The organism is Pseudomonas abieticivorans (assembly GCF_023509015.1).
Lineage (GTDB): Bacteria > Pseudomonadota > Gammaproteobacteria > Pseudomonadales > Pseudomonadaceae > Aquipseudomonas > Aquipseudomonas abieticivorans.
The window spans coordinates 2,665,978-2,777,406 of the sequence record NZ_CP094975.1 but is presented as its reverse complement, the minus strand read 5'-3'; the positions used below and the strand labels follow the sequence as shown (position 1 = coordinate 2,777,406).

The following is a 111,429-nucleotide window of genomic DNA, read 5'->3' as shown; positions in this document are numbered from 1 at the left end:
ACCAGGGTGCCGGTCAGCATCGGGAACGCCGTGGAGTGATAGGCAAAGGTAGCCGCCTCTTCCTTGGAGTCCCCCAGCTCCAGGCGCGTGACCATCATCTCCACGGTGATCATCGCGTCGTCCACCAACAGCCCCAGGGCGATGATCAACGCCCCCAGGGAAATCCGCTGCATGGTGATGCCGCTGTACTCCATGAACACGAACACCATGGCCAGTACCAGCGGGATCGAGCACGCCACCACCAGCCCGGCGCGCACGCCCAGGCTGACGAAGCTGACCACCAGCACGATGATCACCGCCTCGAACAAAGCGCTGGTAAAGCCGCCGACGGCCTCCTCGACCACCTCGGCCTGGTCGGACACGTTGTGCACGCCCACGCCCACTGGCAGGTCGGCGGTGAGCGAATTCATGCGTGCATGCAGGTCCTTGCCGAAGGCCTGGATGTTGCCACCATCGCGCATGGCAATGGCCAGCCCAATGGCCGGCTGGCCGTTGAAACGGAACATTGGCGAGGGCGGGTCGACGTAGCCACGGCTGATGTCGGCCACGTCGGCCAGGCGATAGAAACGGTCATTGAGCCTGAGGTTAACCGCGGCCAAGTCCTTCTGCGAAGTGAACTGCCCAGAGGTACGCACCGAGATTCGTTCCGGCCCGGCCTCGATCACCCCTGCGGGGGTCACCGCGTTCTGTGCCTGCAGTGCTTGCACCACCTGGCGCTGGTCGATGCCCAGCGCGGCCAGTTTGCGCGTGGAGAAATTCAGGTACAGCACTTCGTCCTGCTGGCCGATCATCTCGACCTTGCCCAGGTTTGGCACATCGCGAATCTCGGCGCGGACCTGCTCCACGTAGTCGCGCAACTGGCGCATGCTCAAGCCGTCGGCGGTAAACGCATAGATCGAGCCGTACACGTCACCGAACTCGTCGTTGAACGCCGGCCCTTGCAGGCCTTGAGGGAAGCTGCCACGGATGTCGTCGATCTTCTTGCGAACCTGGTACCAGATCTCTGGGATGGCCTTGGCGTTGGTGGTGTCGCGCAGGTACACGAACACCGTGGATTCGCCTGGGCGGGTATAGCTTTTCACGTAATCCAGGGAGTCCAGCTCCTCGAGCTTTTTCTCGATGCGGTCGGTGACCTGCTTGAGGGTCTCGTCCTGGGTCGCGCCCGGCCAGCGGGTCTGGATCACCATGGTCTTGATGGTGAACTTAGGGTCTTCTTCACGGCCCAGGTTGAGGTAGGAGAACACCCCCATCAACAGCGCGACGAACATGAGGTACCAGACAAACGACTGGTGCTTGATGGCCCATTCGGACAGGTTGAAACTCCCTTTCATCGCGGGCTTTCCTCATCGACTTTTACTTTCTGGCCTGGCTTCAGGCTGTTCACGCCCGCACTGACCACCCGCTCGCCGCTCTTGACCCCAGCGCTGACCACAACTCGGTCATCGGCCTGGCTCAACACCTTGACCACACGCGGTGCAACGGTCTGGTTCTGCGCATCGATCACCCAAATCTGCGCGTGGCCGTCGACCTGCTGCACGGCACTGGTCGGCAATTCGATGCGCGGCTCAATGGCAGAGCTCAGGGTTACGCTGATGGCCGTGCCCAGGCGAAAGCCTGCCGGGGTATCGGCCAGTGTCAGCCGAGCGCGGCGGGTGCGCGTGGCGCTGTCGGCCTGGGGTTCGAGTTCACGCAAGGTCGCGCTGGTGTTGATGGCAGGGTCCAATTGCGCCGCTACCTGGAACTTCACGTCGGCGGGCAATTGCTCGGCCATGCCCGCCGGCAGGTCGATTACCGCTTCCTTGATGTCCGGGCGCGCCAGCGTGACCACTTCCTGCCCGGCACTGACCACCTGGCCGGCTTCGACCTTCCATTCGGTGACGACTGCATCGTGGTCGGTACGCAGCTCGCTGTAACTCAACTGGTCCTTGCTTTGGTTGACCGCGGCCTTGGCCTGGTCAAGTGAGGCCTGGGAGGTTTTCAGGTCGGTTTGCGCCACGTCCAACTGAGCCTGGGCGCCCACGCCACGGTCGAATAATTCCTGTTGCCGGCGGGCATTGGCCTGGGCGTTGATGAACTGCGCCTGGACCCTGGCCAGGTCACCCTGGCTTGAGCGCAATTGGTTCTGCAGGTCGGTGGGGTCAAGGGTGGCGAGCAGGTCGCCCTTTTTTACCTCGCTGCCTACGTCGACCTGGCGCGCCGCGATGCGCCCTGACACGCGAAAGCCCAGGGTGCTTTCGTAGCGCGCCTGGATGTTCCCGGCAAAGCGCCCCAACTGCGCCAGGTCCTGGGACTGCACCTGCACCGACAGCACCGGGCGCACGGGCTCAGGCGGTGGCGGCTCTTTGGAACAGGCGCCGAGCAACAGGCCGCCCAGCAACAGCCATGACCGGCGACTCATTGTTTGGCGTCCTTGTTCTGTGGCGTTTGTTCGGCGATTTCAACCTGCATCTCCGGGTGCAGCAACTGCCCCCCGGCCACCACCACTTTCTCACCCGCCTGCAAGCCGCCACTGATCACCACCTTGCCCGTCAGGTAACGGGCCACGGTGACCTTGTGCAGGTTGACCTTGTCTTGAGCATCCACCACCCACACCGCTGGCTCGCTCAAGTCCTTGGTCAGCGCCGACCAGGGCAACTCGACGCTAGGGCTGGTGGGGCCACTGAGTGCACCGCTGACTACCGAGCCCAGTTGCATGCCCGGCGGCAGGCTGTCCAGGGTGACCTTGACTTGCAAAGTGCCGGTTTGCGCCGACACCGCCGGGGTGACTTCGCGCACGGTGCCCATGGTTTTCACCGTGGCGTCTTCAAGCAGGCTGACCGGCACGCGCTGGTCGGTCGGAGGGTCGACGAACAGCGATTCATAAACGTTGAACACCGCATCGCGATCACCGTCGCGGGCCAGGCTGAAGATCGGCACCGTGGCCTGCACCACTTGGCCGACCTCGGCCTGGCGCGCGGTAATCACCCCCGGCGCCTCGGCCACAAGGTCGGTGTAGCTCAATTGCTCGCGGGCGCTGGCCAGTTGGGCGTTGGCCGCGGCCAGCGCGCTTTGGCTGCTACGCAAGGCGGCTTCGGCCGAATCGTATTCGCTGCGGCTGGTGTAACCCTTGGGCAGCAGTTTTTGCTGGCGCACAAAAGCTGCGCTGGTCTGTTTGACCCGCGCCTGCTCGGCGAACACCGAAGCCTTGGCCGAATCGACGTTGGTCTGCAGGTCCTTGGGGTCGAGCTTGGCCAGCACCTGGCGGGCCGACACCCGATCACCCACGTCGACCATGCGCTGGATGATCTTGCCACCCACGCGGAACGACAGCTGGGTTTGCACCCGCGCCTGGACATCGCCGGTCAGGTTGACCGCAGCCGCAAACTGGCTGGTCTCGACTTCCTGCACGCGCACGCGCGGGTGCTCGGGTTGCGCGGGTTTCTTGTCGCCGCAAGCGGCCAACAAAGCGATCACGCTCAGGCCTGCGAGGTACTTCCATCCAAGAGCAGCCATGCAGGCTCCTTTGCGTGTGCTTCGGCTCGGTGAACATGCGACTGTCAGCGTAGTTCAGGGTTCCAGTCCCAACCGCTGTTATAGTTCAATACCTTGCACTTACCGCGCATGGACGCAGATCAATGCTTTCGACCCTGGCCGTGGCCCACTACCGCTCCATCAACCAGTTGGTGATGCCCCTTGGGCGTTTGAACCTGATCACCGGGCCCAATGGCAGCGGCAAATCCAACCTGTACAAGGCCCTGCGGCTGCTGGCGGAGACCGCCCAAGGCGGTGTGGTGAACGCCTTGGCGCGCGAAGGCGGGCTGGATTCGACCTTCTGGGCAGGGCCTGAGGCAATCAGCCGGCGCATGCTCAGCGGCGAAGTGCCGGTGCAGGGTGGCGGGCCGCGCAAAAAGGTTTCGCGCCTTCGCCTGGGCTTCGCCGCCGAAGACTTCAGCTACGCGATCTCGCTAGGCCTGCCCGAACCGCCCCCGCCCATGAACCTCTCGGCCTTTGCCCTGGACCCGGAGATCAAGCGCGAGTGCATCTGGGCCGGCGCCGCGTACCGCCGCGCCAGCCTATTGGTAGACCGCGCAGGCCCCATGATCCGCGCACGTGAAGGCCGCGGCTGGGATGTGCTGGCGCAGCACACGCCGACCTTCGACAGCCTGTTCGACCAAGTTGGCAGCCTGCGCGGTTCGCCCGAAGTGCTGATGCTGCGCGAGCACATTCGTGGCTGGCGCTTTTACGACCACTTTCGCACCGACGCCGAAGCCCCGGCGCGCCGCACGCAAATCGGCACCCGCACGCCCGTGCTGCACCACGACGGCCGCGACCTGCCGGCCGCCTTGCAAACCATCGTTGAAATCGGCGACCCCGAGGCTTTGCATCAGGCGATCAGCGATGCCTTTCCGGGCTGCACCCTGAAGATTAGTGCTGAACTGGGCGGCCACTTCGCCGTGGAGTTTTATCAACACGGCCTGCTGCGCCCCCTCTCGGCCGCCGAGCTGTCCGACGGCACCTTGCGCTACCTGCTGCTGGTGGCCGCCCTGCTAACCCCCCGCCCACCGACGATGATGGTGCTCAACGAACCGGAAACCAGCCTGCACCCGGACCTGCTGCCGGCCCTTGCCCGTCTGATCATCCTGGCCTCGCAGCGCTGCCAGGTATGGGTGGTGTCCCACGCCAGCCGGCTGATCGCGGCACTGGAGCAAGACCCGGAGTGCAATGCCATCCGCTTGCAGAAGACGCTGGGGCAGACGGAGATCGTTGGCCAAGGGATACTGGATGAGCCGGTGTGGCATTGGCCGGATTGAGTGCGTGCCCTTTTGCCCTCACGCGGATCCAAATATTTCCCGCCACCCACGGATCTTTTCTGAGCCCTTGCTGCCCAAATCTTTCTTGGCCTTTTTTACCCTCAAGGAAGATAAAAATGAACAACACTCCTTCTCTGAAAAAACTCGACCCCAAAGAAGCCCTCAAGCTGCTGGCCGCCCTGCGCCGTGCGGTAAAAGCCGGGCAATAAAAAACGCCGACGCTGTACCAGCCGTCGGCGTTGAAACAGGTGTGCCTGCGTATCAGAACGCTGGCAGTACCGCGCCGTTGTACTTCTTGGCGATGAAGGCTTTCACTTCCGGGCTGGTCAGGGCGGCGGCCAGTTTCTTCATGGCGTCGCTGTCCTTGTTGTCCGGGCGGGCAACCAGGTAGTTCACGTACGGCGAGTCGGCGCCTTCGATCAGCAGGGCGTCCTTGGCTGGGTTCAGGCCAGCGTCCAGGGCGTAGTTGGTGTTGATCATGTCCAGGTCAACCTGGTCGAGGGCGCGCGGCAGCATGGCCGATTCCAGCTCCTTGAACTTCAGGTGCTTCGGGTTCTCGGCAATGTCTTTAGGCGTGGCCAGTGCGTTCTTTGGATCTTTCAGGGTGATCAAGCCAGCTTTCTGCAGCAGCAGCAAGGCACGGCCGCTGTTGCTGCCTTCGTTCGGGATGGCCACGGTAGCGCCGTCTTTGAGCTCTGACAGCGACTTGATTTTCTTGGAGTAGCCGCCGAAGGGTTCGACGTGCACGCCGACCACGGTCACAAGGTTGGTGCCCTTGCCTTCGTTGAAGTTCTTCAGGTACGGCAGGGTCTGGAAGTAGTTGGCGTCCAGACGCTTCTGGTCTACCTGCACGTTAGGCTGAACGTAGTCGGTGAACACCTTGATTTCCAGGTCCACGCCTTCTTTGGCCAGGGTAGGCTTGATCAGCTCCAGAATTTCCGCGTGCGGGACCGGAGTGGCAGCGACCACCAGTTTCTCGTTGGCGTTGGCAAAACCGCCGATCGACAGCGCGGCTGCCAGGGCAGTGAACAACAGGGCCTTTTTCATGCAATGTCCTTAATCGTGTGGGGTGCCAGCGACTTGAGGGCTGGCTTGGGGCGGACAATACCGATTATTTTTATACCAAGACAATATCTTTTATTTAGCTGCTTATGCCTTTTTGATCAAAACCCGGCAAAACGCCATCTCGGCGCCCGGTGCATGCAACTAGTACCCCTGTTGCGCCAAACGCAACGCGGCACTGTCCAACACCGCCTTGAGCCCCGAAAGCTGCGAACCAGAGGCTTGGGCGAAAATTTTCGCCAGCGTGCGCTCAATCTCGTCCAAAGGCTCTGCGCTGTCGGGCAAGTTCAAGTGTTCCGGCAGAATCTCGTCGCCGCTGCTTACCAGCAGGGCAAAGTGAATGACGTTTTCAAGCTCACGAGTATTGCCCGGCCAACTATAACGCTCCAACACTGACTGGGCTGCCTCGCTGATCAAGGGCACTGGCAGGCTCAGGCGCTGGCTGTAAATGCCGACGAAATATTCGGCCAGCGAGAGGATGTCCCCGGCCCGCTCGCGCAATGCCGGCAGGTCCAGGCTCCCTTCGCTCAGGTAATTGAACAGGCGCTCGTTGAAGTTGCCCGCGGCCACTGCCTGGGCCAGGTCGATGCTCGAAGCTGCCACAAGGCGAACGTCGACCGGGCTGGGCTGGGAAGCGCCAACGCGAGTCACCTCATGGTTTTCCAACGCCGCCAGCAGCTTGGTCTGAATCGCCAGCGGCAGATCACCGATTTCATCCAGGTACAACGTGCCGCCATTGGCCGAGCCGAACCAGCCGGCGCGGCTGCTGGCCGAAACGCTATGGCTGCCGGCGGTGTAGCCAAACAACTCGGCATCGGCATAGGTGGGGCTGATGGCACCGCAATTGACCGACACGAACAAGCCGCCCCGATCACTGGCGCGGTGAATGTGCCGCGCCAACAATTCCTTGCCAGTACCGGACTCACCGCGGATCAACACCGGCAAGGCGCGCGGGGCCAATTGCTCAAGGTCTTCGCGAAGTTGCCGCGAGCGCGGGTCAACGAACACCAGGGCTTTGGCGCGGATGCTCAGCGGGCTTTTGTCGGCGTCGGGAAAGGTCAGCAAGGGCTGGCCAAACGATTCATGCAAGTTCATGGCAAAACTCCCGCCCAGGCTATGAGGGGCCTGGGCGTTTTTAGAATAAAGCGCGGCGCGAGTGATCAGGCGCGGCGCAGGGAATGCTGTTCCAGGCGGCTTTGCAGGCGATACAGGTAAGCAAAACCCTGCTCCCAACGGCGGTGCCCGGACTTGACGTTGATGTGCCCGCCCCCGGCCAGGATGCCGGCTTCGGCGCCCCAGTCACGGGCCAGTTGCAACGCCCGCGGCGCACTGATGGCCGGGTCGTTATCCGAGGCCACCACCTGGCTTGGGAAAGGCAGCAGGTGGCGAGGAATCGGCGCAAAGTTCTGCAATGCCGGCGGGCAGTTCGGCCGCTCGACGTCCGCAGGGGCGACCAGCAAAGCGCCATGCACCTTGCGCAAGGCGCTACGTGTGGCTTGCTCGGCCCAGTGGGCAACCGTCACGCAGCCCAGGCTATGGGCGATCAGGATCACCGGCGTATCGGCAGCGTCCACCGCTTCGTCGAGTGCCGCCACCCAGTCGCGGCGTTGCGGCACCATCCAATCGGCCTGTTCCACGCGGGTACTGTTGGGCAGGCTGTCCTGCCAATGGGTTTGCCAGTGATCCTGTGGCGAACCCTGCCAGCCCGGCACAATCAGGTAGCGGATAGACTCGTTGCGCATGGGATACGCCTCCTGCATCGTTTGCGTTTGAGCAAAGTATAGGGGCGTCGCATATATTCGTTAAGGAATAAGAAGCTATTTGTTAATAACTTATAACGATATATCGCAGCGTTACCAAAATGCGGTACGGCGCGACCAATGTGGGAGCAAGCTGCCCATCGCAAGCAAGCTTGCTCCCACACAAAGCCCTAAAAAATGCACCTGCAGTACACCCAAGGCAGTCAACACCTCTCCACCAGACTGCAGCACGTTGCAGCAAATGTGGGAGCAAGCTTGCTTGCGATAGGCCGCGCGGGCGGCCGGTAGTGGCCGCTATTGAGTCGCCAACCAAGTCCATCGCAAGCAAGCTTGCTCCCACACAAAGCCCTAAAAAATGCACCTGCAGTACACCCAAGGCAGTCAACGCCTCTCCACCAGACTGCGGCACGTTGCAGCAAATGTGGGAGCAAGCTTGCTTGCGATAGGCCGCGCGGGCGGCCGGTAGTGGCCGTTATTGAGTCGCCAAGCAAGCCCATCGCAAGCAAGGCTTGCTCCCACATTGGTTCAGAGCGGGGTTAAGCCAAAAAAAAAGGGCCACCCCCTGCCTAAGGAGTGACCCTTGCAACCATGCGGCCTACCCTCACCGCGCGGTGATCACCGACAGCTTGGTGATACCCGCCTTTTCGATCTGCGCCATGGCCTTGGCCACCGCGCCGTAATTCACGCCATCATCGGCCTGCAGTTGCACCCGCACCTGTGGGTCCTTGGTCTTGGCCGCCTGCAGGTTGGTTTCCAGCAGGTCAGCCTGAATCTCGTCTTTATTTATGAACAATTTACCTTCGCCGTTGATACTTACGACCAACGGATCTTTTTGCTCCACCGGAGCCACGGCCTCGGTCTTGGGCAGGTTGATCGGGATCGAGTTGGTCAGCAGCGGCGCCGTCACGATAAACACCACCAGCAGTACCAGCATCACGTCCACCAACGGCGTCACGTTGATCTCACTCAGTACTTCATCGCTGTCCTGGGTTGAAAAGGCCATGTCAGGACGCCTCCTTCACTTTCTGCCCGGCTGCACCTTGAGCGGCTTTGTTGGCAGTGGGGTGCACCAGCACGCGGAACGAGCTCTTTTGCGCCAGGCTGTAGAAGTCGTGGGCGAAGTCATCCAGGTCGGCGGCGGTCAGCTTCAGGCGGCGCAGGAAGTAGTTGTAAACCAGCACCGCCGGTACCGCGACCGCGATACCCACGCCGGTGGCAACCAGTGCCGCACCGATCGGGCCGGCCACGGTTTCCAGGCTGGCGGAGCCGGCCGCGCTGATACCCTTGAGGGCTTCCATGATGCCCCACACGGTACCGAACAGGCCGATGAACGGCGAGGTGCTACCAATACTGGCGACCACGGCCAAGCCGGTTTCCAGCGAGCGGCGCTCACGCACGATCTGTTGGCGCAGGGCGCGCTCCAGGCGGTCCTGATGGTTGATCGACTGGCTGAGGTCAGTGGCATGGCCTGGCTCGCCTACCTGGATGGCGGCATAGCCGGCCTGGGCCACGCGGGCAGCGGCGCCGGGCTGGGTTTGCGCAAGGTCTGCCGCCGAATCAAGGCTTGAAGCGGCCCAGAATTGTTTGTGGAAGCGGCGGTCCTGGTTCTTCAGGCGTGCGAACTGAAAGCCCTTGAGCAATGCCAGGCCCCAGGTAGCAACCGAGAAAATCACCAGCAGCCAGATCACCGCGCCTTCGATGGATTGGAGAGGAGAAGCCAAAGTACTCATGATGTATTCCTTCTGTTAGCGCGAATTAGCGGATCTTGAAGTCGATGGGGACGCTGACCCAGCCGTCCTGGGCGACATCGCCTTGCTTGGCAGGGACGAAACTCCAGCGCTTGACGGCGGCCAGTGCCGCGTCGTCGAGTTGCTGGCGACCACTGCTGGTCTGAATCTGGATTTCACCCGGCTTGCCGGTGGCCAATACATGCACCCGCAGCAACACCGTGCCTTCCCAGCCGCGACGCTGGGCCAGCGACGGGTATTCCGGCGCCGGGTTCTTCAAGTACGCCGCGTTGGCCGAAGCCGGGGTCACCGGTTTGGGCGCGGGCGGGGCTGGCGGCGCGGGTGGCGCGGCCGGCTGTGGTGGGGCAGGCGGTTGCTCGACCGGCTTGGGAAGCGGTTTGGGTTCAGGCTTGGGTACCGGCTTAGGCTTGGGCTTGGGGATCGGCTTGGGCGGCTTTTTGGTCGCCAACTCGTCCTCCACCGGCGGTGGTGGCTCTACCACCGGTTGCACCACCGGTTCAGGTGGTGGCGGCGCGGGCGGCGTCGGGGCAGAAAACTCGATGGTCATCGGCGGAATTTCCGGCGGTACGATCGGTAGCGCGGCGGCGGGCTTCTGGCTTAACCAAACGATCACCGCGCCATGCAGCACCAGCGCGAAAATACCTAGCAGAATCCCTTCACGACGGCTCAGCACGCCCTTGGGGGTGCTTTGCAGCCGCGACTGGCCCAGCGGCGTGCGGTGCGCTCGGCCCAGGTCCACCAACTCGCCGCCGGGTGCGTGGCGCCATAGCGCTTGCTGTGCACTGGCTGCGGTCTGGACATTGCCCATTGTTCAACTCCTGCGTTTCATCTGCGATAAGTCGAGGCTGGCCTCACGGGTTGAATGATCGACTCGTCTTGCTTATCACCGAAAGTAATCTTTCAAGTTATGGATAGAACTAAAACGTATAATCAATTTTTGGAAATCGCGCAAAGCCACGCGGCTCAAGGCTTTGCGCCCGGCGCCAAAAACACCATGCCTTGCCGGCATTCAAAATATTCGGCCAAGGCATGGGTTTTGAGGGCTCTGGGCCGGGCCTTAGCGGCTGACGTTGGCGTTCTTGATGGCCGCATCAGGCGCTATCACAGCGGTTTCCGAACGTGGCGTGCCAGCGGGTACCCAGTCGTAGCTCACCGGCAATGCGCGGTACACCCAATTACTGATGCCCTCGCCCCCAGGGGCCTTGCCCAGGTAAGGGCTCACGTATTCCCAGACGATCTCGCCCTTGTCTGTCACCTGGAAAAAGCGCCCGTTCATGCCTTCATCGATCAGCGTGTTGCCGTTGGGCAAGCGTCGCGCGCTGCTGATGAACGAGCTGTAGAAGGCCCAGTTAGGCTGCTTGGAGTTAGCCGCGCTGTACTGCCACACCACTTGCCGGGTGATGGGGTCGATTTCCAGCACCCGCGAGCCGGCGATCATGCCCAACGGTGCCGAGGGGTAGCCAGCGGTGCCCTGGTTGTCGAACACCAGCAGGTGGCCCGCACCCGGCAGGCCAGCCGGGATGATGTGGGCGTCATGCTGGCCGACGAACTGGTCCACCGGGCGCGGCAGTTGCTGCGCGGTTTTCGGGTTGATGGTCGGCAGGTTCGGGCCCAGGTGCCAGACCACCTTGCCGCTGGCCTTGTCGATGATCGCGATGAAGTTGGCGTTGCGTGAGTCCAGCAGCAGGTTGTCGGGGGCAAAGCGCTTGTCACCGGCGTCGAACCACTGGTTGGGGCCCACCACGCTGAGGTTATTGATGTGCAGGTAGTCGGCGTCCTTGGTGGCGCGTACCAGCTTCAATTGCGCCGGGGTAAAACCGAACTCGTTGAGGTGCTCGCTGGCAAGCCAGGTCCATTTCACCCCGCCTTGCGGGCTGACCTCATACACCACGTCATCGATCAACTCCGGCACCTTGAAGCCGTCCACCTTGTGCACGCGGTTGGCCAGCACCAAGGTGTTGCCATTGCTCAGGCGGCGTTGGTCATGGTGCTGCTGCGCGGCGCCACCGGGTGCCTTGTCGCCCCATTGCCACACCACTTTGCCGTCCCAGTCCAACTCACCGACCGCCTGGTTGCCCAGGCCGTTGCCCGCCGAGCCGAGCTTGCCGGCGTCCTTGTCGGCCAGTTGCAGCAACACATGGCCACGCTCGCCGCCCACCAGCTTGGGGTCGATGATGGCCGAGGGGAAACCGGCCTTGGGCCAGGTTTTGACCTCGTTGCCGTTCATGTCGATCAGGTGGGTTTGCTTATCGGCGCCGCTGAAGATCACATACTGGTTGTAAGCCTTGGCCGGGTCATAGCGGGTCACGCCAGTGGGGTACACACTGGGTGCAGCCTGGGCCGCAAGGCTTGCGAAAACACTGGCGATGGCCAGTGGCAGAGCTGCTTTGAATACTCGCATGTTCAAGTTCCTTATGGGGGCGATCAGAAGTCGTAGCGGCCGGTCAGGCCCAGGGTGCGTTCGCTGCCCAGCAGGCCGCTGTAGCCACCGTTGGCCTCGCTCCAGAGCGTGGTGTAGTAGGTCTTGTCAAAGGCGTTTTTCAGCCACAGCGAAACGTCCCACTGGCCTTGGCCCAGGTCGCCGCGAAAGCCGGTGGACAGGTTGACCAGGCCATAGCCCGGGATCTGCGCGTATGCCGAATCCTCGACCGTACCCACGGCCTTGGAGCGGTAGGCGTAGCTGGCGGTCACGTACTCTTGCAGGCCGTTATCCCAGTTCCACTTGTATTCGCCGTTGGCGTTGGCGATGTACTTGGAAGCCCCCACTACCTGGTGCCCGGTCAGGTCGCACGACGCCGGCGCACCAGCCTGGAAGCTGACTTCCGGCGGGCATGGCGCGTCTTTGTAGGAGGTGTAGCGCACGTCGTTGTATGAACCATTGAGGTTCAAGGTCAGGCCACGGATGGGCACCAGGATGCTTTCCAATTCCAGGCCACGCGAGCGCACGGCACCGGCGTTGGTGAGGTACTGCACGCGGTTGGCGTCGTCGTAGGCGGTGGTCTGGTAGCCGTGCACCTCGGTCCAGAACAGGTTGCCGTTAAGTTGCAGGCGGTTGTCCCACAGCGTGCTCTTGACCCCCAGTTCCAGGTTGTTCGCGCGTTCGGTACCGATCAGCAGCGAATCGGCGCCGGCCGTTGGCGCGGTACCGACAGTCAGGTTTACCCCGCCGGATTTTTCACCATGGGACAGCGTGGCGTAACCCAGCACGTCATCGGTGAAGTGGTAGCTCAGGTTCAGCAAGCCCGAGGGGCTGGCGCTGTACTGGCTCAAGTCGCCGGAATCGTAGGCGCCATAACGGGCGTTGCGCGCAGTCAGCGCAGCGCCGGTGACGGCCGCGCCGCCGACTGGCGCGTTACGGTTCACCCAAGCGCTTTTCTCTTCGTAGGTGCCGCGGATCCCGGCGGTGAAGTCCAGCTTCGGCGTGAGGTGCCAGGTGCCCTGGGCAAACAGCGCGAAGCTGTTAGTCTCGATGTGGCCCTTGCCCACGCTCGAGGTGTTGGCCAACGCACCGGCCGGCGTGCCGTTCCAGATATCGGCCAACGGCCCGTTGTAGGTGAAGGATTTGTTGTCCAGCTTGTTGCCGAAGTAGTAGGCGCCCAGCACGTAGTCGAACGCGCCACCGGTGGGCGAGGCCAGGCGAAATTCCTGTGACCACTGCTTGTCTTCCACTGACACGCCGGCGTTGTACGACACCGGCACATTCAGGCCGTCGTCGTTGCGCGGGGTAAAGTCCCACCAGCGGTAGGAACTGACCGAGGTCAGGGTGAAATCGTTGGGCATTTTCCAGTTGGCTTCCACCGAGCCGCCGCCCTGGTGCACGGTCACGCGTTGATCACTGTCCAGGTTGACCTTGCGATCGGAGCCGTCGACCAACGTGGCGCCCGCCGCTGCGGCACGAGACTCGTAACGGTTGACGCCGTTGATGGTCGGCCCGGTACTGGTCAGCACGCGGGTGCCGGCGCTGGAGCTTTCCTCGTTGTAGTCGCCAATGAAGCGCAGGCTGAAGTCTTCGTTGGGCTTGAACAGCAATTGGCCACGAAAGCCTTCGCGCGAGCCGCCATTGAGGTCATGGCCGTCGTATTCGTTTTTGATGTCGCCGTCGCTGCGGCTGCGATAAGCCGAGAAGCGCCCGGCCAACTCGTCGGTCAGCGGCCCGGAAACAGTGCCCTTGGTTTGAAAATAGCCATCCTGCCCCACCGAGGTCTCGATGCTGCGCTCCGGGGTGAACGTTGGCTGACGGGTGCTGATGTTGATCACCCCCGCCGTGGTGTTCTTGCCGAACAGCGTGCCTTGCGGGCCGCGTAGCACTTCCAGTTGCTCGATGTCCATCAGGTCGAACACGGCCATGCCTGGCCGGCCAAGGTAGACGTTGTCTATGTACAACCCCACGCTGCCTTCCAGGCCATCGCTGGCCGGGTTGTTGCCAAGGCCGCGGATCGAGATGCTGGACTGGCGCGCATGCATGTAGGCCACGTTGAGGCTGGGCGTCAGTTGCTGCAGGTCCTGGATGCGGTACACACGCTGGCTTTCCAGCGCCTGGCCACTGACCACACTGATGGGCGTGGGCACGCTTTGCGAGCTTTCTTCGCGGCGCCGCGCAGTCACGGTCACGGTCTTCAGGTGCGCGTCGTCGGCCTTTGCCTTGGTGGCAGCGGCGGGCTCTGCGGTATTGGTGGTTTCGTCGGCGGCGTAGCCATGGGACCAGCCAGCGCAACCCGCCAGCATCAAGGCCAACGGCAGACGCTTGAGTCGCCTTGAGGATATCGGGGAGATGGGTCGGGACTGGTTCATAGCGGCTCCTGAGTGAAGGAATCTGAATGCGGCGTTGATCGCCGAATATTCCTTTCAGTTATATATTTATGTATTTCTAAAGATTTACTGCATAAGTGATTGCCTTTATAAGGAGTCCACCAGCGGCAGAGCAAATGCATTTGCCCGATACTTTTTATGTGAAAAATGCATATAGACTTGCGCCAACTTCGCCACCTGATCGCCCTGGCCGAACACCGCAGCTTCGTCGGTGCCGCGGCGGCCGTTAACCTCTCCCAGTCGGCGTTCAGCCGCAGCATCCAGGCGCTGGAGCACAGCGTCGGCTGCCAACTGGTGGACCGTGGGCGCAAGGACCTGGCCCCCACCAAGCAGGGCCTGGTGGTGCTCGAACACGCACGTCGGCTGGTCAGCGGCGCACGCCAACTGAGCAATGAGATCAGTCAGTTCAATGGCCTGGAGGCCGGGGAATTGCGCTTCGGCTGCGGCCCGGCACCGGCTTCGGGGTTGGTTCCGCGGGCGGTAGGCAGCTTTATCGGGCGCTACCCCAAGGCGCGCGTGCAGTTCCAGGTGGATGACTGGCACAGCCTGAACAAGCGGTTGCTGGCCGAGGAGTTCGAGTTCTTCGTGGCCGATACTCGCCACTTCGAGGCCGACCCGGAGTACCACACCCAGCGGCTGCGCCCACGCCGCTGGCACTTTTGCTGCCGCGTCGGGCACCCGCTGGCGCAGTTGGAAAGCGTCAGTGCCCAAGCGCTGTTCAGTTACCCGCTGGCCGTCAGCATCCGCCCACCCAACCTGCGCAAGGTGATCGTCGACCTGTGCGGGCGGCAAGACTTCGTGCCCAACGTGGAATGCGAAAACAGCTTCAGCCTACTGGGCGTGGTGCTGCGTTCGGACGCCATCGGCATCAGCGGCTCCTACGGCGACGCCATGCACTTGGCCAAGGGTGAGTTGGTCAAGCTGCGCATCGAAGGCCTCGACGAAAATTGCGAGGAGCTGTACACCCGCTACGGCATCGTCAGCCGCAGCGGTTACCGGCTGTCACCGCTGGCCGAGGCGATGATCGCCGAGATCCGCCAAATCGATGAGCAAGAGATCGCCAACGAGCCCTATGCCCTGGAAAACCTGGCAGTGTGATGCAGCGCCTGCATGGCAAGTATTCAGGGAATGCGCTTGCCGCTGCCGGTTGAACACCTCGAAATAGCGTGATTGAAAACGTTAGAGGTGCCCCGTGACCAAGCCTGTCCGTAACGTGCTGTACATCATGTGCGACCAACTGCGTCGCGACTATTTGTCGTGCTACGGCCACCCGCACCTGCACACCCCCAACATTGATCGCCTTGCCGCCGCCGGCGTGCGTTTCAGCCGGGCCTACACACAGGGCACCATCTGCGGCCCGTCGCGGATGTCGGCCTACACCGGCCGCTACGTGAGCAGCCATCAAGTGGCCTGGAATGCCGTGCCGCTGCCACTGGACGAGCTGACCATCGGCGACTACTTGCGCCCGGCCGGCATCCGCACCGCACTGGTCGGCAAAACCCACGCCACGCCCAACAGCGATGCCCAGCAGCGCTTGGCCATGGCCCCCGACAGCGTTCAGGCGCAGCAGCTCAACGAGGTCGGTTTCGAGGCCTATTTCCGTCATGACGGCCTATTCCCCGACGACCCGGTGTTCGATGGCAAGCGCGAGGGGGCGCCCTATACCCATTACCTGCGCGGCCTCGGCTACGCCGGTAAAAACCCATGGCACGACTGGGCCAACGCCGCTGCCGGCGAAAACGGCGAGATACTCAGCGGCTGGAAGATGCGCCACTCGCACCTGCCAGCGCGCGTGCCCGAGCAGCACTCGGAAACTGTCTACACCACCGATCGTGCCATCGACTTCATCGGCGAACAGGGCGAGCAACCTTGGTGCCTGCACCTGTCCTACATCAAGCCGCATTGGCCCTACATCGCCCCCGCGCCCTACCACGCACTGTATGGCGCCGAGCAGGTACTGCCTGCCGTGCAGCCTGCGCAGATCAGCGACCACCCGGTATACGCCGCTTTCCGCCAGCATGAAGAGAGCCGCAACTTCTCCCGCGAGGAGGTGCGCCTGAACGTGATCCCCACCTACATGGGCCTGATCAAGCAGGTCGACGACCAACTGGGGCGCTTGTTCGACTACCTGCAAAGCAATGGCCGCTGGGATGACACCCTGATCGTATTTACCAGCGACCACGGCGACTTCCTGGGTGACCACTACCTGGGCGAAAAGGAGTTCCTGCTGGAGCAGGCGGTGGGCGTGCCACTGATCGTGCGCGACCCGCGCCCAGCGGCAGATATCACCCGAGGCACCGTGGACGACCGGTTGGCCGAAACCATCGACGCACTGCCGACGTTCCTGGAAGCGTTGGGCCTGCCCGCCGCCGATCATCGCCTGGAAGGTCGCTCGCTAGTACCGCTGCTGCACGGCGCCACGCCAAACTGGCGCAAGTACGCCATCGCCGAATACGACTACGCCTTCCAGGCCCCCGCCCGCGAACGGCTGGCCCAACCGATCGACCGCTGCCGCATGTACATGGTGCGCAGCGAACGCTTCAAGTACCTGGCGTACGACGGCTACCGGCCGCAGCTGTTTGATTTGCAGAACGACCCGCAAGAGTTGCATGACCTGGGCGTAGACCCGGCTTATTCAGCCGTGCGCGAAGAGCATCAGGGGTATCTGTTCGATTGGCTGCGCGGGTTGAAGCGCCGCACCACCATCAGCAACCAAGAGATTGATGTACGTGGGCAGCGGTTTCGGTATGGCGAACCGGAAGAGGAGAAGATGGTGCCGATCGGGGTGTGGTAGCCCCCCACTCTGTAGGAGCGGATTCATCCGCGAAAGCCACGCCTCGGTATACCTGTGACACCGCGTTGGCCTTTTCGCGGATGAATCCGCTCCTACAGAGAAAGGATCAGTCGCGCCCTTTGGTGGTGACACTGCGCTGCCCTTGCACCCCCACTGGCACTTCACCTTGCAACGTCACCCGGCGCACGATGCGCTCCTGGGTGCCGTAGTCGTCCACCGCGTAATGCTGGGTGGAGCGGTTATCCCAGATCGCCACGTCGCCCACGCTCCAGCGCCAGCGCACAGTGTTTTCCAGGCGTGTGACGTGGCTTTGCAGCAGGCCGAACAAGTGCGCGGAATCGGTTTGCGAGTAGCCCTTGATGCGCTTGACGAAATGCCCCAGCAGCAGGGATTTCTCGCCGCTGATGGGGTGCACGCGCACCACCGGGTGCTCGGTTTCGTAAACGGTGGAGGTGAAGACCTTGCGGTAGCTTTCCAGGCGCTCGGCTGAGACATTCGGCTTGGCGCCGGCGTAGTCATATTCGTTGCTGTGCACGGCCCACAGTTTGTCGGCCAGGGCACGGACGTCTTCGCTCAGGTCGTTGTAGGCCGCAGCCGTGTTCGCCCACACAGTGTCGCCACCAGATGTCGGGGCAATCACCGAGCGCAGGATCGAGGCCTTGGGATAGGCGTCTACGAAGGTCACGTCGGTGTGCCAGGAGTTGGCGCGCTGGCCATCGGCACCGCTCAGTTGCAACAGGTAGCGGGTGCCGTCGCGCACCGGCACGGTGGGGTGCGCCACCGGCTCGCCGAGCAGATGGGCGAAGGCTTCCTGGCTTTGGTCGTCCAGGTGGGTTTGCCCGCGAAAGAAGATCACCTTGTATTGCACCAGCGCGGCCTGGATGGCCTCGATCACGGCTGGCGAGAGGTCTGCGCCCAGGGTGACGCCACGGATTTGGGCGCCGATACGGCCGGCCACCGGGTGGATATCCAGTGCGTGGGTAACGGGTTTCACGGCTAATGCGGCATTGCTCATCGGTTGACCCTCGATTTTGGCTTGGCTCTATTTATATTCCAAACGGTTCTATTTAAAAGGCAAATGCTTCGTTGACGGAATAAGAGCTTGCATTTAAAACCTCTACCCAGCCTGTGGGCCAATACCTTCGACCTATTTTTCGAATGCCGGGAATGCATATGGATCTGCGACAGCTGCGCTACTTCATCGCCTTGAACGAACACCGCAGTTTTGTCCGTGCGGCCGATGCCATGGGCATCACCCAACCGGCCTTCAGCCGCAGCATCCAAGGCTTGGAACAAGAGTTCGGCTGCGTGCTGGTGGACCGCGGCAGCAAAGATTTGCGCCCCACGCCCGAGGGCCACGTAGTGCTGCAGCACGCCTTGAGCCTGGTCAAGGGCGCGGCCTTGCTCAGCAGTGAAGTGACGCAGATGACCAAGCTCGATGCTGGCGAACTGCGCTTCGGTTGCGGGCCGGCACCAGCAATCAAACTGGTGCCGGATGCGGTGTCGCGGTTTATTAACGCCCACCCCAAGGTGCGGACCTATTTCGAGGTCAATAACTGGGAAAAATTGAGCCGTAGCCTGAACCGCGAAGAGATCGAATTCTTCATCGCCGACATCCGCCATTTCGAGGCCGACCCCAACTTTCAGACCCAGGCCCTTACGCCCAAGCGCGGTGTGTTCTTTTGCCGCCCCGACCATCCGCTGCTGGCCAAGGAAAGCTTGTCGACCAACGATATGTTCGACTACCCGCTGGCCGCCACGCTCATACCGCCGGGTATCCGCAAGCTGTTGGCCAACCTGAGCGGCAAGGCGGACTTCAGCGTGAACATCGAAAGCGATCACTTTGGTGCCCTGGTGAAGATCGTGCGGCAAACCAATGCCATCGGGATTGGCAGCGAAGAGGCGTTCATCAATGACATCGAACCCGGCTCACTGGTGCGCTTGCACTGGCGCAACTTGCCGCAGAACCTGGAAAGCCTGAGCGCGCGTTGCGGGATCGTCAGCCGCACGGGGTTCCGCTTGTCGCCGGCGGCGCGGGAGATGATCGAGACGATATTGAGGTTGGATGTGGTGGAGGACGCGGCTTGAGAGTTGGGGTGGCCTTTTCGCGGATAAATCCGCTCCCGTAGGAGCGGATTTATCCGCGAACCAAACGCCGCCGATCAGAGCGCTTTGTCCGCCACCCAATCCGTCACTTTGAACGGCTTGCGAATCAAGCGCTGCTGCGCCGCCAGATCCACCGAGCCCTGCAGTTTGGCCAGGAACGGCGCATCCAGTTGCGAGGCGAACAGCACGCTTACATCCAACCCCTTCAAGTCTTCATGCAGGATTGCCGGCGGGTAGCTGGACAGGCCCGCCACCAGTTGCACATAGGCTTCCTTGTTGCGCTCTTGGGTTAGCCACTGCACGGCTTGCTCCTGGGCCTTGAGCAAGTGCGCGACCACGTCCGGGTGGGCGTCGACAAAGCCACCCGCCCCCACCAATACACTCTGCACGCTGCCGGCACCGTTGAGGTCCAGGGTATTGAGCGGCAGCTCAGCCAGGCCGCGCTGTTGCAAGGAAGTAAGGCCAGAGAGGCCCCAGGTGGCATCGATCTGTTTGGCAGCCAAGGCGGCCACCGCTGAATTGAAGTCCAGATTGATCACCTTCAAATCCTTTTCGCTCAGGCCCTGACTGGCCAGCGCGGCATCAAACGACAGCTGGTTGGCGGTGCCACGGAACACCGCGACGCGCTTGCCCTTGAGGTCTTGTAGGGTCTTGATGCCCGAGCCCGGGACCACGCCCAGATACTCCTTTACGCCACGGCCAGTGGCACTCAACAGGCGAGTGTCCAGCCCATTGGACTTGCCGATGATCGCGGCCAGGTCACCCAGGTAGGCGAAATCCACCTGGCCGTTGGCGAACGCTTCGTTGATGACGGGGCCGGCGCCCTTGAAGAAATTCCACTGCACCTTGATGCCGTCGGCAGCGAAGGCTTTTTCCAGCAACTGTTGGCTGCGCAACACGTCGACCACGCCACCGCCGCTGTGCTCGGCCCCAGCGCTCAAGTCTGGTACGGCGATACGGATCTCCTTGACCTCGCCTGCTTGGGCCATCGCCGCAAAGCAGCCAAGCAGGCCCGCGAGTACGGGTACGGCAAACACACTGGCGACACGGTTGAAGGGGACTTTCATAACGGCTGCTCCTGGCTGAATCACGCGATAAGGGCGCCAGTCAGGCACAACTTGAGCCTATAAATAAAATACTAATAAAGAACATTTTAATAACTATAGGGAATATAAGCGGCTAACCCTAACCAATGCGAGGCCATGCATGAACAGCATGGAAAATATTCAACGAATGCATTGGATGCAGTACGCCGCTCAGCATTAAATGACGCTCTTATCCTTTTATTGCATCGATTTTAATTTTATTAGATCGATAAAGAATAACTAAATGCGCATTGGTTGTTAGCGCAAGGGAGGTCTGACTTGGCCCGTGATTCGCTTCTCAGCCTGCCCCTGGCAGCGCCGCCACTGCAACCGCAACGGCGCTGGCCCAGCGTGGGCCGCCGCCTGCAGGCCTGGTATGTGCCCGCTCTGATTTTTGCCCTGTGGTGGCTGGCCGCCCGCGAGCAATGGATGAGCGAACAGATCCTGCCAGCACCTTCGCTGGTATGGCAGAGCGCGCTGGACCTGGCGGGTGGCGACCTGTGGAGCAACCTGTGGATCAGCCTGCAACGGTTGTTCTGGGGGTTGCTGGCGGGCATCGCCGGCGGTGCGGTACTGGGCGCCTGGCTGGGTTTTAGCCGCCGCGCCGAACGGCTGGTGCTGCCCACCTTCGGCGCCTTGGCGCAGATCCCGACCCTGGCCTGGATCCCGCTGTTCATGGTGTTCTTCGGCATCGGCGAAACGCTCAAGCTGGTGGTGCTGGTCAAGGCCATCGTGGTGCCCGTCACCCTGCACACCCTGGTCGGCGTGCGTGACGCCCAGCCGCGCTTGCGCGAAGCCGCCTCGGTATTGCGCCTGCCCACCCACCTGTTGATCCGCCGGCTGATTTTGCCTGCCGCCCTACCCTCGTTCATGGCCGGCGTGCGCCTGGCACTGGCGGCGGGCTGGTCATCGTTGCTGGCGGTGGAGTTGCTGGCCTCCAGCGAAGGCATCGGCTACCTGATGGTGTCGGCACGCCAACTGTTCATGCTCGACATTGTCTTCGTTTGCATCGCCGTGATCGGCGTGGTCGGCGTAGTGATGGACCGCAGCATCGGCTGGGCCGATCGCAAGCTGGTGCACTGGCCCCACCCGCCCACCGCCCAATTGACGCGCGGCCCACGCCTGCAAGGCTGGCAGCGCCTGACGTCCTGGTGGCTGCCACTGGCCCTGCTGGCGTTGTGGCAAGTCAGCCATCAACTGCAATGGGTAGACGCGAACATTCTGGTGTCACCGCTGCAAGTGCTGCACAGCACCTGGGCCGGGATTGCCGACGGCAGCCTGCCCCAGGCCATGCTGCTGAGCCTGGGCCGCACCTTGGGCGGCCTGTTGCTAGGCGGCCTGGCCGGTTTCGGCCTGGGCCTGTTGCTGGGTTTGAACAAGCCCGCCGAACGCCTGTTGGGCCCAAGCCTGGCGGGCATGCGGCAAATCGCAATCTTTGCCTGGGTACCGCTGCTCACTGCCTGGTTTGGCTTGGGCGAAGGCGCCAAGTGGGTGTTCGTCGCCCTCGCGGCTTTCTTCCCTCTGTACATCGCCACCCAACGCAGCGTCGCCAGCCTGTCGCCGCAACTGGCCGAGGCGGCGCAAGTGCTGCGCCTTAGCCTCTGGCAACGCCTGGGCCGGCTGGTGCTGCCGGGCGCTGCACCGGGCATCTTCGGCGGCCTGCGCCTGAGCCTGATCTACGCCTGGCTGGGCACCATCGGCGCCGAATACTTCATGCCGTCCAACGGCGGCATCGGCAGCCTGATGATCGGCGCCCAACAACTGCTGCGCATGGACACCATCATGAGCGGCATGCTCCTGGTCGGCCTGACCGGCGCAGCGCTAAACACCCTCGGACAACGCATCGAAGCGCGCGCTACGCGCTGGAGACACGCATGAACGCATTGACCCAACCTATCGTCAGCTTCAACCACGTCGGCAAATTGTTCGAGGTGGACGGCGGCCAACTGGAGGCCATCCGCGAGTTCAACCTGGACATCGCCGAGGGTGAGTTCGTCGCCATCGTCGGCTCCAGCGGCTGCGGCAAATCCACCCTGTTGCGCTTGCTGGTGGGCCTGGACACGGACTTGCGTGGCGAGATCCGCGTGGACGGCAAAGCGGTCAGCGGCATTGGTGGCGAGCGCGGCATCGTCTTCCAGGAGCACCGCCTGTTCCCTTGGCTGACCGTAGAAGACAACATCCGCCTGGGCCTGGTCAACGAGCCCCTGAGCGCCGAGCAAAAGCACAAACGCGTCGCCGACTTCATCGACCTGGTGGGCCTGAGGGACTTCACTCGTGCTTATCCGCACCAACTCTCGGGCGGCATGGCCCAGCGCGTGGCCATCGCCCGCGGCTTGGTCGCCAGCCCGCGCATCCTGTTGCTGGACGAACCCTTCGGCGCCCTCGACGCGTTGACCCGCCAGCAAATGCAGGACGAACTGCTGGCGATTCGCGAACGCGCCAAGATCACCACCATCCTGGTAACCCACGACGTCGAGGAAGCCATTTACCTCGCCGACCGCGTGGTGGTCATGGAGCCGCGGCCCGGTCGCATCAAGCGCGTGGTCGAGGTGGGCCTACCGCGCCCGCGCCAACGCAGCCAGTTCGACTTTCACCAACTGCGTGAAGAATTGCTGCACGAACTGACCAACGACGACCACTACGTAACCCCATTGCCCGAGCAGATCCGCGATCTGCACCCGGCCTTTATCGCTTGCTGAACAGAGGATGGTTTTGATGAGCCAACGCCCCAACTTTCTGGTAATTCTGGCGGACGATCTCGGGTTCTCCGACATCGGCGCCTTCGGCGGCGAGATCGCCACGCCGCACCTGGACAAACTGGCCACCGACGGCCTGCGCCTGACCGACTTTCACACCGCGCCCACTTGCTCGCCGACCCGCTCAATGCTGCTGACCGGCACCGACCACCACATCGCTGGCATCGGCACCATGGCCGAGGCGCTGACCCCCGACCTGATCGGCAAGCCGGGCTATGAAGGCTACCTGAACGACCGCGTGGTGGCCCTGCCCGAACTGCTGCGCGAAGCCGGCTACCAAACCTTGATGAGCGGCAAATGGCACCTGGGCCTGACCGCGGAACTGGCGCCCCACGCCCGGGGTTTCGAGCGCTCGTTCTCGCTGTTGCCCGGTGCCGCCAACCATTACGGTTTCGAGCCCACCTACGACGACCAGACCCCTGGCCTGCTCAAATCCACGCCGGCGCTGTACATCGAAGACGACACCTTCGTGCAAGAGCTGCCCAAGGACTTCTATTCCTCCGATGCCTTTGGCGACAAGCTATTGCAGTACCTCAAGGAGCGCGACCAGAGCCGGCCGTTCTTCGCCTACCTGCCCTTTTCCGCACCGCATTGGCCGCTGCAGGCGCCTGCCGACCTGGTGGCCAAGTACAAGGGCCGCTACGACGCCGGCCCCCACGTGCTGCGCGCCGAACGCCTGGCAAAGCTGCGTGAGCTTGGCCTGGTAGATGCCGACACCGAAGCGCACCCGCTGCTGGAGTTGGGCTTTGAGTGGGCCGACTTGACCGACGAGCAGCGGCAAATATCGGCGCGGGCCATGGAGGTGTACGCGGCAATGGTCGAGCGCATGGACTGGAACATCGGCCGAGTGGTCGAGTACCTGCGCAACCAGGGCCAACTGGACAACACCTTTATCCTGTTCATGTCCGACAACGGTGCCGAAGGCGCGCTGCTGGAAGCCTTCCCCAAGTTCGGCCCGGAGTTGCTCACCTACCTCAACAAGCACTACGACAACAGCCTGGCCAACGTCGGCCGCGCCAATTCCTACGTCTGGTACGGGCCAAGCTGGGCCCAGGCGGCCACCGCCCCCTCGCGATTGTTCAAGGCCTTCACCACCGAGGGCGGGATCCGCGTGCCGGCGTTGGTGCGCTACCCGCAGCTGGCCCGCCAAGGCGAAATCGGCCATGGCTTCGGCACAGTGATGGACGTGACCCCGACCATCCTCGACCTGGCCGGCGTTCGCCACCCCGGCACGCGCTGGCAGGGTCGTGAGGTGGCGGCCGTACGCGGCAAATCGTGGCTGGGGTATCTGAGCGGCGAAACCAACGAGGTGCACGATGACAACACCGCCACCGGTTGGGAATTGTTCGGCCGCCGCGCCATTCGCAAGGGCCACTGGAAAGCCGTGTGGATACCGGGCCCGGCAGGCCCGGCGACGTGGCAACTGTATGACCTGAGCCAGGACCCGGGCGAGATCCACGACCTGGCCCTGAGCCAACCGCAGAAACTGCAAACCCTGATCGGCGAATGGCAGAAATACGTCGAGGAAACCGGTGTGGTGCTGAGCCAGTCACCGTTCCAACCCGACTGAGCCTTGGCAGGTTCACCACCGGGCGGTGGTGAACCTGTGCATTCAGTCTGGCCGCGCTTGCAAAAACACCCCGCATGCTTTCATTCTGCGTCCATGGAGCGTGACGCAGTGAATGGCCATGAACGAACCGACTTCCCTCGCCAGCTGGACCCGTGCCCTGCGTAAGCAGCTGGATGCCATCGGGCTGGACAGCGCCGCCCTGTGCCTTCAGGCCGGGCTTGATCCGCTACGGGTGGAGGAATCCAACGCACAGTTCCCCCTGAGTGCCACCAACGCGTTGTGGCAACTGGCCGTGCAGGCCAGCGGTGATCCGGCGATTGGCTTGCGCGTGGCCCGCTTCGTCAGCCCCAGCACCTTCCATTCCCTGGGCTACGCCCTGATCGCCAGCGAAAACCTGCGCGAGGTATTCGAGCGCATTGTGCGTTACCACCAGGCCAGCGATGCCCTGACCCCCACCTTAAGCCGCGAAAATGGCCGCTACGTACTGCGCCTGCAAGCCACCGACGATTACCCGGCACCCGCAGCCGAAGCCATCGATGCCTTTGCCGCGATCTACGTGCGCACCTGCCGCAACCGCCTGGGCCCAGACTACGCGCCGCTGGCCGTGCGCCTGACCCGCGCCCGCCCGCAAGACCCCAAGCCGTGGCTCACAGTGTTCCGCTCACCCATCCACTTCGATGCCGAGCAAGACAGCCTGGAGTTTGCCTGCGCCGATTTCGACTGCCACCTGGACGACGCCAGCCCGCAGGATGCGTCGCCGGAAATGCTCCAGCCGCTGACCTGGGAACGCCGCGTGGGCGATGCAATCGAGCGGTGCTTGCCACGGGGCGTGCCGTCAGCCGATGAGGTGGCCGAAGTAATGCGTTTGAGCCTGCGCAACCTGCAACGGCACCTGGCCGACGAGGGCTGCAGGTTCGATGCCTTGCTGGATCAGTGCCAGCAGAACCTGGCGCTGCAGTACCTCAACGACCCGGACCTGCCACTGAGCGAGATCGGGCACCGCTTGGGTTTTGCCGATGCCGGCACGTTCATCCGCGCGTTCAAGCGCTGGACCGGGATTTCGCCGGGGCAATACCGCAACAACCTCGCGTAGTAGGCGCGGATTTATCCGCGAAGCCGCCGACGCAACTTGCCTGACACACCGTGGTGTTTTCGCGGGTAAATCCGCTCCTACAGGGGAGGCCGTAGCCTGGGGTGCGGATTTATCCGCGAAGCGGCCAGCACAAATTAAACGTGGTACCCCGCCCATCGCTGACCACCTCGACACTTCCCCCATGCAACAGCATGATCGACTTCACGATCGCCAACCCCAACCCGCCCGAGTCCCCAGGTTCGGCACGCGACGGATCCACGCGGTAAAACCGATCGAATAGCCGCCCAAGGTGTTGCGGCTCGATCGCAGGCCCGTGGTTATGCACACTCAATTGCCCGCTCAAAGTGATGGTGGTGCCCGGCGTGGCGTGGCGCACGGCGTTGGCCAGCAGGTTGCCCAGCGCCCGTTGCAGCAGTTGCAGGTCGGCGTGCAGGGTGCCACCGAGCTGATTGCTCAAGGTCAGTTCGCGATCTGCCGCCAGCGCCTCGAAGTAGTCGCACAATTCGTCGCCCAGTTCGTGCAGGTCGATGGCCTGGCGATTGACCAGGCGCTCGCCATAATCAGCCCGCGCCAGGAACAGCAGGTTCTCGACCATGCGGTTGAGACGCTCGTATTCCTCGACATTGGAGGCCAACAGGTCCTGGTATTCCGCCGCGCTACGGGGTTGGCTCAGGGCCAGGCCGGTGCTGCCCAGCAAGTTGTTCAATGGCGTGCGGATCTCGTGGGCCAGGTCTGCGGAAAACAGCGAAAGCCGCCCGAAGCCATCTTCCAGGCGCGCCAGCATGCCGTTCAAGGCCTGCACCGGTGCGTGCATTTCCGCGGGGATGTCGTGCAGCACCAGACGCTGGTCCAGGCTGCGCTGATCGATACCGGCGACGCTGTCGGCCAGGTTGCGCAAAGGTCGCAAGGCCCTGCGCAGCAGTAACAGGCCAATGGCGAACGCCAGGAAAGCCCCCATTACCACGGCGACATACACCCGCAGCCGATAGCTGGCCAGCATCGCATCACGCTCGGTGGTCTGCTTGCCCACCACCACCTGCAACGGCTCGCCATTGGGGCCCTGGGCCAGGCCTGCCAGCCAAGACAGCAGCGGGTCGCCGTGGATGTCTTCACGCCGTGGCCCACGCTCGGCAGGGATGGGTGCCAGTGCCGGCAAGGTCAGGCCGTGGGGGTTGATGCGGATCACCGAACTGCCGTCGGCACGGTCCACCAGCAACAGGCTTTCCTGGCTGCCGAGCATGTTCTGGTACAGCCGTGGGCGTTCTTGCAGGGCTTCCAGGCTGTCGCTGTCATGCAACAAGGCACTCACCTGTTCCAGGCGACCGAGCAGCGCCACATCGTCACGAAAGGCAATTTCTGCTGCCAGCGAGCGATACAGAAACACCCCCGCCGCGCTCAACACCACGGCACACACCAGTGCGAACGCCAGGGCCAACCGCCAGGCCATGGAGCGCCCCCTTGCCGCTTCACTCATCTGGCGCTTGCAACTGGTACCCGACGCCGCGCACGGTGTGGATCAACTTGGGCATATATGGGTCGTCGACCTTGGCGCGCAAGCGGCGCACGGCCACCTCGACCATGTTGGTGTCGCTGTCGAAGTTCAGGTTCCACACCTGGGAGGCGATCAGGGTACGCGCAAGTACCTCGCCACGGCGGCTGGCCAACAGATGTAGCAGGGCGAATTCCTTGTTGGTGAGGCTGATGCGCTGGCCGTTGCGGCTGACCCGGCGGCGCGGCACGTCCACCTCCAGGTCGGCAATGTTGTACACCTCGATCTCCCGAACCGGGCCGCGGCGCAGCAGGGTTTTCACCCGGGCCAGCAACTCGGCGAAGGCAAAGGGTTTGACCAGGTAATCATCGGCACCCAGCTCAAGACCGCGCACGCGGTCTTCGATGGAATCCCGGGCGGTGAGGAACAGCACCGGCGTTTCGCCGCGCTGGCGGATCAGCTTGAGCAGTTGCCAGCCATTGAGCCCCGGCAGCATCACATCGAGGATGATCAGGTCATAGTCTTGCTGCTCGATCAGATAGCGCCCATCCAGGCCGTTGGCCGCCACATCCACGACAAAGCCTGACTCACCCAGCCCCTTGGCCAGAAATTGAGCAGTCTTGGCTTCGTCTTCCACAACCAGCAAACGCATGGCACACCTCATTTGATCCATTGCATAGGCTAGGCCTGTATGGCCGTTATTCCCATTACAAAGTTGTAATCGAACCGACGGAGTCCTGTCGGGCGTGGCTGCTTAAGGTGGCAACCCCAGCCCAAGGAGCCCGACCATGCTTGTTCGCACCCTGTTTATCAGCCTTGCCAGTGCCATCGCCCTGCCCGCCATGGCCGCCCTGCCCCAGCACCCCGACCTGGACCTGGCCACCGCGCTAAAACTGGCCGACGCCAGCCGCGCCCGGTGCACCTCGGCGGTCACCGTGCTGGACCGTGGCGGCAACCTGATCGTGCAACTGCGCGCAGACAACGTGGGCCCGCACAACACCGACGCCAGCCGCCGCAAAGCCTACACCGCGCTGTCGACCAAAAGCCCGACCCGCGCCTTCGCCGAACGCGCCCGTAATAACCCGGAGGCGGCCAACCTCAACACCCTCGACACCTTGCTGCTGCTCGGTGGCGGCGTGCCGTTGTTCGAGGGCCGCGAACTGGTCGGTGCCCTGGGCATTGCCGGTGCCGGCGGCGCTGAACAGGACGAAGCCTGCGCCATCAAAGCCGCCCAACAACTGAACCTGAACACCCACCCTTGAAGGAGCCTGCAATGAACCTGATCAGCAAAACCCTGGCCGTATTGAGCCTGAGCGGCCTCTCTGGCCTGGCCCTGGCGGCCAACCCGTTGAGCGTGCACGTGTTGAACCTGGAGACCGGCGTGCCTTCGCCCGGCGTGGAAGTGACCCTGGAGCAGCACGTCGGCCAGGACTGGCAGATGCTCGCCCACGGCACCACCAACGAACAAGGGCGCATCGCCGAGCTGTTCCCGGCAGACAAGCCGTTCAAGGCCGGCGAATACCGCGTGGTGTTCAAGACCGGCGAATACTTCAAGCGCACCCAGCACGAGACGTTCTTCCCGCAAATCCCGGTGATCTTCGAAGTGAAGGCCACCGACCAGCACTACCACATCCCGCTGCTGCTCAGCCCGTATGGGTTCAGCACCTATCGCGGTTCGTAGGCTAGCCCCTCCTCGGTAGGCGTGGCGGCCCGGCGTCCCGATTCATCCGCGAAAAGAACACCAGGGTGCATCAAGGAGACCGTGGCGCGATTTTCGCGGATGATTCCGCTGCGACACAAGCGGCTAGCTGGGCCATATCCAGGATCTCGATTTCGCCGTAGCCCAGGCGCAGTACGCCTTGCTGCTGCAAATCCTTGAGGATCTGGTTGGTGGTTTGGCGCGACAGCGAAAGCATCAGCGCCAACTGCTCCTGACCCAATTGCAACACCCGCCGCGAGCCGTCGATTTCGCCGTAGCCTTGGGCGATCATCAGCAGCCGGCTGGCCACCCGTGGCGCCGCCGCCATCAAGCTTTGCTGTTCGAGCACCACAAACATCAGGCGCAGCTTCTGGGTCATCAACAGGGCGAAGTCACGCCAGTAAGGTGGGTGCTCGGCCAACAGCGCAGTCAACGCCGGTTGCGGCACCCACACCAGGGTGCAGGCCACTTCGGCGTAAGCGTCGTGGGTGCGCGGCTGGCCATCGAACAGGGCGATCTCACCAAACCAATGAGGCGCCTCTACCAGCGCTAGCAGCGCTTCCTTGCCTTGCTCGCTGACGGCGCCAATGCGCATCGCGCCCTCCACCACCGCATAAAGACCACTGGGCGGCTCGCCGCGCTGGAACAGGCACTCCCCAGCCGCCAGGCGCTGCAACCGCGCGGCCTGCAGCAGGCTATCCTGAAGGGACAGGGGCAACTGGCTGAACCAATGGCCGTTCAACAGCCGTGGCCGCCAGGCAGATACCTCGTTCATCGAAACCGCCTCGTGCAGGGAATGTCGGCTAGCTGACAGAGCATGGGGCCACCGGGGGCGCATGATCAATCATCCCCACCAGAGGCATAACAATGAAAAACCTCGTCGAGCACCTCAGTCAATACGCGGCTTACCACCGTGACCCGCGCAATATTGCCAGCCACTTTATCGGCATCCCGATGATTGTAGTCGCGGTGACCGTGCTGCTCTCTCGCCCAGGCTTTTCGACCGGCGGGCTGTGGCTTTCACCGGCGTTGCCGGCGGCCCTGGCGTCGGTGTGGTTTTACCTGCGCCTGGACCTGCGCCTGGGTGCGCTGATGACCGGGTTGCTTGCCTTGTGCCTTTGGGCTGGCGCGGCGTTGGCGGTGCAAACAACGATGGCCTGGCTCAGTGCCGGGCTTGGCCTGTTTGTACTGGGCTGGGTGATCCAGTTCGTGGGCCACCATTACGAAGGGCGTAAACCGGCGTTCGTCGACGACCTGAGCGGATTGATCGTGGGGCCGTTGTTCGTGGTGGCGGAAATCGCATTTCTGCTGGGCCTTTGCCAGGGGCTAAAGCACGAGATAGAGGCGCGAGCCGGTGAGGTTCGGCGGCGTGAGGTGGTACGCCTTCGCGGATAAATCCGCCCCTACAGATAACCGGTAGGAGCAGATTTATCCGCGAAAAGCATCACGCGATATTCGCCACTTTTTGCCAAACCTTGGGTTTGAAAAATAACGTCTCACCCTTCGCCAAGCCGGTCAGGCTGTCGTGGTCTTTCACCACTTCGGCCTCGATCAGCTCGCTCTGCCCTTCCACTTTCAACGTCACGCGGGTGGTCGCGCCCAATGGGCGGATGTCGCGTACTTCGGCAGCGTGGTGGTCTTCCAATTCCGAGCGCGACAGTGAGACTTCGTGGGGGCGGAATAGCACGTGGTTGTCTTCGCCCAGGTGCAGGCGGTTCGAGTCGCCCAGGAAGTGATAGACGAAATCGCTGGCCGGGTTCTCGTAGACTTCGCCCGGCGAGCCGATCTGCTCGATCACGCCTTTGTTCATCACCACGATGCGGTCGGCCACTTCCATGGCTTCTTCCTGGTCGTGGGTCACGAACACCGAGGTCAGGTTGATGTCTTCGTGCAAGCGCGCCAGCCAGCGGCGCAGCTCTTTACGCACCTTGGCATCCAGCGCGCCAAACGGCTCGTCGAGCAACAGCACTTTCGGCTCGACCGCCAAGGCACGGGCCAAGGCGATACGCTGGCGCTGGCCGCCGGACAACTGCTCCGGGTAGCGGTCGGACAACCAGTCCAGTTGCACCATGTTCAGCAGTTCGTGGACTTTCTCAGCGATGCGCGTTTCGTTCGGGCGCTCGCCCTTGGGCTTCATGCGCAGGCCAAAGGCGACGTTGTCGAACACCGTCATGTGGCGGAACAGCGCGTAGTGCTGGAATACAAAACCCACGTTGCGGTCACGCACATCCGTGCCCGACACGTCTTCACCGTGGAACACGATGCTGCCCTGGTCGGGGGTTTCCAGCCCGGCGATGATCCGCAGCAGGGTGGTCTTGCCGCACCCGGACGGGCCGAGCAAGGCCACCAACTCGCCACTCTGGATATCCAGGTTGATGCTGTTCAGGGCCTGGAAGGCGTTGAAGCGCTTGCTGACATTACGAACTTCGATCGACATGAATTATTCCTCCGCCGCACTGTTGCGCAGACGGTTAATACGGTTCTCGCTCCACTGCTTGAGCAGCAGGATGAAGAGCGCCATGATCAGCAACAGGCTCGCCACGGCAAACGCCGCGACGTGGTTGTATTCGTTGTAGAGGATCTCGACGTGCAGCGGCAAGGTATTGGTGACGCCGCGGATATGCCCCGACACCACCGACACCGCACCGAACTCGCCCATCGCCCGCGCGGTGCACAACACCACGCCATAGATCAGCCCCCACTTGATGTTCGGCACGGTCACGTGCCAGAACATCTGCCAGCCGTTGGCCCCCAGCAGGCGCGCGGCCTCTTCTTCCTGGGTGCCCTGTTCCTGCATCAGCGGGATCAGCTCGCGGGCCACGAAGGGCACCGTCACGAAGATGGTCGCCAGCACGATGCCCGGCAAGGCGAACACGATCTGGATGTCGTGGTCCTGCAACCACGGCCCGAACAAGCCCTGGGCGCCGAACATCAATACGTAGACAAGGCCCGCGATCACCGGCGACACCGAGAACGGCAGGTCGATCAGCGTCACCAGGATGCTTTTGCCGCGAAACGAGTACTTGCTCACGCACCAGGCAGCGCTCACGCCGAACAACACGTTAAGCGGCACCGAAATCACCACTGCGATCACCGTGAGCTTGAGTGCCGACAGCGCATCTGGCTCGAAGATCGCGGTGAAGAAGGCCCCCAGGCCCTGGCTCAAGCCCTGGGACACCACGATCAACAGTGGCAACAGCAGGAACAGCGCGAACACCAGCCAGCCGAGGCTGATCAGGACGATGCGCGAAACCGGGCTACCGCGGCGCGAAGCGTTGGCCACCGAGGCGGCCGATATGGAATTGGCAGACATGCTCAACGCTCCTTCAAGGGGTTTCGATGCGCCGCTGAAGCAAATTGATCAGCAGCAGCAGAATGAAGGAAACCACCAGCATCATCACGCCGATGGCCGTGGCGCCGGTGTAGTCGTATTGGTCCAGCTTGACCATGATCAGCAGCGGCAGAATCTCGGTCTTCATTGGCATGTTGCCGGCGATGAAGATGACCGAACCGTACTCGCCCACGCCACGGGCAAAGGCCAGCGCAAAGCCAGTCAGCCAGGCGGGCAACAGGGCCGGCGCAAGGATGTAGCGGAACACCTGCAGCGGCTTGGCTCCCAGGCAGGCAGCGGCCTCTTCGATTTCCCGGGGGATATCGGCCAATACCGGCTGCACCGTGCGCACCACGAAAGGCAGGGTCACGAAGGTCAGCGCCAGGGTGATGCCCAGCGGGGTATACGCGATCTTGAAGCCAAGGTCCGCTGCCAGTCTGCCGACCATGCCATTGGGCGTGTACAACGCCGTCAGGGCAATACCGGCCACGGCAGTGGGCAGGGCGAACGGCAGGTCGATCATCGCATCGATGATCTTGCGCCCCGGGAAGGTGTAGCGCACCAGTACCCAGGCCAACAGCGTGCCGATGATACCGTTGATGATGGCCGCGCAAAGGGCCGTGCCGAAGCTCAACCTGAGCGCGGCCAGTACCCGCGGCGCAGTGACGATGGTCCAGAACTGGTCCCAGGTCAGCTGCGCGGCATGGATGAACATGGCCGCCAGCGGTATTAGCACAATCAGGCTGAGGTACACCAAGGTGTAGCCCAGCGTCAGCCCGAAGCCGGGTATGACGGGGGAGATGCGACGCGACATAAAAGTCCTTGGTTCAGAAGCAGCTAAAAGCTGCAAGTCACCCGCTTCAAGCTAGAAGCAGGTCATCTTGCAGCTCACCACTTGCAGCTTGAAGCTGCCGTTATTGCGCTTGGTAGATCTGGTCGAACACGCCGCCGTCATTGAAGAACTTCGGTTGCGCGGTTTTCCAGCCGCCGAAGTCCTTGTCGATGGTTGCCAGGGTTTTCACTTCCTGGAACTGCTTGGCGTATTGCGCAGCGACAGCCTTGTCACGTGGGCGGTAGAAGTTCTTCGCAGCTATCTCCTGGCCTTCCTTGCTGTACAGGTGCTCAAGGTAGGCTTTGGCGATTTCTTCGTTGCCCTTCTTCTCGGCATTCTTGTCGACCACGGCCACTGGCGGTTCGGCCAGAATCGACACGGAAGGTACGACGATATCGAACTTCTTGTCACCACCGTCTTCTTTCAGCGCCAGGTAGGCTTCGTTTTCCCAGGCCAGCAACACGTCACCCTGGCTGTTGTTGACGAAGGTAATGGTCGAGCCGCGGGCACCGGTGTCCAGCACGGGCACGTGCTTGAACAGGGTTTGCACGTATTCCTTGGCCTTGGCCTCGTCACCGCCGTTGGCTTTCAGGCCGTAGGCCCAGGCGGCCAGGAAGTTCCAGCGGGCGCCGCCACTGGTTTTTGGGTTGGGGGTGATCACCGAGACGTCCTGTTTGATCAGGTCGTTCCAGTCGTGGATGCCTTTAGGGTTGCCCTTGCGCACCAGGAACACGATGGTCGAGGTGTACGGGGTGCTGGCATCCGGCAACTTGGTTTGCCAGTCGGCCGGCAGGGTCTTGCCCAGCTTGGCGATTTCGTCGATGTCACCGGCCAGGGCCAGGGTCACCACGTCGGCGCGCAGGCCGTCGATCACCGCGCGGCCTTGTTTGCCGGAGCCGCCGTGGGACTGTTTGATGTCGACCTTGTCGTCCGGGTGGGCTTTTTTCCAGAAGTTGACGAATTCGGCGTTGTAGTCCTGATACAGCTCACGTGTCGGGTCGTAGGACACGTTGAGCAGTTCGTAGTCCTTGGCGACTGCGGAACCGGCGAACAGGGCGCTGGCGAGTGCGGCCAGGGCGTAGTGACGGATTGACATGGTGAAGCTCCCCGAAATGAATTCCAATGCGTTGGCTTTTTCTTATGTGTCGCGCGCTGCGAGGCCCTTGGCTGATATCAGCCAGGTTTGTTACCTGGATTCTGCAGGCGGAATTTTTCTTTGCGTTCGATCTGTACCACTTGGGCGTTGTGCACAGTGATTTCCACCGCGCCAAAACGCAGGTCACGCAGCGCACTCTGAATTTCGCGCAGAATGGTGGCTTCGTCCTGTCCGTCAACGCTACGCAGAGATGCGCTCATGATGTGCTCCTGAATAATGGGGTGCTGGTATCCTGGAGCCCATAGTAGTCAGGCGCGGTTATGCTTAAAAATACTATTTAAGAATTTTCATATAACCAGAATGGTGTTGCGTGGTTAGCAGATAAATCTGTAGGAGCGGATTTATCCACGAAGCGGCCGCCTCGGTCTCAAGCCCAGGCAATATCGCCAGCAGGCACAGGCCGTCCGAACCAGTAGCCCTGGCCCAGTTCGCAACCGTGCTTGAGCAGGAAGTCGGCCTGTTCGGCCTGCTCGATCCCTTCGGCATGCACCTGCATGCCCATGCTGTGCGCCAGGGCGATGATGGCGCGCACGATGGCGATGTCATCGTCATCGCCGGGCAGGCCGGCGACGAAGCCCTGGTCAATCTTCAGCTTTTGCACAGGCAGGCGCTTGAGGCGTAGCAACGACGAATAACCCGTGCCGAAATCATCGATGGCCAGGGTAAGGCCCAGCTCACGCAAGCGATGCAACTGCTCCAGCGCGACTTCCGGGTCATCCATGACCGCACTTTCAGTGACTTCCACTTCGAGGAAGGCAGGGTCAAGGCCGGTTTCTGCCAGTACCTGGGCGATCTGCTGGTACAGCACCCTGCCGGCAAACAGCCGGCTGGAGACATTGACCGCGACAAAGTCCAGGGCCTTGCCCTCGGCCTGCCACTGACACATCTGCTGGCAAGCCTGGCGCAACACCCAGGCATCGATATCGGCAATCAGGCCGCTGCGCTCGGCAATCGGGATGAATTCACCCGGTGGCACCAGGCCGCGTTGCGGGTGCTGCCAGCGCACCAGCGCCTCCATTCCGACCTGGCGGCGGCTTCGCAGATCGTGCACGGGCTGGTAATAAACCCGCAGTTCGTCCTGGACCAGGGCGCGGCGCAATTCACTGCTCAGGCCGACGCGCTGCTGCGCGTGGGCGGTCAACTCTTCGGTGTACAGCGCATAGCCGGCGCGGCCATTGCTCTTGGCCTTGAACAACGCCGAGTCGGCATTGCGTAACAGTTGCTCGGGGTTCAAGGCATCACTGGGGAACAGGCTTATCCCGATGCTCGCGCTGATGAACAGGCTGTGGCCTTCCAGTAGAAAAGGCGGCTTCAAATCGTCGAGCAGCCGTTGCGCCAGCGTCGCTGCCTGCGCGATCTGTTCGCAGCCCTCGACCAACAGCGCGAACTCGTCGCCCCCCAGGCGCGCCAGGGTGACACCGCTATCGCAGCGGCCTTGCAAGCGCTCGACCACGGCCTTGAGCAACTGGTCGCCCACGGCATGGCCAAGGCTGTCGTTGAAGCTCTGGAAGTGATCCAAGTCCAGCAACAAAAGGGCGCAGCCCTGGCGTTTGGCCAACGCCTGCTCGGCGCGGTCGCTGAACAACAGGCGGTTGGGCAAGTCGGTCAGCGGGTCGTGATGGGCCAGGCGGCTGAGCTCGCATTCGTTGTGCTTGATCGCGCTGATATCGGAAAACACAGCCACGTAGTGGCTGACCTGGCCGTGATCATCACGCACGGCACGGATGGTTTGCCATTGCGGATAGATCTCGCCGCTTTTGCGCCGGTTCCAGATCTCACCACTCCACTGCCCCGCCTCGGCGAGGGTGCCGAACATCTGCTGGTAGAAGTCGGCGGCATGGCGCCCGGACTTGAACTTGTTGGGGTTATGCCCCACCACTTCACCCTGGCGGTAACCGGTGATGTCCATGAACGCGCGGTTGACGTGCACGATGCGCCCGCGCAGATCAGTCACCAGCACACCCTCCAGGGTGCAGTCGAACACCGCCGCGGCCATGCGCAGGCGCTCGCGGTCGGCCAACCCGGAGGCATCGGCCCGGGGAGCGCGAACCCGCAGAAAAAACACCACTGCGGCGCTGAACAGCAACCACAGGGCGCCGTTGATCAGCTGCCACCTTGCTAGCGCAGGCGATTCATCGAAAAGGCTGTTCAATAAATGATCAGTCGCGACAAACCAGATGACCGAAACCAGCAGGTAAAGCGCAGCCGCGCGCAAAGCGCCGCGATAGAAACCAGGCATAGGGTCAAAGAAGCCACACGGAAAGATAGGACATTATAGAATAGAAACATTCAGCCACTCTTATCTAAAAGCCGCGCTGGTTTTATCCGCGCGCATGCCGATAATGCGGGTTGATGTTTATCTTTTCTTTCGAGGGCCCCAAAGCCTATGTGGTACAACGGTTTTCTTGACCTGTCCGTGTGGCAACTGGTGGCAGTGACCCTGCTGCTGACCCACGTGACCATCGTCAGTGTCACCATCTACCTGCACCGCTACTCCGCGCACCGCTCCCTGGAGCTGAACGCCGGGCTCAAGCATTTCTTCCGTTTCTGGCTGTGGCTGACCACGGCGCAGAACACCCGCGAGTGGACCGCCATCCACCGCAAGCACCACGCCAAGTGCGAAACCGTCGATGACCCGCACAGCCCGGTCATCAAAGGCCTGTCCACAGTGCTGCGCAAAGGCGCCGAGCTGTACCGCGAAGAAGCCGAAAACCCGGAAACCCTGCGCATCTACGGCAAGAACTGCCCGCAAGATTGGGTCGAGCGCAACCTGTACTCGCGCTACCGCCTGGGCGGCATCGGCATCATGCTGGCGCTGGACTTGTTCCTGTTCGGCGCGCTGGGCCTTACCGTGTGGGCTATCCAGATGATGTGGATTCCCTTCTGGGCCGCTGGCGTGATCAACGGCCTGGGCCATGCCGTGGGCTACCGCAACTTCGAATGCCGCGACGCGGCCACCAACCTGGTGCCGTGGGGCATCATCGTCGGCGGCGAAGAGCTGCACAACAACCACCACACCTACCCCAACTCGGCCAAGCTCTCGGTACGCAAGTGGGAGTTCGACATGGGCTGGATGTGGATACGCCTGCTGAGCATGGCGCGCCTGGCCAAGGTGCAGCGCGTGGCGCCTATTGCCCACCGCGTGGAAGGCAAGGGCAGCCTGGACATGGACACCGCCATGGCCATCCTCAACAACCGCTTCCAGATCATGGCCCAGTACCGCAAGCTGGTGATCGCGCCGCTGGTGCAACAGGAACTGATGAAGGTCGACGAATCGGTGCGCCACCAGTTCCGCCGCGCCAAGCGCCTGCTGTCGCGCGAAACCAGCCTGCTGGACGAGCGCCACCATGTACGCATCCAGACCATGCTGGAGCACAGCCAGGCCCTGAAGGTGATCTACGAGAAGCGCCTGGCCTTGCAGCAGATCTGGGCCCGTACCAGTTCCAACGGCCACGACATGCTCGCCGCCATGAAAGACTGGGTGCATGAAGCCGAAGCCAGTGGCATCCAGTCGTTGCGCGATTTCGCCGCCCAACTCAAGACTTACTCGCTGCGCCCCGCCCTCGCCTGACACCGTCCATCGGGGCGCCCCGCTCTGGGGCGCCTTTGTTGGAACTTCGTTACAATTTTTTCATCTTAATAAAGATCGCCAGTGCGGCGGCTACGCTGTGGCCGGCTGTCAGTCGCTCCAGCCCAGCGCCTATCGAGATGCAGTGATGATGGTCATCAAAAAACCCCAGGCTCCATCCTTCCAGCACATGCCAGCGGCCGCCGAAACCTTGCTGGCGCTGATGCACGCCCAAGGGGAGGTCGCCCGCCTGAGCGAGCGCGAGCAATTGTTCAGCTCGCTGTTGGTCAGCGTCAACGCAGTGCTATGGGCGTTCGACTGGGAAAGCCAGCAAATGATCTACGTAAGCCCTGCCTATGAGCGCATTTTCGGGCGCTCGGCCGGGCTGCTGTTGGCTGACTACAACGAATGGCGCGACAGTATTTACCCCGACGACCTGGACTACGCCGAGCGCAGCCTGGCCGAAGTACTGGAAAAAGGCGCCATCGAAGACCGCGAGTACCGCATTATCAGCGCCGACGGGCAAATCCGCTGGCTCAGCGACAAGTGCTTCGTCAGCCAGCAGAATGATCCTGGCCAACGAGTAATCGTGGTCGGCATTGCTGAGGACATCACCGAAAAGAAGCAATTGGAAGGCGAACTGCAGCGTCTGGCCACCACCGACGTGCTCACGCAAAGCAGCAACCGCCGGCACTTTTTCGAATGCGCCCACCGCGAGTTCGAACAGGCGCGCTTGCAAGGTTCGCCCATCGGCTTCCTGCTGCTGGACATCGATGACTTCAAGATCATCAACGACACCTATGGCCACCAGGAAGGCGACCTGGTGCTGCAACGCATCGCCGACAGTGGCAAGGCCGTATTACGTCGTGGCGACCTGTTCGGGCGTATCGGTGGCGAGGAGTTCGCCGCGGTGTTCCCGGGCTGCGCACCGGAAATGGCCAAGCAGATCGCCGAGCGCCTGCAACGCGAGATTCAGCGCTTGAGTTTTACCCATGACGGGCAGGTGTTTGGCGTGACGGTGAGCCAGGGGCTGACCGGCATACAGCCGCAGGACGAGATATTGGACACGTTGTTTTCGCGGGCGGATGCGGCGATGTATCAGGCCAAGCGGCGGGGCAAGAATCAGATTGTTTTGGCTTGAGCGTAGGCCCCTTTCGCGGATGAGCCGGGACGCCGGACCGCCGTTCCGGTAGCAGCGGATTTATCCGCGAAAAGCACACCTCAAACCCGACGCAACCGCACCAACTCCGGCAGGCCCACCTTCAACAGCCTCGCCGTCTTGCCCTTGGCGATTAACTCAAGGCTGTCCTCAGGCTTCATCCGCGCCAATTGCCCGGCCAGGTTCATCGCCAAGGCTTCTCGCGAATACACCCCACCCCCCAACTGGTAGATCGAGGCGATCAGCTCGCGCAGCTCCAGCGGCAAGCGCCAGCGGGTGCGCAGGGCCGAGCCGTAGGCCGCGCCAAAGTCGGCCAGTGACTGGCTGACCTGCGCGGCCTCCAGTGCGCCACCGGCCAATTTCCATTCCTGCAACGCGCGCAGCAGCGCCAGGTCGCCCAGGCAGTGCAACAGCCCCGCGCAGTAACAACGCTCCTGGTCCAGCTCCAGCAAGCGGGCAAAGGTGCGCGCATATTCGGCGGTGTGCAGCGATTGCTGCCAGAAACGCTCGGCGTGCACGCCAAGGTCAGGGTCGCTGAGCTTGGCGCTGCGTTTGAGCGTCAGGCCCAGCACCAGGTTCATGCTTTGCGTGGCACCCAGCTTGTTCAGCGCCTGCATCAGCGTTTGCACGGCGCCGTCGCGATGGTGCGCGGCACTGTTGGCTGCGGCGATCAACACGGCGGTTATCTGCGGGTCTTTGCGCAAGTCCTCTTCCAGCAACTTCAGGTTCAGGCCCTGGGGGTGGAGGCTACGCTTGACCGCCGTGTGCACGTCCGCCAGCAGAGGGCCACCGTCGGAATGCTCGCGACGGTGCTCCAAGTAGCGGGGCAGCTGGATGCCAGGGGTTAACGCCGGAATCTCGCAGGCTACCTCCTGGCCGACTTCCAGCAGCAGGTCGTGCAGGCGCTGCTTGAGCGTCTCCATGTTCAGCGGCTTGGTCAGGTACGCCGTGGGGTGGTACGGCAAGGCCTCGCGCACGCTGGCGATATCGCCACGGTCGCTGAGCATGATGAATGGTACGGGCGCGGCCGCTGGGCGCAAACGCACATTGCGCAGCAGGTCCAGGCCATCAATACCGGGCAGTTCGCGGGCCGCGATGATCAGGTCAGGCTGCTGGTCGAGCAAGGCCAGGGCCTGGCGGCCGTCCCCGCACACGTCCAACACGGCATCGCAGCGTACGCTCAACAGCAACTGGCTGAGCAGGTCGCGCATCCAGGGTTCCGCTTCGGCGATCAACACGCGCGGCACCACCGGCTTTTGCTCTGCAGTCATTGAGCTCGCTCCTTGGGCATTACCTTCACCATAGTCAACCTCAGGCTGTAGACCTACAGGTTAACGGCCAGACTTTCCCATAGATGAAAAAAAACCCGCCGAAGCGGGTTTTTTGTCTAGCCCATCACATCTCAGAGTTCGGAGAAGCACTCTTCGATGATGGCCAGGCCTTTGTCCAGCAGGGTGTCTTCTGCGGTCAGCGGGACCAGCACGCGCAATACGTTGCCGTAAGTGCCGCACGACAGCAGGATCAGGCCCTTGTCACGCGCCTTGGCCACAACCGATGCCACGGCAGCCGCGTTTGGCTTGTGGCTGTCGCCGCCTTCGAACAGCTCGACCGCGATCATCGCGCCCAAGGCACGCACTTCACCGATTACCGGGTACTTGGCCTGGATGGCGCGCAGGCCAGTCACCAGGCGCTCGCCCACGGCCTTGCTGCGGTCCAGCAGGTTTTCTTCTTCGAACACTTCCATCACGGCCAGGGCCGCGGCGCAGGCGATCGGGCTACCGGCGTAGGTGCCGCCCAGGCCACCCGGTGCGATGGCGTCCATGTACTCGGCCTTGCCGCACACACCGGCCAACGGGAAGCCGCCAGCGATGGACTTGGCGAAGGTGGTCAGGTCGGCAGCAACGCCCATCTGTTCCATCGCAAAGAAAGTACCGGTACGGCCAGCGCCAGTCTGCACTTCGTCGGCGATCAGCAGGATGCCGTGCTGGTCGCACAGGGCACGCAGGCGCTTCATGAACTCTTTAGGCGCGACGTAGAAACCGCCTTCGCCCTGCACTGGCTCGATGATGATGGCAGCGATGTCACGCGGCTCGGCATCGTTCTTGAACACGCGCTCGATGCTGGCGATCGAATCGTCGATGCTCACACCGTGCAGTTCGTTCGGGTACAGGGCGCGGAACACGCCGCCTGGCATCAGGCCCATGCCGGCCGAGTAAGGCACGACTTTACCGGTCAGGCCCAAGGTCATCATGGTACGGCCATGGTAAGCGCCGGTGAAGGCGATCACGCCAGCACGGCCAGTGGCAGCACGGGCGATCTTCACGGCGTTTTCAACGGCTTCGGAACCGGTGGTCACCAGCAGGGTTTTCTTGTCGAAAGCACCCGGTACGCGAGCGTTGATCTTCTCGCACACTTCAACGTAGGGCTCGTACGCCAGCACCTGGAAGCAGGTGTGGGTGAGCTTGTGCAGTTGCGCTTCAACGGCGGCGATCACTTTAGGGTGAACGTGGCCGGTGTTGAGTACCGCGATGCCGCCGGCGAAGTCGATGAATTCACGACCTTCAACGTCGGTAACCGTAGCGTTCTTTGCCGATTCGGCGAAGATCGGGTGGATTTGACCAACGCCACGTGGAACGGCTGCCTGGCGGCGTTGCATCAAGGATTCGTTTGTCTTGCTCATGGGTTTCCTCATTCGCCGCTCATCGGTCGGCGTGGTTCAAGGATCAAGCGGCGGAATCTGCGGCAACAGCATACGATGATCGACTGCTGCGGCGTCCCGGCCACCAAGGGGTTCTTGCATTACAAAACCGGCGAGACGACGCTCTCGCGCCCCGCCGGTGGTTTACCTGGCTCTCAGACCGAGATGCACAGGTATTTGATTTCCAGATAGTCTTCGATGCCGTACTTGGAGCCTTCACGGCCCAGGCCGGAGGCCTTGATGCCGCCAAACGGCGCCACTTCGTTGGAGATCAGGCCGGTGTTGATACCCACCATGCCGTATTCCAACGCCTCGGCCACGCGGAACACGCGGCTCATGTCACGGGCATAGAAGTACGAAGCCAGGCCGAACTCGGTGTCGTTGGACATCGCGATCACTTCGGCTTCGTCTTTGAAACGGAACAGCGGCGCCAGTGGGCCGAAGGTTTCTTCCTTGGCCACGGCAGCGTTCTTCGGCACGTTCACCAATACGGTTGGCTCGAAGAAGTTGCCTTCCAGGCTGTTGCCACCGGTCAGCACGGTGGCGCCTTTGCTCAGGGCATCGGCGATGTGTTCCTTGACCTTGGCCACGGCCTTGTCGTCGATCAGCGGGCCGGTGGTGGTGCCTTCTTCCAGACCGTTGCCGATCTTGAGCTTCAGCACGGCGGCTTTGAGCTTCTCGGCAAACGCATCGTACACGCCGTCCTGCACGTAGATGCGGTTGGCGCATACGCAGGTCTGGCCGTTGTTGCGGTACTTGGAGATGATCGCACCTTCGACGGCCTTATCCAGGTCAGCGTCGTCGAACACGATGAACGGCGCGTTGCCGCCCAGTTCCAGGGACACTTTCTTAATGTCCTTGGCGCATTCGGCCATCAGTTGGCGACCGATCTCAGTGGAGCCGGTGAAGCTCAGCTTGCGTACGATCGGGTTGCCGGTCAGCTCGCTGCCGATGTCGCCGGCGCTGCCGGTTACAACGCTGAACACGCCTTTCGGAATGCCGGCGCGCTCGGCCAGTTCCGCCAGGGCCAGTGCCGAGAACGGCGTCTGCGAAGCAGGCTTGAGCACCATGGTGCAGCCAGCGGCCAGGGCCGGGCCGGCTTTACGGGTGATCATTGCCGCCGGGAAGTTCCACGGGGTAATGGCCGCGGTCACGCCGATCGGCTGCTTGATCACGATCAGGCGCTTGTCTGGCTGGTGGCCGGGGATGGTGTCGCCATAGACGCGCTTGGCTTCTTCGGCGAACCACTCGATAAAAGAGGCGGCGTAGGTGATTTCGCCTTTGGCTTCGGCCAGCGGCTTGCCCTGTTCCAGGGTCATCAGGCGCGCCAGATCGTCCTGGTTCTCGATCATCAGTTCGAACCAGCGACGCAGTTTGTTGGAGCGCTCTTTGGCGGTCAGTGCACGCCAGGCCGGTAGGGCCTTGTCCGCAGCTTCGATGGCGCGGCGGGTTTCGGCTGCGCCCATCTTAGGCACGGTGCCGAGGATCTCACCCGTTGCCGGGTTGTTGACCTTGATGGTCTGGCCGCTGTCCGCGTCTGCCCAAACCCCGTCCAGGTAGGCTTTTTGACGGAACAACTGGGTGTCTTTAAGCTGCATGTCGGCTTCCTTAACAGCACCGTGCACGCACGGGGCATATTGTTGATTTGTAGTAAGGGCGTCTCCAGGACTGCCGTCAGGATTCATCCACCGGGCTTGAGCATCAATAGCGCACAAAATGTAACCCGCGCGGATCAGCACCCAGACAAGAGCGTTTGAAATCTCAAACGAATCCTAGGGTCAACCGGGGTAAAGGACAATAGTCTGTTCGAAAAAAAGAACAAAAAAGCCCTTGGCGCGGTCCTTTTCGGATCAGCGTGGAGTTTTGACCGCAAACTGTGCGAAATGCCTCACACGTTCGTCGCAATAGACGCCCACCGCCTAGATGGGTATCATGGCGCCCGCGCTGCACCAGTAGCTCAGCTGGATAGAGTACTGCCCTCCGAAGGCAGGGGTCGTGGGTTCGAATCCCGCCTGGTGCACCATATAAACGAAAAAGCCCCGGGGCGTATGCCTTGGGGCTTTTTTGTGGGCGTTTGGTTCGCAGCGACTGTAGGAGCGGATTGATCCGCGAAGCAGCCCCCACCGGCGCTCAGCTGTACTCACTCTCCAACTCATCTAACTGATGATCAAACGCCCGTAGCCGCGCCGACCACGTATACACCAGCGTCTCCAATTCCCGATCGATCACCGCCCCGCCCTTGCGGTTGGCCGTGCCGGGGTCGCAAAAGTCCAACAGGTAACGCTGGCGCGCCATCGCCGTGGCCACGCTGGACAGTTCGCGCGCGTTGACCAGCCAGCGCGGGTCGTTGCTGTGCAGTTCTTCGTCGAGCATCTGGCAGTGGCGCTTGAGGGCTTCGAGGGATTTTTCCAACGGGGTGCCGGTCAGTTCGCCCATCACCTCCTGGAAGGTGCGGCCCGGTTGCCAGTAAGTGCCCCAGAAGTAGCGGTCGAACACGGTTTCGACTTTGCGCAGGGCCACCTTGGTGTCCCAGATGCGCACCAGGGTGTGGCCTTGGTTTTCCTGTCGTTTCTTGACTTGGGCAGTTTCGTATTTAGACCAGGCCAGCACTGCGAATGCCAGTACCCCGATCATGGCCAGCGCGCTGTTGAGGAAGACCAGGGCCTTCTCGATCTGGTGCGCTTGAATGACTTCGTACAGGTAGGTGCCAACCAGCAAACCCAGTGCCGATGTGGCGCACCAGAACCCAGGAGCATAGGAGTCTTTCATAATTATTATCATCCCATTGACCCATGGTCAGCGATGACTGAAAGCTCCGCGTGTGTGTTGCCGCGCAGTCATGAACAGACCACTAGAACCCGATAGATCAGAGCATAGCAATGCTTTGAAATAAAATGTCCGGGTGTGGCAAATGGTTCAGAGCAGCAGATAAGCGGCGCGTTTAACGCACCTTGTGCAGCATCAGGTTCAGTTCGTCGATGGCCACGGCCCAATCGGAATCCTGCTTGATGCCCTCCTTCAAAAAGGCCCGCTGGCCTTCAGACCAGAATTCGGCCTGGTGCAGGTACTCATCCTTTTTCAGCGGCGAATGGGTGGTGACGAATTTCTCGATGCTGGTCATGTCCGAATCCAGGCCGAGCTGTTCGAACAGCGCAGGCAGGGTGTTGGCTTGCAATTGCATGGTGTGCTCCTGGGGGTCAACTAAACTGTAAGGATAGCCCTGCACGTCTAGCTCAAGTGCAGTACGGAGATCATGTGGACAGCATCATGGTACTAAGTGTTCACCAGGCCGCGTTCGGGATGATCGTGTTCGGCCTGGTGCTGATCGCCCTGGAGGCGCTGTTGCCCAGCTTCGGCGTGGTGGGTGCCTGCGGGTTGCTCGCGCTGTTGGTGGGGCCTGGTGGTCATGGTAGACGTGCAGGGGCCAGGGATCCTGGTGTCGGCGCCGTTGATAGTGGCGATCGCGATACTGGGGGTGGCTTTGCTGGTGTTGGTGGTAAACATGGCCTTCAAGGCCCGCAAGCGTAAACCGGTGGGTTTCGACAGCGCCTTGATGGGTGCCGTGGCCACGGTATCGGCACTGCGCGAGGGTAACCCCTGCGCCGGCTGGGTGCACTTGCAAGGCGAGCAATGGCAAGTGCTGAGCGCCGCCCCTTTGCACACCGGGCAACCGGTCAAGGTACTGGCGCGCCGCGGGGTTCAATTGGAAGTCGGGGCGCTCGAAGCGACACCTCGCCAAGGAGACAAATGATGTTCGTGCAACTGGGTTTCCCGGTACTGCTGGTACTGGTGGTGGCCGTCGCGATGTCGACGTTCCGCATCTTGCGCGAATACGAACGCGGGGTCGTGTTCCAACTGGGGCGCTTCTGGCAGGTAAAAGGCCCCGGCCTGATCATTCTGATCCCGGTGGTGCAGCAGATGGTGCGGGTGGACCTGCGCACCGTGGTGCTGGATATCCCGCCGCAAGACGTGATCACCCGCGACAACGTCTCGGTCAAGGTCAATGCGGTGCTGTACTTCCGCGTGCTAGACCCACAAAAAGCGATTATCCAGGTCGAGAACTTCCTGATGGCCACCAGCCAACTGGCGCAGACCACCCTGCGCGCGGTACTCGGCAAGCATGAGCTGGACGAGCTGCTGGCCGAACGCGAACGGCTGAACATGGACATCCAGCAGGTGCTGGATGCGCAAACCGACGTGTGGGGCATCAAGGTCGCCAATGTCGAGATCAAGCATGTCGACCTGAACGAGTCGATGGTAAGGGCGATTGCCAAGCAGGCCGAGGCCGAGCGCGAACGGCGGGCTAAGGTGATCCATGCCGAAGGTGAATTGCAGGCTTCGGAAAAACTGATGCAAGCCGCCGAGATGCTCGGGCGCCAGCCGGGCGCGATGCAGTTGCGCTACATGCAGACGCTCAGTTCGATTGCCGGCGACAAGTCGTCGACCATCGTGTTCCCGCTGCCCATCGAATTGCTGAAGGGGATGGCGGATTTGTCGCGCAAATAGGAGCGGATAAATCCGCCCCCAAAGGTTTCAGCGACCACTCTCCCAACCACCACCCAACGCCTGGAACAGCTTGATCTGCTGCATCGCCACCTGGGTGTTGGCCGCCGACAACTGCGCTTGCACATCGGTATAGGTCTTGGTCGCCTGCAAGTCCGCGAGGAACGACGCACGGCCCGCCTGGTAGAAGCGGTGGGTCTGGTCGGCCGCCTGTTTCGCCGATTCGTCGGCATCGGCCAGGGCATCGCGCCGGTCCAGCAAGGCGGTGTATTGCGCCAGGCCCGTCTGGGTTTCACGTACCGCGCTCAACACCACACCATCAAAATGCGCCAGTGCGGCCTGGGTTGCAGCATCCGCCTCACGAATCCGCGCGCGCGAGCCATTGGTGGGGATGGTCCAACTGATTAGCGGGCCAAAGCCCCAGCGGTTGGCCGATTGGTCGCCCAGGTGCTTGAGAAAGCCCACGGACCCAACCGTCGCACCAAAGCTGATGTTCGGGTACAGCTGACCGGTGGCCACGCCGATTTCGGCAGTGGCGGCGGCCAGCTTGCGCTCGGCCTGGCGGATGTCCGGGCGGCGCTTGAGCAGTTCGGCACCATCGCCCACTGGCAACAGCTGGGCCATGTGCGGCAGCTCGGCACACTCGCCGGTACCGGCCGGCAGTTGCTCGACCGGCTTGGCCAGCAGCATCGACAGCGTGTACAGCCCGGCCTGGCGTTCGGCCTCGAAGCGCGGCATGTCGGCGCGCAACGACTTGAACTGGGTTTGCGTACGCGTGACCTGGGTTTCGTCGCCGCGGCCGGCGTCGCGCAGACGTTGGGTCAACTTCACGCCTTCCATCTGCAGGTCTAGCGACTTCTGCGCAATGTTGCGCTCTTCGTTGGCCGCGCAGATTTGGGTGTAGGAGCGCACTACCTCGGCCACCAGGGTTATGCGCGCCGTATCGGCCGCCGCCTGGGCTGCGTCGGCGTTGGCCTGGGACGCTTCCACGCCACGCTTGAGCGTGCCCCAAAAATCGAACTGGTAAGAGGTGCTCAGCGACACGTTGCCCACCGTGGCCACCGGCACCTTGTCGGCCAGCAGGTAGGCTTCACCGGACTCCTGCAAACGCTGTGCGCCGGCCTCTGCCTTGGTGGTGAAACCGCCTTCGGCCTGGGCTTCTTCGATTTGCGCGCGGGCGCGGCTCAGGTTGGCGGCCGCCACGCGCAGGTCGGTGCTGGAGGCGATTGCTTGGCGTACCAGTTGGTCCAGGCGCGGGTCCTGGTATAGCCGCCACCAGTCTTGCGGCACCGGCGCCGACACCACGTTGCTGTTCTGCTCGGCAAGGTTGCCCTGGAAATCCGGACGGTTGATGGCGCCATCCTTGGGCGAATGGTAATCGGGGCCGACCATCTGGCAGGCCGACAGCATCAGGCCCAGGGTCAATACCGACAGGCGCGCAGCGGGTTTCATCGCGCGGTCTCCTGCGGGGGGGCGTCGTCGATGATCGAGACCGTGGCGGTACGCCCGGCGATCATGCGAAAGTCCGCCGGCACTTCGTCGAAGGCGATGCGCACCGGAATCCGTTGCGCCAGGCGTACCCAGCTGAAGGCCGGGTTGACGTTGGGCAACAGGTTGCTGCCACTGCTGCGGTCGCGGTCTTCAATGCCAGCGACGATGCTTTGCACGTGGCCGGTGAGGCGGGCGTTGTCGCCCATCACGCGAATATCGACTTTTTGCCCGACGTGAATCAGCGGCAGTTTTGTTTCTTCGAAATAGCCGTCGATGTGAAACGAGGCACCGTCGACCACGGCCAACACCGGCCGGCCAGCGCTGACAAACTCATGCTCACGCGGTGCGCGGTCGTTGAGGTAGCCGTCCACGGGGCTGCGAATTACCGAGCGGTCCAGGTTCAATTGGGCCGCGTCCACCGCCACCTGCGCTTCGACCAAGGCCGATTGCGCTCGGGTCAGCTTGGAGTCGCTTTCCTCCAGTTGCTCCTTGGCCACCAGGTTGCCCAGGCCCTTGTTACGCTTGGCTTCACGCTGGGCCTGGGCCACGGTTTCCTTGCGGTCGGCCACGGTGGCCTGGGCCTGGCGCAGCGCCAGTTGGAAGCGGTCCTGGTCGATGGTGAACAACACCTGGCCACGGGTGACCACATCGTTGTCGTGCACCGAAACGTTCTGGATCAAGCCGGATACGTCGGGGGCGATCTGCACCACGTCGGCGCGGATATGACCGTCACGGGTCCAGGGCGCGAACATGTAGTACATCACCATGCGCCACACCACGAAGCTGGCCAGCACCACCACCAGCAAGGTCAAAACGATACGGCCTAAAGTCAGCAAAGGTTTTTTCATGGCATCAGGTTTCGGCAGATGATGTCGACTGCGCCGAGCAACACGGCGTAGAGCGCAACGTTGAAAAGAGCCCGGTGCCAGACCAGGCGATAGAAATGCACACGGTTAAGCACCGCATGCACCAACAAAAACAGCACGTAGGTGATACCCATCATCACCAATAGGGTCGGCAGGAAGATCCCACTGACATCCAGTTCACCAATCATAGGGGCGCTCCGTCCAGGCCTTGGGGCGGTAGTTCTTCGGCTTCGGCCGGCTCGATCACCACTTCCACGCCCGGCAACAGCGCCAGGCGCAGGCCGCTCAGGGCGTGCAGCACGTGGGGGCGAGCGTCCCGTGCGTCATTCATGGTTTCTACGTTCAAGGCGCGGCGGGCCCGGTCCATGCTCATCAACAGGCCCATGGGTGCGCCCAGGCGTTCACGCGCCTTCAGGCACGCCTTGAAATAAGCGCCTACTTCATCCACCACCTGGCGCAGCAAGGTCCGCGGGCCTGCCGGCAGGCGCGGTGCGTAGGCCAGCAGGTCGAGCATGTTCAGCGCCACGCGCAAGTCGCGCAGGGCGGCACCGGTGTCCTGGCCGGTTTGCGCCAAGCGAGGCAGGTGCTGCATCAGGCGGTCGAGCATCAGCACGCCCATGCCGCGATGTTCGGCCAGGGTGGCCGGTTCGCTGAGGCGCACGATGTCGTGCCAGCTGAACCGAGTCAGGCGCTTGGCCGCCAGTTGCACGCCGAATGGGCGCATGATCAGCGTCCAGACAAAGGCAAACAGCAAGCCTGCGGGGCCGGCGATGTTGGAGTTCAGGAACGCCAGGAAGTCGGCATCGTAGGCCGTTTGCAAGCTGATAAAGGTGGAGGCGTTGACCAGCGTCAGCATCATCCCAAGGTTGAAGCGCGGCTGCAGGGTCAGGGTGCCGACAATGATGAAGGGCACCGCGAACGCCAGCACCAGCATCGGAAAGTCATGCAGGTTGGGCAGGATCAGAAACAGATAAAGGCTGGCGAAGATCACCGCGATCAGGGTCCAGAAAAAGAACCGGTAGATCTGCGGGGCCGGGTCGTCCATGGCGGCGAAAAAGCTACAGGCCACGGCTGCCAGGATCACCCCGCCACCGCCATCGGACCAGCCGGTGAGAATCCAGATCAGCGAAGCCACGACAATCGCGCTGATGGTGGAAAACGCCGAGTACAGCATCATGCCGCGGTCATAGAACGGTGACAGCCGGCCCAGGCGCCAATGCCGGTACACCGCCCGCCACTGCGACTGGTCTTCGGTCAGGATCGCCAGTTGCAGGCTGCGCATATCCTGCCACAGGTCGATCCACTCACCCAGGCGGTACAGCGCGTTGGACAGCAGCAACTGGCGGCGATCATCCAGGGCTTCGGCGCTGGGTTGCAGGGCCTCCAGGCGGTTGTGCAATTGGGTCCAGGTGGCCAGCGGCGCCTCATGGCCCAGCTTGAGCCAGGCGATGGCGTCTGCCAGCAAGGGCTTGATCTGCGCCTCCAGGTCCGGGGTGCGCCGTTCCAGGGCAATCAAGGCATCGTCCAGTGCGTCGATGGTGGGCAGCAAGTGGATCATGCGCCCGCGCAACTCCTTGGCGTTGCGCACCGTCTGCACGTGCGCGCCCTCGTGGGGGATCTGCCCGATCATCATTTCCAACGAGTTGAACGTCACCACCATGGACGCGCGCAGGGTGCCGATTTCTTCGGGGGTGACGGTGCGCGACAGGAAGCGCTCGCAGTAGGTGCCCGCTTCGCCAAACCACTTGCCGGTGGCGTCGGCCAGCACGGGGGCCAGGCGCCGGGGCCAGAATATCGAGCCGATCAGGGCCGCACTGATGATGCCGAGGAAAATCTCTTGGGTACGCGCCGAGGCGATCTCGAACACGTTGAGCGGGTTGTCCACCACCGGCAGCGCAATCAGCGGCAGGGTGTAGCCGGCCAGCATCAGCGCATAACTGTTGGCGGTGCGCAGGTGCAAAGAAAGGAACAGTAAGGTGCCGGTCCATACCGCGACCACCACCGCCAGCAGCATGGGCGTCTGCACGAACAGCGGCACGAACAGCACCGCCGCGGCGGCACCGACGAAAGTGCCCACCGCACGGTAAACCGCCTTGGAAACGGTAGGGCCGACGAAGGGGCTGGAAACGATGTACACCGTGGCCATGGCCCAGTAAGGCCGTGGCATTTCCAGTTTCATCGCCACATACAGCGCCAGCATGGACGCAATAAAGGTACGCAACCCGTAAAACCAATCCCGCGCCGGCGGGATATCACTGAAAAAGCCTTTCAAGATGGCAAGCCCGCCGTGCCCTGCCCCGCTTCCTCAAACGCCCGCACCACGCGCAGTGCCGCCTCAAGGTCGGCTGGGGCGATGTCGGTGAGCACCTCGCGGCGCAGGCGCACCAGCTCGCCTTCGATGGCTTCGGCAAGCTCCCGGCCTTTTTCGGTCAGGCTCAGGGCCTTGGCGCGGCGGTCGGTGGGGTCTTCGGTGCGGCACACAAAGCCCGAATTGCACAGCTGGTCGAGCAGGCGCACCAGAGACGGGCTTTCCAGACCTGCGGCCTGGGCCACAGTGACCTGACGCACACCGTCGCCCAGGCGCACGATGATCAGCAAAGGCACCGCGCACGCTTCGGAAATGCCGTAGTTGGCCAGCGTTGTCTGGCAGATGCGCCGCCAATGGCGGGCCGCCGTGACCATTCCGCTGCTGATGTTCTGGTGGAGCTTGTCGAGATTCATCCGGACAGTAGCACCTTATATTCATAGTTTGCTAACTATCTATGTTCGACCAAGCAGTGCCGGGCGTCAATAGTTGTAATGGGCCATGTGCACGTTTATTGACCACGCAATGGCCGATTGGGCTCCGTTGTTTATAGACGGGCCTGGCCTGGGATGCTTTTTGAGGAGTGAGTCAACGAGCGTTAAAATTTGCACGATAAGCGCACATTCAACGATTTTTATGAATTATAATGCTTAATTACAGGAATTTAAGCACAAAGTTGCTTTACCTCCAGACTCAAGGCGCAACCTAGTTGCTCTTTTTGAGAGATTTTGCTTGCCCCTAAAAAGGGGCAACTAAGTAGAACCTTTTAATTTTTAAAACCAACGCAAAAGTGACCAGGCGCAACCCGGTTGCGCCTTGGCGGCATATCGCTATCATTCGCGAACAGTGGTTTTCAGGACAAACCGGTCTTGTCAGCCGAGGTCACCGCCCCCCACGGGCAGTGTTACGCCGGTGATATACGAGGCCTCATCAGACGCCAGGAACAGGATCGCGCCCACTTGCTCCTCGATGCTGCCGTAGCGATGCATCAGGCTGGTATCCAGGGTCTGATCGACGATTTGCTGGTACCAGACTTTCTCCTCGCTGCTTTGCAGCGCTGCGTTACGCGGGATACGCCGTGGCGGCGCCTCGGTACCACCCGGGGCCGTGGCATTGACCCGGATGCCACGCCCGGCATTTTCAAAAGCCAGGCATGCGGTCAAGGCATTCACCCCACCCTTTGCCGCGCCATAAGGCACGCGGTTGATACTGCGGGTGGCAATCGACGAGACATTGACGATGGCGCCCTGCCCTTGCGCCAGCATGTGCGGTAACGCGGCGTGGCAGCACCACAGCGTGGGGAATAGCGAGCGGCGGACTTCGGCTTCGATTTGCGCGGGCTCGTAATGCTCGTAGGGCTTGGCCCAGATGGTGCCACCAACGTTGTTAATCAGAATGTCCAGGCGCTTGAAACGCTCGACACCGGCCTGCACCACGCGCTCGCACTCGGCGTATTGTTCAAGGTCGGCGGTGAGGATCAAGGGGTTGCCCGGTAGGCTTTGCAGCTCGAAGACCAGTTCCGAGCGATCGACCAAAATGAGCTGCGCGCCTTCTTCGGCCAGGCGCTCGGCCACACGGCGACCAATGCCCTGGGCGGCGCCGGTAACCAGGGCGGTTTTGGATTGGAATCGTTGCATGATGGTTAACCCGATTTAAGGTTGAACGGGATTTTGTGGGAGCCAGGCTTGCCTCCCACAAGCGCGGTCAGGCGGCGCTGGCGGCGAATTTTTCGAAATAGAAATTCGCCGGTGTGATGCCTTGCTCGCGGATGTACTGGCTGACCGCCTCAACCATCGGCGGCGGCCCGCACAGGTACACGTCCACGTCACCCTGGTTCAGGTGCGCAGGCTCGATATGCTGGGTCACGTAGCCTTTGCGCGGGTAGGCGCTGTCCGGGTTGGCCACGCAAGCGCTGAAGGTGAAGTTGGGGATGCTCGCAGCCAGTGCCTCAAGCCGGTCAAGCTCCACCAGGTCGAAGTCATTGGTCACCCCGTAGATCAAATGCAGCGGGTGTTCACTGCCCTGCTCGGCAATCCGCTCGAGCATCGCCGTGAACGGTGCCAGCCCCGTGCCGCCTGCCAGCAACAGCAGCGGCCGGCGGATCTCCCGCAGGTAGAAGCTGCCCAAAGGGCCGGCCAGGTTCATACTGTCGCCGGCTTTGGCCAGCCCCGTGAGAAAACTGCTCATCAGCCCGCCAGGCACGTTGCGGATCAAAAAGCTGACTTCGCCATCGCGTTGCAACGAACTGAATGAATACGCCCGGGTTTGCTCGCTACCCGGCACCTGCAAGTTCACATACTGGCCCGGCAGAAAAGCCAGCTTGCTCAGGGAGTCGCCCTTGATCTTCAACGCGATGGTGCTGTCGGACAGCTGCTGTACCGCGGTGATTTCACCGCTAAAACTGGCCCGCTGAGTGCGGCAGACATCGGACGAGGCTGGCACCCGGATCACGCAGTCGCTTTGCGCGCGCATCTGGCAAGTAAGCACGTAGCCTTCACTGGCTTCGTCCTCGGTCAGGGCGTCTTCGATGTACTCCTGGCCCAGGTCGTACTGGCCCGCCTCGGCAAAACACTTGCAAGTACCGCAGGCGCCATCGCGGCAGTCCAGCGGGATGTTGATGCCTTGCCGGTAAGCGGCGTCTGCCACGGTTTCGGCGGCGCTACTGTCGATGAAGCGGGTAACGCCGTCTTCGAAGTTGAGCGCGATCTTGTAGGTCATGATGGCGGCCCTCAGAGGTGGTAGATGTCGATGACCTGGCGAACGTAATCGTTCTTCAGGACCACCTTCTTGGCAGTGATCAGCGGTTGTTCGCCCCGGGTGTCCAGGGTGTAGAAGCTGGTGCCGAAATAGCTGTCCACCGTCTTGTAGCGAAAGCTGAGGGTGTGCCAGTTGAAACGCAGGGTGCACTGCCCATCGGTTTGTTCCAAAAGCTCGATATTGCTCAGGTTATGCGAGGTGCGGGTGTCGGGGATGCTGGCGCTGGAGCGCTCGGTCTTGATGCGGAACACCCGATCTTCCAAGCCATCGCGGCCGCCGTACCAGATCAGCGAAATCTCGCGCTGCGGGTCTTCGGTCAGGGTGTCGCTGTCGTCCCAACTGGGCATCCAGAAAGTCGCTTCGGGGGCGTACAGCTCCAGCCAGTTGTCCCAGTCCTTGTCGTCCAGGTAGCGCGCTTCGCGGTACAGAAAATCCCGGGCTTGTTCGTAGGTGATCGTCATAGCACCACCTCCACGTCGATACGCTGGGCCAGGGATTTTTGCAGCGCCTTGAGCATGGTTTCCTGCCAATACTTGTGCTGCAGCACAAACAGCCCTTCGTCTTCGGTGCGTACGCCGCTCAACAGCGGATGCAGGTCGATTTCTTGCGCGGCCGCGTCGGCGCCTTCCACCCAATGCTCGGCACCGCGGGACATGTCGTTCCACGCCGTGGTGCTGCCCTGGTAACCCACCTGGCAAGAGCGGAACTCTTCCAGGTCATCGGGCGTGGCCATGCCGCTGACGTTAAAGAAGTCTTCGTACTGGCGGATCCGCTGGCTGCGCGCCGCATCGCTCTCGCCCTTGGGCGCGATGCAGTAAATGGTGATTTCGGTGCGGTTCACGTCGATGGGCCGGGCGATGCGGATCTGCGAACTGAACTGGTCCATCAGGTACACGTTGGGGTACAGGCACAGGTTGCGCGAATTCTCGATCATCCAGTCGGCGCGGGCCGAGCCGAAGTTCTGCGCCAACTCGTCGCGGCGCTCGTACAACGGGCGGTCCTCGGGGTTGGACCAGCGCGTCCACAGCAACATGTGGCCCTTGTCGAACGAATAGAAACCACCGCCCTGCTTGGCCCAGCCACCAGCGCTCATGGTCTTGGTGCCTTCACCGGCGGCGCGCTGTTTGCGCTGCTGCTGGGTGGCGGCGTAGTTCCAGTGCACAGAACTCACGTGGTAGCCGTCGGCGCCGTTCTCGGCGGTCAGCTTCCAGTTACCCTCGTAGATGTAACTGCTGGAACCGCGCAGCACTTCCAGGCCCTCGGGGGACTGGTCGACGATCATGTCGATGATCTTCGCCGACTCACCCAAGTGTTCTACCAACGACGGCACGTCGGGGTTGAGCGAGCCAAACAGAAAGCCGCGATAAGACTCGAACCGCGCCACCTTGGTCAGGTCGTGCGAGCCTTCACAGTTGAAACTGGCCGGATAGCCGGCCTCGGCCGGGTCTTTGACCTTGAGCAGCTTGCCGGAGTTGTTGAACGTCCAGCCGTGAAACGGGCACGTGTAAGACGCCCGATTGCCGGTCTTGTGCCGGCACAACATCGCGCCACGGTGGCTGCAGGCGTTAAGGAAGGCATTCAGCTCGCCGGCCTTGTTGCGGGCGATGAAAATGGGTTGGCGGCCCATTTGCGTGGTGTAGTAGTCGTTGACGTTGGGGATTTGGCTTTCGTGGGCGAGGTACAGCCAGTTCCCTTCGAAGATGTGCTTCATCTCAAGGTCGAACAGCCGCGGATCGGTGAACATTTCCCGCTTGCAGCGGTAAACGCCCTTCTCCCGATCTTCCTCTAGCAAGGCATTCAGGTACTCGATTCCCAGGGACATGGCCGGGGCCTCCGTTGTTATTGTTCAGGCAATAACGAGGTTAGGGAGGCTCAAGGTGCGGCGATATCCGTTAGGTGCAGAGTATTAGCCGAATTTTGCAGAGGTAGTTAGACAGTCACCCTTTCTTCTTAGGCTTCAAATACTTGGTCAGCCCCTGAAACCAGATCACCAGCGCCGGGTTGCCCTTGATTTGGATGGTCTTGTCCTGAATCCCCTGCATAAACGCCAGTTGCTTGTTCTTGGCCTGCATCGTCTGGTAGCCAAACGCTGCATCCTTGAACGCGATGGCAAACGCAGGCTCAGCCACGCTGCCGCCTTTACTGGTGATGCGCATGTCTTTGACGATGAAGTGCCGCGCGACCTTGCCGTCCAGGGTTTGCAGTTGGAACACCAGGTCCCGGTCCTTGAGTTGCTGCTGGAACGCCGGGTTGATGCGGCTGGCCTTGGCCATCAGCAGGCCCATGGCCCAGAGGAGAAAGCGGAACTTCATGTAGGCGCCTCGAGGGGGGAAAAGAGGCGAAAGTGTAGCGGGAGGATGAGGCAGATAGCGATAGGCGCGATCTAGCAGGAGCGGATTTATCCGCGAAAATCACAACACGATATAACTGAAAGACCGCATCGTGCTTTTCGCGGAAAAATCCGCTCCTACAGGAGGGCGAAAACGCCGTTTACGGGTTTACGCTGTCTTTCAGGAATTTCCCAGGCTTGAACGCAACAGTGTTGCTTGCCTTGATTTTAACCGGCTCGCCGGTTTGCGGGTTTTTGCCAGTGCGCGCGCCGCGGTGGCGTTGCAGGAAAGTGCCGAAGCCGACCAAGGTAACGCTGTCTTTCTTGTGCAACGCGTTGGTGATTTCTTCCAGTACGGCGTTGAGCACGCGGTTGGCTTGTTCTTTGGTCAGGTCCGCTTTTTCAGCGATGGCGGCTGCGAGTTCTGGTTTACGCATAGTGAAGCCTCTTTGAGGTTTTTTGTTTTTATGTCCGAACTGTTCTTCCGGAACAGTGCCCAGCGCGCCGCAGGCTCTACGCTGCGGCAGACCGAGTGAGGATGGCACGGCTCCGGGGGCGGCGCCAGCCTCTGGGTCACCTTTGTAGGGGCAAAATCAGGGTTATTCCGACAGAAAGTCCTTTAATCACGCCAACAGGGCGGGCAACTGCTTGTTCAGGGCCAATTTCTCCATCACCGCGCTGCCAGTCAGGGCGTAGCCCAGCAGATTGCCGTCGGGGTCATGGCATAACGCCTTAATGTTGGCGCCCTCGCCTTCCACCGTCCACTGGCCCTCAAGGCCGCGGGGCACCGGCGAGACGACCAATGGGCACACCGGCGTTTTAACGGTGATAGGCATAGGGCCGTAAGCCACATGGGTGGGGTTGCCGGCCAGCGTTTGCGCCAAGGCACGGGCACAGCTCATCAGTGGCATCACGTACAGCAGGTTAAGCCCGTCGACCTCGGCGCAGTCGCCCAAGGCGTAGATGCTGTCGTGGCTGGTCTTGAGCTGGCGGTTCACGCTGACGCCACGGCCCACTTGCAAGCCTGCGGCAGTAGCCAGGTCGATACGTGGGCGCAAGCCGATGGCCGAGACCACCAGGTCGCAAGGGATGACGGTACCGTCGGACAAGTGCGCTTGCAGGCCATCGCCTGCGCGCAGCAACCGGGTGAGCACCGGACCCAAATGGAAGACTGCACCCAGCCCTTCCAGCCCGGCTTGCACAGCAGCGGCCGCGGCCGGGTGCAGTAAGGTCGGCATGACCTGCTCGCACGGCGCGACCAATTCGACGGCGATGCCGCCCAGTATCAGGTCGTTGGCGAACTCGCAGCCAATCAGGCCCGCCCCCAGGATCAGCACCCGCTGCTTGCCCTCGGCGGCCAGGCGAAAGCGCGCGTAATCTTCCAAGTCATTGATCGGGAAGATCAGCTCGCCAGCATCGCCCGCCACCGGAACCTTGACGGTCTCGGCGCCCCAGGCCAGCACCAGGTCGCGGTAATACACCGGCTCTTCACCGATCCACAGGCGCTTGTGGCCCGGGTCGATGCCGCTGATGCGGGTATGGGTGCGTACCTCGGCGTTGAGTTGCACGGCCATGGCGCCGGCCTCGGCCATGCTCAGGCCATCGGCGCCCTTGTTTTTGCCAAAGCCGGTAGACAGCATCGGCTTGGAATAGCTGCGCCCATCATCGGCGGTAATCAGCAGCAACGGCGTTTCGCCATCCAGCTTGCGAAATTCCCGGGCGAGGTTGTAGCCCGCCAGGCCCGTGCCCACTATCACCACCGGTGCCGTCATGCCTGCTGTTCCTTTGAATGTTGAGGTATCAGTTGATTTCAATCATTTCGAAATCCATCTTGCCCACGCCGCAATCAGGGCATAGCCAGTCTTCTGGAACATCTTGCCAGAGGGTGCCAGGGGCAATGCCATCGTCCGGCCAACCGTCTTTTTCGTCATAGATCAGGCCACACACCACACACTGCCACTTTTTCATTGCTGTTCCTCTAATAACCAGGCTCTGGCCGGTCGATCGCCGGCTCAGGGCGTTTTGTACTGACCCATGGCGGCGGATGCAAGTGGCATCGGCCCGCGCAGGTCAAAACCCAAGTGCAAACATGCTAAGCTCGCCGCCTCTGTGGCTGACGAAAAACGCCTACCGTGTCGCATCCCTCTCCCGCTGCCATCACCGCGCAATGGTCCCTCGAAACGCCTTCGGCGGCCGACCCTACCACCCGTGACTGGCTGTTCGACCAAGGCTCGCTGACCCGCCGCCTGACGCAATTATCCGCCGATCACTTCAGCGTGACACCCCTTTACGAAGACTGGGAAACCCTGCGCGCCGAGGAGTGCGAAACCCTCGGCCTGCCGCAGGGTAGCCTGGGCTGGGTGCGCGAGGTGTACTTGCGCGGCCACGGCCAGGCCTGGGTGTTTGCCCGCAGCGTGGCCGGCCATCAGGCTTTGCTGGAAGGCGGCCTGGCGCTGGATGCCCTGGGCAGCCGCTCGCTGGGCGAGTTGCTGTTTTGCGACCAGGCATTCCAGCGCCAGCCCATCGAAGTATGCCGCTACCCCGCTGCCTGGTTGCCCGCCGACCAGGCCACCGAGGGGTTATGGGGCCGGCGCTCGCGCTTTGATCGCGGCCCGCTGAGCGTGTTGGTGGCCGAAGTATTTTTGCCCAGCCTGTGGCAGGCCGCCCGCCACTGATTCGGAGAGTGCCCGACGATGTACCAGAATTTGCTCAAATCGCTGAACCGCATCAATCCGCGTGCCTGGGACTTCGTGCAGTTGACCCGCATGGACAAACCCATCGGCATCTACCTGTTGCTGTGGCCTACCCTGTGGGCGCTGTGGATTGCCGGCAAAGGCTCGCCGTCGCTGGCCAACATAGTGATCTTCGTGTTGGGCGTGGTATTGATGCGCGCGGCGGGCTGCGTGATCAACGACTATGCCGACCGCAAGGTCGACGGCCACGTCAAGCGCACGGCCCAGCGGCCCTTGGCCAGTGGCAAGATCAGCTCGAAAGAGGCGCTGGTGTTTTTTGCCGTGCTGATCGCGCTGAGTTTCGCCCTGGTGCTGTGCACCAATGCCAGCACCATTTGGTTGTCGTTTGGCGGCCTGGCACTGGCGGCCACTTACCCATTCATGAAGCGCTACACCTATTACCCGCAAGTGGTGCTGGGCGCGGCGTTTTCCTGGGGCATGCCGATGGCATTCACCGCGCAAACCGGCGAACTGCCGGCAGCCGCCTGGCTGCTGTGGATCGCCAACCTGCTGTGGACCGTAGGCTACGACACCTATTACGCCATGTGCGACCGCGATGACGACCTGCGCATCGGGGTCAAGTCCACGGCGATTCTGTTTGGTGACTCGGACCGGGTGATCATCGGCCTGCTGCAAGGCCTGGCCCTGTGCTGCCTGTTGCTGGCCGGCGCGCGCTTCGACCTGGGTGGTTGGTTCCACTTGGGCCTGCTGGGAGCGGCGCTGTGCTTTGTGTGGCAATCATGGAAAACCCGCGAGCGCGAGCGCATGGCGTGCTTCAAGGCGTTTTTGCACAACCATTGGGCGGGGCTGTCGATTTTCCTCGGCATCGTCGCTGATTACGCGATGCGCTGACCGCCAGGCGGCCAGCGCAAAAACGAGCGGTTAAGGCTTGGCGATGTGCCAGACGTCCATCTTGCCGTCGCCCATCTTGTCGCCGGCGGCCTTGTCCATCTTGAAGGTGTACAGGGGTTTTTCGTCATACACCCACTGCATGGTCCCATCGGCGCGCTTGAGCACGGTCCATTTGCCATCGTCCTTGGCCATGGCATCAGCCTTGAGCGGCGGCCAGTTCTCGGCGCACTTGTCCATGCAGTTGGACATGCCCTCCTTGTCCTTGTCGTAGGTGTAAAGCGTCATGCCGTGGTGGTCCACCAACATGCCGTCTTTGGTCATGGCCGGCTCCGCGGCTTGTACCAGGGCTGGGAAGCTAAGGGCGGCAGCGCCGCATAAGGCCATCCATTTCAGCGTATGTCGTGTCATTGGATTTACCTCTTGTTGTTCTTGGTAAGTGAAATTACAGCTTAGACGAGACCCCCGAACTTGTTAGGCTGGCATGCGGCTGTCACACGACTGCAATAATTCCGTTATCTAATGCGGCCCAAGACACTTGAATGACAAGAGGTTTGCAGCATGGTTGGCAGGAACATTCTGATCGTTGACGACGAAGCGCCAATTCGCGAAATGATCGCCGTTGCGTTGGAAATGGCTGGCTATGACTGCCTGGAAGCGGAAAACTCCCAGCAGGCCCACGCGATCATCGTCGATCGCAAGCCCGACCTCATCTTGCTGGACTGGATGCTGCCCGGCACCTCGGGCATCGAACTGGCCCGTCGCCTCAAACGCGACGAGTTGACCGGCGACATTCCGATCATCATGCTCACCGCCAAGGGCGAGGAAGATAACAAGATCCAGGGCCTGGAAGTGGGCGCCGACGACTACATCACCAAGCCGTTCTCGCCGCGTGAGCTGGTGGCGCGCCTGAAGGCGGTGCTGCGCCGCGCCGGCCCCAGCGACGGTGAAGCACAGATCGAAGTGGGTGGCCTGCTGCTGGACCCGATCAGCCACCGCGTGACCATCGACGGCAAGCCGGCCGAGATGGGCCCCACCGAATACCGTTTGCTGCAATTCTTCATGACCCATCAAGAGCGCGCCTACACCCGCGGCCAGTTGCTGGACCAAGTGTGGGGCGGCAATGTCTACGTCGAGGAGCGCACTGTCGATGTTCATATCCGCCGCCTGCGCAAGGCCCTCGGCACGGCCTACGAGAATCTGGTACAAACCGTGCGCGGTACAGGCTACCGGTTCTCCACCAAGAGCTGAGCTGCACCGACACTGCCATAACTCGAAAGGACGCGACGTTAATTGAACCAGAACTGGCACAGCATATTGATCCGCCACATGCTGCTCCTGGTGACGGCCTGCCTGCTGATTGGATTGGTCAGCGGCCATTATGGATGGAGCCTGGCCATTGGCCTTGGGCTGTACCTGGCCTGGACCCTCAAACAGCTGCTGCGCCTGCACCAGTGGCTGAAAAACCACCAACCCGACGAAGCACCGCCCGACGGCCGTGGCCTGTGGGGTGACGTGTTCGACAGCATCTACCACTTGCAACGGCGCGACCAACGCGTGCGTGGCCGCCTGCAGGCGGTGATCGACCGCGTGCAGGAATCTACCGCGGCCCTGAAAGACGCGGTGATCATGCTCGACAGCGACGGCAACCTGGAATGGTGGAACCGCGCCGCCGAGACCCTGCTGGGCCTCAAGACGCCCCAGGACAGCGGCCAGCCGGTGACCAACCTGGTGCGCCACCCGCGTTTCAAGGAGTATTTCGAGAACGAAAACTACGCCGAACCGCTGGAGATCCCATCGCCGATCAACGACCACTTGCGCGTGCAACTGCTGATCACCCGCTATGGCAACAACGAGCACTTGATGCTGGTGCGCGACGTGACGCGTATTCACCAGTTGGAACAGATGCGCAAGGATTTCGTCGCCAACGTGTCCCACGAGCTGCGCACGCCGCTCACCGTCATATCGGGTTACCTTGAAACATTGCTGGATAACGTCGAAGAGGTGAACCCGCGCTGGGTCCGCGCCCTCAAGCAAATGCACCAGCAGGGTGGGCGCATGCAGACGCTGCTCAACGACCTGTTGCTGTTGGCCAAACTGGAAGCCACCGACTACCCCTCGGATAGCCAGCCCGTGGCGGTACCCACGCTTTTGCAGTCGATCAAGAGCGACGCCAAGGCGCTTTCAGGGCAACGCAACCACCAGATCATTCTGGAAGCAGACGACAGCCTGCGGCTCAAGGGCAGCGAGGGCGAGCTGCGCAGCGCCTTCTCCAACCTGGTATTCAATGCCGTAAAATACACGCCGGACGAAGGCCAAGTCCGTATTCGCTGGTGGAGCGACAGCCAAGGCGCGCACCTCAGCGTGCAGGACTCGGGAATAGGCATCGACCCCAAGCACCTGCCGCGCCTGACCGAGCGCTTTTACCGGGTGGATTCCAGCCGCGCCTCCAATACTGGCGGCACCGGGCTGGGCCTGGCGATCGTCAAACACGTGCTGCTGCGCCACCGCGCCACCCTGGAAATCAGCAGTGTCCCGGGCCAGGGCAGCACCTTCACCTGCCACTTCCCACCGGCGCAACGAGTTTCCAGCAGTCGCCCGGCAGAGCCGACCACGGCCAAGCCACTAGGCAAGTGACCTTGCAGCCGCTACATTGGGTGTCTTGTGCCTGCACTTCAGGCACGGCACCACCCCCTTATTTCTGAAAACGGAACCCGTAAAACTCCATCATGGACCCTTCCCCCGGCATTACCCTCGCTTCCATCTTCGCCGATTTCGGCATGATTCTTTTTGCTCTGCTGCTGGTTGTACTGAACGGCTTCTTCGTAGCCGCCGAGTTCGCCATGGTCAAACTGCGCTCAACGCGCGTTGAATCCATCGCCGAAAAGAACGGCTGGCGCGGGCACATTCTGCGTACCGTGCACAGCCAACTCGACGCCTACCTCTCTGCGTGCCAACTGGGTATCACCCTGGCCTCGCTGGGCCTGGGCTGGGTCGGTGAGCCGGCTTTCGCGCACCTGCTGGAGCCGCTGCTGGGCGCCTTGGGCGTGCAGTCGCCAGAAGTGATCAAGGGTGTCTCGTTCTTCAGCGCCTTCTTCGTGATCTCGTACCTGCACATCGTGGTGGGCGAACTGGCGCCAAAATCCTGGGCCATCCGCAAGCCCGAACTGCTGTCGCTGTGGACCGCGGTGCCGCTGTACCTGTTCTACTGGAGCATGTACCCGGCCATCTACCTGCTCAACGCCAGCGCCAACGCCATTTTGCGTATCGCCGGCCAAGGCGAGCCTGGCCCGCATCACGAGCACCACTACAGCCGTGAAGAATTGAAACTGATCCTGCACTCCAGCCGCGGCCAGGATCCCAGCGACCAAGGCATGCGCGTGCTGGCTTCGGCCGTGGAGATGGGCGAACTGGAAGTGGTGGACTGGGCCAACTCCCGGGAAGACCTGGTAACCCTGGATTCCAGGGCACCGCTCAAGGAAATCCTGGCGATGTTCCGCCGCCACAAGTTCAGCCGCTACCCGGTGTATGACGCCGAGCGCAACGAGTTCGTGGGCCTGTTGCACATCAAGGACCTGCTGCTGGAACTGGCCGCGCTGGACCACCTGCCGGAAACCTTCAACCTGGCCGAGCTGACCCGCCCGCTGGAAAGCGTGTCGCGGCACATGCCGCTGTCACGCCTGCTGGAGCAGTTCCGCAAGGGCGGCGCGCACTTTGCGCTGGTCGAGGAAGCCGATGGCAAGGTGATTGGCTACCTGACCATGGAAGACGTGCTGGAAGTGCTGGTAGGTGATATCCAGGACGAACACCGCAAGGCCGAGCGCGGCATCCTGGCCTACCAGCCGGGCAAATTGCTGGTGCGTGGCGATACGCCGCTGTTCAAGGTGGAGCGCCTGCTGGGCGTGGACCTTGACCACATCGAGGCGGAAACCCTGGCGGGCCTGGTGTACGAGACGCTCAAGCGCGTGCCGGAAGAGGAAGAAGTGCTGGATGTGGAAGGCTTGCGCATCATCATCAAAAAGATGAAAGGCCCGAAGATCATCCTCGCCAAGGTGCTGCTGCAGGAATAACTCCACGCTCTTATGGGAGCAAGCTCTGCTCCCACATGAGCCCTGTTATTGGTTGCCCAGCGCAAAGTTGGGCAACGTCCCTACCGGCTGGTTGAAATCATACGGGATGGACTCCAGCGCCAGGCCTACGTTGCGCTGGATCACGAAATGCAGGTGCGGCCCGCTGCTGTTGCCAGTGTTGCCCGAGCGCGCCAGCGCAGTCCCGATGTTCACGTGCTGGCCTTCGCGAACGCTGACCGAGCCGTGCATCAGGTGCAGGTACACGCCCATGGTGCCGTCGTCGTGCAACACGCGCACGAAGTTGCCCGAGGGTTCACCACCCTGCCCGGCCATCTGATTGTTCTCGACCTTGACCACCGTGCCGGCCCGCGCCGCGACGATCGGCGTGCCTTCAGGCATGGCGATGTCCATGGCATAGCGGCCCTTGGGGCCAAAATGGCTGTACTTGCCGTTAGGCCCCTGAGTCAGCCGGAACGGCCCGCCCAGCCACGGCAAGGGGTAGCGATAGGCCCGCGGGGTGGCTGAGGGGTCGCCCAGGGCGTAGCGAAACTTTTGTGCGTAACGCACCGGCTGTCCGGGCTGCTGCGCCGTCAGCGTGGCCAGGGCCACCGTGGCGCGCGCTGGCACGATGCGGTGGATGACCTTGGGCTGGCTGCCGCGCACATTGCCCAGGCCGTCCAGGCGCAACTGGACCTCGACCGGGGCGAACAGCTCGTTACGGGCGGCAAAGGTGGTGGCACCATTGTGTTTTTGCACGTCCAGGTGCACCTGTTGCTCCAAGTGCTCAACCATCTGGTCGCGGAACACGAATACCTGCGCGTTGCGGGTGGGGCGGTCGGTGTAAGTGGTTACACCATTGGCGTCGGTGTATTTGTAGATGGTCGCGGCCGCAGCATGGCTGGAGGCCAGGAAAAGACCACAGATCAGGAGTGTGCGCAGCGGCATGGCGTTGGGTTCTGAGTAGCGAGCTGTGCCAAGCGTAGCACGGGTGAGGCAGTTGCCCTCACCCCAGCCCTCTGGGAAAGGGCTGGGGTGAGGGCCAGCAGGCGCCCCCGATCAAGCCCCAGGCACAAAGTGCTTCTGCACCGTACCCCGGGCAATCAACCGCGACAGGTAATCGAGCTTCTGCGCATCCTGGTCCACAAAGCGGAACGTCAGCTGTAACCAGTCGCTATCGGGCTTGGGCTCGAAGGCCACCACCGCGTGCAGGTAACCGTTCAGGCGAGCGATTTCGGCGTTATCGCCCTGTTCCAGGTCCAGCACGGCGCCTTCCAATACCTGTGGCAGGACCTCGCTGCGACGTACTACCAACAGCGCTTCCTTGAGGCTCAAAGCCTTGATGACGCATTGCTGGTTGCCGCTGGACAACCGCAACTGGCCCTGGCCGCGCCCACCTGACACGGGCGCCGATGTTGGCGCAACGCTCGCAGGGCGTGCAGCTGCAACAGGGGCCGCAGCCGGGCGCACGGCCTCGGCCTTGCCACCGGTCAACGCACTCAGGGAATCATTGGCGAACGCCGAGTTGGCGCGGGTAGGCGCGCTGGCCAGCAGGGTGTCGAGCTTGCCGGACTTGGTCAGCGCTTTTTTGACCTTGGTCAGCAGCTGTTCGTTGGTGAAGGGCTTGCCGACGAAATCAGAAACGCCGGCCTGAATGGCCTGCACCACGTTTTCCTTATCGCCCCGGCTGGTCACCATGATGAACGGCAGGGTTTTCATCGCGTCCTGCTCGCGGCACCAGGTCAGCAGTTCAAGGCCCGACATTTCTGGCATTTCCCAGTCGCACAACACCAGGTCGAAGCTATCGCGCATCATCAAGGCCTGGGCCTTGCGGCCGTTCACTGCGTCTTCGATCACTACGCCGGGGAAGTAGTTGCGCAGGCATTTCTTAATCAGATCGCGAATGAATGGCGCGTCGTCCACTACCAGAATACTGACCTTACTCATCGACCACTCCTCTAAAATCCCGGCAAGCATAGCGCTGACTGATGGCCATTTGCCAAATCTTGGGTCACGCCGGGACTTTTAATTCGCTCGCGGGTGCCTTGAATACGTGCGCCGCAAAACGAAAATGCCCGGCACGGGGCCGGGCATTTATTCTCGGGCAGTCTTACTTATCGCCCGGACCACCCAGAACATTAGCCTTTTTGGCAATGCCCTGAACCTCTTCGCTCATGCGTTTGAGGCCCAGGTGGCGCACGTCGGTGCCGCGTACCAGGTAGATCACCAGCTCCGAGATGTTGCGCGCGTGATCGCCGATGCGCTCCAACGAACGCAGCACCCAGATCACGTTGAGAACGCGCGAGATCGAGCGGGGATCTTCCATCATGTAGGTGACTAGCTCGCGCAGCGCGGTCTTGTACTCACGGTCGATGGTCTTGTCGTATTGGGCCACCGACAGGGCCAAGTCAGCGTCGAATCGGGCAAAGGCGTCCAGCGCATCACGGACCATGCTGCGTACCTGGTCGCCAATGTGCCGCACTTCCACGTAGCCACGTGGCGATTCACCCTCTTCGCACAGCTGGATGGCACGGCGGGCGATCTTGGTCGACTCGTCGCCGATGCGCTCAAGGTCGATCACCGACTTGGAAATGCTGATGATCAAACGCAGGTCAGACGCGGCCGGCTGGCGCCGGGCCAGAATGCGCAGGCATTCTTCGTCGATGTTGCGCTCCATCTGGTTGATTTGCTCATCAACGTCGCGCACCTGTTGGGCCAGGCCCGAATCGGCCTCGATCAGCGCCGTAACAGCGTCATTGACTTGCTTCTCGACCAGGCCGCCCATGGCCAGGAGGTGGCTGCGGACCTCTTCGAGTTCGGCGTTGAATTGCTGGGAGATGTGGTGCGTGAGGCTGTCTTTATCAATCATGGGGTCGCTCCGCGACAGCTTTGAGCTTCAAGCTACAAGCTGCAAGTGGTGATGTAGTGATTCAGAACTCCGCGCAGCTCCAACTTGCAGCTTGCGGCTTACAGCTCGAAGCTGCCGCTATCCATAGCGGCCGGTAATGTAGTCTTCGGTCTGCTTTTTCGCCGGGTTGGTGAACAACGTATCCGTGTCACCGAACTCGATCAGTTTGCCCATGTACATAAAAGCCGTGTAGTCGGAAACCCGCGCGGCCTGCTGCATGTTGTGGGTAACGATCACAATGGTGTATTTGGATTTCAGTTCGTAGATCAGTTCTTCAACTTTCAACGTAGAAATCGGATCGAGTGCCGAACATGGCTCATCCAGCAGCAGTACTTCCGGTTCCACGGCGATGGTGCGGGCAATCACCAGGCGCTGTTGCTGGCCGCCAGACAGGCCCAGGGCCGAATCGTGCAGGCGGTCCTTGACCTCTTCCCACAGCGCCGCGCCCTTGAGCGCCCATTCCACGGCCTCGTCGAGCACGCGCTTTTTGTTGATGCCTTGGATACGCAGGCCGTACACCACGTTCTCGTAGATGGTCTTGGGGAACGGGTTGGGCTTCTGGAACACCATGCCCACGCGACGACGCAACTCGGCCACGTCTTCGCCCTTGCGGTAGATGTTGTGGCCGTACAGGTTGATCTCGCCTTCCACCCGGCAACCGTCCACCAAATCGTTCATGCGGTTGAAGGTACGCAGCAGGGTCGACTTGCCGCAACCCGACGGGCCGATGAACGCCGTGACGCGCTGCTTGGGGATGGTCATGCCCACGTCGAACAAGGCCTGCTTGTCGCCGTAGAACAGGTTAAGGCCCGGCACATCGATGGCGACGGTTTCGTCGGCCATGTTCAGGCTCTGCTTGCTGCGGCCCAGGGCGCTCATGTTGATGCCGTGGGTGTGTGGTTCGTTCTGCATGGGTTGCTCCATACGCTCACAATTCGTTTCAGTTGACCGCCCTCCTTCGCAAGGGGGCGGTGCTTGCAATTCGATCAGCTATCCAGCGCCTTGTACTTCTCGCGCAGGTGGTTACGCAGGGCCACCGCCGACAGGTTCAGCGTCGCGATCACCATCACCAGCAGCAGCGCCGTGGCGTACACCAGCGGCCGTGCGGCTTCGACGTTGGGGCTCTGGAAGCCGACGTCGTAGATATGGAAGCCCAGGTGCATGATTTTCTGGTCCAGGTGCAGGTAGGGGTAGTTACCGTCCACCGGCAGCGACGGCGCCAGTTTCACCACGCCTACCAACATCAGCGGCGCCACCTCGCCGGCAGCACGGGCCACGGCCAGGATCATGCCGGTCATCATCGCCGGGCTTGCCATGGGCAACACGATCTTCCACAGCGTCTCGGCCTTGGTGGCGCCCAGGGCCAGCGAACCTTCGCGCACGGTACGCGGGATACGCGCCAGGCCTTCTTCGGTGGCCACGATCACCACTGGCACCGCCAGCAGCGCCAGGGTCAGCGAGGCCCACAGCAGCCCCGGCGTACCAAAGGTCGGCGCCGGCAAGGCTTCGGGGAAGAACAGCCGGTCGATGGAGCCGCCTAGCACGTAGACGAAGAAGCCCAGGCCGAACACCCCGTAGACAATCGCCGGTACCCCGGCCAGGTTGTTCACGGCAATGCGGATCAGCCGCGTGACAGGGCCTTGGCGGGCGTATTCACGCAGGTAGACTGCCGCCAGCACGCCAAACGGGGTGACGATCACGGCCATGATCAGGGTCATCATCACGGTGCCGAAAATGGCCGGGAAAATGCCGCCCTCGGTGTTGGCTTCACGCGGGTCGTCACTCAAGAACTCCCACACCTTGCTGAAGTAGAAACCCACCTTGGTGAAAGTCCCCATGGCGTTCGGCTGGTAGGCGTGCACCACCTTGCTCAGGTTGATCTCCACCTCTTTGCCGGTGCCATCGCGGGCGGTCAGGCTGTCGCGAGCAAACTGCTGGTGCAGGTCGCCCAGGCGCGCTTCGATGTCTTTGTAGCGGCCATTGAGCTCGGCGCGTTCGGCGTCCATGTCGGCCTGGGCGGCGGCATCCAGCTTGCCCTCCAGTTCCAGCTTGCGGCCATGCAGGCGCAGGCGTTCGAGGCCATGGTTGATGGCGCCGATGTCTTTCTTCTCCAGCGTGCTCAGTTGGCTGGCCAGGGCGGCATTGCGCTTGAGCCGCGCCTGCAACTCAGGCCAGGCTGCTTCGCCCTCGCCCACCACCTTGCCGTTTTCTTTTACGTTGACCAGGTAGCCGTAGAAGTTGCCCCACTCGCGGCGTTCCAGGGTCATCAGCTCGGCAGGCTTGGTCTGGTTGTTCAGCCAGTCGCCCACCACCCAGGTGAAGTCACTGCCGTAGAGGTCGCGGTTGCCGACCTTGATCAGCTCACGGGTCATGAACTCCGGGCCTTGCTGGGGCACCGGCAAACCGGCGCCCTTGAGCTGTGCACGGGGTACTTCTTCACGCTGTACCACTTCACCCACGACCACCTGGCTGGCCGCATTCGGCACATCGTAGGTGGCGTGCAGGATGTCGGCCGGCCAGAAGTGGCCCAGGCCGCGCACGGCGATCACGGCGAGCAGGCCGACGGTCATGATGACGGCGATGGACACTGCGCCACCGCTCATCCAGACACCGGGGGCGCCGCTCTTGAACCAGCTTTTCAGGGAATCCTGTTTCACGGATCTCTACCTTTTTACTAAAGCGACGAGTATTTCTTGCGCAGCCGCTGACGGATCAGCTCGGCCACGGTGTTCATCACGAAGGTGAACATCAGCAGTACCAGAGCGGCCAGGAACAGCACGCGATAGTGGCTGCCGCCGACTTCCGACTCGGGCATTTCCACCGCCACGTTGGCGGCCAGGGTGCGCATGCCTTCGAACAGGTTCATGTCCATGATCGGCGTGTTGCCGGTGGCCATCAGCACGATCATGGTCTCGCCTACCGCACGGCCCATGCCGATCATCAGCGCCGAGAAAATGCCTGGGCTGGCGGTCAGGATCACCACCCGCGTCAGGGTCTGCCACGGCGTGGCGCCCAGCGCCAGGGAGCCCAGGGTCAGGCCACGGGGCACGCTGAACACGGCGTCTTCGGCAATGGAGTAGATGTTCGGGATGACCGCGAAGCCCATGGCCAGGCCCACCACCAGAGCGTTGCGCTGGTCATAGGTGATACCCAGGTCGTTGGTGATCCACAGGCGCATGTCGCCCTGGAAGAACCAGTTTTCCAGGTGCGGGCTCATGAACAGCGAAAACCAGCCCACCAGCAGGATCACCGGAATCAAAATCGCGCTTTCCCAGCCGTCCGGCACGCGTAGGCGAATACCTTCCGGCAGGCGACTCCAGGCGAAACCGGCGACCAGGATGCCAATCGGCGTCATCAGCAACAGGCTGAAGATGCCCGGCAGGTGCCCTTCAAGGTACGGCGCCAGAAACAGCCCGGCGAAGAAGCCCAGGATTACCGTAGGCATCGCTTCCATCAGCTCGATCACTGGCTTGACCTTGCGGCGCATGCCGGGGGCCATGAAGTAGGCAGTGTAGATGGCGGCCGCAATGGCGATGGGTGCTGCCAGCAGCATGGCGTAGAACGCCGCCTTGAGCGTACCGAACGTCAGCGGCGCCAGGCTCAGCTTGGGCTCGAAGTCGGTGTTGGACGCGGTCGACTGCCACACGTATTTGGGCGAATCGTAGTTTTCGTACCACACCTTGTCCCACAACGCGCTCCAGGAAACCTCCGGGTGCGGGTTGTCGAGGCCCATGGGCAGCAGCTTGCCGCCTTCTTCGATGAATATACGGTTGGCCCGCGGCGACATGGCCAATACGCCTGGGCCTTGCGCTACCGGCTCGACCAGCAAGGTGCGGTGCGCGGTGCTGTGGAACACGCCCAGGTGGCCAGTGGCGTCCAGGGCAATGAAGCCTTTGCGACGCTGTTCGGCGGTGATATCGACGATGGGCGCGGTGCCCATCTGGAAGTCGCGGATGTGCTGCAGGCGCAACTCGCCATCGGTGTCACGGGCCATGAACCACTGGGCCAGGCCGCCTTTGGAGTTGCCGATCACCAACGAGATGCCACCCACCAACTGGGTGCTGGCCGTCACTTCGGCGTTGGCATCTTCCAACAGCTTGTAACGACCGTTCAGGCTCTTGTCGCGCAGGCTGAATACATCGGCCTGGGCACGCCCGTTTATCACGTACAACCACTGCTGGCGCGGGTCGATGAAGATTGCCTTCACTGCCTCGGTCATCTGTGGCAGCTCGATGCGGGCCTGCTCGTTGGTGGTCTCGCCGGTCAGCATGTTCTCTTCCTGCTTGAGCGACAGCACATGCAGTTGCGAACCGGTGGAGCCGGCCAGGATCAGGCTGGAATCAGCGATGCTGGCACTGACATGCTCCAGTGGCCGGCCTTGTTCATCCAGGCTCAGCGGCGTTTCACCGTAGGGGTAGTCAATGGCCGGGGTGATGGTTTTGACGTTGTCCGGGTAGGTGACCTTGTAGCTGTAATGCAGGATCAACGCGCTGCCATTGGACAGGCCGACGGTCACCAGCGGCGTGCCAGGCTGGTCTTCACCGATCGAGGCAATGCTGACACCGGCCGGGATCGGCAGGTCGACGCGCTTGAGTTCCTTGCCGTCTTCGGTGGCGAAGAACAATGCCTGGCCCTTGTCGGAAATCCGCAGGCCGACCATGTTCTGCTCTTCCAGGGCAATCATCAGCGGCTTGCCGGCATCCTGCATCCAGGCCGGGGTCATGGCCGCTTCCTGTTCCAGGTGCGCGCCCTTGAACAGCGGCAATACCACGTAGGCCAGGTAGAAGAAGATCAACGTGATGGCCGCGAGCACGGCCAAGCCGCCCACCAGCACGTACCAGCGGGTGAGGCGGTCTTTGAGCGCCCGCATGCGGCGCTTGCGTTGCAGCTCGGGCGTATTGAAGTCGATACGCGCCGGCGGAGATTTCGGGGTCATTGCGGAGTTGGCCAGATCATTCATGGGCACACCCTAGCGGCCTCGTATTACAGAAACATGACAGTGAGCTGACGCAACAATGTCTGCCGCCCAAGTATTCCTGGCAGCAAACGCTCACGCGGGGTGAATCAGACCCCTTTCAGGGCCCGATCCTGGGTCAATCTCAGTTCTTCACAACGCCTGCATTACCTTCGGCCAGGCCCAGATCAGCCAGGGCCTTGGCTGCCACTTTGGCAGGCAATGGAATGTAACCATCTTTTACTACAACTTGTTGACCAGCTTGCGACAACACCAGCTTCACGAACTCCGCTTCCAGCGGTGCCAGCGGCTTGTTCGGCGCCTTGTTCACGTACACATAGAGGAAGCGCGACAGCGGGTACTTGCCGTTCAGGGCGTTTTCCTCGGTGTCCTCGATGAACTCGGTGCTACCTTTTTTCGACAGTGCCACGGTTTTCACGCTGGCGGTCTTGTAGCCGATGCCCGAGTAGCCGATGCCGTTCAACGAGCTGCTGATGGACTGCACCACCGAGGCCGAACCTGGCTGCTCGTTGACGTTAGGCCTGAAGTCGCCTTTGCACAGGGCCTCTTCCTTGAAGTAGCCGTAGGTGCCCGATACCGAGTTGCGGCCAAACAGCTGCACCGGCTTGTTGGCCAGGTCGCCGGTCACGCCCAGGTCGCCCCAGGTCTTGACTTCAGCCTTGGCACCGCACAGGCGGGTGGAGGAGAACACCGCGTCCACTTGCTCCATGGTCAGGTGCTGGATGGGGTTGTCCTTGTGCACGAACACGGCCAGTGCATCGACGGCCACCGGAATGGCGGTGGGCTTGTAGCCGTACTTCTGTTCGAACGCCTGCAGTTCCACATCCTTCATCTTGCGGCTCATCGGGCCCAGGTTGGAAGTGCCTTCAGTCAACGCTGGCGGCGCGGTGGAAGAACCGGCGGCCTGAATCTGGATGTTTACGTTCGGGTATTCTTTTTTGTAGGCCTCGGCCCACAAGGTCATCAGGTTTGCCAGGGTGTCGGAGCCGACACTGGAGAGGTTGCCCGAGACGCCGGTGGTTTTCACGTAGGCGGGAATGCTGGGGTCAACTGCCGCTACCGCGTTGGCAGTGGCTACGCCGGCGGCGACAAAGGTCAGGGCCGCCATCAAACGTTTGATTGTCATACCTTGCTCCTGGCAAAGGGTGTGTTGGATGGAACGGGCCTGAGTATGTTTCGGCCGCGTGAACACTCTATGAAAGGAATGTGACAAAAGGATGACTGGCCATTACCAGATATTTCAGGAATGGCCAGCAAACGCGGGCATGGCGCCCGCGTGGAGGGGTCAGCGTTTCTTCGCCATCAGGTACAGGCCCACGAACAGGCCGATCAGGCAGATACCGGCCACGTAATAAGCCGGGCCCATGGGGTCGGACTTGAGCAGCAGGGTCACGGCCATCGGGGTCAGGCCGCCGAAAATGGCGTAGGCCAGGTTGTACGAGAACGAAAGCCCGGTGAACCGCACGACAGCCGGGAAGGCCTTGACCATTACGTAAGGCACCGCGCCGATGGTACCCACAAACAAACCGGTCAAGGCGTACAGCGGGTACAGCCAATTGGGATGCTCATGCAGGCTGTGGTAGAACACCCAGGAGCTGGCCATCAGCAACAGGCTGCCTATCACGAATACCCGCCCAGCCCCCAGCCGATCGGCCAGGGCACCTGCGGCCACGCAACCGATGCTCAAAAATACGATGGCCAGGCTGTTGGCCTGCAACGCTTCGCGCGGGGTGAACCCGTAAACGGTTTGCAGCACGGTCGGGGTCATCAGGATGACCACGATGATGCCGGCCGACAGCAACCAGGTCAGCAGCATCGAGATCAGGATTGCCCCGCGGTGATCGCGCAGTACGGCGCGCAACGGGATCTCTTCGGCCAAAGCCTTGCGTTGCTGCAACTCGGCGAACACCGGGGTCTCGTGCAACCAGCGGCGCAGGTACACCGACATCAGCCCGAATACACCGCCCAGCAAGAAAGGAATACGCCAGGCGTAATCGGCCACCTCGGTGGCGCTGTAAAGGCTGTTAATCAGTGTCGCCACCAGGGAACCGAGCAGGATCCCCGCCGTCAAACCCGATGTCAGCGTGCCGCAGGCATAGCCAACATGGCGCGCCGGCACATGCTCGGACACAAACACCCAGGCGCCGGGTACCTCACCACCAATGGCAGCGCCCTGGATCACACGCATCAGCAATAACAGGATCGGCGCCCATAGGCCGATCTGCGCATAGGTTGGCAGCAAGCCCATGATCAGGGTTGGCACCGCCATCATGAAAATGCTCAAGGTGAACATCTTCTTGCGCCCCAGCAGGTCGCCGAAGTGGGCCATCACGATGCCGCCCAACGGCCGGGCCAGGTAACCGGCGGCAAAAATGCCGAAGGTTTGCATCAATCGTAGCCACTCGGGCATGTCGGCCGGGAAAAACAGCTTGCCGACCACGGCGGCAAAGAACACGAAGATAATGAAGTCGTAAAACTCCAGTGCGCCACCTAGCGCGGAAAGCGACAAGGTCTTGTAGTCGTTGCGGGTCAAGGGGCGCGGCGGCTGCGCAATGCTTGAGGGCATGGAAGTCATGGGCGTCTTTCTCTTTATAGGCGTTTCGGCAGCCCTCACCCGGGCTGCGTGCGGCTTGGCAGGTGCGGCACCATAGCAAATTGCTTGAAAATGCACATGGATAGACTTAATCGGCGGTCAATATGGGCACCGAACGGTCGTTCTTGTTAGACGGGCTCTATATACTGGGCGGTAACAGAGATAGTAGAGAAAGGGCGTAGGGTATTGTGCGAAGACGTCGCTAGTTAGATAGCCGATTTCGCAGAGTTACCCTTGGAGCGTCTCCCACGGGACGTCAATGAACCGCGCCAACCAATGAAGAGTCATGGGTCAGAGGCACCCCAGGCATGATTGAACTCGAACAAGAAGACCCGATTCCACAAGGCGACCTGGCCTTGCAGATTACGGCTTTACCCCGCGAAACCAATGGCTTCGGCGATATATTCGGCGGTTGGCTGGTTGCGCAGATGGATCTGGCGGGCACAGCCATGGCGAGCAAGGTGGCGGGTGGGCGTGTTGCCACCGTCGCGATCGACCGCATGGCCTTCCTGGTTCCAGTTGCAGTCGGTGCACAATTGTCGTTCTACACCCAAACCCTGGAAATCGGCCGCAGTTCGATCCAGATGATGGTGGAAGTATGGAGCGACGACCCGCTGTCCAGCGAGTGGCGCAAAGTGACCGAAGCCGTGTTCGTGTTCGTCGCCATCGATGGCAGCGGCCGCACCCGCTCGGTGCCGGCGCGCCGCTGACCTGGCCTTCGGCAAATCGCACGCGGAAACCCGGCGGCGGTTTGCCGGTCTCATGTCTTATATATTGTCGTCAGGAAGCGAGAAGCGCGCATGTCTAACCCCCAGGTCGAATCGGTCAAACTCGATGAACTGAACTGCTGGCGTATCAGCCATGGCGGTGCGGAACTGTTGATTGCCCAGCAAGGTGCCCAGATCCTCAGTTACCAGCGCGACGGCGACCAACCGCTGATCTGGCTCAACGAGCAGGCCGTGTTCAAGCAGGGCACGCCGATCCGTACCGGCGTGCCAGTGTGCTGGCCGTGGTTTGGCAACTTTGCCCGCAACCCGCAGGCCGTGCAGGCCATGCGTACCGCCAATGACGAAGCGCCGGCCCATGGCCTGGTGCGGGCGCAGGAATGGCAATTGCTGGGCATCGACAGCTCCGATGGCAACCTGCGCGTGGACCTGACCTTGCCCGAAACCAAGGGCAAACTGCCGGGCTGGCCGCACTCGGTAGAGCTCAAACTAAGCATCGAGTTGGGTGACAAGCTAGTGGTCAAGCTGAGCACCACCAACCTGGGCGACAGCGACGTGAGCCTAAGCCAGGCGCTACACAGCTATTTTGCCGTGAGCGACGTGCGTGACGTGAGCGTGCAGGGCGTGGATGGGCTGAACTACATCGAGACCCTGGAAGGCTGGCAAACCCGCACGCAAACTGGCGACCTGCGCTTCAGCGGCGAAACCGACCGCATCTACCAAAAGGCGCCGAAGCAACTGAGCATCATCGACCCGACTTGGAAGCGACGCATCGAGATCACCAGCGAAGGCTCGAATTCTGCGGTTATCTGGAACCCGTGGATCGATCGCGCCGCGCAATTGAGCGACATGGCCGACGACGGCTGGCAGCGCATGCTGTGCATCGAGACGGCCAACGTGATGGATGACATCGTCACGTTGCTGCCCGGTGGGTCGCATACGCTTGGGTTTACGTTGACCAGCTATCCGCTTTGATCGCGGCGCCTGGTTCGCGGATGAATCCGCTCCTACAGTAGGAGCGGATTCATCCGCGAACCAGGCGCCAAGGCTTGCCCGGCGATTACAAATCTGATTCGACGACCACTCGCACCTTCTCCGCATCCATCGCATAGGCCGCATCGGCCATGTCATTGCTGACTTTCTCGACCTTCAACTTACCGATTGCCCACAGCGGCGTGTAGATGTCGTCCAGCTTCAGCCCCTTGGGGTAGCGGATCAGGATCATCTGGTTGGGTGGCGGTGGCGGCACGTGGATGCAGGCGCCTGGGTAAGGCACTAGGAAGAACGAGGTAGCGCGGCCCTTGGCGTCGGTTTCCAACGGCACTGGGTAGCCGCCAATGCGGATTTCCTTGCCGTCCATTTCTGGCACGGTCTTGGTCGAATACATCACCGGCGCCAAGCCCTTGCTTTGCTTCAGCCCACCTTTATGGGTGAAGTTGCCGTCGCCTTCGGGGGTGTTGTGAGTGATTTCCGGCATGGCTTCGAGGGCTTTCTGATCTGACTTGGGCATCAGCGTCAGCCAATCGGTTTCTGGCAGCTGGGCATGGGCCAGGCTGCTGCACAGGGCAAGAGCAATGAATAAAAGGCGGCGCATGGAGGACTCGACAAAATATGACTTGGAAAGAGTCGAGCATTCTAGCCCTCTCTGCGGCGCAGCAGAGAGGGCCCAGACCAAAAGTCAGTCTTTTTTGATCATGCCGTAGATCACCAGCAGCACAATTGCGCCGATCAGCGCACCCAGGAAGCCAGCGCCCTGCCCGGCCTGGTAGATACCCAGGGCTTGGCCGCCGTAGGTAGCCGCCAGCGAGCCGCCGATACCCAGCAGGATGGTCATGATCCAACCCATGCTGTCATCGCCAGGCTTCAGGAATCGAGCCAGCAGGCCCACGATCAAGCCGATGAAAATGGTGCCGATAATTCCCATGTGATTTCCTCTATCTGGATGAATTGCCAAAGCCTAGTCAGCGCTTTGGCATCCTGCCATCTGAGGGTTACAGGAAATAATCGTTCCCTCAGGCGTTGATCAGTGTTTCCACTTTCTTGATCTGTGCCTGCAAGATTTGCAGGTCGGCGCTGCGGACAGTTGCATGACCGACCTTGCGGCCGACCTTGAAGGCTTTGCCGTAGTGATGCAGGTGGCAATCGTCGATGCTGATCACTTTATCGACTGCCGGCACTTCGCCAATAAAGTTGAGCATAGCGCTCTCGCCAACCTTGGCAGTGGAGCCCAGCGGCAGGCCGGCAACGGCGCGCAGGTGGTTCTCGAACTGGCTGCACTCGGAGCCTTCAATGGTCCAGTGCCCGGAGTTGTGCACACGCGGGGCGATTTCGTTGGCCTTCAGGCCGCCGTCCACTTCAAAGAACTCGAACGCCAGCACGCCCACGTAGTCCAGCTGCTTGAGCACGCGCAAGGCGTAGTCTTCGGCCAGGCCTTGCAGCGGGTGGTCGGTGCTGGCAACCGAGAGGCGCAAGATGCCGCTTTCGTGAGTGTTGTGCACCAGTGGGTAGAAGCGCGTTTCGCCATCACGGGCGCGCACGGCAATCAGCGAGACTTCACCAGTGAACGGCACGAAGCCTTCCAGCAGGCAAGGCACGCTGCCAAGCTCTGCGAAGGTGCCCTCAACGTCTGCGGCAGTGCGCAAGACCTTTTGGCCCTTGCCGTCGTAACCCAGGGTGCGGGTTTTCAGCACCGCCGGCAGGCCGATGCTGGCCACCGCGGCGTCCAGGTCAGCCTGCGACTGGATGTCGGCGAAGGTCGGCGTCGGCACGCCCAAGTCCTTGAACATGCTCTTTTCGAACCAGCGGTCACGCGCGATGCGCAAGGCTTCGGCGCTCGGGTACACCGGCACGAACTGCGACAAAAAGGCCACGGTCTCGGCCGGCACGCTTTCAAACTCGAACGTCACCAGGTCGACTTCGTCGGCCAGCTGGCGCAGGTGGTCCTGGTCGCCGTAGTCGGCGCGCAGGTGCTCGCCCAAGGCGGCGGCGCAAGCGTCAGGCGCCGGGTCCAGGAACGCGAAGTTCATGCCCAGCGGGGTGCCCGCCAGGGCCAACATGCGGCCCAGTTGGCCGCCACCGATTACACCGATCTTCATGTCGAAACCTCAGGCCTGACGCGGGTCTGGATTGTCCAGCACGCTGTCTGTCTGCTCTGCGCGAAATTGCTTGAGCACGGCGTGGAACTGCGGGTGCTTGGCGCCCAGGATGCTCGCCGAAAGCAGCGCGGCGTTAATCGCGCCGGCCTTGCCGATGGCCAGGGTAGCCACCGGGATGCCCGCAGGCATCTGCACGATCGACAGCAGCGAGTCGACGCCCGAAAGCATCGACGACTGCACCGGAACGCCCAGCACCGGCAGGTGGGTCTTGGCGGCGCACATGCCTGGCAGGTGGGCAGCGCCACCGGCACCGGCAATGATCACCTCGATGCCGCGGCCTTCAGCTTCCTCGGCATACTGGAAAAGCAGGTCCGGCGTCCGGTGGGCAGAGACCACCTTGACTTCGTAAGGGATACCGAGCTTTTCCAGCATATCGGCGGTGTGGCTAAGGGTGGACCAATCGGACTTGGAGCCCATGATCACGCCAACCAATGCACTCATCGTCGAGCCTCTTCTCTTGGGCGCCCGCAGGCGCGTCAAAAAACAACAAGCCACGCGGGAAGACCGGCGTGGCTTGTTATGCGAATTATAGCCGGTCGAGCCGGCCAAAGGCCGCGCAGTATACCGCAAAGATGGGGGTTGAATGCACCTTCCATCAGCCCCCGAAACAGCGATTTAACTGACCCGAAAGTCAGCCTGTAGGAGCGGATTGATCCGCGAAAATTGCACCGCGCGGCGTCAGGAATTCGCAGGCGCGCTTTTCGCGGATAAATCCGCTCCTACCGGGGGCTGTGCGGCGCTTTCGACTTGCGCGCAGCAATACAGCGGACTGAGAGGCAATACCATGCCAAACCTGCCAGGCCACGGCCAGTTCACCGCGGCCACTTGTAGGAATTTTCTGAAAAACCCTACTGGCTTGCCTTGGTACTTGTACCCCTTGCGCGGGACATCCTACCCTCCATTCGTCGCTGTCCCTTGAGCGGTCGATTTTTGGAGCCTTTAAACATGGCTTGTACGACCATCCGTATGACGCGTTTTACTACCCGAAACTGAGTACGTCAAAATGACAATTAAAGCACTTGCTGGCGACACTCAATACAAATGGGTTGTCCTTGCAGTGGCAACGCTGGCGCAAGCGTGCGCCTGTTTCTTTGTGCAAGGTTTTGGTTCAATTGCCTTGAACATCAAGCAGGCGATGTTATTGAGTGATTGGCAAATCGGCTTATTGGTATCCGCCGCTCAGCTCGTTCCGTTAGCGGGATTACTTGTGGCGGGTGAATTGCTTGATCGTTACAGCGAGAGATTTGTCGTAGGCATCGGTACGTTAATTGTTGGCGCCAGTTTGTGTGGCGCTTCAATTGCCAGTGACTACAGTATATTGCTGATGTTATTTGTGATATTAGGGTTAGGCTATAGCACTGCTCAGCCAGGTGGTAGCAAGTCTGTCTCGGGTTGGTTCGCAAACAAGCATTTAGGCTTTGCCATGGGCATTCGCCAAGCCGGCTTGCCCCTTGGTGGCGCCGTAGCCACGTTGCTCTTACCCTACATTGCGCAGCGCTTTTCTTTGCAGTCAGCATTTTTCTACAGTGGATTAATCGCGATCGCCGGGGGGCTGTTTTTTATGCTTCTGTATCGGCCGCCGCCGCTCAAGTCGGCGCAGGCCAAAAAGTCGGTTAATTTGAAAGCAGCTGTCGTTGCGAGGCTTTCAATGGCGAAAGAACCTTCAATGATAAATATAATGATGTCGGGTGTATGCTTAACGGCGTCGCAGTACGGCATATCGGTATTTTTAGTCCTCTATCTATACACCTCCCTGGAATTAACTAGCTCCTTGGCAACGACAATGTTTTTCATTGTACTGGGCTTTGGTGTGATCGGCAGAATTGTCTTGGCTGCGTGGAGCGACCAGTGTCGACACGGTCGTTTTTTTCCCGTACTCACCTGTTTATGTGGTGCTGCGATTGCATTACTTTTACTGCCGATATTGCATACTTCAAATTCGTTGATTTTAGCGTTATACATGGCATTTACTGGTTTTTTTACGTATGGGTGGTATGGCCCTTGGGTTGCCTATATAGCCGATTCGGCACCAGCAGACCGGAAAGGTTTTGCACTCGGAATGGCAATGACCGCCAACCAGATTGGCGTGGTACTGGTGCCGCCAACCATCGGTTTGGCCAAGGATGCTCTTGGGACCTACTCGTATGGTTGGTACGGGCTGGCGCTGCTTTCTTTATGGGTGTTTTATAACACTCAGAAACGGGCAAAAATGGGCGCAGTTACGGCCGATCGGTAAGCTGTGACCCCTGATAAATCCTACGTTATTGCAATGTGCGGCGTGGCTGTAGTTCGCAAGCGTCGCCCGCACACAGCGGCCTGTTTGCGGGCGACGCTTGCGAGAGTTTCACGCTACCTGGACCGGCGTTTGCGCAGCCCCACCCTCAAGCTTGCGCCACAACAACCGCACGTTGGCCTTGCGCACCAACGCACAGCGATACAAGCGAATTTCCAGCGGCACGTGCCATTGCGGGCCCCCGCACACCACCAGTTCACCCCGCTCCAGCTCCGCACGGGCACTCAACTGAGGCACCCAGGCAATGCCCAGGCCTTCCAGGGCCATGCTTTTCAGGCTATCGGCCATGGCCGTTTCATACACGGTGGTAAAACGCAGGTTGCGCTGGCGCAGCAACAGATTAACCGAGCGGCCCAGGAACGCGCCGGCGCTGTAGGCCAGCAGCGGCACGCTGGCATCGCCTTCCAGGTCGAACAGCGGCTTGCCGTCGGCATCGGCGGCGCATACGGGGAGCATCTCGGTATGGCCCAGGTGCAGCGAAGGGAAGATTTCTGCGTCCATTTGCAACGCGGCATCCGGGTCGTAGAAGGCCAGCATCAAGTCACAGCCGCCTTCACGCAGCGCATGCACGGCATCGCCGACGTTGGTCGCCACCAACCGCGTGGCGATGTTCAGGCCTTCATTGCGCAACTGGGCGATCCAGCGAGGGAAGAAGCCCAGTGCCAAGGAGTGCGCTGCGGCGACTTGCATGACCTCGCCCTGCCCGCCTTCAAGGTGATGCAGGTGGCGCAGTACTTCGCCCAGTTGCTCGACTACCGTGCGCGCCGTGACCAGGAACAGTTGCCCCGCCGCCGTCAGTTCGATCGGCGTGCGCGAGCGGTTCACCAGTTGTAGGCCAAGGGCGGTTTCCAGACTGCGGATCCGCCGGCTGAAGGCGGGCTGCGTCACGAAGCGCCGCTCGGCGGCCTGCGAAAAGCTGCGGGTTGCGGCCAGGGCACTGAAGTCCTCCAGCCATTTGCTCTCAAGATTCATTGCGACCTCCGGGGCGCCATACGTTCGATCAGCTGATCGCGTCACAGCAGCTATTATGCCGTTTATGCATACGGTAGTGTGCAACAGCATTGGCCGCCAATCGGCCACAGGCCTAGCATTGGCAGTGTTCCGGCAAATGCCGGGTCCACATTGAGATAATCTCTATCATGTCCTCTGCTGCATCACTGCGCATCGAAAAAGACCTGCTTGGCGTTCTCGAAGTCCCCGCTGAAGCGTACTACGGCATCCAGACCCTGCGAGCGGTTCACAACTTCCGTCTCTCGGGCGTACCGATCTCGCACTACCCCAAGCTGGTCGTGGGCCTGGCGATGGTCAAACAGGCCGCCGCCGATGCCAACCGCGAGCTGGGCCACCTCAGCGCAGCCAAGCACGCCGCCATCAGCGAAGCCTGTGCACGGCTGATCCGCGGTGACTTCCACGAGCAGTTCGTAGTGGACATGATTCAAGGCGGCGCTGGCACTTCAACCAACATGAATGCCAACGAAGTCATTGCCAACATCGCGTTGGAGGCCATGGGCCACCAGAAGGGTGAGTACCAGTACCTGCACCCCAACAACGACGTGAACATGGCGCAGTCGACCAACGACGCCTACCCCACTGCCATCCGCCTGGGCCTGTTGTTGGGCCACGATGCGCTGCTGGCCAGCCTCGACAGCCTGATTCAGGCATTCGCCGGCAAAGGTGAAGAATTCGCACACGTATTGAAGATGGGCCGTACCCAACTGCAAGACGCCGTGCCGATGACCCTGGGCCAGGAGTTCCGCGCTTTCGCCACCACGCTGACCGAAGACCTCAACCGTCTGCGCAGCCTGGCACCGGAACTGCTGACCGAAGTGAACCTGGGCGGTACCGCCATCGGTACTGGCATCAACGCCGACCCGGGCTACCAAGCCCTGGCCGTGTCGCGCCTGGCCACCATCAGCGGCCAGCCGCTGGTACCCGCCGCCGACCTGATCGAAGCCACCTCCGACATGGGCGCCTTCGTGCTGTTCTCCGGCATGCTCAAGCGCACCGCGGTCAAGCTGTCGAAGATCTGCAACGACCTGCGCTTGCTGTCCAGCGGCCCACGCACCGGCATCAACGAGATCAACCTGCCGGCTCGCCAGCCAGGCAGCTCGATCATGCCAGGCAAGGTCAACCCGGTGATCCCGGAAGCCGTGAACATGTGCGCCTTCGAAATCATGGGCAACGACCTGGCGCTAACCATCGCGGCCGAAGGCGGCCAATTGCAGTTGAACGTGATGGAGCCGCTGATCGCCTACAAGATCTTCGACTCGATCCGCCTGTTGCAACGCGCCATGGACATGCTGCGCGAGCACTGCATCGTCGGCATCACCGCCAACGAAGCACGCTGCCGCGAGCTGGTGGAACACTCCATCGGCCTGGTCACCGCACTGAACCCGTATATCGGTTACGAGAACGCCACCCGCGTGGCCCGCATCGCGCTGGAAACCGGCCGCGGCGTTCTGGAACTGGTCCGTGAAGAAGGCTTGCTCGACGACGCCATGCTCGCCGACATCCTGCGCCCGGAAAACATGATTGCTCCACGCTTGGTGCCTTTGAAGGCCTAAGCGGTACCACGCTCACCAGGTCGAGGGACTAGACACCTCTCACCTTTTGAGGGCCCCGGTTAATAGCCGCGGGCCCTTTTTTTATGCCTGTTATTGGCCAGGATCTGGGTAGATGAAAAAGGGCAAAACCTTTCATTTTTCACCCATGAAACAAACTGGCACTTAGCCGCCATCCCCGCCGTTACTTCAAAAAGCACTCTTTTCTCGCAACTACACATTCCACGCCCGAGGACTGTGCAGTTTCGTGCCATATAGAAAACCTTGTTTCATATATGAAACGCTCATTAAACAACCGTTTTCTTATAACCATATGATTAAAGACAGGTTTTTTAATTAATCTGGCTATTAAACGAGCTGGCATTGTTCATGCACTAAACACCGTATCACCTATAAAACAGACCAGAGAACTTACCCAATGGCTGTGAAAGAGTTGTTCGCCATCACCCCGCAATGGAATGACCCCACTCCAAAGGAACACCTGGAACCGACCGAGATCGAGTTCCGTAACGTCGGCAAATGCTTCCCGGCCAAAGGGCAGAAAGAAGCTCCTTTCGCCATCCGTGGTGTGAATTTCAAGATTCGCCGTGGCGAAGTGGTGTCCATCATCGGCCCATCGGGCTGCGGCAAAAGCACCATCCTGAACATGGGCTCGGGGCTCTATCGCCCGAGTGAAGGCGAAGTCTTTGTGGGCGGTGAGCCGGTAACAGGCCCCGTGCGCAAGGTGGCTTTCATGCTGCAAAAGGACCTGCTGATGCCTTGGCGCACCATCCGCCGCAACGTGGAGCTGGGGCTGGAGATCCAAGGCATGCCCAGGGATCAGCGCAAGGTCATCGCTGAAGATCTGCTCAACCGCTGCCACCTGCAAGGCTTCGCCGACCACTACCCCTTCCAGTTGTCGGGTGGCATGCGCCAGCGGGCAGCCCTGGCGCGGACTTTGGCCATTGATCCGCAGGTGCTGTTCCTCGACGAGCCGTTCTCGGCCCTCGATGCGCAAACCAAGATGATCCTGCAGCAGGACATGGCGCAGATGCTCCACCAGGAAAAGAAAACTGCGCTGTTCATTACCCATGACCTGGTGGAAGCCATCGCCATGTCCGACCGCCTGCTGGTGATGAGTGCCCGCCCCGGCACCATCGTCGAAGAAATCGTTGTCGACCTGCCCTTCCGTGAGAACCCGCTGGAGCGCCGCAAGCTGCCGGAAATCGGCCCGCTGGCCGGGCGCCTGATGGAGCTTTTAAAAGTCGGCGAAGACAGCGACCTGCATTGATCCACGCCACACGGCCATCAACGAATTCAGGAGTCAGTATGTTCAAGTCCTTGCTCACCACTTCACTTGCCGCGCTGGCCTTCAGCGTAGCGCTGCAGGCCCAGGCCCAGACCGACGTCACCTACCTGTTGCCGGCGCCGCCGAACTCGCCGGCGTTCGCGCCGTGGATCATCGCCAAGGAAAAGGGCTACTACACCAGCAAGGACCTGAACGTAGAGTTTATTGCCGCCAGGGGCGGGGTCGACGTGGCCAAGCAGATTGGCGCCGGTAACGCCATGGTGGGCGGCGCCATTGGCGATACCCCGATCGTGGTACGCCCCAACGGCATCCCGGTGCGCGCGGTGGCCGTGTTGGGCGCCGGTGGCGTGACCATGATTGCCACCAATGCCGACGAGCACATCAACGCCATCACCGACCTCAAAGGCAAGACGCTGACGGTGATGTCCTACTCAGATACCACCTACTACGCCCTGCTGGCCTCGCTGCGCAAAGCCGGCCTGAGCAAGACCGACGTGAACATCCAGGCTGCCGGGCCTGCCGGCGTGTGGCAGTTGTTCTCGGCGAAAAAAGCCGAAGCCATGGCCGGCGTGCCGGACTGGATCATCGATGCCCAGGATGCCGGCCTCAAGGTCAGCCTGATCCCTCAGGAGCAAATTTTTGAAAGCATGGCCCAGGCGATCCTGGCTTCCGACGACGCCATCAAAAACCACCCGGACGTAGTGCGCGGCGTGGTGCAAGCGACCCTGCAAGGCATGCGCGACATCATCCAGGACCCACACGCTGCCGCGGCCACCTTCGCCAAAGCAGTACCGGCCTACGCCGGCAAGGAAGCGGCGCTTGAGCGCACCTTCAAACTCTACATCGACCACGTCTACGCCAACCAGACCGTGCTCGGCCAGATCGACCCGGCGCGCCTGGACAAGGTCCGCCAGTTCTACGTCAGCGAAGGCATCGTCAGCAAGGAGCCCAAGCTGGACGACCTGTACACCAACCAATTCATCGAAACCACGACGGCCGCCAAGTAGCCGCGGGACATAGAAGGTACGCAACCGATGAAAAGCCTGAACAATTCCGTGCTCGGCAGCACGGCCCTGATGATCCTGTTCCTCGCCGCCTGGCAATGGGGCCCTGGCCTGCTGGGCATGCCGGAGTTCGTGATGCCCAAGCTCAGCCGCGTGGCGCAAGAAAGCGTGGTGATGTGGCAGTCCAGCAGCCTGCTGCAACACACCCTGATCACCGCGTTTGAAATCATCGTTGGCTTCGGCCTTGGCGCCCTGCTAGGCGTGATGATCGGCGTGTCGCTGGGCTTGTCGCCTGCCGCCGAAGCGATGCTTTCGCCCTACATCCTGGCCCTGCAAATCGCCCCTAAGGTGGCCTTCGCGCCGCTGTTCGTAATGTGGCTGGGTTACACCATTTACCCGAAGATCCTGATCGCCGTATTGATCGTGTTCTTCCCGGTAATGATCAACGTGCTGTCGGCGATCCGTACCGTGGACCCGGACATGATCAACCTGGTGCGCACCATGAACGCCAGCCGCTGGCAGATCTTCCGCCTGGTGGAGTTCCCCTCGGCCATGGCCGCACTGTTCTCCGGCCTGCGCATTGCCTCCACCCTGGCGGTAATCGGCGTGACCGTCGGCGAGTTGGTTGGCGGCAATCAGGGCCTGGGCTTCCTGCTGGTGGACGCTGAAGGCCAAGGCAACACCAGTGGCGTGTTCGTCGCCATCGTGATGCTCACCGTGATTGGCGTACTGGCCTACGGCGCAGTGGTCTGGGCCGAGAAGCGCGTCCTGCACTACATGCCCAAAGCCATGCTGAGTACCCAATAATGACAACCCATCGACTACTCGAAGGCCGCCGCGTGCTGGTCACCGGTGGCGCCCGCGGCCTGGGCTTCGCCTTTGCCCAGGCGCTGGCCACGGCCGGTGCTCGCGTGGTGATCGCCGACATCCTTTCCGAGCGCGTGCAACAAGCGGCAGCCGAACTGCAAGCCCAGGACCTGGACGTGAGTGGCGTAACCGTCGACCTCGCCAACCCGGCCTCCATTACTGCCTGCGCGGCCGAAACCGTGCAGCGCCTGGGCGGCCTGGATGGCCTGGTGAACAACGCCTCGATCACTAACTCCGGCGGCAAAACGTGCGAAGAGCTGAGCATCGACACCTTCGACCAGGTGATGCAGGTGAACGTGCGCGGCACCTGGCTGATGACCGTCGCCTGCCTACCGGCACTGCGTGAAAGCGGCCGCGGCGCAGTGGTCAACCTGGCGTCGGACACCCCCTTGTGGGGCGCAACCAACCTGCTGGCCTATGTCGCCAGCAAGGGCGCGGTCATTGCCATGACCCGCAGCCTGGCCCGCGAGCTGGGCAAGGACAACATCACCGTCAACGCCATCGCCCCCGGCCTGGTGTTGGTGGAGGCCACTGCCTACGTGCCCGAAGCACGCCACCGCCTGTACACCGAACAACGCGCCCTGCAACGCGCGCAATTGCCCGACGACGTCAGCGGCGCGGTGATCTTCGCCCTTTCCGACCTTGCCCGCTTCATTACTGGACAAACCCTGCCGGTCAACGGCGGGTTTGTCATGCCTTGATAAGGAGACAGCCATGACTGATCTATCCGTGCAACAAGATGCCCCGAAAAGCTGGGAACGCCCAGAAGGCGCCAGCCTGGAAAGCTGGATGCAGAGCCGCGTCGCCCGTTACCAGACGCGCAAGTACGACTGGAACGCGCTGAAGTTCCAGGCCGACTACGACCCCAAGTTCCGCCGCGCGCAAATGCGCTACATCGGCACCGGCGGTACGGGCGTCAGCACCGACATGAACACCATCCCGTCAGAGAACTTTACCTTCTCCACCATGGTGATCCCGGCCGGCCACGAAGGCCCACCGCACCTGCACACCGACGTGGAAGAAGTGTTTTTCGTGCTGCGCGGCAAGCTCAAAGTAGTGATCGAGCAGAACGGCGAGCGCTACGAAACCATCCTCACCGACCGTGATGTGATTTCGGTGCCGCCAGGCGTGTACCGCGAAGAGATCAACATCGGCGATGAGGACGCACTGATGTGCGTGATGCTTGGCGCGAAAAAGCCCGTTACCCCGACCTATCCGCCAGAACACCCCCTGGCCTCGATCAAGCGCGGATAAGACCATGCTCAACGCCACTGAAAACCCGACCGTTGCACTGCAAGGCCTGCTGGACAGCCGCTTTGCCCAGCGCACACTCAAGCTTGATGGCTGCCAACAAGCCGTACGTGAAGCCGGCGACGGCCCCGTGATCGTCTTGCTGCACGGCATCGGCTCGGGCGCGGCGTCGTGGTTGGAAGTGGCATTGCAGCTTAGCCAGGGCGCCCGGGTGATTGCCTGGGACGCCCCCGGCTATGGCGACTCCACGCCATTGGCGCCCGCTGCACCCACTGCCGAGGACTACGCCGCGCGACTGCTGCAAACCCTCGACGCCCTGAATATTGAACGCTGCGTGCTGGTAGGCCATTCACTGGGGGCCATCACCGCCGCTGCGTTCAGCCAACTGTACCCGCAACGCGTCAACCGCCTGGTGTTGCTCAGCCCAGCCCGAGGCTACGGCGACCCAGCGCGCGAAACCCAGCGCCTGCAGGTTCGTGCCAAACGCCTGCACAGCTTGGAAACCCTTGGTATCCCGGCCATGGCCGAGCAACGCAGCAGCCACATGCTGTCCACTCGCGCCAGCGCCAAGGCCCTGGCCTGGGTGCGTTGGAACATGGCGCGGCTAAACCACCAGGGCTATCGCCAAGCCATCGAGTTGCTGTGCGGTGATGACCTGTTGCGCCACACCCCACTCAGCGTGCCGTGCGAAGTGCACTGCGGCGAAGCCGATTCCATCACCACCCCCGAGACGTGCCACAGCCTGGCCAAAGCCTTGGGCGTGAGCTTCACCCTGATTCCCGATGCCGGGCACGCCAGCCCCATCGAACAACCCTACGTGGTGGCAGGCCGCCTGGCCTTTGCCGTCCAGCAATCCATGACAGGTAGCGCTCAATGAATGACTCGGATCTGACCAAAGACGCCCAGGACAAGTACATCGTGCCCGGCCTGGAACGCGGCCTGTTGCTGCTGTGTGAATTCAGCCGGCAAAACCGCACCCTCACAGCGCCCGAACTGGCCCGTCGCCTGGAGCTGCCGCGCTCGACCATCTTCCGCCTGCTGACCACGCTGGAGACCATGGGCTTCGTCACCCGTACCGGCAACGAATACCGCCTGGGCATGTCGGTGTTGCGTCTGGGCTTCGAATACCTCGCTTCGCTGGAACTCACCGAGCTGGGCCAACCGTTGCTGGCGCGCCTGTGCGACAAGCTCAACTACCCCAGCAACCTAGTGGTGCGCGACGGCCGCTCGATCGTTTACGTGGCCAAGGTTTCGCCACCGTCGGTGTTCTCCAGCGCCGTCAACGTGGGCACCCGCCTGCCCGCCCACGCCACCGTGCTGGGCCGCATCCTGCTGGAAGATCTGTCCCTGGCCGACCTGCGCGAGCTGTACCCGGAAGAGCATCTGGAACGCCACTCCGACTGCACCCCAAGCACCGTGCTCGACCTGTTCGACCTGGTACAGAAAGACCGTCAGCGCGGTTTTGTCAGCGGCGAAGGCTTTTTTGAATCGGCCATTTCCACAGTTGCGGCACCGGTACGTGACCACACCGGTGGCGTGGTCGCGGCCTTGGGCGTAACCATTCCGACCTCGCAGATCGGCCACGTCAACTTTGAAGAAACCCTGGCCCAGGTTCGCCGCAGCGCCGATGAACTCTCGCGCCTGCTCAACTACACGCCCCACCAACACCACAACCGCGTCACTGCGCTGATGAGGGATTGAGATGAGCCTTTATCAAATCGACGGCCGCACCGCGATTGTGACCGGGGGCTCCTCCGGTATCGGCTTGGCCTGCGTGGAACTGTTACTGGAAGCCGGCGCCAAAGTCGCCTTCTGTGGCCGTAACGAAGACCGCCTGCGCAGCGCCGAAGCGCAACTGCGCGAGCGCTTTCCCAACGCCCACCTGTTGGCCCAGCGCTGCGATGTGCTCGACGCAGCATCAGTACAGGCTTTCGCCACCGCCAGCCTGGCCGCGTTCGGCCCGGCACAAATGCTGATCAACAACGCCGGCCAAGGGCGCGTATCAACCTTTGCCGACACCACCGATGCAGCCTGGACCGAAGAGCTGAACCTGAAGTTCTTCTCGGTGATCAACCCGGTCCGCGCCTTCATGGGCCAGCTTGAGAGCCAAGCGAGCGCGGCCATTGTCTGCGTCAACTCGCTGCTGGCCAGCCAACCCGAGCCGCACATGGTCGCCACCTCGGCCGCCCGCGCCGGGCTTAAAAACCTGGTGCGTTCCATGGCTACCGAGTTCGCCGGAAATGGCATCCGAGTCAACGGCATCCTCATTGGCCTGGTGGAATCCGGCCAGTGGCGCCGGCGCTTCGAAGCCCGTGAAGAGCGCGAACTCGACTGGTCGCAATGGACCGCCCAACTGGCGCAACGCAAACACATTCCCCTGGGCCGCCTGGGCCTGCCCGTAGAGGCAGCCCGCGCGATCCTGTTCCTGGCTTCGCCCTTGTCGGCTTACACCACAGGCAGCCATATCGATGTTTCCGGAGGCCTGTCCCGCCATGCGTAACGACAACCAAGTCACCGTAGGTGCTGCTATTACCGCGTTCCTCGAACAATGCGACGTCAAGGCGGCGTTCGGGGTGATCTCGATCCACAACATGCCAATCCTCGACGCCTTCGCCGTACGTGGCAACATCCGCTTCGTGATGGCTCGCGGCGAAGCCGGCGCCACCAACATGGCCGATGCCTATGCTCGCACCACTGGCGGCCTGGGCGTGTGCCTGACCTCTACCGGCACGGCGGCAGGCAACGCCGCAGGTGCCATGGTCGAAGCACAGACCGCAGGCACCCCGCTGCTGCACATCACCGGCCAGATCGAAACCCAGTATCTGGATCAGGAGTTCGCTTACATCCACGAAGCCCGTGATCAGCTGACCATGCTTAAAGCCGTGTCCAAAGCGGCCTTCCGCGTGCGTAGCGTGGAAACCGCGCTGAGCACCATGAAGCTGGCGGTGCAAACGGCCCTCACGGCACCGACTGGCCCCGTGAGCGTCGAAATCCCGATCGACATCCAATCCACCTTCATCACCATGCCGACCGACCTCGCGCCGCTGCCGATCCCGGTGGCCGTACCCGCAACTGAGGCGCTGGACGCTTTAGCCGAGCGCATGGCCGGTGCCAAGCGCCCGATGCTCTGGTTGGGCGGCGGTGCTCGTCACGCCGGCAAGCAAGTTAAGCGCTTGCTGGACATGGGCGTCGGTGTGATCACCTCTACCCAAGGCCGCGGCGTGGTCAACGAAGATGACCTGCGCTGCCTGGGCGCCTTCTCGCAGAACCGCGCCGTGGAACAGTTCATGCAGTCGTGCGACGTGCTGCTGGTGGCCGGCTCGCGCCTGCGCTCCAACGAGACCTTCAAGTACGCGCTGAAACTGCCGCAAACCACCCTGCGCATCGACGCCAACCCCGCAATCGAAGGCCGCAGCTACTCCAGCGACTTGTTCGTTTGTGGCGATACCGCCCTGGCACTGGACGGCTTGGCCGATCGATTGGCAGGTCGCCTGAATATAGACCCAATGTTCCACGTGGAACTAAATGCGGTGCGTGCCAAGTCCCGTGAGCAACTGACGGCCGACTTGGGGCCCTACTCTGCCTTGGTGGAACAACTGCAAGCCGTGACCGGCCGCAACTTTTCCTGGGTGCGCGACGTCACGCTGTCCAACAGCATCTGGGGCAACCGCTTGATTAACCTGTACCACCCGCAAGCCGGTGTTCACGCCTTGGGCGGCGGTATCGGCCAAGCGCTGGCCATGGGCATTGGCGCCGCAGTGGCAGCGGCAGAAACCGCACCCCAGCGCAAAGTGTTCGCATTGGCAGGCGACGGCGGCTTCATCCTCAACCTGGGTGAAATGGCGACCCTGGTGCAGGAGAAGGCCAATGTGGTGATCCTGCTAATGAACGACCAGCGTTATGGCGTTATCCGCAACATCCAGGACGCGATCTATGGCGCCCGCCACGCCTACGTGGAGTTGCATACCCCGAACTACACCCAGTTGGCCGAGTCCATGGGCCTGCGCCACGCAGTGGTCAGCGACCTTAAGGACTTTAGCGGCGTTATCGAAGGCGCCCTCGCCCAACCGGGCCCGTTCCTGCTGGAAGTGGACATGCTTGCGGTTGGCGGTTTCGCCACCCAGTTCGCCGGCCCGCCCAACAGCGAAACCAAGGCTCAGAAGGCCACTGCCTGAGGACCGCGCCATGTTGCATATCACCATGATCGGCTGCGGCGCCATTGGCGTCGGCGTGCTGGAACTGCTGGAGAAGGACCCTACCCTGTGCGTTGACCACGTCATCGCCTCGGCCGGGTCCGAGGACCTGGTGCGCCAGCGCCTGGCCAGCTTCAAGAACCCGCCGCAGGTACTCACTGCCTTGCCGGCCAATGCACGCCCCGACCTGCTGGTTGAGTGCGCCGGCCACAAGGCCATTGAAGAGCACGTGTTGCCCGCATTGGAACGCGGTATTGCCTGCCTGATCGTGTCGGTGGGTGCACTGTCAGAAGTTGGCCTGGTTGAGCGGCTGGAGGCTGCGGCAGATCGCGGCAACACCCGCATCGAGCTGCTACCCGGCGCCATCGGTGGCATCGATGCGCTGTCGGCGGCCAAGGTTGGCGGATTGGACTCGGTCAGCTACACCGGCCGCAAACCGGCCCGCGCCTGGAAAAACACGCCGGGTGAGCTGGCCTGCGACCTGGACACCATCACCGAAGCCACGGTGATTTTCCAGGGCAGCGCCCGCGAAGCTGCGCAGCTGTACCCGAAAAACGCCAACGTGGCGGCCACCTTGTCCTTGGCGGGCATCGGCTTGGATCGCACCCAAGTCACGCTGATCGCCGACCCGTTGAGCGACGAAAACGTGCACCAGTTCGAAGCCCGCGGCGCCTTTGGCGGTTTCGAGCTGAGCCTGCGCGGCAAACCGTTGCAAGCCAACCCCAAGACCTCGGCCCTGACCGTCTACAGCGTGGTCCGTGCCCTGGGTAACCACGCCCATGCGATTTCCATCTAAGGGGAAGCCGATGACTCTCGAACAGACTCTGCCCATCTGCATCGCCGGCACCTGGCGCCTGGGCCGTGGCGACCGCTACGCCACACGCTACCCTGCCACCGGTGAACCCGTGGCTTGGCTCAACGCCGCCAACCTGGACGATGTGGAAGACGCCGTGCAAGGTGCGCATCAAGCTTTTCTCAACAGTGGCTGGGCCCAGCGCAAGCCCCACGAACGCGCAAGCGTGTTGTACCGTATCGCCACCTTGATCCGTGAACGCAGCGAAGAACTCGCCCAACTGCAGCGCCAGGACAACGGCAAGCCCATCGGCGAAACCCGCGCCTTGGTCGCCAGCGCAGCCGGTACCTTTCAGTTTTTTGCCGCTGCCTGTGAAACCCTGGAAGAAACCATCACGCCGTCGCGCGGTGATTTCGTCACCATGAGCGTGTACGAACCGATGGGTGTGGTCGCGGCCATCACGCCGTGGAACTCACCGATTGCCAGCGAAGCGCAAAAGGTCGCCCCTGCCCTGGCAGCCGGCAACGCGGTAGTGATTAAACCGGCGGAAATCACCCCACTGATGGCCCTGCAATTGGCGCAAATCTGCGAAGACGCGGGCCTGCCCAAAGGCTTGATCAGCGTACTTCCGGGCAAGGGCTCGCTGCTGGGTGATGCCCTGACCCAGCACCCGCTGATCAAGCGTGTGTCGTTTACCGGTGGCACCAAGACCGGCAAGCACATCGCCCACATCGCCGCCGACAAGATGATGCCGGTGTCGTTGGAACTGGGCGGCAAGTCGCCGACCATCGTGCTCGATGACGCCGACCTCGACCACGCAGTGGCTGGCGTGTTGTACGGCATTTTCAGCTCATCGGGCGAGGCCTGCATCGCCGGCTCGCGGCTGTTCGTGGCGCGCCCGCTATACGAAACCTTTATGGAGCGCCTGACGGTTGCGGCCGCCAAGATCCGTGTTGGCGACCCAGCCGATGAGCACACCCAGATGGGCCCGCTGATCAGCGCCGCCCACCGCGAATCCGTGGAACGCTACGTGGCCCTGGGCCAAGCCGAAGGCGGCACCTTGCGCCTGGGTGGCCAGCGCCCCACCGGGGGGATCTACGACCAAGGCTTTTTCTACCCGCCGACCATCCTTGAGGGCCTGAGCAACAGCCAGCAAACCTGCCAGGAAGAGATCTTCGGCCCGGTGTTGGTGGCCATGCCGTTCGATGACGAAGCCGACCTGATCGAGCAGGCCAATGACAGCTTGTACGCCTTGGCCGCCGGTATCTGGAGCCGCGACTACAAACGCGCCTGGGCCTTGGGCCGCAAGATCCAGGCGGGCACGGTGTGGATCAACACCTACAAGCAGTTCTCGATTTCCACACCCTTTGGCGGCTGGCGCGACAGCGGCCTGGGCCGTGAAAAAGGCCGCTTGGGGATCCTGCAATACATGGAACAGAAGAGCCTCTACTGGGGCATGAACGAACAGCCACTGGCCTGGGCCAGCGGGCACCGAGAGGTAGCGTCATGAGCGTTTTAGGTATTGATGAAGTCACCTACGGCGTCGAGGACCTCGACACCTGTGCACGCTTCTTCAGCGACTGGGGCCTGAATAAGGTCAGCGAACAACCCGACGAGGTGATCTTCGAAACCCTCAACGGTTGCCGCGTGGTATTGGCCGCCATCGACAAGCCAGGCTTGCCAGACGCCATCGAAGCCGGCTCCACCGTGCGCGAAGTGGTGTGGGGCGTGGAAAGCGAAGCGGACTTGGCGCTGTACAGCGAGCGCATCGCCAACGACCCAGGCTTTGTCGAAGGCAATGGGCGCATCGGCTGCACCGACCCCAATGGCCTGGCGATCCGTTTGCAGGTAACCCGCAAACGCGAGCTGGACATCGAATGCAGCGGCCACAACACCTGGCAAACCAAGGGCCGCATCAACAAGCCTGCGCCCATCTACGAGCGCGCCACACCCATCGAAGTCGGCCACGTGGTGTTTTTCGTCAAGGACGTCAACGCCTGCGAAGCCTTCTACAACGAGCGCTTCGGCTTCCAGGCCTCGGACCGCTACCCCAACCGCGGCGCCTTTTTACGCACCGCCGAGGAAGGTGGCCACCACGACCTGTTCATGCTGCAGCTGCCTGCCCCGCGTGCCGGCCTTAATCACGTGGCCTTCACCGTGCGCGACGTGCATGAAGTGTTTGGCGGTGGCATGCACATCTCGCGCAGCGGTTGGGCCACAGAGATCGGCCCGGGGCGCCACCCGGTGTCGTCGGCGTTCTTCTGGTACTTCAAAAACCCGGCCGGCGCCTTGATCGAATACTACGCCGACGAAGACCAACTGACCGGCGAGTGGGAGCCTCGCGAGTTCGAGCCAGGCCCGACTATTTTCGCCGAGTGGGCAATTGCCGGCGGCATCGATGGCAACACCCGTCGCCAGCAAAACGTCGAAGCGCCGCAAGGCAAATTCCTTACGGATAAACCCAAGCCATGAGCGAAACCCTGCTGCTGACGGTCGTGCTCAAGCACGACCAGAGCAAGAACCTGGAACAGATCCAGGCCCACATGAAGCAAATGGGCTGGTGGGACAGCTTCCCGCCGCAGGGCGTGGAAGTGGTGTCCTGGACCGTCGCCATGGGCCTGGGCCAGATCGTCACCCTGCGCTTGCCGCCGCACTTGCTGGGCAAGGTCAACGTCGAGCTGGAGCGCTCGGCCTGGGGTGTGTTCCGCACCGAATGCTACGCCACCTACGACTTTATCCCCGTGCGCGAAATGATCCGCGAACGGGTACGCAATGGAGGTCAATGACATGAGCACCACCGAACGTTACCTGGAGCCCCATCAGGCCCGCCAGCGCCCGAACACCCAGTTTGAAGAACTGCTGGGCGACTCCATCGAGCGCGCCTACGGCAGTGGCATTGCCGACCTGCCCGCGCTGCTGGCGCACCTGAACCACGCCGGCCCGCCCTGCCCGCTGACCACCGGCGAGTGGACCGAAGACGCCTACAAGACCCTGATGGCCCGGCTGGGCGCGTAAGACGCCCAAAGGTAGATAAGACATGAATATGCACGTGACCGCTGATCCTGTTGAGAACCTCCTGGCCAACGGCCTGAAAGACTTGTGGTTCCCTGTTTTACCCTCCGACCAGTTGGGCGAAAAACCTGTCTCCGTGCGCCGCATGGGCTACAAGATCGCCCTGTGGCGCGACAACGACGGCAGCGTCCATGCCCTGGAAGACCATTGCCCGCACCGCGGTGCCCCGCTGTCCCAAGGACCGGTATTGGGCGATCGCCTGCAATGCCCTTACCACGGCGTGGAAGTGCGCTGCGACGGCACCGTCACCAAGGTGCCCGGCAGCCCAGGCTGCAAACTTGAGGGTGCCCGCCCTACCCGCATGTTCCACACCCGTGAAGCCGCCGGTGCGATTTTTCTGTTCAACGCCACCGACCCGCACCTGGAAACGCCGCCGCAGCTTGAATTGCCCGAACAGTTGACCTCGCCCGAGTGGAGCAGCTTCGTTTGCTATACCGAGTGGAAAGGCGACTACCGCTACGTGCTCGACAACGTCATGGACCCGATGCACGGCACCTACCTGCACAAGATGTCGCACTCGATGAGTGAAGGTGAAGCCACCGCCAAGTTCGTCACCCGTGACACCGAGCAGGGTTTCTTCTTCGAGAAAGAAGGCCAGCGTGGCGTGAACTTTGACTGGACCGAGTTCGTCGACAATGGCTGCCACTGGTTGCGTCTGGAAATCCCTTACCCGAAAACCGGTGGCCCGGGCGGCAACTTCACCATCATCGGCAGCTACACCCCCAGCAGCCGCAACTTGGCTGCAGTGTTCCACTGGCGTTGCCGCCCACTGACCGGCTGGCAGCGTGACACCTGGCGCTTCCTCTACAAGAACCGCCTGGAAGCCCGCCACTGGGCCGTGCTGGAACAGGACCGTGTGCTGCTGGAGTTCATGGAAGCCGACGCCAACCAGCGCGAAAACCTCTACGCCCACGACCTGGGCGTGGTGCGCCTGCGCCGTTACCTGAAAGGCAAGGCAAAGGCCCAGCTGGAACTGATCGACGCGAAGCAGCTGTCATGAGTACCGCCGTTCAGCGCATCAAGGCGTCGCAGTTGACCGAACTGGCCACCGCCACCTGGTCCAACGCCCTGCTGATCGGCAACGAGGTGGTGATGTCCGGCATGACCGGGCATCCCGCCACCCGCACCGCAGCCCTGGCCGGCGCGCCGCTGGACGCCTATGCGCAAACGCTGGTAGTGCTGAACAAAGCGCGCTCGCTGGTGGAAGCGGCTGGCGGGCATGTGGGCAATATCTACCGGCTGACGATTTACCTCACAGCCATCGCCGACAAGGATGAAGTGGGCCGTGCCCGCCGCGATTTTTTCCACGGCTTTGCCGCCTACCCTACCTCCACCCTGGTTGAAGTGAGCGCCCTGGTGTTCCCGGAACTGCGGGTGGAAATCGAAGCCAGCGCCCGGCTCGATGTTGATTTGCGCACTGCGCAGGAGAGCTGACCGATGTCCAATGCAACTACCATCACAGCGCTGGTGCACACCCTGCGCTACGAAGCCGAAGGGATCATCAGCGTGGAACTGCGGCCTTACGGTGATACGGTTTTCACGCCGTTCGAAGCCGGCTCGCACATCGACCTGCACCTGCCCAATGGGTTGGTGCGCAGTTACTCGCTGCTCAATTCGCCGAGCGACCAAGGCCGCTATGTGGTCGGCATTTTGCGCGACCGCAAAAGCCGCGGCGGCTCGGAGTACGTACACGGGCAACTGCGCGTGGGCATGCAACTGAGCATCTCGCAGCCACGCAACAATTTTGCCCTGGACCTGAACGCCAAGCACAGCGTGCTGGTGGCAGGCGGCATTGGTATCACGCCGATCTACTGCATGTTCCGCCAATTGCTGGCGCTGGGTAAATCCGCCGAGCTGATCTACTGCGCCCGGTCGCGCAAGGAAGCCGCCCTGCTGGAGCACCTGAGCGGTGTGGAGGCCAAGGTGGTTTACCACTTCAACGACGAGAAAGGCCTGGCGCCGGACTTGGCCGCCTACCTTGCGGGCCAGCCGAGCGATACGCACTTTTATTGCTGCGGCCCCACGCCGATGCTCGATGCCTTTGAAAACACCTGCGAAGGCCTGGGTTATCCACATGCCCATATCGAACGCTTCACGGCAGCCGAACTGCCGCCAGCAGACGATGCACACAGCAGTTACAGCGTGGAGCTGAAGAAGTCCGGCAAGACACTCAACGTGGAACCGGGTCTTAATCTGCTAGATGTTTTGCTGCAGGCCGGTTGCGATATTGAATACAGCTGTCGCGAAGGGGTCTGCGGCTCGTGCGAAACAAAAGTACTGGACGGCGATATCGACCATCGCGACGGTGTATTGACCAAAGCGGAGCGCGCGGCCAATAAATCAATGATGGTGTGTGTTTCCGGTTGCAAGAGCCGTCGGTTGGTACTTGATATATAACCGCTGGCGTTATTAATAAGCCGGCCCTTCCAGCCGGCTTTTTCATGGGCGCTGTTTAATGAGACGGCCCATAAGTGTCCATGGCGCACACAGTGCGCACCGGCGCTGGGCACCGCTGTTACCAAGGGTTGCGGGCGTTTCACGGGTGACACGGACGGCCGCGTTCCACATATAATCCACTGATAATAAAGACTTTATTTTAATAAAATAGCCAATGCCAGAGCTGGCATAGTTCCTGCTATTTCTAATTGAGTTCACACTTAACACAGTGTGCCACCTATAAAACACTTCAGTCATTGCGAGTATTTACGCAGACGGGAAAGTGTTGCCAATCACTTGATACATTCGATTAACCCGGTGAGGTCGTGATGAACAAGTTTGTAGTGTGTCTGGGTCTGATGGTCAGCAGTGTCGCCAGTTTCGCATCCGAACCTGGCCCTGCCGCGCCGGATCAACCGGCCAGTGTAAAAAAGCCTTTCCCGCACATTGCCTGGCGCAGTGATGATGGCGACAGCAGCCTGGACATCGGCGGCGCACTGCGCACCAACTACCGCGACGAACATTGGACCACCACCGAGAACAATGGCCGTTTCCTGTTCGACACCTTCCGCCTGGATGTCAAAGCCACTTACAAGCAGGCCTATGGCGATATCAGCTATTGGTTCCAGGACGACGGTAAACATTCGGTGGACCACGGGTTCGCCGGTTACAAACTGAACAGCGCGTCCAACCTGCAACTGGGTGCCCCGTTCAAACCGTTCGGCCTGGAACCTTACCCACAGTTCGGCTGGAGCTACCACATCCCCTTTTTTATGGGTTACGGCGTCAGCGCTGGCGCGGGCCTCAAGTATTCCTACAAAGACAAGGATTGGGACGTGCAACTGGGTTTCTTCCCGCGCATGTTGCCCACCGACATCCGCTACTCGCCGGAGATCGGCCGGTACGCCGACCTTAAAGATAACGCCGTGGCCTTCACCCAGTCGCGCCAGGACAACGAGAAACGCAACCAGGTCAACGCCCGCGTGGCACGCACCTTCAAGGGTGAGGACTGGTCCAGCGAAATCGGCGCCTCCCTGGCGGCCTCACAACTGTACAACGACACCACCCACGATAACGGCAGCTACTGGGCTGGCGGCGTGCATGCGATCTTCAACACCGGCCCCTGGACCGTCACCACCCAGGGCATCCGCTACGAGTACGACCCGAAAAACCCCACCGGCACCAGCAACGACTCAGTGCTGATGGGCGGTAATGGCCTGACCCCGGCGTACCTGATCGCGGCCAAGGCCACCATTGCCTCGCTTAACGTGGGCTACGACATCTACACCCCAAGCCTGGGCCAGTTGAAGAAGATCAAGCTCTACAACGACTACAGCCGCATGATGAAAGACAAAAGCGGCTGGGACGACTCGCAGATGTTCACCGTGGGCGCGCAATTCATTGCGATGCCGATCATGGCGTGGGTGGACTTCACCTGGGCGAAAAACGCCAACCCCTTTGGTGGCGCGGAGAACGGCACCGGGTGGACGAGCACCTCGTCGGTTGGCAGCAATGAATGGTATTACCGCACCAACGTTAACATTGGGTATTACTTCTGATCGAAACGGCGGTGCGTCAGGCGCACAAATACCAGTAGGAGCGGATTCATCCGCGAAAAGCACACCGCGGTGCATCAGGCGAATTGCGGCGCGGTACATCAACCGATCTGAAACAACCCATCCACCACCTGCGTCTGCGCCAGCCGCTCACGCAGGTCGGCATCGATCTCCGGGTCATCCGGGCGGTACAGGCGCACTTTGCGGTAGGCGCTGACCCGGTTGACCTGCTCGCCCAGGTACTCCCACACCACCCTTGAGCATGCAGGCGTGCGCTGGTCGTTGGAAGACACGCCGATCTTCAGGCCGTTGAGCCGGGTGATGCGGCTTTTGTAGCTGGGGATCAAAACCGTCTGGCAGATTTCATTCGAAGTCAGCGACTCGTAATCCATGAAAAACAGCCGATTTTGCAGGTAGTACGCCACGCCCAAATAGCGGTAGCGCTCGTATTCCTCGCCCTTGCCGGTACGGGTTTGCAGACGTTCGCTGCGCTCGTAGGTATAGTGCCCGCCCTCTTCGCGCAAGTGGACCAATGAACACAGGATGTGTCCGGGTGCCGACATCGAGTGGTAGTACTCGTGGTAGTACCCCACGTGGGCCGCAAGCTCGGACGACGAGCGTTGGCGCAGGTGATCGAGAATACGCTGCGGGGCCGTGGCTTCGGACTGCTCGGTAGAAGGCTTTGAACGCACGCCGATCAGGCGAGCGAACTGTTCGGCCGGCAAGCCGATCTCATATTCCTCTACACCGAAGAAATCACAGATGCGCTTGAGGTTGTAAGGCGTCGGCAGGCTTTGCCCGTTCAGGTATTTGTTGAACTGGGCGCGGTTGATGTCCAGGCGCCGGCACACCTCGGCGATCGATGGGTAATGCCGACAAAGCAGCTGCAAATTGGCGGGGAGGTATTCACGCATGGCACTGCTCGTCGGATTGGCGCTAGAGAGCGCGAAGGTAGCATCAACTAGCATCATTTTCTAACAACCAGCGAAATTGCTCCAGCTTGATCAATCGCGAACCATTTGCGCCCTGGAAACTGGACGCTGCCGATTGCATCCGAGCCAGTCAAATTCGCCATCAAAAGAAAAACAGCGAGGAAATATCCATGCTTGAAGTCATCAACGACTTCCTCTCGGGCAAAGTACTGATCCTGCTCATCGTCGGGCTGGGCAGCTACTTCACGATTCGCTCGCGTTTCGTTCAACTTCGCCACTTTTTCCACATGTTCGCGGTATTCCGCGACAGCCTGAAAAGCAGCGCCGGGCAACTCAGCTCGTTCCAGGCACTGATGCTCAGCCTGGCTGGCCGCGTAGGCGCCGGCAACATCGCAGGTGTGGGCATCGCCGTGACCTTGGGTGGCCCGGGCGCAGTGTTCTGGATGTGGGTGACCGCGCTGGTCGGCATGTCCAGTAGCTTCTTCGAATGCTCCCTGGGCCAGCTATACAAACGCTGCGACTCGCAAGGGCAATACCGCGGCGGCCCGTCGTACTACATCCAGCATGGCCTGGGTAAACGCTGGTTAGGCATGGTCATGGCAGTGTTGCTGCTGGTGACCTTCGGCTTCGCCTTCAACGGCCTGCAGTCCCACGCCGTTACCCACTCGCTGAACAATGCATTCGGCCTGAACACCACCTACACCGGTATCGGCCTGGCCGTGCTGCTGGGGCTGGTGTTCGTCGGCGGCATTAAGCGTATCGCCAAGGTGGCGGACCTGCTGGTACCGGTCAAAACCCTGGTGTACATCGGCGTGACCCTGTACGTCATCGTGCTGCAGTTCGATCACGTGCCCGCCATGCTGGAAACCATCGTGAAAAGCGCCTTTGGCCTGGACCAGGCCTTCGGTGGCCTGGTGGGCAGCGCCATCGTGATGGGCGTGAAACGTGGTGTTTTCGCCAACGAAGCCGGCCTGGGCAGCGCGCCTAACGTGGCTGCCGTGGCCCAGGTCGAGCACCCGGTGGCACAAGGCGTGGTGCAAGCGTTTAGCGTGTTCCTGGACACCTTCGTGATCTGCACCTGTACCGCCCTGCTGATCCTGTTGTCAGGCTTTTACACCCCGGGCTTCGAAGGTGACGGCATCGCCCTGACCCAGAACTCCCTGGCGGCCGTAGTGGGCGATTGGGGCCGGATGTTCATCAGCGTGGCCCTGGCCCTGTTCGTGTTCACCTCGATCCTCTACAACTACTACCTGGGCGAGAACAGCCTGCGCTTTATCCTCGGTGAAAACCGCAAGGCACTGATCGGCTACCGCGGCCTGGTGTTGGCACTGATCCTGTGGGGCGCCGTGGAAGACCTGGGCACCGTGTTCGCCTTCGCCGACATCACCATGACCCTGCTGGCCTTCGTCAACCTGATCGCCCTGGCGATGCTGTTCAAGATTGGCCTGCGCCTGCTCAAGGACTACGACGCCCAGCGTAAAGCCGGTGTAAAAACCCCGGTGTTCGATTCCAGCCAGTTCGCTGACCTGGACCTGGACACCAAAGCCTGGCCTGCACTGCCAGCCACCGCTGCCACTGCCGAACCACTGCCGCACGGCGTGGTTCAGACCCAGCGCTAAGTGGCCGGGGCATACCTGCCCACCGACCTGAGCCGCAGCGACTATGTCGCCCGGCCCAGGCTCGGGATCATTACCGGCTCGGGTCCCGAAGCCGGTATGGATATGTGGGCCAAGCTGCTTGGAGAGAACCGCCGCCGCCTGGGCGCAGCCTTTCGCGGCGATCTCGACGCACCGGCACTGACCATCGTCTCAGACCCCGAACTGGGCCTGTCGATGGAGCTGGAAAAGACCGAGGAGCAAGTCTGGCAAGCGTTGCGCGATGATATTTACGCGCTCAACGGCAGGGTCAGCGCCTTCAGCATTGCCTGCAACACCCTGAATCTTTTTGCCGAACGTATTCGCGGTCTGGACCTGCAAAGCGAGTTCATCTCGTTTTACGATGTGTTGCAGGCGCACCTGCACAAGGCTGGCACCCAACGCATCTGCCTGCTGGGCGCCCGCCCGGTGGCGGAACTGGGCATCTGGTCACCGTACCGGGGCCTGGTGGACATCGTTGAGTGCGAAGCGGTGCCTGCGGCCGAACAATTGCATCAGTTGATCTATGACATCAAGGCGCTGGGTGCCGGGCACTCGAGCCTGCGCCCGCGCTTTGCCGAACTGCTGGCCGGTATCCAGGCAGACACCGTGCTGCTGGCCTGCACCGAATTGCCGCTGATCGCCGATATTGCGACAGACAAGACTCTGGTCGATGTCACTCAATTGGTGGTCGAGGCAATGCTCGACCACACTGGCCTGAAGACCAAGGAGAATGGGCAATGAACCCAGTCACTGCACACCCCGCACAGCATGTCCGGGTCATCTATACCGGCGGCACCATCGGCATGCAAGCCAGCGCCAACGGCCTGGCCCCGGCTTCCGGTTTTGAAGCGCGGATGAGCGAGCAACTGGCCCATGTGCCCGACTTGGTCGTACCGGCCTGGTCATTTCGCGAAATGCAGCCGCTGATCGACAGCGCCAACATGACACCGGGCTACTGGCAGCAGTTGCGTGAAGCGATCATCGAAGCCGTGGACGTCGACGGCTGCGACGCCGTGCTGGTGTTGCATGGCACCGATACCCTGGCCTACAGCGCTGCGGCGATGAGCTTCCAGTTACTGGGCCTACCGGCGCCTGTGCTGTTCACCGGCTCCATGCTGCCGGCCGGTGTAGCCGACAGCGATGCCTGGGAAAATCTCAACGGCGCGCTGATCGCCCTGGGCTTGGGCATGGCGCCAGGCGTGCGCCTGTACTTTCACGGCGAACTGCTGACCCCTACCCGCTGCGCCAAGGTGCGCAGCTACGGGCGCAACCCGTTCGCTAACCTGCAGCGCTTCGGCGGCGGCACACCGGTTGGCGCGCTGCCCCAAGCCCTTGGCTATCGCACTGCCAAGCAGCCGGCCAATGTTACGGTGCTGCCGTTGTTCCCAGGCTTTGGCGCCCAGCCTTTGCAGGCCGTGTTGGCCAGCGGTACCCAGGCGCTGATCCTCGAATGCTTTGGCAGCGGCACTGGCCCTTGCGACAATGCCCAGTTCCTCGACGCCCTGCGCAGCGCCCACGAGCGCGGCATTGTGGTGGTCGCCGTCACCCAATGCCACGAAGGTGGCGTGGAGCTGGATATCTACGAAGCCGGCAGCCGCCTGCGTGAAGTGGGCGTGTTGTCTGGCGGCGGCATGACCCGTGAAGCCGCTTTCGGCAAACTGCATGCATTGCTGGGCGCAGGCCTGCCCGTGGACGAGATTCGCCGCCTGGTGGAACTTGATCTATGCGGTGAGCTGCTCTAGGGCATAAACCTTGCTCGGTATTTGCCGTTATCTCAGCGGATACCGAGCATGCTCCACTCGCACCTCACTACCCTCAACGCCGTGTCCCTGGTGTTGAATACCTTCAAGGCCGAAGGCCTTTCCAGCGCGGCGTTGCTGGCCGGCAGCGGCATCAGCCCCGCAGACCTTGAGCGTTCCGACCCACGCATCACCACCAGCCAGGAAATGCAGGTGTGTGCCAATGCCGTGGCGTTGCGCCCGGAAATCGGCCTGGAACTGGGCAAGCGCATGCACGTTTCGGCCTATGGCATGCTTGGCTACGCCCTGCTCTCGAGTGCCACCTTAGGTGACGCTTTGCGCCTGGCCCTGCAATACCCGGCACTGCTGGGAACACTTTTCGACCTGCGCCTGGAAGAGCACGGCGAGCTGATCTGGCTGACCGCCAACGACTACAACGATAGCCCGTCACTTGCCGTGTTCAATGCCGAGCTGTGCCTGATGTCGATGAAGGTGATTTGTGACGACATTCTCGGGAGGCCGTTGCAATTGGAAGGTGTGCGCTTTGCCCATCCAGCCCCCAAGCATCAGGCCGACTACACCCCAAGCTTTGAATGCCCGGTTGAATTCAACGCCATCGGGCATGGCTTTGCCTTCTCGAAAAGCTGGTTGGCACACGCTTCGCCCCTCGCCGACCCCGTGACTCATCGGGCCATGGCCGAGCGTTGCCGGCGGGAAAACACTGAATACACTGGCCGCCAAGCCTGGCTGGGGCGCATCCGCCAACTGCTGGCCGCGCAACTGAACGCCGCCCCCGGCCTGGAGGGCCTGGCCCGACAAATGAAGTGCTCGGCGCGCACCTTGCGCAGGCACTTGCAGGAGCTGGGCAGCAGCTACCAAGACCTGCTGGACGAACTGCGCTTTGAACGCGCCAAGCAGTTGCTCAATAATGATGAACTGCCGGTTTACCGAATCGCCGAGGAATTGGGCTTCAGTGAAACCGCCAGTTTCCGCCACGCATTTGTCCGTTGGAGCGGCGTCGCCCCAAGCCACTTCCGCACTTGAACAGTGCATAACGGTTTAAAAAAGGGCGAAATACGGACATGCGCCCTGGCCATATCGATCCCCTTTTGGCCATTCCTGACGTTCACTCGGGGGCTCTCTCGCATCAAGAATAGCGGCGTGTACTAGCCCTCGGAGAACAAGAAAATGCTGACGATCTATTCGGATGACCATCACCTGCATCATGGCCGCTGCGAGCTGATCGACGGGAAATTGATGCCCTGCTTCGAAATGCCGTCGCGCGCCGACCACGTGTTGCAGCGGGTCAAGGATCGCGAACTGGGCCCAGTACAGGCGCCCCGGGACTACGGCCGCGGGCCGATCGAGCGTATTCACAGCAACGACTACCTGAATTTCTTCCAGGGCGCCTGGCAACGCTGGGCCGAGATGGGCAATAGCGAAGACATGATGCCCTTCACCTGGCCCGCCCGTACCCTGCGTGCAATCAAGCCGCAAACCCTACTGGGCGAACTGGGCTACTACAGCTTTGATGGTGGCGCACCGATCACCGCCGGTACCTGGCAGGCCGCCTACAGCGCCGCCCAGGTTGCATTGACCGCCCAAGCCGAGATGCAGGCCGGCGCCTACAGCGCATTCGCCCTGTGCCGCCCACCGGGGCACCACGCCGCCAGCGACGTGATGGGCGGTTACTGCTACCTGAACAACGCCGCCATCGCCGCGCAGGCCTTCCTGGATTCGGGCAAGCAACGCGTGGCGATCCTGGACGTGGACTACCACCACGGCAACGGCACCCAGGCGATTTTCTACGAGCGCAGCGACGTGTTGTTCGCCTCGATCCACGGCCACCCCGAATTCGAATTTCCGTTCTTCCTGGGCTATGCCGACGAGACCGGCGAGGGCGCAGGCGAAGGTTTCAACGTCAACTACCCATTGGCCTCGGGCAGCGCCTGGGACGTATGGAGCGCCGCCCTAGAGCAATCCTGCCAGCGCATCGATGACTACGCCGCCGACATCATTGTCGTATCGTTGGGCGTGGACACTTTCAAGAATGACCCGATCTCGCAATTCAAGCTCGACAGCCCGGACTACCTGGCCATGGGCAAGCGCATCGCCGCCCTCGGCAAACCCACGCTGTTCGTGATGGAAGGCGGTTACGCGGTGGAAGAAATCGGCATCAACGCGGTCAACGTGCTGGAAGGTTTTGAAAGCGCCCTGTAGCAGGGTGTTCAGCGCTCGCCGGCGAAAAACATCGGCCGCAACCGAACGCCCACACCATTGCCGATAAATGCCGCCACCAGCCACAACCAACCGTGGATGCTACCCGAGGCGATGCCGCTGAAGTACGCGCCAATGTTGCAGCCATATGCCAGGCGCGAACCGTAGCCCAACAACAGGCCGCCAATCACCGCGGCCACCAGCGAACGGGGTGGGATTTTCAGGCTGGGCGCGAAATGCCCGGCCAGCCCCGACGCCATCAACGCGCCCAGCACGATGCCGATGTCCATCACGCTGGTAATGTCTTGCCACACCGGTGCGGCCAGTGCCTTGGCATTTGCCGCGCTCTGCCAGAAGGCCCAGCTTGCGACATCCACACCCAGGCCGCTGGCGACCTTGGCACCCCACAAGGCGAACGCCGAAGTGATGCCCCAAGGGCGCCCTGCCAGGGCCAGGGTGGCGAAGTTCAGCAACGCCAGCGCCACCGCGCCCCACACCAATGGCCATGGGCCTTGGAACAAGCGCGCCAAGCCGTAATGGGCACTGCCCACTGGCTGCATCAGGCTGCCGTGGCGCTGTTTTTCCAGGCGAACGGTCACTGCGGCAATGACCGCAAACAGCGCCAGGCTGAATACCAGCGCAGGCATCACGCCCAGGCTTTGCACGATGGAAGTGGGCGGCAGCGAAGGCAGCGAGAACCACCAGCCGACGTGATGGGTGGCGATCAGCGAGCCACAGATGAAAAATAGCAGCGTCACCAGCATTCGCGCGTTGCCGCCACCCACGGTGAACAGCGTGCCCGAAGCGCAGCCGCCGCCCAATTGCATGCCGATGCCAAAAATGAACGCGCCGAAGATCACTGATACACCCGCCGGGGCCACCAGGCCAACCACCGGCTGGCCGAACAGGCTGCCAGCGCCCAAGGCCGGGAAAAACAGCAGCACGGCCAACGCCAGCATCACCATCTGCGCACGCAGGCCCGCGCCACGACGCTCGCGGATAAACACGCGCCAGGCCGAGGTAAAGCCGAACGAGGCGTGGTACAGAGTTACGCCAAGAGCAGCGCCGACGATCAGCAACCACACTTGGCGCGAGCCAACATTGGCATAGAGGAAATAGCCGCCCGCCAGCAGCAGGGCGAACGCTACCAGCGGCGCACCCAGCTTGCGCTCAGGCGTCGCGGAAAGGGTCAGGCTCATGAACGATGTCTCGTGAAGTTTTCAAGCGCCACAGTATAACCCCTCAACTCCGCCACACCTCCCGCAGCCGGGCCAACGCCGCAACGATGGCAGAGCTATCCACAGCCGCGAAACCCAGCACCAGGCCAGCGTGTGGCTCGGGTGAAGCAGGAAGCCAGTAACTGCTCAAGCCATTGATTTCGACATCCACCTGTTCTGCCAGCCGAATCAATTGCTGCTCGCGCGCCAGGCTCTCGACCGGCACGCTCAAGTGCAGCCCGGCCGCGACTTCGGGCATCGGCCCTATACCGGCGATACCCACGGGCCAATGCTTGAGCAGGGTATCCCGGCGGCTCAAGGCAGCGCGGCGCATACGGCGAATGTGCCGCTGGAAATGGCCCTTGGCAATAAACTCGGCCATCACCGCCTGGGTGCCTATTTCCGAGTGCCGTACCGAAACACTACGCCGGCGCGCGAACGGCTCCACCAGCGCCGCAGGCAAAACCAGGTAGCCCAGGCGCAGCGCCGGGAAGGCCACCTTGCCGAACGTGCCCACATACAGCACGCGCCCCTGGCGATCCAGTGCCGCCAACGGCGCCAGTGGTGCGCCGCTGTAGCGGTACTCGCTGTCGTAGTCGTCTTCGATAATCCAGCTCTGGTGCTGCTCGGCCCACGCCAGCAACGCCAGGCGCCGCGCCAGGCTCAGGGTAACGCCGGTGGGGTACTGGTGCGCGGGGGTGGTGTAGACCATCCGGCAGGGTGCCATTTGCGCCAATGCTGCGCAGTCCAGGCCATCGTTGTCCACAGGCACGCCGCACAAGGTGGCACCGGCATTGGTAAAGGCATGTGCAGCGGCGCGGTAGCCCGGATTCTCGATTGCCACGCGGTCGCCAGCGTCCAGCAGCAGCTGTGCACAAAGCCCTATGGCCTCCTGTGCGCCACTGGTGATCACTATTTGCTCAGCCGTGCAATTCATCCCCCGCGAACTGCGCAAGTAAGCAGCTATCAACTGGCGTAATTTTGGTTCGCCGGCCGGATCGCCGTAGCCCAGTCTGGCCAGGTCCGGGTTTCGCCAGAAAGCCCCGTAAAGCTTGGCCCACACCTCAAATGGAAACAGATCCATGGCCGGCAGGCCCACCCGGAATGCGCGTGGAGCACCCTGCCTGAAAGGCGGCAAATGATGCGTCTCAAGGTTTTCCAAGGCACGGGTTTCAGCCTTTTTACTGGATGTAACTCCAGTGATTTCTGATGAAATTGTGGATAAACCTGTTGATAACCCCAGGGATAACCCTGTGGACAGTTTTGTGGATAGTTTTTTTGCAGGGCCGCCAATGTGCGCCAGTTGCGCAACGTAAGTCCCGTCGCCAACACGGCCTTCAATAAAGCCTTCGGCATACAGCTGATCGTACGCACGCATCACCGTATTGCGCGAAATACCCAAGGCTGCGGCCAGATCGCGGCTGGCCGGCATGCGCGTGCCACCACCCAACTGCCCCTCCAGCACCCGCTGGCGCAACGCTTGGTAAAGCTGGCGGCTCAAGCCACGACGGCGGTCCAGCACCAGGCCAGCCGGATCAAAGGGCAACGACAAGGCTTGCATGCAAATGGCTCTATAAAAATGATTGTTAATGGATCTTACAAAGGTCCAATCCGCTGCCTAGGATTAACACAGCCCTGACGGAAGATCGATATGTACATACCTAGCGCATTTAAAGACCAAGACCTTGCCCGCCTGCACCAGCAGATCGAGCAGACGCGCCTGGCGATTCTGGTGACCCAGGGGGCTAACGGCCTGCTGGCCAACCATATCCCACTGCTTCTGCATGCCGACGAAGGCCCCCATGGCACCTTGCACGGCCATCTGGCGCGGGCCAACCCGCAGTGGCAAGACCTGGCAGATGGCGCGCAAGCCCTGGTGATCTTCAGTGGCGCGGACGCTTACGTCAGCCCGGGCTTCTACCCCAGCAAGGCGGAACACGGCAAGGCGGTGCCCACCTGGAATTTCCTGGCGGTGCACGCCTACGGTCAGGCCGAAGTATTCAGCGAGCCTGCGCGATTGAAAGCGTTGGTCAGCGAACTGACCGACCGCCACGAAGCCGGCCAGGCGAAACCCTGGGCGGTGAGCGATGCCCCGGCGGACTACATCGACGGCATGCTCAAGGCCATTGTCGGCTTCGCCCTGCCGATCAGCCGCCTGGAGGGCAAGCGCAAGCTTAGCCAGAACCGCAGCCAGGCCGATGTTCAGGGGGTGGCCCAGGGCTTGGCCGCCAGCGACGACCCGCAAGATCGGCAACTTGCTCAATTAATGAACACCTGAGGAGCCCAGCATGTCCGCTATCGAGATCCGCCCAGTGAGCAGCGCCGACCACCAACATTGGCTGCCGTTGTGGCAGGCCTATCAACGCTTTTACCAGACCCAGATACCGCAGCAGGTGAGCGACGTCACCTGGCAACGCATGCTCGACCCGGCAGAGCCGATCAACGCGGCGCTGGCCTGGGAGAACGGCAAGGCCATTGGCATGGTCCACTTTATCTACCACCGCTCATGCTGGACGGTGGAGAACTCCTGTTACTTGCAGGATTTGATCGTGGCCGACGGCCAGCGCGGCAAAGGCATCGGCCGCCAGTTGATCGAACATGTGTACGCGACCGCTCGCGAAAACGATTGCGTCAAAGTGCATTGGCTCACCCACGAAACCAATGCGACCGCTATCCTGCTATACGAGCGTATTGCCGAACGACCCGGCTTCATTCAATTTCGCCAGGCTCTTTAGGAACCCCCATGACGACCGAATTACACTGGAAACCTGCCGTACACCCGGTGGCAAAAACCTTGGAAGGGCGTTACATGCGCCTGGAAAAACTCGACCCGCGCCGCCATGGCGCCGACCTGTGGGAAGTACTGCAAGGCGAACTGCGCGACCAGAAGCTCTGGGATTACCTGCCTTACGGGCCCTTCACCGAGCGCGAGCCCTTCGACATCTGGCTCGACACCTATGCCATCAGCAATGACCCGATGGGCTTTTGCGTGATCGACAAGGACACCGGCCAAGCGCAAGGCATCCTCAGCCTGATGTCCATCGTGCCGGAGCACGGGCGTATCGAGATCGGCCACGTGGCCTTCAGCGCCGCCATGCAGCGCACGCCCAAGGGCACCGAGGCCATTTACCTGCTGGGCAAGCTGGCGTTCGACCAGGGTTACCGACGGCTGGAGTGGAAGTGCAACAACGACAACGCCCGCTCCAAATCGGCGGCGCTGCGTTTTGGCTTCAGTTTCGAAGGCATCTTCCGCCAGCACATGGTGGTAAAAGGCAAGAATCGCGATACCGCCTGGTATTCGATCACCGACCAGGAATGGCCGGCCATCGCCCAGGCCTTCGAGGCCTGGCTGGCAGAAGACAACCAGGCCCCCAGCGGCCAGGTCAAAACCCTGGCCGAACTGCGTCAGGCGTAAGTTATTTCAACTGCCCGGCCAACACGGCAATGTGTTCCGGGCCAATACCGCAGCAACCGCCCAAATGGCTGGCGCCGCGTTGGCGCCAGTTGCTCGCCCAATGCAGGTAGCCCGGCGGGTCGAGGTCATCACGCAACTCGTCGAGGCCATCGTTGGCCTTGGCATCCTTGGGTTGCGGCGGGAAGGCGTTGGCATAGGCACCGATCTTGATATCCACACCCAGGCGCTCGAACGTGGCTTTGGCAGCGTCGATGGCCGCGCCGATCACTTCCGGCTGGCTGCAGTTGAACAGCAGTGTGGCCACGCCCAGCGCTGCAGCCGCTTGCGCCGCTTCAGCAACCGGTTCGCCCGAACGCAGGCGCGGCACTTCATCGGTGTCTTCATCTTGAAGGGTGAACGACAGCCAGAACGGCTTGCCGTCCTGCGGCAGCCCTGCGCGAATGGCTTGGGCTTCGGCAATCGAGCTTTGCGTCTCCGCCAACCACAGGTCCACATGCTCGGCCAGGCCATTGACCAACGGCTGAAGGATTTCACCCACGCGCGCCGCTTCAAACAGGTCGGGGCGGTAGGAACCAAACAGCGGTGGCAGTGAACCCGCCACCTGCACCGTGCCCTGGGCCGCATCAGCCGCCTTGCGCGCCAAAGTGCCGGCTACCGCCGCCAACGCCTGCCCTTGCGTGGCGAAAAGAGCCTCGCCGATGTGAAACGGCACCACCGCGTAACTGTTAGTGGTAATCACGTTGGCACCGCTTTCGATATAGGCCGCGTGCACGGCCTGAACGTGCTGTGGTGCCTCGGTCAACGCCAGGGCCGACCACTCGGGCTGCCGAAACGGCGCCCCGCGACGCTGAAGTTCGCGGCCCATGCCGCCATCGAGAATCACTACAGAATTTTCGCTCATATGCCGCCCGGTTATATGTATATGAAAAAAACTCACTATGAGTAGTTCTCTTATAACTATTTAATACGCTGAATCGTTTAAATCACAACTATTTTTTCCTGGGGTCTGTTTTGAAACTTCGCACTTTGCTGGGCATTGGCCTTGTCACGCTGGCCGCATCCACTCAAGCCCTGGCGGGTGCCACCCTGCAGCGCGTGGAACAGAAAAAAGAGCTGGTCGGCGTGCTGATGGAAAGTTATCCACCGTTCTCTTTCCTCAACGATCAGAACCAGCTCGATGGTTTTGACGTCGACGTGG

110 protein-coding genes and 1 tRNA gene (2 of these 111 cut by a window edge) are annotated in these 111,429 nt (G+C 61.7%); 52 read left to right on the top strand and 59 right to left on the bottom strand.

What is annotated here, in order from left to right; all coding sequences use genetic code 11:
- The 3 genes in view from L9B60_RS12510 to L9B60_RS12500 are tightly spaced (each overlapping or abutting the next) and all read right to left on the bottom strand, a layout consistent with a single transcriptional unit that may run on beyond the window.
- A protein-coding gene (locus L9B60_RS12510) for an efflux RND transporter permease subunit (protein ID WP_249679053.1) crosses the window boundary here: on the bottom strand, positions 1–1,331 show its 5' portion. Its footprint begins 1,735 nt before the window's first position; 1,331 of the gene's 3,066 nt are visible here — the first part of the coding sequence; the start codon lies at positions 1,329–1,331; its stop codon lies beyond the left edge, outside the window.
- Positions 1,328–2,398, bottom strand: a complete 1,071-nt coding sequence (locus L9B60_RS12505) for an efflux RND transporter periplasmic adaptor subunit (protein ID WP_249679052.1) — start codon at positions 2,396–2,398, stop codon at positions 1,328–1,330. Before L9B60_RS12505 ends, L9B60_RS12510 begins: the two co-directional genes overlap by 4 nt.
- The gene (locus L9B60_RS12500) at positions 2,395–3,492 is read right to left on the bottom strand and encodes an efflux RND transporter periplasmic adaptor subunit (protein WP_249679051.1); all 1,098 of its coding nucleotides are present in this window, start codon (positions 3,490–3,492) and stop codon (positions 2,395–2,397) included. Before L9B60_RS12500 ends, L9B60_RS12505 begins: the two co-directional genes overlap by 4 nt.
- Positions 3,493–3,614: 122 nt before the next feature.
- Here L9B60_RS12500 and L9B60_RS12495 point away from each other — a divergent pair, with 122 nt between their 5' ends.
- Positions 3,615–4,790, top strand: coding sequence for an AAA family ATPase (locus L9B60_RS12495; RefSeq protein WP_249679050.1), 1,176 nt, complete (start codon positions 3,615–3,617; stop codon positions 4,788–4,790).
- A gap of 261 nt (positions 4,791–5,051) precedes the next feature.
- Here the strand turns inward: L9B60_RS12495 and L9B60_RS12490 are convergent, their stop codons facing one another.
- The 8 genes from L9B60_RS12490 to L9B60_RS12455 all read right to left on the bottom strand — a co-directional run bounded on the left by L9B60_RS12490 (position 5,052) and on the right by L9B60_RS12455 (position 14,151).
- Positions 5,052–5,837 carry a MetQ/NlpA family ABC transporter substrate-binding protein gene (locus L9B60_RS12490; protein ID WP_249679048.1) on the bottom strand — a complete coding sequence of 262 codons (786 nt, stop codon included), beginning with the start codon at positions 5,835–5,837 and terminating at the stop codon, positions 5,052–5,054.
- A gap of 159 nt (positions 5,838–5,996) precedes the next feature.
- Positions 5,997–6,947, bottom strand: coding sequence for a sigma 54-interacting transcriptional regulator (locus L9B60_RS12485; protein ID WP_249679046.1), 951 nt, complete (start codon positions 6,945–6,947; stop codon positions 5,997–5,999).
- 65 nt (positions 6,948–7,012) lie between these two features.
- Positions 7,013–7,594, bottom strand: coding sequence for an alpha/beta hydrolase (locus L9B60_RS12480; protein WP_249679044.1), 582 nt, complete (start codon positions 7,592–7,594; stop codon positions 7,013–7,015).
- 619 nt (positions 7,595–8,213) lie between these two features.
- On the bottom strand, positions 8,214–8,615 hold the full coding sequence (locus L9B60_RS12475) for an ExbD/TolR family protein (RefSeq protein WP_249679042.1): 402 nt from the start codon (positions 8,613–8,615) through the stop codon (positions 8,214–8,216).
- Between the two features lies 1 nt (position 8,616).
- Entirely contained in the window at positions 8,617–9,342 is a 726-nt protein-coding gene (locus L9B60_RS12470) for a MotA/TolQ/ExbB proton channel family protein (protein ID WP_249679040.1), read from the bottom strand.
- A gap of 25 nt (positions 9,343–9,367) precedes the next feature.
- On the bottom strand, positions 9,368–10,168 hold the full coding sequence (locus tag L9B60_RS12465) for an energy transducer TonB (RefSeq protein WP_249679038.1): 801 nt from the start codon (positions 10,166–10,168) through the stop codon (positions 9,368–9,370).
- 249 nt (positions 10,169–10,417) lie between these two features.
- On the bottom strand, positions 10,418–11,761 hold the full coding sequence (locus tag L9B60_RS12460) for an aryl-sulfate sulfotransferase (protein ID WP_249679037.1): 1,344 nt from the start codon (positions 11,759–11,761) through the stop codon (positions 10,418–10,420).
- Between the two features lie 23 nt (positions 11,762–11,784).
- The gene (locus tag L9B60_RS12455; protein ID WP_249679028.1) at positions 11,785–14,151 is read right to left on the bottom strand and encodes a TonB-dependent receptor; all 2,367 of its coding nucleotides are present in this window, start codon (positions 14,149–14,151) and stop codon (positions 11,785–11,787) included.
- Between the two features lie 165 nt (positions 14,152–14,316).
- On the opposite strand from L9B60_RS12455, the gene L9B60_RS12450 reads away from it, so the two are divergent.
- Positions 14,317–15,267 (top strand): LysR family transcriptional regulator, encoded by a 951-nt coding sequence (locus L9B60_RS12450; protein ID WP_249679026.1) that lies wholly within the window; start codon positions 14,317–14,319, stop codon positions 15,265–15,267.
- Positions 15,268–15,361: 94 nt separating this feature from the next.
- Positions 15,362–16,963: an alkaline phosphatase family protein gene (locus tag L9B60_RS12445; protein WP_283780611.1), complete on the top strand. Its 1,602-nt coding sequence runs from the start codon at positions 15,362–15,364 to the stop codon at positions 16,961–16,963.
- 106 nt (positions 16,964–17,069) lie between these two features.
- Here the strand turns inward: L9B60_RS12445 and L9B60_RS12440 are convergent, their stop codons facing one another.
- Positions 17,070–17,978, bottom strand: a complete 909-nt coding sequence (locus L9B60_RS12440) for a TauD/TfdA dioxygenase family protein (protein ID WP_249679024.1) — start codon at positions 17,976–17,978, stop codon at positions 17,070–17,072.
- A 158-nt stretch (positions 17,979–18,136) separates the two neighbouring features.
- Here L9B60_RS12440 and L9B60_RS12435 point away from each other — a divergent pair, with 158 nt between their 5' ends.
- Entirely contained in the window at positions 18,137–19,051 is a 915-nt protein-coding gene (locus L9B60_RS12435) for a LysR family transcriptional regulator (RefSeq protein WP_249679023.1), read from the top strand.
- A 74-nt stretch (positions 19,052–19,125) separates the two neighbouring features.
- Here the strand turns inward: L9B60_RS12435 and L9B60_RS12430 are convergent, their stop codons facing one another.
- A complete protein-coding gene (locus L9B60_RS12430) occupies positions 19,126–20,136 on the bottom strand; it encodes an ABC transporter substrate-binding protein (protein ID WP_249679021.1) in 1,011 nt (336 codons plus the stop codon).
- 297 nt (positions 20,137–20,433) lie between these two features.
- Here L9B60_RS12430 and L9B60_RS12425 point away from each other — a divergent pair, with 297 nt between their 5' ends.
- From L9B60_RS12425 to L9B60_RS12410, 4 genes are all read left to right on the top strand, one after another.
- Positions 20,434–22,032, top strand: coding sequence for an ABC transporter permease (locus L9B60_RS12425; protein ID WP_249679019.1), 1,599 nt, complete (start codon positions 20,434–20,436; stop codon positions 22,030–22,032).
- 5 nt (positions 22,033–22,037) lie between these two features.
- Positions 22,038–22,853 carry an ABC transporter ATP-binding protein gene (locus tag L9B60_RS12420; protein ID WP_438866139.1) on the top strand — a complete coding sequence of 272 codons (816 nt, stop codon included), beginning with the start codon at positions 22,038–22,040 and terminating at the stop codon, positions 22,851–22,853.
- 16 nt (positions 22,854–22,869) lie between these two features.
- A complete protein-coding gene (locus tag L9B60_RS12415) occupies positions 22,870–24,480 on the top strand; it encodes an arylsulfatase (protein WP_249679015.1) in 1,611 nt (536 codons plus the stop codon).
- 118 nt (positions 24,481–24,598) lie between these two features.
- Complete coding sequence (locus L9B60_RS12410) at positions 24,599–25,573, top strand: AraC family transcriptional regulator (protein WP_249679013.1); 975 nt, start codon at positions 24,599–24,601, stop codon at positions 25,571–25,573.
- A 109-nt stretch (positions 25,574–25,682) separates the two neighbouring features.
- Here the strand turns inward: L9B60_RS12410 and L9B60_RS12405 are convergent, their stop codons facing one another.
- Complete coding sequence (locus tag L9B60_RS12405; RefSeq protein WP_249679012.1) at positions 25,683–27,020, bottom strand: heavy metal sensor histidine kinase; 1,338 nt, start codon at positions 27,018–27,020, stop codon at positions 25,683–25,685.
- Positions 27,021–27,039: 19 nt separating this feature from the next.
- A complete protein-coding gene (locus L9B60_RS12400; protein WP_249679010.1) occupies positions 27,040–27,714 on the bottom strand; it encodes a heavy metal response regulator transcription factor in 675 nt (224 codons plus the stop codon).
- Positions 27,715–27,850: 136 nt separating this feature from the next.
- Here L9B60_RS12400 and L9B60_RS12395 point away from each other — a divergent pair, with 136 nt between their 5' ends.
- Both L9B60_RS12395 and uraH read left to right on the top strand, forming a co-directional pair.
- Positions 27,851–28,324 (top strand): GlcG/HbpS family heme-binding protein, encoded by a 474-nt coding sequence (locus tag L9B60_RS12395; RefSeq protein ID WP_249679008.1) that lies wholly within the window; start codon positions 27,851–27,853, stop codon positions 28,322–28,324.
- An 11-nt stretch (positions 28,325–28,335) separates the two neighbouring features.
- The gene (gene uraH / locus L9B60_RS12390; protein ID WP_249679006.1) at positions 28,336–28,743 is read left to right on the top strand and encodes a hydroxyisourate hydrolase; all 408 of its coding nucleotides are present in this window, start codon (positions 28,336–28,338) and stop codon (positions 28,741–28,743) included.
- Positions 28,744–28,813: 70 nt separating this feature from the next.
- Here uraH and L9B60_RS12385 read toward each other — a convergent pair whose 3' ends face one another.
- Entirely contained in the window at positions 28,814–29,536 is a 723-nt protein-coding gene (locus tag L9B60_RS12385; protein ID WP_249679005.1) for a Crp/Fnr family transcriptional regulator, read from the bottom strand.
- Positions 29,537–29,628: 92 nt separating this feature from the next.
- Between L9B60_RS12385 and L9B60_RS12380 the strand changes: the two genes are divergently transcribed.
- Entirely contained in the window at positions 29,629–30,156 is a 528-nt protein-coding gene (locus L9B60_RS12380) for an Mpo1 family 2-hydroxy fatty acid dioxygenase (protein WP_249679003.1), read from the top strand.
- 49 nt (positions 30,157–30,205) lie between these two features.
- On the opposite strand, the gene L9B60_RS12375 is transcribed toward L9B60_RS12380, so the two are convergent.
- From L9B60_RS12375 to dibA, 6 genes are all read right to left on the bottom strand, one after another.
- The gene (locus tag L9B60_RS12375; RefSeq protein WP_249679001.1) at positions 30,206–31,198 is read right to left on the bottom strand and encodes a sulfate/molybdate ABC transporter ATP-binding protein; all 993 of its coding nucleotides are present in this window, start codon (positions 31,196–31,198) and stop codon (positions 30,206–30,208) included.
- 3 nt (positions 31,199–31,201) lie between these two features.
- Entirely contained in the window at positions 31,202–32,074 is an 873-nt protein-coding gene (gene cysW / locus L9B60_RS12370) for a sulfate ABC transporter permease subunit CysW (RefSeq protein ID WP_249678999.1), read from the bottom strand.
- Positions 32,075–32,087: 13 nt separating this feature from the next.
- Complete coding sequence (gene cysT / locus L9B60_RS12365; RefSeq protein WP_249678997.1) at positions 32,088–32,906, bottom strand: sulfate ABC transporter permease subunit CysT; 819 nt, start codon at positions 32,904–32,906, stop codon at positions 32,088–32,090.
- Positions 32,907–33,006: 100 nt separating this feature from the next.
- On the bottom strand, positions 33,007–34,020 hold the full coding sequence (locus tag L9B60_RS12360) for a sulfate ABC transporter substrate-binding protein (protein WP_249678995.1): 1,014 nt from the start codon (positions 34,018–34,020) through the stop codon (positions 33,007–33,009).
- Between the two features lie 77 nt (positions 34,021–34,097).
- Positions 34,098–34,280, bottom strand: coding sequence for a sulfur starvation response protein OscA (oscA, locus tag L9B60_RS12355; RefSeq protein ID WP_028943833.1), 183 nt, complete (start codon positions 34,278–34,280; stop codon positions 34,098–34,100).
- Positions 34,281–34,447: 167 nt separating this feature from the next.
- Complete coding sequence (gene dibA / locus L9B60_RS12350; protein WP_249678994.1) at positions 34,448–36,319, bottom strand: phosphodiesterase DibA; 1,872 nt, start codon at positions 36,317–36,319, stop codon at positions 34,448–34,450.
- A gap of 147 nt (positions 36,320–36,466) precedes the next feature.
- On the opposite strand from dibA, the gene desA reads away from it, so the two are divergent.
- Both desA and L9B60_RS12340 read left to right on the top strand, forming a co-directional pair.
- Positions 36,467–37,651 carry a delta-9 fatty acid desaturase DesA gene (gene desA, locus L9B60_RS12345; protein WP_249678992.1) on the top strand — a complete coding sequence of 395 codons (1,185 nt, stop codon included), beginning with the start codon at positions 36,467–36,469 and terminating at the stop codon, positions 37,649–37,651.
- 148 nt (positions 37,652–37,799) lie between these two features.
- Positions 37,800–38,789 (top strand): GGDEF domain-containing protein, encoded by a 990-nt coding sequence (locus L9B60_RS12340; protein ID WP_249679726.1) that lies wholly within the window; start codon positions 37,800–37,802, stop codon positions 38,787–38,789.
- Between the two features lie 80 nt (positions 38,790–38,869).
- Here the strand turns inward: L9B60_RS12340 and L9B60_RS12335 are convergent, their stop codons facing one another.
- The 3 genes from L9B60_RS12335 to gabD all read right to left on the bottom strand — a co-directional run bounded on the left by L9B60_RS12335 (position 38,870) and on the right by gabD (position 43,103).
- A complete protein-coding gene (locus tag L9B60_RS12335; protein ID WP_249678990.1) occupies positions 38,870–40,078 on the bottom strand; it encodes an HDOD domain-containing protein in 1,209 nt (402 codons plus the stop codon).
- A 131-nt stretch (positions 40,079–40,209) separates the two neighbouring features.
- A complete protein-coding gene (gene gabT / locus L9B60_RS12330) occupies positions 40,210–41,487 on the bottom strand; it encodes a 4-aminobutyrate--2-oxoglutarate transaminase (RefSeq protein ID WP_249678989.1) in 1,278 nt (425 codons plus the stop codon).
- A 173-nt stretch (positions 41,488–41,660) separates the two neighbouring features.
- Positions 41,661–43,103: an NADP-dependent succinate-semialdehyde dehydrogenase gene (gene gabD, locus L9B60_RS12325; RefSeq protein ID WP_249678988.1), complete on the bottom strand. Its 1,443-nt coding sequence runs from the start codon at positions 43,101–43,103 to the stop codon at positions 41,661–41,663.
- A gap of 348 nt (positions 43,104–43,451) precedes the next feature.
- On the opposite strand from gabD, the gene L9B60_RS12320 reads away from it, so the two are divergent.
- Positions 43,452–43,528, top strand: a tRNA-Arg gene (locus tag L9B60_RS12320).
- A 107-nt stretch (positions 43,529–43,635) separates the two neighbouring features.
- Here the strand turns inward: L9B60_RS12320 and L9B60_RS12315 are convergent.
- The 3 genes from L9B60_RS12315 to L9B60_RS30475 form a co-directional block, all read right to left on the bottom strand.
- On the bottom strand, positions 43,636–44,274 hold the full coding sequence (locus tag L9B60_RS12315; RefSeq protein ID WP_249678987.1) for an NADH:ubiquinone oxidoreductase subunit N: 639 nt from the start codon (positions 44,272–44,274) through the stop codon (positions 43,636–43,638).
- 172 nt (positions 44,275–44,446) lie between these two features.
- Entirely contained in the window at positions 44,447–44,686 is a 240-nt protein-coding gene (locus L9B60_RS12310; RefSeq protein WP_249678986.1) for a DUF2789 family protein, read from the bottom strand.
- A gap of 92 nt (positions 44,687–44,778) precedes the next feature.
- Positions 44,779–44,913 (bottom strand): hypothetical protein, encoded by a 135-nt coding sequence (locus L9B60_RS30475; protein ID WP_283780610.1) that lies wholly within the window; start codon positions 44,911–44,913, stop codon positions 44,779–44,781.
- On the opposite strand from L9B60_RS30475, the gene L9B60_RS12305 reads away from it, so the two are divergent.
- The gene (locus tag L9B60_RS12305; RefSeq protein WP_249679725.1) at positions 44,912–45,256 is read left to right on the top strand and encodes an NfeD family protein; all 345 of its coding nucleotides are present in this window, start codon (positions 44,912–44,914) and stop codon (positions 45,254–45,256) included. The two genes, L9B60_RS30475 and L9B60_RS12305, sit on opposite strands and share 2 nt — an antisense overlap.
- Positions 45,256–46,011, top strand: a complete 756-nt coding sequence (locus L9B60_RS12300) for a slipin family protein (RefSeq protein ID WP_438866138.1) — start codon at positions 45,256–45,258, stop codon at positions 46,009–46,011. Before L9B60_RS12305 ends, L9B60_RS12300 begins: the two co-directional genes overlap by 1 nt.
- A gap of 27 nt (positions 46,012–46,038) precedes the next feature.
- Here the strand turns inward: L9B60_RS12300 and L9B60_RS12295 are convergent, their stop codons facing one another.
- From L9B60_RS12295 to L9B60_RS12235, 13 genes are all read right to left on the bottom strand, one after another.
- Complete coding sequence (locus tag L9B60_RS12295) at positions 46,039–47,460, bottom strand: efflux transporter outer membrane subunit (protein WP_249678982.1); 1,422 nt, start codon at positions 47,458–47,460, stop codon at positions 46,039–46,041.
- The gene (locus tag L9B60_RS12290; RefSeq protein WP_249678981.1) at positions 47,457–48,347 is read right to left on the bottom strand and encodes an efflux RND transporter periplasmic adaptor subunit; all 891 of its coding nucleotides are present in this window, start codon (positions 48,345–48,347) and stop codon (positions 47,457–47,459) included. Before L9B60_RS12290 ends, L9B60_RS12295 begins: the two co-directional genes overlap by 4 nt.
- Complete coding sequence (locus tag L9B60_RS12285; protein WP_249678979.1) at positions 48,344–48,553, bottom strand: DUF1656 domain-containing protein; 210 nt, start codon at positions 48,551–48,553, stop codon at positions 48,344–48,346. Before L9B60_RS12285 ends, L9B60_RS12290 begins: the two co-directional genes overlap by 4 nt.
- Positions 48,550–50,637 (bottom strand): FUSC family protein, encoded by a 2,088-nt coding sequence (locus L9B60_RS12280; protein ID WP_249678976.1) that lies wholly within the window; start codon positions 50,635–50,637, stop codon positions 48,550–48,552. The genes L9B60_RS12285 and L9B60_RS12280 overlap by 4 nt, the downstream gene beginning before the upstream one ends.
- Positions 50,634–51,086, bottom strand: a complete 453-nt coding sequence (locus L9B60_RS12275; RefSeq protein WP_249678974.1) for a MarR family winged helix-turn-helix transcriptional regulator — start codon at positions 51,084–51,086, stop codon at positions 50,634–50,636. The genes L9B60_RS12280 and L9B60_RS12275 overlap by 4 nt, the downstream gene beginning before the upstream one ends.
- Positions 51,087–51,542: 456 nt before the next feature.
- Complete coding sequence (locus L9B60_RS12270; protein ID WP_438866103.1) at positions 51,543–52,307, bottom strand: 1,6-dihydroxycyclohexa-2,4-diene-1-carboxylate dehydrogenase; 765 nt, start codon at positions 52,305–52,307, stop codon at positions 51,543–51,545.
- 67 nt (positions 52,308–52,374) lie between these two features.
- Positions 52,375–53,388, bottom strand: coding sequence for a benzoate 1,2-dioxygenase electron transfer component BenC (gene benC / locus L9B60_RS12265; protein ID WP_249678972.1), 1,014 nt, complete (start codon positions 53,386–53,388; stop codon positions 52,375–52,377).
- Between the two features lie 11 nt (positions 53,389–53,399).
- Positions 53,400–53,888 carry a benzoate 1,2-dioxygenase small subunit gene (benB, locus tag L9B60_RS12260; protein WP_249678970.1) on the bottom strand — a complete coding sequence of 163 codons (489 nt, stop codon included), beginning with the start codon at positions 53,886–53,888 and terminating at the stop codon, positions 53,400–53,402.
- On the bottom strand, positions 53,885–55,249 hold the full coding sequence (gene benA, locus L9B60_RS12255; protein WP_249678968.1) for a benzoate 1,2-dioxygenase large subunit: 1,365 nt from the start codon (positions 55,247–55,249) through the stop codon (positions 53,885–53,887). Before benA ends, benB begins: the two co-directional genes overlap by 4 nt.
- 115 nt (positions 55,250–55,364) lie before the next feature.
- Entirely contained in the window at positions 55,365–55,739 is a 375-nt protein-coding gene (locus L9B60_RS12250; protein WP_249678966.1) for a helicase, read from the bottom strand.
- A gap of 178 nt (positions 55,740–55,917) precedes the next feature.
- On the bottom strand, positions 55,918–56,193 hold the full coding sequence (locus L9B60_RS12245) for an HU family DNA-binding protein (protein WP_008366879.1): 276 nt from the start codon (positions 56,191–56,193) through the stop codon (positions 55,918–55,920).
- Between the two features lie 186 nt (positions 56,194–56,379).
- A complete protein-coding gene (locus L9B60_RS12240; RefSeq protein WP_249678964.1) occupies positions 56,380–57,528 on the bottom strand; it encodes an NAD(P)/FAD-dependent oxidoreductase in 1,149 nt (382 codons plus the stop codon).
- A gap of 28 nt (positions 57,529–57,556) precedes the next feature.
- Positions 57,557–57,724, bottom strand: coding sequence for a rubredoxin (locus L9B60_RS12235; protein WP_249678962.1), 168 nt, complete (start codon positions 57,722–57,724; stop codon positions 57,557–57,559).
- A gap of 164 nt (positions 57,725–57,888) precedes the next feature.
- Between L9B60_RS12235 and L9B60_RS12230 the strand changes: the two genes are divergently transcribed.
- Both L9B60_RS12230 and ubiA read left to right on the top strand, forming a co-directional pair.
- Positions 57,889–58,431, top strand: a complete 543-nt coding sequence (locus tag L9B60_RS12230; RefSeq protein ID WP_438866102.1) for a chorismate--pyruvate lyase family protein — start codon at positions 57,889–57,891, stop codon at positions 58,429–58,431.
- A gap of 18 nt (positions 58,432–58,449) precedes the next feature.
- Positions 58,450–59,340, top strand: coding sequence for a 4-hydroxybenzoate octaprenyltransferase (ubiA, locus tag L9B60_RS12225; RefSeq protein ID WP_249678960.1), 891 nt, complete (start codon positions 58,450–58,452; stop codon positions 59,338–59,340).
- 30 nt (positions 59,341–59,370) lie between these two features.
- On the opposite strand, the gene L9B60_RS12220 is transcribed toward ubiA, so the two are convergent.
- Positions 59,371–59,748: a COG4315 family predicted lipoprotein gene (locus tag L9B60_RS12220; protein WP_249678959.1), complete on the bottom strand. Its 378-nt coding sequence runs from the start codon at positions 59,746–59,748 to the stop codon at positions 59,371–59,373.
- A gap of 150 nt (positions 59,749–59,898) precedes the next feature.
- Here L9B60_RS12220 and phoB point away from each other — a divergent pair, with 150 nt between their 5' ends.
- From phoB to L9B60_RS12205, 3 genes are all read left to right on the top strand, one after another.
- Entirely contained in the window at positions 59,899–60,588 is a 690-nt protein-coding gene (phoB, locus tag L9B60_RS12215) for a phosphate regulon transcriptional regulator PhoB (RefSeq protein ID WP_249678957.1), read from the top strand.
- 78 nt (positions 60,589–60,666) lie between these two features.
- Positions 60,667–61,974 (top strand): phosphate regulon sensor histidine kinase PhoR, encoded by a 1,308-nt coding sequence (phoR, locus tag L9B60_RS12210; protein WP_249678955.1) that lies wholly within the window; start codon positions 60,667–60,669, stop codon positions 61,972–61,974.
- A gap of 92 nt (positions 61,975–62,066) precedes the next feature.
- On the top strand, positions 62,067–63,407 hold the full coding sequence (locus tag L9B60_RS12205) for a hemolysin family protein (protein ID WP_249678951.1): 1,341 nt from the start codon (positions 62,067–62,069) through the stop codon (positions 63,405–63,407).
- Positions 63,408–63,452: 45 nt separating this feature from the next.
- On the opposite strand, the gene L9B60_RS12200 is transcribed toward L9B60_RS12205, so the two are convergent.
- The 8 genes from L9B60_RS12200 to L9B60_RS12165 all read right to left on the bottom strand — a co-directional run bounded on the left by L9B60_RS12200 (position 63,453) and on the right by L9B60_RS12165 (position 73,862).
- Entirely contained in the window at positions 63,453–64,352 is a 900-nt protein-coding gene (locus L9B60_RS12200) for a peptidoglycan DD-metalloendopeptidase family protein (protein WP_249678949.1), read from the bottom strand.
- A gap of 111 nt (positions 64,353–64,463) precedes the next feature.
- Positions 64,464–65,351, bottom strand: coding sequence for a response regulator (locus L9B60_RS12195; protein WP_249678947.1), 888 nt, complete (start codon positions 65,349–65,351; stop codon positions 64,464–64,466).
- A 163-nt stretch (positions 65,352–65,514) separates the two neighbouring features.
- On the bottom strand, positions 65,515–66,273 hold the full coding sequence (gene phoU, locus L9B60_RS12190) for a phosphate signaling complex protein PhoU (RefSeq protein WP_249678946.1): 759 nt from the start codon (positions 66,271–66,273) through the stop codon (positions 65,515–65,517).
- A 117-nt stretch (positions 66,274–66,390) separates the two neighbouring features.
- Positions 66,391–67,224, bottom strand: coding sequence for a phosphate ABC transporter ATP-binding protein PstB (gene pstB / locus L9B60_RS12185; protein WP_249678945.1), 834 nt, complete (start codon positions 67,222–67,224; stop codon positions 66,391–66,393).
- Positions 67,225–67,298: 74 nt separating this feature from the next.
- Positions 67,299–68,915 carry a phosphate ABC transporter permease PstA gene (gene pstA / locus L9B60_RS12180; protein ID WP_249679722.1) on the bottom strand — a complete coding sequence of 539 codons (1,617 nt, stop codon included), beginning with the start codon at positions 68,913–68,915 and terminating at the stop codon, positions 67,299–67,301.
- Between the two features lie 71 nt (positions 68,916–68,986).
- Complete coding sequence (locus L9B60_RS12175) at positions 68,987–71,020, bottom strand: ABC transporter permease family protein (protein WP_249679721.1); 2,034 nt, start codon at positions 71,018–71,020, stop codon at positions 68,987–68,989.
- 391 nt (positions 71,021–71,411) lie between these two features.
- The gene (locus L9B60_RS12170; RefSeq protein WP_249678944.1) at positions 71,412–72,413 is read right to left on the bottom strand and encodes a phosphate ABC transporter substrate-binding protein PstS; all 1,002 of its coding nucleotides are present in this window, start codon (positions 72,411–72,413) and stop codon (positions 71,412–71,414) included.
- Positions 72,414–72,572: 159 nt separating this feature from the next.
- On the bottom strand, positions 72,573–73,862 hold the full coding sequence (locus tag L9B60_RS12165; protein ID WP_249678943.1) for an MFS transporter: 1,290 nt from the start codon (positions 73,860–73,862) through the stop codon (positions 72,573–72,575).
- 326 nt (positions 73,863–74,188) lie between these two features.
- Here L9B60_RS12165 and L9B60_RS12160 point away from each other — a divergent pair, with 326 nt between their 5' ends.
- Together L9B60_RS12160 and L9B60_RS12155 are read left to right on the top strand one after the other, a co-directional pair.
- Positions 74,189–74,590, top strand: coding sequence for an acyl-CoA thioesterase (locus L9B60_RS12160; RefSeq protein ID WP_093466337.1), 402 nt, complete (start codon positions 74,189–74,191; stop codon positions 74,588–74,590).
- 90 nt (positions 74,591–74,680) lie between these two features.
- Positions 74,681–75,580 (top strand): D-hexose-6-phosphate mutarotase, encoded by a 900-nt coding sequence (locus L9B60_RS12155; RefSeq protein ID WP_249678942.1) that lies wholly within the window; start codon positions 74,681–74,683, stop codon positions 75,578–75,580.
- An 85-nt stretch (positions 75,581–75,665) separates the two neighbouring features.
- Here L9B60_RS12155 and L9B60_RS12150 read toward each other — a convergent pair whose 3' ends face one another.
- From L9B60_RS12150 to purE, 4 genes are all read right to left on the bottom strand, one after another.
- Positions 75,666–76,199 carry a DUF3299 domain-containing protein gene (locus L9B60_RS12150; RefSeq protein ID WP_249678940.1) on the bottom strand — a complete coding sequence of 178 codons (534 nt, stop codon included), beginning with the start codon at positions 76,197–76,199 and terminating at the stop codon, positions 75,666–75,668.
- Between the two features lie 84 nt (positions 76,200–76,283).
- On the bottom strand, positions 76,284–76,529 hold the full coding sequence (locus L9B60_RS12145; protein WP_249678938.1) for a GlsB/YeaQ/YmgE family stress response membrane protein: 246 nt from the start codon (positions 76,527–76,529) through the stop codon (positions 76,284–76,286).
- A gap of 88 nt (positions 76,530–76,617) precedes the next feature.
- The gene (locus L9B60_RS12140) at positions 76,618–77,700 is read right to left on the bottom strand and encodes a 5-(carboxyamino)imidazole ribonucleotide synthase (RefSeq protein ID WP_249678937.1); all 1,083 of its coding nucleotides are present in this window, start codon (positions 77,698–77,700) and stop codon (positions 76,618–76,620) included.
- A gap of 9 nt (positions 77,701–77,709) precedes the next feature.
- Positions 77,710–78,201 carry a 5-(carboxyamino)imidazole ribonucleotide mutase gene (gene purE, locus L9B60_RS12135; RefSeq protein WP_065758113.1) on the bottom strand — a complete coding sequence of 164 codons (492 nt, stop codon included), beginning with the start codon at positions 78,199–78,201 and terminating at the stop codon, positions 77,710–77,712.
- Between the two features lie 562 nt (positions 78,202–78,763).
- Here purE and L9B60_RS12130 point away from each other — a divergent pair.
- Positions 78,764–79,996: an MFS transporter gene (locus L9B60_RS12130; RefSeq protein ID WP_249678935.1), complete on the top strand. Its 1,233-nt coding sequence runs from the start codon at positions 78,764–78,766 to the stop codon at positions 79,994–79,996.
- A 108-nt stretch (positions 79,997–80,104) separates the two neighbouring features.
- Here L9B60_RS12130 and L9B60_RS12125 read toward each other — a convergent pair whose 3' ends face one another.
- Positions 80,105–81,025 (bottom strand): LysR substrate-binding domain-containing protein, encoded by a 921-nt coding sequence (locus L9B60_RS12125; RefSeq protein ID WP_249678933.1) that lies wholly within the window; start codon positions 81,023–81,025, stop codon positions 80,105–80,107.
- 167 nt (positions 81,026–81,192) lie between these two features.
- Between L9B60_RS12125 and L9B60_RS12120 the strand changes: the two genes are divergently transcribed.
- From L9B60_RS12120 to L9B60_RS12030, 19 genes are all read left to right on the top strand, one after another.
- Complete coding sequence (locus L9B60_RS12120) at positions 81,193–82,617, top strand: aspartate ammonia-lyase (protein ID WP_249678931.1); 1,425 nt, start codon at positions 81,193–81,195, stop codon at positions 82,615–82,617.
- Positions 82,618–83,032: 415 nt separating this feature from the next.
- On the top strand, positions 83,033–83,884 hold the full coding sequence (locus tag L9B60_RS12115; RefSeq protein ID WP_249678929.1) for an ABC transporter ATP-binding protein: 852 nt from the start codon (positions 83,033–83,035) through the stop codon (positions 83,882–83,884).
- A gap of 38 nt (positions 83,885–83,922) precedes the next feature.
- Positions 83,923–84,909 carry an ABC transporter substrate-binding protein gene (locus L9B60_RS12110; RefSeq protein WP_249678928.1) on the top strand — a complete coding sequence of 329 codons (987 nt, stop codon included), beginning with the start codon at positions 83,923–83,925 and terminating at the stop codon, positions 84,907–84,909.
- A 27-nt stretch (positions 84,910–84,936) separates the two neighbouring features.
- Positions 84,937–85,713: an ABC transporter permease gene (locus L9B60_RS12105; protein ID WP_249678926.1), complete on the top strand. Its 777-nt coding sequence runs from the start codon at positions 84,937–84,939 to the stop codon at positions 85,711–85,713.
- Positions 85,713–86,474, top strand: a complete 762-nt coding sequence (locus L9B60_RS12100; protein WP_249678924.1) for an SDR family oxidoreductase — start codon at positions 85,713–85,715, stop codon at positions 86,472–86,474. Before L9B60_RS12105 ends, L9B60_RS12100 begins: the two co-directional genes overlap by 1 nt.
- 13 nt (positions 86,475–86,487) lie before the next feature.
- Positions 86,488–87,027: a cupin domain-containing protein gene (locus tag L9B60_RS12095; RefSeq protein WP_249678922.1), complete on the top strand. Its 540-nt coding sequence runs from the start codon at positions 86,488–86,490 to the stop codon at positions 87,025–87,027.
- A 4-nt stretch (positions 87,028–87,031) separates the two neighbouring features.
- The gene (locus L9B60_RS12090; protein ID WP_249678920.1) at positions 87,032–87,901 is read left to right on the top strand and encodes an alpha/beta fold hydrolase; all 870 of its coding nucleotides are present in this window, start codon (positions 87,032–87,034) and stop codon (positions 87,899–87,901) included.
- Complete coding sequence (locus tag L9B60_RS12085) at positions 87,898–88,725, top strand: IclR family transcriptional regulator (RefSeq protein ID WP_249678918.1); 828 nt, start codon at positions 87,898–87,900, stop codon at positions 88,723–88,725. The genes L9B60_RS12090 and L9B60_RS12085 overlap by 4 nt, the downstream gene beginning before the upstream one ends.
- Position 88,726: 1 nt before the next feature.
- A complete protein-coding gene (locus L9B60_RS12080) occupies positions 88,727–89,524 on the top strand; it encodes an SDR family oxidoreductase (protein ID WP_249678915.1) in 798 nt (265 codons plus the stop codon).
- Positions 89,517–91,199: a thiamine pyrophosphate-binding protein gene (locus L9B60_RS12075; protein WP_249678914.1), complete on the top strand. Its 1,683-nt coding sequence runs from the start codon at positions 89,517–89,519 to the stop codon at positions 91,197–91,199. The genes L9B60_RS12080 and L9B60_RS12075 overlap by 8 nt, the downstream gene beginning before the upstream one ends.
- Positions 91,200–91,209: 10 nt before the next feature.
- Entirely contained in the window at positions 91,210–92,013 is an 804-nt protein-coding gene (locus L9B60_RS12070) for an aspartate dehydrogenase (protein ID WP_249678912.1), read from the top strand.
- 10 nt (positions 92,014–92,023) lie between these two features.
- Positions 92,024–93,520 carry an aldehyde dehydrogenase gene (locus tag L9B60_RS12065; protein ID WP_249678911.1) on the top strand — a complete coding sequence of 499 codons (1,497 nt, stop codon included), beginning with the start codon at positions 92,024–92,026 and terminating at the stop codon, positions 93,518–93,520.
- Entirely contained in the window at positions 93,517–94,482 is a 966-nt protein-coding gene (locus L9B60_RS12060; protein WP_249678910.1) for a VOC family protein, read from the top strand. Before L9B60_RS12065 ends, L9B60_RS12060 begins: the two co-directional genes overlap by 4 nt.
- Positions 94,479–94,796, top strand: a complete 318-nt coding sequence (locus L9B60_RS12055; protein ID WP_249678909.1) for a hypothetical protein — start codon at positions 94,479–94,481, stop codon at positions 94,794–94,796. The genes L9B60_RS12060 and L9B60_RS12055 overlap by 4 nt, the downstream gene beginning before the upstream one ends.
- Before the next feature lies 1 nt (position 94,797).
- On the top strand, positions 94,798–95,025 hold the full coding sequence (locus L9B60_RS12050) for a recombinase-like helix-turn-helix domain-containing protein (protein ID WP_249678907.1): 228 nt from the start codon (positions 94,798–94,800) through the stop codon (positions 95,023–95,025).
- 22 nt (positions 95,026–95,047) lie between these two features.
- On the top strand, positions 95,048–96,082 hold the full coding sequence (locus tag L9B60_RS12045; RefSeq protein WP_249678906.1) for a Rieske 2Fe-2S domain-containing protein: 1,035 nt from the start codon (positions 95,048–95,050) through the stop codon (positions 96,080–96,082).
- Positions 96,079–96,516: a Rid family hydrolase gene (locus tag L9B60_RS12040; RefSeq protein WP_249678904.1), complete on the top strand. Its 438-nt coding sequence runs from the start codon at positions 96,079–96,081 to the stop codon at positions 96,514–96,516. Before L9B60_RS12045 ends, L9B60_RS12040 begins: the two co-directional genes overlap by 4 nt.
- A 3-nt stretch (positions 96,517–96,519) precedes the next feature.
- Positions 96,520–97,479, top strand: coding sequence for a PDR/VanB family oxidoreductase (locus L9B60_RS12035; protein ID WP_249678902.1), 960 nt, complete (start codon positions 96,520–96,522; stop codon positions 97,477–97,479).
- 368 nt (positions 97,480–97,847) lie between these two features.
- On the top strand, positions 97,848–99,077 hold the full coding sequence (locus L9B60_RS12030; RefSeq protein WP_249678899.1) for a putative porin: 1,230 nt from the start codon (positions 97,848–97,850) through the stop codon (positions 99,075–99,077).
- A 98-nt stretch (positions 99,078–99,175) separates the two neighbouring features.
- Here the strand turns inward: L9B60_RS12030 and L9B60_RS12025 are convergent, their stop codons facing one another.
- The gene (locus tag L9B60_RS12025; RefSeq protein ID WP_249678898.1) at positions 99,176–99,988 is read right to left on the bottom strand and encodes a helix-turn-helix domain-containing protein; all 813 of its coding nucleotides are present in this window, start codon (positions 99,986–99,988) and stop codon (positions 99,176–99,178) included.
- A 188-nt stretch (positions 99,989–100,176) separates the two neighbouring features.
- On the opposite strand from L9B60_RS12025, the gene L9B60_RS12020 reads away from it, so the two are divergent.
- The 5 genes from L9B60_RS12020 (at position 100,177) to L9B60_RS12000 (ending at position 105,602) form a co-directional block, all read left to right on the top strand.
- Complete coding sequence (locus L9B60_RS12020) at positions 100,177–101,625, top strand: alanine/glycine:cation symporter family protein (protein ID WP_249678896.1); 1,449 nt, start codon at positions 100,177–100,179, stop codon at positions 101,623–101,625.
- Positions 101,626–102,384 (top strand): aspartate/glutamate racemase family protein, encoded by a 759-nt coding sequence (locus tag L9B60_RS12015; RefSeq protein ID WP_249678895.1) that lies wholly within the window; start codon positions 101,626–101,628, stop codon positions 102,382–102,384.
- Positions 102,381–103,385 (top strand): asparaginase, encoded by a 1,005-nt coding sequence (locus L9B60_RS12010; protein ID WP_249678894.1) that lies wholly within the window; start codon positions 102,381–102,383, stop codon positions 103,383–103,385. Before L9B60_RS12015 ends, L9B60_RS12010 begins: the two co-directional genes overlap by 4 nt.
- Before the next feature lie 48 nt (positions 103,386–103,433).
- Positions 103,434–104,426 carry an AraC family transcriptional regulator gene (locus L9B60_RS12005; protein WP_249678892.1) on the top strand — a complete coding sequence of 331 codons (993 nt, stop codon included), beginning with the start codon at positions 103,434–103,436 and terminating at the stop codon, positions 104,424–104,426.
- A gap of 144 nt (positions 104,427–104,570) precedes the next feature.
- The gene (locus L9B60_RS12000) at positions 104,571–105,602 is read left to right on the top strand and encodes a histone deacetylase family protein (protein WP_249678890.1); all 1,032 of its coding nucleotides are present in this window, start codon (positions 104,571–104,573) and stop codon (positions 105,600–105,602) included.
- An 8-nt stretch (positions 105,603–105,610) separates the two neighbouring features.
- On the opposite strand, the gene L9B60_RS11995 is transcribed toward L9B60_RS12000, so the two are convergent.
- Together L9B60_RS11995 and pdxR are read right to left on the bottom strand one after the other, a co-directional pair.
- On the bottom strand, positions 105,611–106,798 hold the full coding sequence (locus L9B60_RS11995; protein WP_249678888.1) for a YeeE/YedE family protein: 1,188 nt from the start codon (positions 106,796–106,798) through the stop codon (positions 105,611–105,613).
- Positions 106,799–106,841: 43 nt separating this feature from the next.
- A complete protein-coding gene (gene pdxR, locus L9B60_RS11990) occupies positions 106,842–108,377 on the bottom strand; it encodes a MocR-like pyridoxine biosynthesis transcription factor PdxR (RefSeq protein ID WP_249678887.1) in 1,536 nt (511 codons plus the stop codon).
- Positions 108,378–108,467: 90 nt separating this feature from the next.
- Here pdxR and L9B60_RS11985 point away from each other — a divergent pair, with 90 nt between their 5' ends.
- From L9B60_RS11985 to L9B60_RS11975, 3 genes are read left to right on the top strand one after another with little or no spacing between them, the layout of a single operon-like run.
- The gene (locus L9B60_RS11985; protein WP_249678877.1) at positions 108,468–109,094 is read left to right on the top strand and encodes an FMN-binding negative transcriptional regulator; all 627 of its coding nucleotides are present in this window, start codon (positions 108,468–108,470) and stop codon (positions 109,092–109,094) included.
- 10 nt (positions 109,095–109,104) lie between these two features.
- Positions 109,105–109,551 carry a GNAT family N-acetyltransferase gene (locus L9B60_RS11980; RefSeq protein WP_249678875.1) on the top strand — a complete coding sequence of 149 codons (447 nt, stop codon included), beginning with the start codon at positions 109,105–109,107 and terminating at the stop codon, positions 109,549–109,551.
- 8 nt (positions 109,552–109,559) lie between these two features.
- The gene (locus L9B60_RS11975; RefSeq protein WP_249678873.1) at positions 109,560–110,231 is read left to right on the top strand and encodes a GNAT family N-acetyltransferase; all 672 of its coding nucleotides are present in this window, start codon (positions 109,560–109,562) and stop codon (positions 110,229–110,231) included.
- Between the two features lies 1 nt (position 110,232).
- Here the strand turns inward: L9B60_RS11975 and L9B60_RS11970 are convergent, their stop codons facing one another.
- A complete protein-coding gene (locus tag L9B60_RS11970) occupies positions 110,233–111,132 on the bottom strand; it encodes a homocysteine S-methyltransferase family protein (protein WP_249678872.1) in 900 nt (299 codons plus the stop codon).
- Positions 111,133–111,242: 110 nt separating this feature from the next.
- On the opposite strand from L9B60_RS11970, the gene L9B60_RS11965 reads away from it, so the two are divergent.
- Positions 111,243–111,429, top strand: partial view of an ABC transporter substrate-binding protein gene (locus L9B60_RS11965; protein WP_249678870.1) — the start only. 635 nt of this gene lie beyond the right edge of the window; the window shows 187 of its 822 coding nt (coding positions 1–187); the start codon lies at positions 111,243–111,245; the stop codon falls past the right edge of the window.

What these genes read in the sequence shown, in the direction of transcription:
- L9B60_RS12005 (WP_249678892.1), top strand. Translation starts at nt 103,434, where the DNA reads ATGCTCCACTCGCACCTCACTACCCTCAACGCCGTGTCCCTGGTGTTG.
- L9B60_RS12200 (WP_249678949.1), bottom strand. Translation starts at nt 64,352, where the DNA reads ATGCCGCTGCGCACACTCCTGATCTGTGGTCTTTTCCTGGCCTCCAGC.
- L9B60_RS12360 (WP_249678995.1), bottom strand. Translation starts at nt 34,020, where the DNA reads ATGTCAATCCGTCACTACGCCCTGGCCGCACTCGCCAGCGCCCTGTTC.
- L9B60_RS12375 (WP_249679001.1), bottom strand. Translation starts at nt 31,198, where the DNA reads ATGTCGATCGAAGTTCGTAATGTCAGCAAGCGCTTCAACGCCTTCCAG.
- L9B60_RS12080 (WP_249678915.1), top strand. Translation starts at nt 88,727, where the DNA reads ATGAGCCTTTATCAAATCGACGGCCGCACCGCGATTGTGACCGGGGGC.
- L9B60_RS12470 (WP_249679040.1), bottom strand. Translation starts at nt 9,342, where the DNA reads ATGAGTACTTTGGCTTCTCCTCTCCAATCCATCGAAGGCGCGGTGATC.
- L9B60_RS12010 (WP_249678894.1), top strand. Translation starts at nt 102,381, where the DNA reads ATGAACCCAGTCACTGCACACCCCGCACAGCATGTCCGGGTCATCTAT.
- L9B60_RS12055 (WP_249678909.1), top strand. Translation starts at nt 94,479, where the DNA reads ATGAGCGAAACCCTGCTGCTGACGGTCGTGCTCAAGCACGACCAGAGC.
- L9B60_RS12385 (WP_249679005.1), bottom strand. Translation starts at nt 29,536, where the DNA reads ATGAACGAGGTATCTGCCTGGCGGCCACGGCTGTTGAACGGCCATTGG.
- L9B60_RS12045 (WP_249678906.1), top strand. Translation starts at nt 95,048, where the DNA reads ATGAATATGCACGTGACCGCTGATCCTGTTGAGAACCTCCTGGCCAAC.
- L9B60_RS12040 (WP_249678904.1), top strand. Translation starts at nt 96,079, where the DNA reads ATGAGTACCGCCGTTCAGCGCATCAAGGCGTCGCAGTTGACCGAACTG.
- L9B60_RS12085 (WP_249678918.1), top strand. Translation starts at nt 87,898, where the DNA reads ATGAATGACTCGGATCTGACCAAAGACGCCCAGGACAAGTACATCGTG.
- L9B60_RS12110 (WP_249678928.1), top strand. Translation starts at nt 83,923, where the DNA reads ATGTTCAAGTCCTTGCTCACCACTTCACTTGCCGCGCTGGCCTTCAGC.
- L9B60_RS12310 (WP_249678986.1), bottom strand. Translation starts at nt 44,686, where the DNA reads ATGCAATTGCAAGCCAACACCCTGCCTGCGCTGTTCGAACAGCTCGGC.
- L9B60_RS12220 (WP_249678959.1), bottom strand. Translation starts at nt 59,748, where the DNA reads ATGACACGACATACGCTGAAATGGATGGCCTTATGCGGCGCTGCCGCC.
- L9B60_RS11995 (WP_249678888.1), bottom strand. Translation starts at nt 106,798, where the DNA reads ATGAGCCTGACCCTTTCCGCGACGCCTGAGCGCAAGCTGGGTGCGCCG.
- L9B60_RS12065 (WP_249678911.1), top strand. Translation starts at nt 92,024, where the DNA reads ATGACTCTCGAACAGACTCTGCCCATCTGCATCGCCGGCACCTGGCGC.
- L9B60_RS12075 (WP_249678914.1), top strand. Translation starts at nt 89,517, where the DNA reads ATGCGTAACGACAACCAAGTCACCGTAGGTGCTGCTATTACCGCGTTC.
- L9B60_RS12340 (WP_249679726.1), top strand. Translation starts at nt 37,800, where the DNA reads ATGGTCATCAAAAAACCCCAGGCTCCATCCTTCCAGCACATGCCAGCG.
- L9B60_RS12050 (WP_249678907.1), top strand. Translation starts at nt 94,798, where the DNA reads ATGAGCACCACCGAACGTTACCTGGAGCCCCATCAGGCCCGCCAGCGC.
- benC (WP_249678972.1), bottom strand. Translation starts at nt 53,388, where the DNA reads ATGACCTACAAGATCGCGCTCAACTTCGAAGACGGCGTTACCCGCTTC.
- desA (WP_249678992.1), top strand. Translation starts at nt 36,467, where the DNA reads ATGTGGTACAACGGTTTTCTTGACCTGTCCGTGTGGCAACTGGTGGCA.
- L9B60_RS12100 (WP_249678924.1), top strand. Translation starts at nt 85,713, where the DNA reads ATGACAACCCATCGACTACTCGAAGGCCGCCGCGTGCTGGTCACCGGT.
- gabT (WP_249678989.1), bottom strand. Translation starts at nt 41,487, where the DNA reads ATGAGCAAGACAAACGAATCCTTGATGCAACGCCGCCAGGCAGCCGTT.
- cysW (WP_249678999.1), bottom strand. Translation starts at nt 32,074, where the DNA reads ATGTCTGCCAATTCCATATCGGCCGCCTCGGTGGCCAACGCTTCGCGC.
- cysT (WP_249678997.1), bottom strand. Translation starts at nt 32,906, where the DNA reads ATGTCGCGTCGCATCTCCCCCGTCATACCCGGCTTCGGGCTGACGCTG.
- L9B60_RS12290 (WP_249678981.1), bottom strand. Translation starts at nt 48,347, where the DNA reads ATGAAAAAACCTTTGCTGACTTTAGGCCGTATCGTTTTGACCTTGCTG.
- L9B60_RS12095 (WP_249678922.1), top strand. Translation starts at nt 86,488, where the DNA reads ATGACTGATCTATCCGTGCAACAAGATGCCCCGAAAAGCTGGGAACGC.
- L9B60_RS11970 (WP_249678872.1), bottom strand. Translation starts at nt 111,132, where the DNA reads ATGAGCGAAAATTCTGTAGTGATTCTCGATGGCGGCATGGGCCGCGAA.
- L9B60_RS12505 (WP_249679052.1), bottom strand. Translation starts at nt 2,398, where the DNA reads ATGAGTCGCCGGTCATGGCTGTTGCTGGGCGGCCTGTTGCTCGGCGCC.
- L9B60_RS12335 (WP_249678990.1), bottom strand. Translation starts at nt 40,078, where the DNA reads ATGACTGCAGAGCAAAAGCCGGTGGTGCCGCGCGTGTTGATCGCCGAA.
- benB (WP_249678970.1), bottom strand. Translation starts at nt 53,888, where the DNA reads ATGACGATCACCTACGAACAAGCCCGGGATTTTCTGTACCGCGAAGCG.
- L9B60_RS12465 (WP_249679038.1), bottom strand. Translation starts at nt 10,168, where the DNA reads ATGGGCAATGTCCAGACCGCAGCCAGTGCACAGCAAGCGCTATGGCGC.
- L9B60_RS12455 (WP_249679028.1), bottom strand. Translation starts at nt 14,151, where the DNA reads ATGAACCAGTCCCGACCCATCTCCCCGATATCCTCAAGGCGACTCAAG.
- gabD (WP_249678988.1), bottom strand. Translation starts at nt 43,103, where the DNA reads ATGCAGCTTAAAGACACCCAGTTGTTCCGTCAAAAAGCCTACCTGGAC.
- L9B60_RS12070 (WP_249678912.1), top strand. Translation starts at nt 91,210, where the DNA reads ATGTTGCATATCACCATGATCGGCTGCGGCGCCATTGGCGTCGGCGTG.
- L9B60_RS12485 (WP_249679046.1), bottom strand. Translation starts at nt 6,947, where the DNA reads ATGAACTTGCATGAATCGTTTGGCCAGCCCTTGCTGACCTTTCCCGAC.
- L9B60_RS12205 (WP_249678951.1), top strand. Translation starts at nt 62,067, where the DNA reads ATGGACCCTTCCCCCGGCATTACCCTCGCTTCCATCTTCGCCGATTTC.
- L9B60_RS12030 (WP_249678899.1), top strand. Translation starts at nt 97,848, where the DNA reads ATGAACAAGTTTGTAGTGTGTCTGGGTCTGATGGTCAGCAGTGTCGCC.
- L9B60_RS12120 (WP_249678931.1), top strand. Translation starts at nt 81,193, where the DNA reads ATGTCCTCTGCTGCATCACTGCGCATCGAAAAAGACCTGCTTGGCGTT.
- pdxR (WP_249678887.1), bottom strand. Translation starts at nt 108,377, where the DNA reads ATGCAAGCCTTGTCGTTGCCCTTTGATCCGGCTGGCCTGGTGCTGGAC.
- L9B60_RS12405 (WP_249679012.1), bottom strand. Translation starts at nt 27,020, where the DNA reads ATGGCCTGGCGGTTGGCCCTGGCGTTCGCACTGGTGTGTGCCGTGGTG.
- L9B60_RS12195 (WP_249678947.1), bottom strand. Translation starts at nt 65,351, where the DNA reads ATGAGTAAGGTCAGTATTCTGGTAGTGGACGACGCGCCATTCATTCGC.
- L9B60_RS12475 (WP_249679042.1), bottom strand. Translation starts at nt 8,615, where the DNA reads ATGGCCTTTTCAACCCAGGACAGCGATGAAGTACTGAGTGAGATCAAC.
- L9B60_RS30475 (WP_283780610.1), bottom strand. Translation starts at nt 44,913, where the DNA reads ATGACCACCAGGCCCCACCAACAGCGCGAGCAACCCGCAGGCACCCAC.
- L9B60_RS12000 (WP_249678890.1), top strand. Translation starts at nt 104,571, where the DNA reads ATGCTGACGATCTATTCGGATGACCATCACCTGCATCATGGCCGCTGC.
- L9B60_RS12140 (WP_249678937.1), bottom strand. Translation starts at nt 77,700, where the DNA reads ATGAAGATCGGTGTAATCGGTGGCGGCCAACTGGGCCGCATGTTGGCC.
- L9B60_RS12315 (WP_249678987.1), bottom strand. Translation starts at nt 44,274, where the DNA reads ATGAAAGACTCCTATGCTCCTGGGTTCTGGTGCGCCACATCGGCACTG.
- phoB (WP_249678957.1), top strand. Translation starts at nt 59,899, where the DNA reads ATGGTTGGCAGGAACATTCTGATCGTTGACGACGAAGCGCCAATTCGC.
- L9B60_RS12025 (WP_249678898.1), bottom strand. Translation starts at nt 99,988, where the DNA reads ATGCGTGAATACCTCCCCGCCAATTTGCAGCTGCTTTGTCGGCATTAC.
- L9B60_RS12275 (WP_249678974.1), bottom strand. Translation starts at nt 51,086, where the DNA reads ATGAATCTCGACAAGCTCCACCAGAACATCAGCAGCGGAATGGTCACG.
- L9B60_RS12245 (WP_008366879.1), bottom strand. Translation starts at nt 56,193, where the DNA reads ATGCGTAAACCAGAACTCGCAGCCGCCATCGCTGAAAAAGCGGACCTG.
- L9B60_RS11980 (WP_249678875.1), top strand. Translation starts at nt 109,105, where the DNA reads ATGTCCGCTATCGAGATCCGCCCAGTGAGCAGCGCCGACCACCAACAT.
- phoR (WP_249678955.1), top strand. Translation starts at nt 60,667, where the DNA reads ATGCTGCTCCTGGTGACGGCCTGCCTGCTGATTGGATTGGTCAGCGGC.
- L9B60_RS12440 (WP_249679024.1), bottom strand. Translation starts at nt 17,978, where the DNA reads ATGAGCAATGCCGCATTAGCCGTGAAACCCGTTACCCACGCACTGGAT.
- ubiA (WP_249678960.1), top strand. Translation starts at nt 58,450, where the DNA reads ATGTACCAGAATTTGCTCAAATCGCTGAACCGCATCAATCCGCGTGCC.
- L9B60_RS12130 (WP_249678935.1), top strand. Translation starts at nt 78,764, where the DNA reads ATGACAATTAAAGCACTTGCTGGCGACACTCAATACAAATGGGTTGTC.
- L9B60_RS12175 (WP_249679721.1), bottom strand. Translation starts at nt 71,020, where the DNA reads ATGCAGGATGCCGGCAAGCCGCTGATGATTGCCCTGGAAGAGCAGAAC.
- L9B60_RS12150 (WP_249678940.1), bottom strand. Translation starts at nt 76,199, where the DNA reads ATGCGCCGCCTTTTATTCATTGCTCTTGCCCTGTGCAGCAGCCTGGCC.
- L9B60_RS12460 (WP_249679037.1), bottom strand. Translation starts at nt 11,761, where the DNA reads ATGCGAGTATTCAAAGCAGCTCTGCCACTGGCCATCGCCAGTGTTTTC.
- L9B60_RS12240 (WP_249678964.1), bottom strand. Translation starts at nt 57,528, where the DNA reads ATGACGGCACCGGTGGTGATAGTGGGCACGGGCCTGGCGGGCTACAAC.
- L9B60_RS12415 (WP_249679015.1), top strand. Translation starts at nt 22,870, where the DNA reads ATGAGCCAACGCCCCAACTTTCTGGTAATTCTGGCGGACGATCTCGGG.
- pstA (WP_249679722.1), bottom strand. Translation starts at nt 68,915, where the DNA reads ATGAGCGGTGGCGCAGTGTCCATCGCCGTCATCATGACCGTCGGCCTG.
- L9B60_RS12090 (WP_249678920.1), top strand. Translation starts at nt 87,032, where the DNA reads ATGCTCAACGCCACTGAAAACCCGACCGTTGCACTGCAAGGCCTGCTG.
- L9B60_RS12020 (WP_249678896.1), top strand. Translation starts at nt 100,177, where the DNA reads ATGCTTGAAGTCATCAACGACTTCCTCTCGGGCAAAGTACTGATCCTG.
- pstB (WP_249678945.1), bottom strand. Translation starts at nt 67,224, where the DNA reads ATGCAGAACGAACCACACACCCACGGCATCAACATGAGCGCCCTGGGC.
- L9B60_RS12450 (WP_249679026.1), top strand. Translation starts at nt 14,317, where the DNA reads ATGCATATAGACTTGCGCCAACTTCGCCACCTGATCGCCCTGGCCGAA.
- L9B60_RS12270 (WP_438866103.1), bottom strand. Translation starts at nt 52,307, where the DNA reads ATGCAACGATTCCAATCCAAAACCGCCCTGGTTACCGGCGCCGCCCAG.
- L9B60_RS12235 (WP_249678962.1), bottom strand. Translation starts at nt 57,724, where the DNA reads ATGAAAAAGTGGCAGTGTGTGGTGTGTGGCCTGATCTATGACGAAAAA.
- L9B60_RS12125 (WP_249678933.1), bottom strand. Translation starts at nt 81,025, where the DNA reads ATGAATCTTGAGAGCAAATGGCTGGAGGACTTCAGTGCCCTGGCCGCA.
- L9B60_RS12295 (WP_249678982.1), bottom strand. Translation starts at nt 47,460, where the DNA reads ATGAAACCCGCTGCGCGCCTGTCGGTATTGACCCTGGGCCTGATGCTG.
- L9B60_RS12305 (WP_249679725.1), top strand. Translation starts at nt 44,912, where the DNA reads ATGGTAGACGTGCAGGGGCCAGGGATCCTGGTGTCGGCGCCGTTGATA.
- L9B60_RS12285 (WP_249678979.1), bottom strand. Translation starts at nt 48,553, where the DNA reads ATGATTGGTGAACTGGATGTCAGTGGGATCTTCCTGCCGACCCTATTG.
- benA (WP_249678968.1), bottom strand. Translation starts at nt 55,249, where the DNA reads ATGTCCCTGGGAATCGAGTACCTGAATGCCTTGCTAGAGGAAGATCGG.
- L9B60_RS12105 (WP_249678926.1), top strand. Translation starts at nt 84,937, where the DNA reads ATGAAAAGCCTGAACAATTCCGTGCTCGGCAGCACGGCCCTGATGATC.
- L9B60_RS12170 (WP_249678944.1), bottom strand. Translation starts at nt 72,413, where the DNA reads ATGACAATCAAACGTTTGATGGCGGCCCTGACCTTTGTCGCCGCCGGC.
- purE (WP_065758113.1), bottom strand. Translation starts at nt 78,201, where the DNA reads ATGAGTGCATTGGTTGGCGTGATCATGGGCTCCAAGTCCGATTGGTCC.
- L9B60_RS12490 (WP_249679048.1), bottom strand. Translation starts at nt 5,837, where the DNA reads ATGAAAAAGGCCCTGTTGTTCACTGCCCTGGCAGCCGCGCTGTCGATC.
- L9B60_RS11975 (WP_249678873.1), top strand. Translation starts at nt 109,560, where the DNA reads ATGACGACCGAATTACACTGGAAACCTGCCGTACACCCGGTGGCAAAA.
- L9B60_RS12145 (WP_249678938.1), bottom strand. Translation starts at nt 76,529, where the DNA reads ATGGGAATTATCGGCACCATTTTCATCGGCTTGATCGTGGGCCTGCTG.
- oscA (WP_028943833.1), bottom strand. Translation starts at nt 34,280, where the DNA reads ATGAGCGCATCTCTGCGTAGCGTTGACGGACAGGACGAAGCCACCATT.
- L9B60_RS12300 (WP_438866138.1), top strand. Translation starts at nt 45,256, where the DNA reads ATGTTCGTGCAACTGGGTTTCCCGGTACTGCTGGTACTGGTGGTGGCC.
- L9B60_RS12250 (WP_249678966.1), bottom strand. Translation starts at nt 55,739, where the DNA reads ATGAAGTTCCGCTTTCTCCTCTGGGCCATGGGCCTGCTGATGGCCAAG.
- L9B60_RS12430 (WP_249679021.1), bottom strand. Translation starts at nt 20,136, where the DNA reads ATGAAAGTCCCCTTCAACCGTGTCGCCAGTGTGTTTGCCGTACCCGTA.
- uraH (WP_249679006.1), top strand. Translation starts at nt 28,336, where the DNA reads ATGAACCTGATCAGCAAAACCCTGGCCGTATTGAGCCTGAGCGGCCTC.
- L9B60_RS12165 (WP_249678943.1), bottom strand. Translation starts at nt 73,862, where the DNA reads ATGACTTCCATGCCCTCAAGCATTGCGCAGCCGCCGCGCCCCTTGACC.
- L9B60_RS12160 (WP_093466337.1), top strand. Translation starts at nt 74,189, where the DNA reads ATGATTGAACTCGAACAAGAAGACCCGATTCCACAAGGCGACCTGGCC.
- L9B60_RS11985 (WP_249678877.1), top strand. Translation starts at nt 108,468, where the DNA reads ATGTACATACCTAGCGCATTTAAAGACCAAGACCTTGCCCGCCTGCAC.
- L9B60_RS12480 (WP_249679044.1), bottom strand. Translation starts at nt 7,594, where the DNA reads ATGCGCAACGAGTCTATCCGCTACCTGATTGTGCCGGGCTGGCAGGGT.
- L9B60_RS12410 (WP_249679013.1), top strand. Translation starts at nt 24,599, where the DNA reads ATGAACGAACCGACTTCCCTCGCCAGCTGGACCCGTGCCCTGCGTAAG.
- L9B60_RS12495 (WP_249679050.1), top strand. Translation starts at nt 3,615, where the DNA reads ATGCTTTCGACCCTGGCCGTGGCCCACTACCGCTCCATCAACCAGTTG.
- L9B60_RS12400 (WP_249679010.1), bottom strand. Translation starts at nt 27,714, where the DNA reads ATGCGTTTGCTGGTTGTGGAAGACGAAGCCAAGACTGCTCAATTTCTG.
- L9B60_RS12115 (WP_249678929.1), top strand. Translation starts at nt 83,033, where the DNA reads ATGGCTGTGAAAGAGTTGTTCGCCATCACCCCGCAATGGAATGACCCC.
- L9B60_RS12035 (WP_249678902.1), top strand. Translation starts at nt 96,520, where the DNA reads ATGTCCAATGCAACTACCATCACAGCGCTGGTGCACACCCTGCGCTAC.
- dibA (WP_249678994.1), bottom strand. Translation starts at nt 36,319, where the DNA reads ATGCCTGGTTTCTATCGCGGCGCTTTGCGCGCGGCTGCGCTTTACCTG.
- L9B60_RS12395 (WP_249679008.1), top strand. Translation starts at nt 27,851, where the DNA reads ATGCTTGTTCGCACCCTGTTTATCAGCCTTGCCAGTGCCATCGCCCTG.
- phoU (WP_249678946.1), bottom strand. Translation starts at nt 66,273, where the DNA reads ATGATTGATAAAGACAGCCTCACGCACCACATCTCCCAGCAATTCAAC.
- L9B60_RS12435 (WP_249679023.1), top strand. Translation starts at nt 18,137, where the DNA reads ATGGATCTGCGACAGCTGCGCTACTTCATCGCCTTGAACGAACACCGC.
- L9B60_RS12155 (WP_249678942.1), top strand. Translation starts at nt 74,681, where the DNA reads ATGTCTAACCCCCAGGTCGAATCGGTCAAACTCGATGAACTGAACTGC.
- L9B60_RS12060 (WP_249678910.1), top strand. Translation starts at nt 93,517, where the DNA reads ATGAGCGTTTTAGGTATTGATGAAGTCACCTACGGCGTCGAGGACCTC.
- L9B60_RS12380 (WP_249679003.1), top strand. Translation starts at nt 29,629, where the DNA reads ATGAAAAACCTCGTCGAGCACCTCAGTCAATACGCGGCTTACCACCGT.
- L9B60_RS12500 (WP_249679051.1), bottom strand. Translation starts at nt 3,492, where the DNA reads ATGGCTGCTCTTGGATGGAAGTACCTCGCAGGCCTGAGCGTGATCGCT.